Annotated in this window: 100 protein-coding genes and 2 pseudogenes (1 of these 102 only partly in view); 59 read left to right on the forward strand and 43 right to left on the reverse strand. The window is 63.6% G+C overall.

Annotated elements, in window-relative coordinates:
* Window positions 1-927: the 3' portion of a Bug family tripartite tricarboxylate transporter substrate binding protein gene (locus BLR13_RS30470; protein WP_074816061.1), read on the forward strand. The gene continues 51 nt to the left of window position 1, outside the view; the window shows 927 of its 978 coding nt (coding positions 52-978); the start codon falls outside the window, past its left edge; it ends in the stop codon at window positions 925-927.
* Here the strand turns inward: BLR13_RS30470 and BLR13_RS30475 are convergent.
* Window positions 924-1,775, reverse strand: a complete 852-nt coding sequence (locus tag BLR13_RS30475) for a uroporphyrinogen-III synthase (RefSeq protein ID WP_074816058.1) — start codon at window positions 1,773-1,775, stop codon at window positions 924-926. The genes BLR13_RS30470 and BLR13_RS30475 overlap by 4 nt on opposite strands.
* 137 nt (window positions 1,776-1,912) lie before the next feature.
* Here BLR13_RS30475 and purU point away from each other — a divergent pair, with 137 nt between their 5' ends.
* A complete protein-coding gene (gene purU, locus BLR13_RS30480) occupies window positions 1,913-2,776 on the forward strand; it encodes a formyltetrahydrofolate deformylase (protein ID WP_074816055.1) in 864 nt (287 codons plus the stop codon).
* A gap of 36 nt (window positions 2,777-2,812) precedes the next feature.
* Here the strand turns inward: purU and BLR13_RS30485 are convergent, their stop codons facing one another.
* Both BLR13_RS30485 and BLR13_RS30495 read right to left on the reverse strand, forming a co-directional pair.
* Complete coding sequence (locus BLR13_RS30485) at window positions 2,813-3,400, reverse strand: DUF2939 domain-containing protein (protein WP_074816053.1); 588 nt, start codon at window positions 3,398-3,400, stop codon at window positions 2,813-2,815.
* Between the two features lie 220 nt (window positions 3,401-3,620).
* Window positions 3,621-3,899 carry a hypothetical protein gene (locus BLR13_RS30495; protein WP_074816048.1) on the reverse strand — a complete coding sequence of 93 codons (279 nt, stop codon included), beginning with the start codon at window positions 3,897-3,899 and terminating at the stop codon, window positions 3,621-3,623.
* A 389-nt stretch (window positions 3,900-4,288) separates the two neighbouring features.
* On the opposite strand from BLR13_RS30495, the gene BLR13_RS30500 reads away from it, so the two are divergent.
* The 6 genes from BLR13_RS30500 to BLR13_RS30525 all read left to right on the forward strand — a co-directional run bounded on the left by BLR13_RS30500 (window position 4,289) and on the right by BLR13_RS30525 (window position 10,080).
* Window positions 4,289-5,443, forward strand: a complete 1,155-nt coding sequence (locus BLR13_RS30500) for an ABC transporter substrate-binding protein (protein ID WP_433994289.1) — start codon at window positions 4,289-4,291, stop codon at window positions 5,441-5,443.
* A gap of 127 nt (window positions 5,444-5,570) precedes the next feature.
* Window positions 5,571-6,440, forward strand: a complete 870-nt coding sequence (locus BLR13_RS30505) for a branched-chain amino acid ABC transporter permease (protein ID WP_074816043.1) — start codon at window positions 5,571-5,573, stop codon at window positions 6,438-6,440.
* Between the two features lie 7 nt (window positions 6,441-6,447).
* Complete coding sequence (locus BLR13_RS30510) at window positions 6,448-7,479, forward strand: branched-chain amino acid ABC transporter permease (protein ID WP_074816041.1); 1,032 nt, start codon at window positions 6,448-6,450, stop codon at window positions 7,477-7,479.
* The gene (locus tag BLR13_RS30515) at window positions 7,476-8,228 is read left to right on the forward strand and encodes an ABC transporter ATP-binding protein (RefSeq protein ID WP_074816037.1); all 753 of its coding nucleotides are present in this window, start codon (window positions 7,476-7,478) and stop codon (window positions 8,226-8,228) included. The genes BLR13_RS30510 and BLR13_RS30515 overlap by 4 nt, the downstream gene beginning before the upstream one ends.
* Window positions 8,221-8,937 (forward strand): ABC transporter ATP-binding protein, encoded by a 717-nt coding sequence (locus BLR13_RS30520; RefSeq protein ID WP_074830932.1) that lies wholly within the window; start codon window positions 8,221-8,223, stop codon window positions 8,935-8,937. The genes BLR13_RS30515 and BLR13_RS30520 overlap by 8 nt, the downstream gene beginning before the upstream one ends.
* A 24-nt stretch (window positions 8,938-8,961) precedes the next feature.
* Window positions 8,962-10,080 (forward strand): cobalamin-independent methionine synthase II family protein, encoded by a 1,119-nt coding sequence (locus BLR13_RS30525; protein WP_074816034.1) that lies wholly within the window; start codon window positions 8,962-8,964, stop codon window positions 10,078-10,080.
* A gap of 103 nt (window positions 10,081-10,183) precedes the next feature.
* Here the strand turns inward: BLR13_RS30525 and BLR13_RS30530 are convergent, their stop codons facing one another.
* On the reverse strand, window positions 10,184-11,902 hold the full coding sequence (locus tag BLR13_RS30530) for a caspase family protein (RefSeq protein ID WP_074816030.1): 1,719 nt from the start codon (window positions 11,900-11,902) through the stop codon (window positions 10,184-10,186).
* A gap of 176 nt (window positions 11,903-12,078) precedes the next feature.
* Between BLR13_RS30530 and BLR13_RS30535 the strand changes: the two genes are divergently transcribed.
* The 5 genes from BLR13_RS30535 to BLR13_RS41185 all read left to right on the forward strand — a co-directional run bounded on the left by BLR13_RS30535 (window position 12,079) and on the right by BLR13_RS41185 (window position 18,191).
* Window positions 12,079-13,434, forward strand: coding sequence for a hypothetical protein (locus tag BLR13_RS30535; RefSeq protein ID WP_074816029.1), 1,356 nt, complete (start codon window positions 12,079-12,081; stop codon window positions 13,432-13,434).
* A gap of 60 nt (window positions 13,435-13,494) precedes the next feature.
* Complete coding sequence (gene metK / locus BLR13_RS30540) at window positions 13,495-14,757, forward strand: methionine adenosyltransferase (RefSeq protein WP_074816026.1); 1,263 nt, start codon at window positions 13,495-13,497, stop codon at window positions 14,755-14,757.
* A gap of 77 nt (window positions 14,758-14,834) precedes the next feature.
* Window positions 14,835-16,265: an adenosylhomocysteinase gene (gene ahcY / locus BLR13_RS30545; protein WP_074816023.1), complete on the forward strand. Its 1,431-nt coding sequence runs from the start codon at window positions 14,835-14,837 to the stop codon at window positions 16,263-16,265.
* 118 nt (window positions 16,266-16,383) lie between these two features.
* On the forward strand, window positions 16,384-17,877 hold the full coding sequence (locus BLR13_RS30550) for a flavin-containing monooxygenase (RefSeq protein ID WP_433994237.1): 1,494 nt from the start codon (window positions 16,384-16,386) through the stop codon (window positions 17,875-17,877).
* A 161-nt stretch (window positions 17,878-18,038) separates the two neighbouring features.
* On the forward strand, window positions 18,039-18,191 hold the full coding sequence (locus tag BLR13_RS41185; RefSeq protein ID WP_171944917.1) for a hypothetical protein: 153 nt from the start codon (window positions 18,039-18,041) through the stop codon (window positions 18,189-18,191).
* Window positions 18,192-18,599: 408 nt separating this feature from the next.
* Here BLR13_RS41185 and BLR13_RS40695 read toward each other — a convergent pair whose 3' ends face one another.
* Window positions 18,600-19,088, reverse strand: a complete 489-nt coding sequence (locus tag BLR13_RS40695; protein ID WP_157793745.1) for a hypothetical protein — start codon at window positions 19,086-19,088, stop codon at window positions 18,600-18,602.
* 71 nt (window positions 19,089-19,159) lie between these two features.
* Between BLR13_RS40695 and BLR13_RS30565 the strand changes: the two genes are divergently transcribed.
* Window positions 19,160-20,524, forward strand: a complete 1,365-nt coding sequence (locus BLR13_RS30565) for a YcaO-like family protein (protein ID WP_143039593.1) — start codon at window positions 19,160-19,162, stop codon at window positions 20,522-20,524.
* Between the two features lie 32 nt (window positions 20,525-20,556).
* On the opposite strand, the gene BLR13_RS30570 is transcribed toward BLR13_RS30565, so the two are convergent.
* The 5 genes from BLR13_RS30570 to BLR13_RS30590 all read right to left on the reverse strand — a co-directional run bounded on the left by BLR13_RS30570 (window position 20,557) and on the right by BLR13_RS30590 (window position 24,348).
* Window positions 20,557-21,465, reverse strand: a complete 909-nt coding sequence (locus BLR13_RS30570) for a hypothetical protein (protein WP_074830929.1) — start codon at window positions 21,463-21,465, stop codon at window positions 20,557-20,559.
* A gap of 194 nt (window positions 21,466-21,659) precedes the next feature.
* Entirely contained in the window at window positions 21,660-21,911 is a 252-nt protein-coding gene (locus BLR13_RS30575; RefSeq protein ID WP_074816011.1) for a hypothetical protein, read from the reverse strand.
* Complete coding sequence (locus BLR13_RS30580; protein ID WP_074816008.1) at window positions 21,908-22,141, reverse strand: hypothetical protein; 234 nt, start codon at window positions 22,139-22,141, stop codon at window positions 21,908-21,910. The genes BLR13_RS30575 and BLR13_RS30580 overlap by 4 nt, the downstream gene beginning before the upstream one ends.
* A gap of 194 nt (window positions 22,142-22,335) precedes the next feature.
* The gene (locus BLR13_RS30585) at window positions 22,336-23,586 is read right to left on the reverse strand and encodes a YbfB/YjiJ family MFS transporter (protein WP_074816005.1); all 1,251 of its coding nucleotides are present in this window, start codon (window positions 23,584-23,586) and stop codon (window positions 22,336-22,338) included.
* A gap of 51 nt (window positions 23,587-23,637) precedes the next feature.
* A complete protein-coding gene (locus BLR13_RS30590) occupies window positions 23,638-24,348 on the reverse strand; it encodes an SDR family NAD(P)-dependent oxidoreductase (protein WP_074816004.1) in 711 nt (236 codons plus the stop codon).
* A 216-nt stretch (window positions 24,349-24,564) separates the two neighbouring features.
* On the opposite strand from BLR13_RS30590, the pseudogene BLR13_RS30595 reads away from it, so the two are divergent.
* The 3 genes and pseudogenes from BLR13_RS30595 to BLR13_RS30605 all read left to right on the forward strand — a co-directional run bounded on the left by BLR13_RS30595 (window position 24,565) and on the right by BLR13_RS30605 (window position 27,214).
* Window positions 24,565-25,489 (forward strand): annotated as a pseudogene (locus BLR13_RS30595) (LysR family transcriptional regulator).
* Between the two features lie 193 nt (window positions 25,490-25,682).
* Window positions 25,683-25,982 (forward strand): hypothetical protein, encoded by a 300-nt coding sequence (locus BLR13_RS30600; protein WP_074830928.1) that lies wholly within the window; start codon window positions 25,683-25,685, stop codon window positions 25,980-25,982.
* A gap of 185 nt (window positions 25,983-26,167) precedes the next feature.
* Entirely contained in the window at window positions 26,168-27,214 is a 1,047-nt protein-coding gene (locus BLR13_RS30605) for an alpha/beta fold hydrolase (protein WP_074816002.1), read from the forward strand.
* A 77-nt stretch (window positions 27,215-27,291) separates the two neighbouring features.
* On the opposite strand, the gene BLR13_RS30610 is transcribed toward BLR13_RS30605, so the two are convergent.
* The 3 genes from BLR13_RS30610 to galE form a co-directional block, all read right to left on the reverse strand.
* A complete protein-coding gene (locus BLR13_RS30610; protein ID WP_074815999.1) occupies window positions 27,292-27,993 on the reverse strand; it encodes a fumarylacetoacetate hydrolase family protein in 702 nt (233 codons plus the stop codon).
* Between the two features lie 34 nt (window positions 27,994-28,027).
* Complete coding sequence (locus BLR13_RS30615) at window positions 28,028-29,848, reverse strand: ABC transporter ATP-binding protein (protein ID WP_074815997.1); 1,821 nt, start codon at window positions 29,846-29,848, stop codon at window positions 28,028-28,030.
* Window positions 29,849-29,953: 105 nt separating this feature from the next.
* A complete protein-coding gene (galE, locus tag BLR13_RS30620; protein ID WP_074815994.1) occupies window positions 29,954-30,967 on the reverse strand; it encodes a UDP-glucose 4-epimerase GalE in 1,014 nt (337 codons plus the stop codon).
* 181 nt (window positions 30,968-31,148) lie between these two features.
* Here galE and BLR13_RS30625 point away from each other — a divergent pair, with 181 nt between their 5' ends.
* The gene (locus tag BLR13_RS30625; RefSeq protein ID WP_074815990.1) at window positions 31,149-32,195 is read left to right on the forward strand and encodes a glycosyltransferase family 4 protein; all 1,047 of its coding nucleotides are present in this window, start codon (window positions 31,149-31,151) and stop codon (window positions 32,193-32,195) included.
* Between the two features lie 7 nt (window positions 32,196-32,202).
* Here the strand turns inward: BLR13_RS30625 and BLR13_RS30630 are convergent, their stop codons facing one another.
* Window positions 32,203-32,388 carry a hypothetical protein gene (locus BLR13_RS30630; RefSeq protein WP_074815986.1) on the reverse strand — a complete coding sequence of 62 codons (186 nt, stop codon included), beginning with the start codon at window positions 32,386-32,388 and terminating at the stop codon, window positions 32,203-32,205.
* The gene (locus tag BLR13_RS30635) at window positions 32,385-33,074 is read right to left on the reverse strand and encodes an ROK family protein (protein ID WP_074815983.1); all 690 of its coding nucleotides are present in this window, start codon (window positions 33,072-33,074) and stop codon (window positions 32,385-32,387) included. Before BLR13_RS30635 ends, BLR13_RS30630 begins: the two co-directional genes overlap by 4 nt.
* A 189-nt stretch (window positions 33,075-33,263) precedes the next feature.
* Here BLR13_RS30635 and BLR13_RS30640 point away from each other — a divergent pair, with 189 nt between their 5' ends.
* Window positions 33,264-33,590, forward strand: coding sequence for a hypothetical protein (locus BLR13_RS30640; protein ID WP_074815978.1), 327 nt, complete (start codon window positions 33,264-33,266; stop codon window positions 33,588-33,590).
* A 5-nt stretch (window positions 33,591-33,595) separates the two neighbouring features.
* Here BLR13_RS30640 and BLR13_RS30645 read toward each other — a convergent pair whose 3' ends face one another.
* Together BLR13_RS30645 and waaF are read right to left on the reverse strand one after the other, a co-directional pair.
* A complete protein-coding gene (locus BLR13_RS30645; RefSeq protein ID WP_074815976.1) occupies window positions 33,596-34,117 on the reverse strand; it encodes an HAD family hydrolase in 522 nt (173 codons plus the stop codon).
* A complete protein-coding gene (gene waaF, locus BLR13_RS30650; protein WP_074815973.1) occupies window positions 34,114-35,175 on the reverse strand; it encodes a lipopolysaccharide heptosyltransferase II in 1,062 nt (353 codons plus the stop codon). The genes BLR13_RS30645 and waaF overlap by 4 nt, the downstream gene beginning before the upstream one ends.
* A 161-nt stretch (window positions 35,176-35,336) precedes the next feature.
* On the opposite strand from waaF, the gene rfaD reads away from it, so the two are divergent.
* The 4 genes from rfaD (at window position 35,337) to BLR13_RS30670 (ending at window position 41,197) form a co-directional block, all read left to right on the forward strand.
* Window positions 35,337-36,314, forward strand: coding sequence for an ADP-glyceromanno-heptose 6-epimerase (gene rfaD, locus BLR13_RS30655; protein WP_074830926.1), 978 nt, complete (start codon window positions 35,337-35,339; stop codon window positions 36,312-36,314).
* 107 nt (window positions 36,315-36,421) lie between these two features.
* Window positions 36,422-37,894: a D-glycero-beta-D-manno-heptose-7-phosphate kinase gene (rfaE1, locus tag BLR13_RS30660; RefSeq protein WP_074815971.1), complete on the forward strand. Its 1,473-nt coding sequence runs from the start codon at window positions 36,422-36,424 to the stop codon at window positions 37,892-37,894.
* Window positions 37,891-39,174, forward strand: a complete 1,284-nt coding sequence (locus tag BLR13_RS30665) for an O-antigen ligase family protein (RefSeq protein ID WP_074815970.1) — start codon at window positions 37,891-37,893, stop codon at window positions 39,172-39,174. The genes rfaE1 and BLR13_RS30665 overlap by 4 nt, the downstream gene beginning before the upstream one ends.
* An 82-nt stretch (window positions 39,175-39,256) precedes the next feature.
* Window positions 39,257-41,197, forward strand: coding sequence for an SDR family NAD(P)-dependent oxidoreductase (locus tag BLR13_RS30670; protein ID WP_074815966.1), 1,941 nt, complete (start codon window positions 39,257-39,259; stop codon window positions 41,195-41,197).
* A gap of 156 nt (window positions 41,198-41,353) precedes the next feature.
* Here the strand turns inward: BLR13_RS30670 and BLR13_RS30675 are convergent, their stop codons facing one another.
* Both BLR13_RS30675 and BLR13_RS30680 read right to left on the reverse strand, forming a co-directional pair.
* A complete protein-coding gene (locus BLR13_RS30675) occupies window positions 41,354-42,364 on the reverse strand; it encodes an MraY family glycosyltransferase (protein ID WP_091976838.1) in 1,011 nt (336 codons plus the stop codon).
* A 17-nt stretch (window positions 42,365-42,381) separates the two neighbouring features.
* Window positions 42,382-43,341, reverse strand: coding sequence for a lysylphosphatidylglycerol synthase transmembrane domain-containing protein (locus BLR13_RS30680; protein ID WP_074815963.1), 960 nt, complete (start codon window positions 43,339-43,341; stop codon window positions 42,382-42,384).
* 209 nt (window positions 43,342-43,550) lie between these two features.
* On the opposite strand from BLR13_RS30680, the gene BLR13_RS30685 reads away from it, so the two are divergent.
* The 7 genes from BLR13_RS30685 (at window position 43,551) to BLR13_RS30715 (ending at window position 53,021) form a co-directional block, all read left to right on the forward strand.
* Window positions 43,551-44,540: an NAD-dependent epimerase gene (locus BLR13_RS30685; RefSeq protein ID WP_074830923.1), complete on the forward strand. Its 990-nt coding sequence runs from the start codon at window positions 43,551-43,553 to the stop codon at window positions 44,538-44,540.
* A 7-nt stretch (window positions 44,541-44,547) separates the two neighbouring features.
* Complete coding sequence (locus BLR13_RS30690) at window positions 44,548-45,960, forward strand: mannose-1-phosphate guanylyltransferase/mannose-6-phosphate isomerase (RefSeq protein WP_074815960.1); 1,413 nt, start codon at window positions 44,548-44,550, stop codon at window positions 45,958-45,960.
* Window positions 45,961-46,138: 178 nt separating this feature from the next.
* Entirely contained in the window at window positions 46,139-47,155 is a 1,017-nt protein-coding gene (locus tag BLR13_RS30695; protein WP_074815956.1) for a Gfo/Idh/MocA family protein, read from the forward strand.
* A 31-nt stretch (window positions 47,156-47,186) separates the two neighbouring features.
* Complete coding sequence (locus BLR13_RS30700) at window positions 47,187-48,338, forward strand: DegT/DnrJ/EryC1/StrS family aminotransferase (RefSeq protein WP_074815953.1); 1,152 nt, start codon at window positions 47,187-47,189, stop codon at window positions 48,336-48,338.
* Between the two features lie 43 nt (window positions 48,339-48,381).
* A complete protein-coding gene (murJ, locus tag BLR13_RS30705; protein ID WP_074815950.1) occupies window positions 48,382-49,932 on the forward strand; it encodes a murein biosynthesis integral membrane protein MurJ in 1,551 nt (516 codons plus the stop codon).
* Between the two features lie 209 nt (window positions 49,933-50,141).
* Window positions 50,142-52,451 (forward strand): xanthine dehydrogenase family protein molybdopterin-binding subunit, encoded by a 2,310-nt coding sequence (locus BLR13_RS30710; RefSeq protein ID WP_074815947.1) that lies wholly within the window; start codon window positions 50,142-50,144, stop codon window positions 52,449-52,451.
* Window positions 52,452-52,571: 120 nt separating this feature from the next.
* Window positions 52,572-53,021 carry a cytochrome c gene (locus tag BLR13_RS30715; protein WP_074830922.1) on the forward strand — a complete coding sequence of 150 codons (450 nt, stop codon included), beginning with the start codon at window positions 52,572-52,574 and terminating at the stop codon, window positions 53,019-53,021.
* 107 nt (window positions 53,022-53,128) lie between these two features.
* Here the strand turns inward: BLR13_RS30715 and BLR13_RS30720 are convergent, their stop codons facing one another.
* A complete protein-coding gene (locus tag BLR13_RS30720; RefSeq protein ID WP_074830920.1) occupies window positions 53,129-53,551 on the reverse strand; it encodes a CHRD domain-containing protein in 423 nt (140 codons plus the stop codon).
* 165 nt (window positions 53,552-53,716) lie between these two features.
* On the opposite strand from BLR13_RS30720, the gene BLR13_RS30725 reads away from it, so the two are divergent.
* A complete protein-coding gene (locus tag BLR13_RS30725; RefSeq protein ID WP_074815943.1) occupies window positions 53,717-54,661 on the forward strand; it encodes a c-type cytochrome in 945 nt (314 codons plus the stop codon).
* 44 nt (window positions 54,662-54,705) lie between these two features.
* Here the strand turns inward: BLR13_RS30725 and BLR13_RS30730 are convergent, their stop codons facing one another.
* The 3 genes from BLR13_RS30730 to BLR13_RS30740 form a co-directional block, all read right to left on the reverse strand.
* Entirely contained in the window at window positions 54,706-55,521 is an 816-nt protein-coding gene (locus BLR13_RS30730) for a DnaJ domain-containing protein (protein ID WP_074815939.1), read from the reverse strand.
* 201 nt (window positions 55,522-55,722) lie between these two features.
* Window positions 55,723-56,787: an Ldh family oxidoreductase gene (locus BLR13_RS30735; protein WP_074815936.1), complete on the reverse strand. Its 1,065-nt coding sequence runs from the start codon at window positions 56,785-56,787 to the stop codon at window positions 55,723-55,725.
* A gap of 73 nt (window positions 56,788-56,860) precedes the next feature.
* Complete coding sequence (locus BLR13_RS30740) at window positions 56,861-57,106, reverse strand: Lrp/AsnC ligand binding domain-containing protein (RefSeq protein ID WP_027541873.1); 246 nt, start codon at window positions 57,104-57,106, stop codon at window positions 56,861-56,863.
* A 227-nt stretch (window positions 57,107-57,333) separates the two neighbouring features.
* Here BLR13_RS30740 and thiD point away from each other — a divergent pair, with 227 nt between their 5' ends.
* The 4 genes from thiD to BLR13_RS30760 all read left to right on the forward strand — a co-directional run bounded on the left by thiD (window position 57,334) and on the right by BLR13_RS30760 (window position 61,243).
* Window positions 57,334-58,134, forward strand: a complete 801-nt coding sequence (gene thiD / locus BLR13_RS30745) for a bifunctional hydroxymethylpyrimidine kinase/phosphomethylpyrimidine kinase (RefSeq protein ID WP_074815933.1) — start codon at window positions 57,334-57,336, stop codon at window positions 58,132-58,134.
* Window positions 58,135-58,334: 200 nt separating this feature from the next.
* On the forward strand, window positions 58,335-59,147 hold the full coding sequence (locus tag BLR13_RS30750) for a UDP-2,3-diacylglucosamine diphosphatase (RefSeq protein WP_074815931.1): 813 nt from the start codon (window positions 58,335-58,337) through the stop codon (window positions 59,145-59,147).
* Entirely contained in the window at window positions 59,144-60,202 is a 1,059-nt protein-coding gene (locus BLR13_RS30755) for a glycosyltransferase family 4 protein (RefSeq protein WP_074815929.1), read from the forward strand. Before BLR13_RS30750 ends, BLR13_RS30755 begins: the two co-directional genes overlap by 4 nt.
* Before the next feature lie 51 nt (window positions 60,203-60,253).
* Window positions 60,254-61,243 carry a threonine ammonia-lyase gene (locus BLR13_RS30760; RefSeq protein WP_074815926.1) on the forward strand — a complete coding sequence of 330 codons (990 nt, stop codon included), beginning with the start codon at window positions 60,254-60,256 and terminating at the stop codon, window positions 61,241-61,243.
* Window positions 61,244-61,310: 67 nt separating this feature from the next.
* Here BLR13_RS30760 and BLR13_RS30765 read toward each other — a convergent pair whose 3' ends face one another.
* The 4 genes and pseudogenes from BLR13_RS30765 to BLR13_RS30775 form a co-directional block, all read right to left on the reverse strand.
* Window positions 61,311-62,807 carry a caspase family protein gene (locus BLR13_RS30765; RefSeq protein WP_244524970.1) on the reverse strand — a complete coding sequence of 499 codons (1,497 nt, stop codon included), beginning with the start codon at window positions 62,805-62,807 and terminating at the stop codon, window positions 61,311-61,313.
* 80 nt (window positions 62,808-62,887) lie between these two features.
* Window positions 62,888-63,445 carry a diacylglycerol/lipid kinase family protein gene (locus tag BLR13_RS30770; protein ID WP_283808273.1) on the reverse strand — a complete coding sequence of 186 codons (558 nt, stop codon included), beginning with the start codon at window positions 63,443-63,445 and terminating at the stop codon, window positions 62,888-62,890.
* Window positions 63,446-63,448: 3 nt separating this feature from the next.
* A pseudogene (locus BLR13_RS42325) lies at window positions 63,449-63,685 on the reverse strand (acylglycerol kinase family protein); the annotation flags it as partial.
* Window positions 63,686-63,968: 283 nt separating this feature from the next.
* Window positions 63,969-65,219, reverse strand: a complete 1,251-nt coding sequence (locus tag BLR13_RS30775) for a hypothetical protein (RefSeq protein ID WP_074830919.1) — start codon at window positions 65,217-65,219, stop codon at window positions 63,969-63,971.
* Between the two features lie 75 nt (window positions 65,220-65,294).
* Between BLR13_RS30775 and BLR13_RS30780 the strand changes: the two genes are divergently transcribed.
* On the forward strand, window positions 65,295-66,494 hold the full coding sequence (locus tag BLR13_RS30780) for an MFS transporter (RefSeq protein ID WP_074815922.1): 1,200 nt from the start codon (window positions 65,295-65,297) through the stop codon (window positions 66,492-66,494).
* Here the strand turns inward: BLR13_RS30780 and dgcA are convergent.
* A complete protein-coding gene (dgcA, locus tag BLR13_RS30785) occupies window positions 66,464-67,459 on the reverse strand; it encodes an N-acetyl-D-Glu racemase DgcA (RefSeq protein WP_074815919.1) in 996 nt (331 codons plus the stop codon). The two genes, BLR13_RS30780 and dgcA, sit on opposite strands and share 31 nt — an antisense overlap.
* Window positions 67,460-67,691: 232 nt before the next feature.
* Between dgcA and BLR13_RS30790 the strand changes: the two genes are divergently transcribed.
* From BLR13_RS30790 to BLR13_RS30800, 3 genes are read left to right on the forward strand one after another with little or no spacing between them, the layout of a single operon-like run.
* Complete coding sequence (locus BLR13_RS30790; RefSeq protein ID WP_074815915.1) at window positions 67,692-68,825, forward strand: MlaE family ABC transporter permease; 1,134 nt, start codon at window positions 67,692-67,694, stop codon at window positions 68,823-68,825.
* Between the two features lie 2 nt (window positions 68,826-68,827).
* The gene (locus BLR13_RS30795) at window positions 68,828-69,598 is read left to right on the forward strand and encodes an ABC transporter ATP-binding protein (protein ID WP_074815912.1); all 771 of its coding nucleotides are present in this window, start codon (window positions 68,828-68,830) and stop codon (window positions 69,596-69,598) included.
* 9 nt (window positions 69,599-69,607) lie between these two features.
* A complete protein-coding gene (locus BLR13_RS30800) occupies window positions 69,608-70,513 on the forward strand; it encodes an MlaD family protein (protein ID WP_074815909.1) in 906 nt (301 codons plus the stop codon).
* 27 nt (window positions 70,514-70,540) lie between these two features.
* Here BLR13_RS30800 and BLR13_RS30805 read toward each other — a convergent pair whose 3' ends face one another.
* The 5 genes from BLR13_RS30805 to BLR13_RS30825 all read right to left on the reverse strand — a co-directional run bounded on the left by BLR13_RS30805 (window position 70,541) and on the right by BLR13_RS30825 (window position 80,301).
* Window positions 70,541-71,986 (reverse strand): M20/M25/M40 family metallo-hydrolase, encoded by a 1,446-nt coding sequence (locus tag BLR13_RS30805; RefSeq protein ID WP_349532601.1) that lies wholly within the window; start codon window positions 71,984-71,986, stop codon window positions 70,541-70,543.
* 3 nt (window positions 71,987-71,989) lie between these two features.
* On the reverse strand, window positions 71,990-72,475 hold the full coding sequence (locus BLR13_RS30810; RefSeq protein ID WP_074815906.1) for a RidA family protein: 486 nt from the start codon (window positions 72,473-72,475) through the stop codon (window positions 71,990-71,992).
* 21 nt (window positions 72,476-72,496) lie between these two features.
* On the reverse strand, window positions 72,497-72,901 hold the full coding sequence (locus BLR13_RS30815) for a c-type cytochrome (protein ID WP_244524972.1): 405 nt from the start codon (window positions 72,899-72,901) through the stop codon (window positions 72,497-72,499).
* 43 nt (window positions 72,902-72,944) lie between these two features.
* Window positions 72,945-74,543, reverse strand: coding sequence for a flavin monoamine oxidase family protein (locus BLR13_RS30820; RefSeq protein WP_074830916.1), 1,599 nt, complete (start codon window positions 74,541-74,543; stop codon window positions 72,945-72,947).
* Between the two features lie 178 nt (window positions 74,544-74,721).
* Window positions 74,722-80,301 (reverse strand): hypothetical protein, encoded by a 5,580-nt coding sequence (locus BLR13_RS30825; RefSeq protein WP_074815901.1) that lies wholly within the window; start codon window positions 80,299-80,301, stop codon window positions 74,722-74,724.
* A gap of 400 nt (window positions 80,302-80,701) precedes the next feature.
* On the opposite strand from BLR13_RS30825, the gene BLR13_RS30830 reads away from it, so the two are divergent.
* Together BLR13_RS30830 and BLR13_RS30835 are read left to right on the forward strand one after the other, a co-directional pair.
* Window positions 80,702-81,079, forward strand: coding sequence for an Hpt domain-containing protein (locus BLR13_RS30830; protein WP_074815898.1), 378 nt, complete (start codon window positions 80,702-80,704; stop codon window positions 81,077-81,079).
* 138 nt (window positions 81,080-81,217) lie between these two features.
* A complete protein-coding gene (locus BLR13_RS30835) occupies window positions 81,218-81,538 on the forward strand; it encodes a 2Fe-2S iron-sulfur cluster-binding protein (protein WP_074815896.1) in 321 nt (106 codons plus the stop codon).
* A 61-nt stretch (window positions 81,539-81,599) separates the two neighbouring features.
* On the opposite strand, the gene BLR13_RS30840 is transcribed toward BLR13_RS30835, so the two are convergent.
* Window positions 81,600-82,055 carry an acyl-CoA thioesterase gene (locus tag BLR13_RS30840; protein ID WP_074815894.1) on the reverse strand — a complete coding sequence of 152 codons (456 nt, stop codon included), beginning with the start codon at window positions 82,053-82,055 and terminating at the stop codon, window positions 81,600-81,602.
* A gap of 159 nt (window positions 82,056-82,214) precedes the next feature.
* On the opposite strand from BLR13_RS30840, the gene BLR13_RS30845 reads away from it, so the two are divergent.
* Together BLR13_RS30845 and BLR13_RS30850 are read left to right on the forward strand one after the other, a co-directional pair.
* Window positions 82,215-83,243 (forward strand): NAD(P)/FAD-dependent oxidoreductase, encoded by a 1,029-nt coding sequence (locus BLR13_RS30845; protein ID WP_074815891.1) that lies wholly within the window; start codon window positions 82,215-82,217, stop codon window positions 83,241-83,243.
* 198 nt (window positions 83,244-83,441) lie between these two features.
* Window positions 83,442-84,044 (forward strand): DUF2147 domain-containing protein, encoded by a 603-nt coding sequence (locus BLR13_RS30850; protein WP_074815888.1) that lies wholly within the window; start codon window positions 83,442-83,444, stop codon window positions 84,042-84,044.
* 122 nt (window positions 84,045-84,166) lie between these two features.
* Here BLR13_RS30850 and BLR13_RS30855 read toward each other — a convergent pair whose 3' ends face one another.
* Together BLR13_RS30855 and BLR13_RS30860 are read right to left on the reverse strand one after the other, a co-directional pair.
* Entirely contained in the window at window positions 84,167-86,119 is a 1,953-nt protein-coding gene (locus BLR13_RS30855; protein ID WP_074815885.1) for a hypothetical protein, read from the reverse strand.
* Between the two features lie 114 nt (window positions 86,120-86,233).
* Entirely contained in the window at window positions 86,234-87,289 is a 1,056-nt protein-coding gene (locus BLR13_RS30860; protein WP_074815883.1) for a lysylphosphatidylglycerol synthase transmembrane domain-containing protein, read from the reverse strand.
* A 274-nt stretch (window positions 87,290-87,563) separates the two neighbouring features.
* On the opposite strand from BLR13_RS30860, the gene BLR13_RS40700 reads away from it, so the two are divergent.
* The 6 genes from BLR13_RS40700 (at window position 87,564) to BLR13_RS30895 (ending at window position 96,150) form a co-directional block, all read left to right on the forward strand.
* Window positions 87,564-87,758 (forward strand): DUF892 family protein, encoded by a 195-nt coding sequence (locus tag BLR13_RS40700; RefSeq protein WP_143039592.1) that lies wholly within the window; start codon window positions 87,564-87,566, stop codon window positions 87,756-87,758.
* Window positions 87,759-87,984: 226 nt separating this feature from the next.
* Window positions 87,985-89,412: an MFS transporter gene (locus tag BLR13_RS30865; protein ID WP_074815880.1), complete on the forward strand. Its 1,428-nt coding sequence runs from the start codon at window positions 87,985-87,987 to the stop codon at window positions 89,410-89,412.
* Between the two features lie 205 nt (window positions 89,413-89,617).
* Window positions 89,618-92,020, forward strand: coding sequence for a bifunctional diguanylate cyclase/phosphodiesterase (locus tag BLR13_RS30870; protein ID WP_074815877.1), 2,403 nt, complete (start codon window positions 89,618-89,620; stop codon window positions 92,018-92,020).
* 940 nt (window positions 92,021-92,960) lie between these two features.
* Complete coding sequence (locus tag BLR13_RS30885) at window positions 92,961-93,602, forward strand: class I SAM-dependent methyltransferase (RefSeq protein WP_074815871.1); 642 nt, start codon at window positions 92,961-92,963, stop codon at window positions 93,600-93,602.
* Between the two features lie 283 nt (window positions 93,603-93,885).
* Window positions 93,886-94,911, forward strand: coding sequence for an IS110 family transposase (locus BLR13_RS30890; RefSeq protein WP_074815868.1), 1,026 nt, complete (start codon window positions 93,886-93,888; stop codon window positions 94,909-94,911).
* A gap of 468 nt (window positions 94,912-95,379) precedes the next feature.
* A complete protein-coding gene (locus BLR13_RS30895; RefSeq protein ID WP_074815865.1) occupies window positions 95,380-96,150 on the forward strand; it encodes an outer membrane protein in 771 nt (256 codons plus the stop codon).
* A gap of 1,569 nt (window positions 96,151-97,719) precedes the next feature.
* On the opposite strand, the gene BLR13_RS40705 is transcribed toward BLR13_RS30895, so the two are convergent.
* A complete protein-coding gene (locus BLR13_RS40705) occupies window positions 97,720-97,923 on the reverse strand; it encodes a hypothetical protein (protein ID WP_143039591.1) in 204 nt (67 codons plus the stop codon).
* Window positions 97,924-98,220: 297 nt separating this feature from the next.
* Between BLR13_RS40705 and BLR13_RS30900 the strand changes: the two genes are divergently transcribed.
* Window positions 98,221-98,532, forward strand: a complete 312-nt coding sequence (locus BLR13_RS30900; protein WP_074815862.1) for a hypothetical protein — start codon at window positions 98,221-98,223, stop codon at window positions 98,530-98,532.
* Window positions 98,533-98,690: 158 nt separating this feature from the next.
* On the opposite strand, the gene BLR13_RS30905 is transcribed toward BLR13_RS30900, so the two are convergent.
* Together BLR13_RS30905 and BLR13_RS30910 are read right to left on the reverse strand one after the other, a co-directional pair.
* Window positions 98,691-99,674 (reverse strand): ABC transporter substrate-binding protein, encoded by a 984-nt coding sequence (locus tag BLR13_RS30905; RefSeq protein ID WP_074815858.1) that lies wholly within the window; start codon window positions 99,672-99,674, stop codon window positions 98,691-98,693.
* 181 nt (window positions 99,675-99,855) lie between these two features.
* Window positions 99,856-100,290 (reverse strand): hypothetical protein, encoded by a 435-nt coding sequence (locus tag BLR13_RS30910; RefSeq protein ID WP_074815855.1) that lies wholly within the window; start codon window positions 100,288-100,290, stop codon window positions 99,856-99,858.
* 70 nt (window positions 100,291-100,360) lie between these two features.
* Between BLR13_RS30910 and BLR13_RS30915 the strand changes: the two genes are divergently transcribed.
* Together BLR13_RS30915 and BLR13_RS30920 are read left to right on the forward strand one after the other, a co-directional pair.
* Window positions 100,361-100,966 carry a hypothetical protein gene (locus BLR13_RS30915; RefSeq protein WP_074830913.1) on the forward strand — a complete coding sequence of 202 codons (606 nt, stop codon included), beginning with the start codon at window positions 100,361-100,363 and terminating at the stop codon, window positions 100,964-100,966.
* 19 nt (window positions 100,967-100,985) lie between these two features.
* Complete coding sequence (locus tag BLR13_RS30920; RefSeq protein ID WP_091976841.1) at window positions 100,986-101,678, forward strand: YdcF family protein; 693 nt, start codon at window positions 100,986-100,988, stop codon at window positions 101,676-101,678.
* 86 nt (window positions 101,679-101,764) lie between these two features.
* Here BLR13_RS30920 and BLR13_RS30925 read toward each other — a convergent pair whose 3' ends face one another.
* Window positions 101,765-103,105, reverse strand: coding sequence for a PLP-dependent aminotransferase family protein (locus tag BLR13_RS30925; protein WP_074815852.1), 1,341 nt, complete (start codon window positions 103,103-103,105; stop codon window positions 101,765-101,767).
* 182 nt (window positions 103,106-103,287) lie between these two features.
* On the opposite strand from BLR13_RS30925, the gene BLR13_RS30930 reads away from it, so the two are divergent.
* The gene (locus tag BLR13_RS30930; RefSeq protein ID WP_074815847.1) at window positions 103,288-103,524 is read left to right on the forward strand and encodes a DUF1127 domain-containing protein; all 237 of its coding nucleotides are present in this window, start codon (window positions 103,288-103,290) and stop codon (window positions 103,522-103,524) included.
* Window positions 103,525-103,579: 55 nt separating this feature from the next.
* Complete coding sequence (gene mddA, locus BLR13_RS30935) at window positions 103,580-104,362, forward strand: methanethiol S-methyltransferase (RefSeq protein ID WP_074815844.1); 783 nt, start codon at window positions 103,580-103,582, stop codon at window positions 104,360-104,362.
* 11 nt (window positions 104,363-104,373) lie between these two features.
* Here the strand turns inward: mddA and BLR13_RS30940 are convergent, their stop codons facing one another.
* The 3 genes from BLR13_RS30940 to BLR13_RS30950 form a co-directional block, all read right to left on the reverse strand.
* Window positions 104,374-104,838, reverse strand: coding sequence for a hypothetical protein (locus BLR13_RS30940; protein WP_074815838.1), 465 nt, complete (start codon window positions 104,836-104,838; stop codon window positions 104,374-104,376).
* A gap of 80 nt (window positions 104,839-104,918) precedes the next feature.
* Complete coding sequence (locus BLR13_RS30945; RefSeq protein WP_074815834.1) at window positions 104,919-105,344, reverse strand: universal stress protein; 426 nt, start codon at window positions 105,342-105,344, stop codon at window positions 104,919-104,921.
* A gap of 158 nt (window positions 105,345-105,502) precedes the next feature.
* The gene (locus BLR13_RS30950; RefSeq protein WP_074815831.1) at window positions 105,503-106,081 is read right to left on the reverse strand and encodes a SixA phosphatase family protein; all 579 of its coding nucleotides are present in this window, start codon (window positions 106,079-106,081) and stop codon (window positions 105,503-105,505) included.
* A 93-nt stretch (window positions 106,082-106,174) separates the two neighbouring features.
* Between BLR13_RS30950 and BLR13_RS30955 the strand changes: the two genes are divergently transcribed.
* The 5 genes from BLR13_RS30955 (at window position 106,175) to BLR13_RS30975 (ending at window position 114,228) form a co-directional block, all read left to right on the forward strand.
* Window positions 106,175-107,692, forward strand: a complete 1,518-nt coding sequence (locus BLR13_RS30955) for an NAD(P)/FAD-dependent oxidoreductase (protein WP_074815828.1) — start codon at window positions 106,175-106,177, stop codon at window positions 107,690-107,692.
* 64 nt (window positions 107,693-107,756) lie between these two features.
* Window positions 107,757-108,257 carry a peptide-methionine (R)-S-oxide reductase MsrB gene (msrB, locus tag BLR13_RS30960; RefSeq protein ID WP_074830910.1) on the forward strand — a complete coding sequence of 167 codons (501 nt, stop codon included), beginning with the start codon at window positions 107,757-107,759 and terminating at the stop codon, window positions 108,255-108,257.
* 290 nt (window positions 108,258-108,547) lie between these two features.
* Window positions 108,548-110,410, forward strand: a complete 1,863-nt coding sequence (locus BLR13_RS30965; protein WP_074815826.1) for a flagellar hook-basal body complex protein — start codon at window positions 108,548-108,550, stop codon at window positions 110,408-110,410.
* Window positions 110,411-110,462: 52 nt separating this feature from the next.
* Window positions 110,463-112,337: a flagellar hook-associated protein FlgK gene (gene flgK, locus BLR13_RS30970; protein ID WP_074815822.1), complete on the forward strand. Its 1,875-nt coding sequence runs from the start codon at window positions 110,463-110,465 to the stop codon at window positions 112,335-112,337.
* Between the two features lie 10 nt (window positions 112,338-112,347).
* A complete protein-coding gene (locus BLR13_RS30975; protein ID WP_074815819.1) occupies window positions 112,348-114,228 on the forward strand; it encodes a flagellar protein in 1,881 nt (626 codons plus the stop codon).
* Window positions 114,229-114,239: the final 11 nt, after the last annotated feature.

A 114,239-nucleotide genomic window follows, 5' to 3' on the forward strand; every position in this document is an offset into this window, starting at 1 on the left:
CTCCCTGTCACTTCCGGGGTCGCCAGCGCGCAAACCTATCCGGCGCGGCCGGTTCGTTTGGTGATCGGTTATACCCCGGGCGGCTCGGCGGATCTGACCGCCCGCCTGATGGGGCAGTGGCTGTCGGAGAAGCTCGGGCAGTCGTTCGTCATCGAGAACCGGCCGGGCGGCGGCACCAATATCGCCACCGAAGCGGTGGTGCGCGCGGCGCCGGACGGCTACACGCTGCTGCTTGTCGCACCGGCCAATGCCATCAACGCCACGCTCTATGACAAGCTCAATTTCGACTTTCTGCGCGACACCGAGCCGGTCGCGGGCATCATCCGCTTTCCCAACGTGGTGGTGGTCAACACCTCGCTGCCGATCCATTCGATCCCCGAACTGATCGCCTACGCCAAGGCCAATCCCGGTAAGCTCAACATGGCGTCGTCCGGCAACGGGTCGACGATCCACATGTCCGGTGAATTGTTCAAGATGCTGACCGGAATCAACATGGTCCATGTGCCCTACCGGGGCGGCGCGCCGGCGCTTACCGATCTGATCGCGGGCCAGGTGCAGGTGATGTTCGACAACATTCCGACCTGCGCCGAGCACGTCAAATCCGGCAAGCTGCGCGGTCTCGCCGTCACCAGCACGACCCGCTCCGAAGTGCTGCCGGATCTGCCTGTCGTCGCCGATTTCCTGCCCGGCTACGAGGCCAGCGCCTGGTATGGCATTGGCGCACCGAAGGGCACGCCGCCCGAAATCATCGAGCGTCTCAACAAGGCGGTCAACGAAGTCCTCGCCGATCCCAAGGCGAAGGTGCGGTTTACCGAGCTCGGCGCCTTTCTGCTGCCGGGTTCGGCGTTGGATTTCGGAAAGCTGCTGGCGAATGAAACCGACAAGTGGGGCAAGGTGGTCAAGTTTGCGGGCGCCAAGGTCGACTAGATCGAGCGCGCAACCGCGCGCGGCGGATGTTTCGCCAGCGCTGCCGCCATCGCCGAGATCAGCGGCCGCATGAAGAAGGCGTCGTCGGCCGGGTAGATGTCGGTGCGCAATCCCTGCGCCTTGAGTTCGTCGGACACCGCCGGTCCGACCGAGGCGATCGGCGTTTGCCCCAGTCCCTGCCGCAACCGGTCCTCGCAGCCGCGGGCGCGGGCGACTTCGACCAGGCGGCGGACCTGGCCCAGATTGGTCAGCGCGATCGCATCGATCCGCCCCTCGGCCATTTCGTCGATGGCGGTCACGATGTTGGCGTCGGCGGCCTGCGCGTCATAGGCGTAGGGCAGCACGGTATCGACTTCCGACACGCCTTGCGCCTTGATGGCGCCGATCAGGACGCTGTGATCCTTGTCCGGATAGAGCTGCAGGCCGACGCGGCGGCCGCGCAGGTCGAGGCGCGACAGCATCTCGGCGATGCCTTCCGAGGTCGGCTTTTCCGTCGTCATCTGCGGCTCCAGCCCGATTTCGCGCAGCGCCTTGCCGGGCTTCGGGCCGCGGGTGAACTTGCGCGCGCTTCCAAGCGCCGCAACGAAAGCCGGCTCGACGCCGATGCGCCGCACCACCTTCATCAGCCGGCGCAAGCCTTCGCCGGTCATCAGCACCATGTCGTCGCAAGGTTTTGCGATGAACCGCTTGATCCAGGCCTCGATCGGCGCCGGGTCGGGCGCATCGTGGATGGTGAACATCGGGCATTGCAGCACGTCGGCGCCCTGCTCGGTGAGCAGGCGGGAAAACTGCGCCTCTTCGCGCGATTCCAGGATCAGGATGCGGTAACCGTTCAGTCTGTCAGCCATGATCGTACCTCAACGCCAATCGTCCGCGATTTGTTCATCCTGACTCCGGTTTCGGGATTGGCGCAAGCGCGCCGGCGGTGATAGAGCAGGGCGCAAATTCGCCGCTTCCCTCTGCCTGAATTGTAATCAAGCCCGCCATGCCCGATCATCAGTTCGTCCTGACCCTGTCCTGTCCGGATCGGCCCGGAATTGTTTCCGCGGTGTCGACCTTTCTCGCCCATAACGGGCAGAACATCCTGGACGCCCAGCAGTTCGACGACATCGAGACCAACAACTTCTTCATGCGGGTGGTGTTCGCCGCCGCCGATCTCGCGGTGGAATTGCAGGCCTTGCAGACCGGCTTTACCGCCATCGCCGATCGCTTCAGCATGGACTGGCAGATGCGCGATCGCGCCAGCCGCCGCCGTGTGATGCTGCTGGTTTCCAAATCCGATCATTGCCTGGTAGATATTCTCTACCGCTGGCGCACCGGCGAACTTCAGATGATCCCGACCGGGATCGTGTCCAACCATCCGCGCGAGGTCTACGGCTCGCTCGATTTCGGCGAGATTCCGTTTCACTATCTGCCGGTCACCAAGGAAACCAAGCGCGCCCAGGAACAGGCGGTTTTGAAGCTGGTCAAGGACAGCGGAACCGATCTCGTGGTGCTGGCGCGCTACATGCAGATCCTGTCGGACGAGATGTCGGCGAGCCTGTCAGGGCGCTGCATCAACATCCATCACTCGTTCCTGCCCGGCTTCAAGGGCGCGCGCCCCTACCACCAGGCCCACGAGCGCGGTGTCAAGCTGATCGGCGCCACCGCCCATTACGTCACGCGCGATCTCGACGAAGGCCCGATCATCGACCAGGATGTCGAGCGCATCAGCCACCGCGATACGCCGGAAGATCTTTCGCGCAAGGGCCGCGACATCGAACGCCGTGTGCTGGCGCGTGCCATGCGCCATCACCTCGAGGATCGCGTCATCCTCAACGGCCGCAAGACCGTGGTGTTCATGGATTGATGCCTGTGACCTCCCGCGTCATGCGCGGGGCTGTCGCTATTTGACCGGCAGGCTCGCGGCGAGCGTGCGAGCGATGGGCTTCGGCAGTTCGATGCCGGAAAGCCTCCATTCGGTCCCCTCAAAGTGCAGGTTGATCGCGGCGTAGTTTTCCGGGTCGGATTTATCGCTGACGCGGATGCCGAGCAGCACCGGCTGGATGAAATTGACGCGGCCGAGCAGCGACAGCCAGTTTCCGGTGTGCAGGTCGGCCAGGGCCGGCAAGCCCGAAAAGGCCGGCAGTCCCTGCGAGGCCTCTATCTTGCCGCTCCTGAGTATCAGCGTGAGGTTGTCGGCCGTCAGCATCTTGGCCGCCATCGCATCCGCGATGGTCGCGCCGTAGGTATTGATCAGCATTTTTTCCATCGCACCGACCTTGCGTGTGGCGCCGATCCGATCGAGATAGGCATTGACGATCTGGTTGGTCAGCGACCGGCTGAGCGCCTTGACGTCGGTCTTCTCGAGGATCTTCGCCACGTCGCCGGCGCGCGCGGCCGACGCCAGCGTGGCGAGCGAGGACGCCGCCAGTCCGAGATAGATCGCAACGGCAACAATGAGGGCGGCAATCGTGCCGAGAAACCAGCGCATCGGAAAATCCTGTTCGCACAGCGTGCGGTGCCGTCACCGGCGGCGCAAACGGCGATCGCCGTGCGATTGATTCAAAATGTTGATGGATGCCGCAAGGGCGACGACGCGGTATTGCATGCGTGACCGCACGATGCCAGCGGCGATTTTGTGGAGATATACCGGCCCGCGTTCCCTGCCGGAACCGGTTCCCGGCGACGTCGGAATCAGTGCGACGTGAATATCAGTGAATCGCATCCTCCGAAGAGGACGCAGGCTTGGCTTCCTCGCTGCGTTCCGCTGCCGGTATCAGCCGCCTGCGCTCGCGCTCCTTCATGTACTCGTCGTATTTGGCGGTGCCCGGACGCGGCGGTGCGTCCGCGGGCAGGCCGCCTGCCCATGCCGGGAGGGAGTCGCTCATGCCGGCGGCGAGTTTTTCGTTGATGCTGCTGCACCCGCTCAAGCCAAGGCCTGCCAGGGCAGCGGCAACGAGTGCGGCGATATGGCGGGCTCTGATCGGCATCGGCGGCAAATTACAACTCTGATCTTTACGGATGATGGACTGGCGCACTTTGGCGCCGGTCCAGACCTCCGCGTTTCTGTTGACAGGACCATCTTATTTGTACGACCGTACAAATGGTGGAGCGCTTATCCGGAAGCGATCCGTTGGGCAGACGGTGGCTTTGTTAGTATCCTGATACCTAAGGCCTGCTTGCGTCGCTACGAGCGAAAAGCCTGCCTTGCGGCAGGGGCACGCCCTTTGTCTGACTGGACAATACGCCGCCGGAGGACGTCATGTCGCGGCGCTACACGGCCGAAAAATCTGGGCTATGGTGAGGCAAGGGCCGGGGACTCGGTTCGAGGCACAAGACCGATCAGGGGGAGACCGATTTCATGTCCATTCGCAGTCAAATGTTGCTGGCCGCAGGTGCCGTTGCCGGCGTTCTGGCGCTCGCGCCTGCGCAAGCCGAGGATGCCGTCAAGATCGGGCTGATTCTGCCGATGACCGGCGGTCAGGCGTCGACCGGCAAGCAGATCGATAACGCCGTCAAGCTCTACATGCAGCAGAACGGCGATACCGTCGCCGGCCGGAAGATCGAAGTCATCCTCAAGGACGACGCTGCGGTTCCCGACAATACCAAGCGTCTCGCCCAGGAACTGATCGTCAACGACAAGGTGAGTTTCATCGCCGGCTTCGGCGTGACCCCGGCTGCATTGGCGGCGGCGCCGCTGGCAACCCAGGCCAAGGTTCCCGAAATCGTGATGGCGGCAGGCACCTCGATCATTACCGAGCGCTCGCCCTATATCGTCCGCACCAGTTTCACGCTGGCGCAGTCGTCGACGATCATCGGCGATTGGGCCGCCAAGAATGGCATCAAGAAGGTCGCAACCCTGACCTCCGACTATGCGCCGGGCAATGACGCGCTGACCTTCTTCAAGCAGAATTTTACCGCCGGCGGCGGCGAAATCGTCGAAGAGGTCAAGGTACCGCTCGCGAATCCCGACTTCGCGCCGTTCCTGCAGCGCATGAAGGACAGCAAGCCCGACGCCGTGTTCGTGTTCGTGCCGGCAGGCCAGGGCGGCAACTTCATGAAGCAGTATGCCGAGCGCGGGCTCGACAAATCCGGGATCAAGGTGATCGGCCCCGGCGACGTGATGGACGACGACCTGCTCAACGGCATGGGCGATGCGGCGCTCGGCACCGTCACCGCGCATCTATACTCCGCAGCGCATCCGTCGGCCGCCAACAAGGAATTCGTCGCGGCCTACAAGAAGGCGTTCGGTTCGCGCCCGGGCTTCATGGCGGTGAGCGGCTATGACGGCATCCGGCTGATCTACGAGGCGCTGAAGAAGACCGGCGGCAAGACCGACGGCGATGCGCTGATCGAAGCGATGAAGGGCATGAAGTGGGAGAGCCCGCGCGGCCCGATCTCGATCGATCCGGAAACCCGCGACATCGTCCAGAACATCTACATCCGCAAGGTCGAGAAGGTCGACGGCGAACTCTACAACGTCGAATTCGCGACCTTCGGGGCGGTGAAGGACTCCGGCAAGACGAAGAAGTGACGACGAAGTGATAACGAAGTCGTCATCCCGGGGCGCGCGTTAGCGCGAACCCGGGATATCGAGATTCCGGGTCGGGTCCTTCGGACCATCCCGGAATGACGGTCTCAAGGCTCTGGGCTTTCCCTGAATGACAACCCTGTTCACCATCCTGTTCGACGGTGTTGCCTACGGCATGTTGCTGTTCGTGCTCGCCTGCGGGCTTGCCGTGACGCTCGGGCTGATGAACTTCGTCAATCTCGCCCATGGCGCCTTCGCGATGACCGGCGGGTATGTCTGCGCCGTTCTCGTCAACCAGTCCGGCTGGCCGTTCTTTGCGGCCCTGCCGCTGGCCTTTGTCGCCAGTGCGGTGATCGGGATCGTGCTGGAACGCGCGCTGTACCGCCATCTCTACACCCGCAGTCATCTCGACCAGGTGCTGTTTTCGGTCGGTCTCGTCTTCATGTCGGTGGCGGCGGTCGATTACATCATGGGATCGTCGCGGATCTTCATCAAACTGCCGGCGGCACTGGAAGGCCAGTTCGACTTCTTCGGGGTCGGCATTGGCCGCTACCGGCTGATGATCGTCGTGATCTGCGGCCTGCTCACGGTGGCGCTGCAATTGATTCTGGCGCGCACGCGCTTCGGCAGCCGGCTCCGCGCGGCCGTGGACGATCCGCGCGCGGCAAGCGGCCTCGGCATCAACGTGCCGCAGGTGTTTGCCTTCACCTTTGCTTTCGGGTGCGGCCTTGCGGGCCTCGGCGGCGCGCTCAGCGCCGAGATCCTCGGGCTCGATCCGTATTTCCCGCTGAAGTTCATGATCTATTTTTTGATCGTGGTGACCGTCGGCGGCTCCTCCAGCATCACCGGGCCGTTTCTCGCCTCGCTGCTGCTCGGCATCGGCGACGTCGCCGGTAAATATTACGTCCCCAAGATGGGGCCGTTCGTAATCTACACCATGATGATCGTGATCCTGATCTGGCGCCCGAACGGCCTGTTCGGCCGCACCGCCGCGCGATGAGCCCGCGATGACCGCGCTTCCCGACGTCTCATCCCATGCTATGGCGAGCGCGCGCTGGCGCCCGGCCGAGATTGCCTTCTGGATCTTCGCGTTGGCGTCCGCGTTCCTGTTTCCGTCACGTTATCTGATCATGACCGACATCGTGCGGCTGGCGCTGTTTGCGCTGTCGCTGGACCTGATCCTTGGTTATGCCGGCATCGTCTCATTGGGCCACGCCGCGTTCTTCGGTGTCGGCGCCTATTCCGCGGGATTGCTGGCGCTGCACGGCATCATTACCGAGCCGGTGCTGGCGCTGGTCGCCGCAGGTCTGGTCGCCATGGTGCTTGGCTTCTTCACCAGCTTTCTGGTGATCCGGGGCGTCGATCTGACCCGGCTGATGGTGACGCTTGGCATCGCGCTGCTGCTGGAAGCGCTGGCGGAACGCTTCTCCAACATCACCGGTGGCACCGACGGGCTGCAAGGCATCGAGATGTCGCCGATCCTCGGTCTCTTTGCCTTCGACATATTTGGCAAGACCGGCTTCTTCTACTCGCTGATCGTGCTGTTCCTGATGTTCCTCTTGGCGCGCCGGATCGTGCACTCGCCATTCGGCCTGTCGTTGCGCGCGATCAGGAACAATCCGTTGCGGGCTTCCGCCATCGGCGTGCCGGTCAATCGCCGCCTCATCGCGATCTACACGGTGGCGGCGTTTTATGCCGGCATCGCCGGCGCGCTGTTCACCCAGACCACGGCGCTGGCTTCGCTCGACGTGTTTTCGTTCGAGCGATCGGCCGACCTGATGCTGGTGCTCGTTATCGGCGGTACCGGCTATCTCTATGGCGGGCTGATCGGCGCTGTCGTGTTCAAGATGCTGCAGGAATTCTTCTCGACCATCACGCCGCAATACTGGCAGTTCTGGATCGGCCTCGTTCTGGTGGTGATTGTGCTGGTCGGCCGCGACCGCATTCATCGCGGGGCGCTTTGGTTGCCGAACCTCGTGATCCGGCAATTCGCCGGCCGCAAGGCCGTCGTGGCCGTTCCGGAAAGCGATGCGTCATGACGGTTGCGTTGGAAACCAGGGGACTGGAGAAATCGTTCGGCGGGCTTCGCGTCACGCGTGACCTGTCGCTCCGGGTCGAGCAGGGCGCCCGTCATGCGCTGATCGGACCCAACGGCGCCGGCAAGACCACCGTGATCAACCTGCTCACCGGCGTGCTGAAGCCCAATGCCGGGCGGATTCTGCTGGAAGGCAACGACATCACCGATCTGCCGGTTCACACCCGGGTGCTGCGCGGGCTGTCTCGCACGTTCCAGATCAATCAGCTCTATGCCGACCTGACGCCGTTAGAGACCGTTGGGCTCGCGGTCTCCGAGCGGCTCGGCCGCGGCGGCGACTGGTGGCGGCGGATGGGAACGCGCAGCGACGTCAACCAGGAGATCGCGGAAACGCTTGGCCGCTTTCACCTGCTCGACGTCATGAACGAACGCACCGCGACGCTGCCTTACGGCAAGCAGCGCCTGCTCGAGATCGCAGTCGCAATTGCGACCAAGCCCCGCGTGCTGCTGCTCGACGAACCCGCGGCCGGCGTCCCCGAGAGCGAGCGCCATGACATCCTGGCCGCGGTCGCGGCTCTCCCGCGCGACGTCACGGTATTGTTAATCGAGCACGACATGGACCTGGTGTTCTCGTTCGCCGACCGCATTTCGGTGCTCGTCAACGGCGCCATGCTGGTGGAAGGCCCGCCGGACCAAGTGGCGCGCGATCCGCAGGTCAAGGCGGTCTATCTCGGTGAGGCCGCCGATGCCTGATCTGCTCGCCATCGACAGCCTGCGCGCCGGCTACGGCGAAGCCGTGGTGCTGCCCTCGATGTCACTGACGTTGGGCGAAGGCCAGGTTCTGGCGCTGCTGGGACGCAACGGCACCGGCAAGACCACCCTGATCAACTCGATCGTCGGCGTCACCCGCCGCTTCGGAGGCACCGTGGCGCTCGGGGGGCTGGATATCACGGCGATGCGGCCGGACCAGCGAGCGCGCGCCGGGATCGGCTGGGTGCCGCAGGAGCGCAATATCTTCCGCTCGCTGACGGTGGAGGAAAATATGACAGCGGTGGCCCAGCCCGGGCCATGGACCGTCGACAAGGTTTACGAGATGTTTCCGCGCCTCAAGGAGCGCCGCGGCAATTTCGGCAACCAGCTTTCCGGCGGCGAGCAACAGATGCTGGCGATCGGCCGGGCGCTGACCCTCAATCCGAAGGTGCTGCTGCTGGACGAGCCGACCGAGGGGCTGGCGCCGATCATCGTCGAGGAGTTGCTGCGGGCGCTTGGCACCATCACCCGCGCCGGTGGTATCTGCTCGATTATCGTCGAGCAGAACGCGCAAAAGATTCTGGGGCTGGCCGATCGTGTTGTGATATTGGAACGCGGCGCAATCGTTCATGATGCGGATAGTCGCTCGCTGAAGGCCGATCCCGCGGTGCTCGAACGCTATCTCGGCGTTGCGGGTGCCGCAGCACATTGAATAAAATTCTCGGGAGTTGAGACCATGCAGAGAACCAAAGCCCCCTTCCGCGCCGACGAGGTCGGCAGCCTGTTGCGGCCGTCGCGCATCAAGGAAGCGCGCGCCAAACTCGAGAAGGGCGAGATTACGGCTGACGATCTGCGCAAGGTCGAGGATATGGAGATCGAAAAGGTCGTGCACCGGCAGGCCTCAACCGGATTGAAGCTCGCGACCGACGGAGAATTCCGCCGCTCCTGGTGGCATTTCGACTTCCTCAGCCATCTCACGGGTTGCGAACTCTACCACCCCGATACGGGCATCCAGTTCGCGGGAATCCAGACCCGTCACGACGCCATCCGGGTCATCGGCAAGCTCGACTTTCCCGACAACCATCCGATGCTGGATCATTTCAGGTTCCTGAAAAAGCATGCCGATACGGCGCATGTCACCGCGAAGATGACGATTCCGTCGCCCGCGGTGCTACACTTCCGCGGTGGCCGCAAGGCGATCTCAAAGGATGTCTATCCCGATCTCGACGCGTTCTTCATGGATCTCGGCAAGACCTACCGCAAGGCCGTGAAGGCGTTCTACGACGCCGGCTGCCGCTATCTGCAGTTCGACGATACGGTCTGGGCCTATCTCTGCTCGCAGGAAGAATTGCACAAGGCCCGCGAGCGCGGCGACAACCCGGATGGCCTGCAGGAGATCTACGCGCGCGTCATCAACTATGCGCTGGCCGAACGGCCGGCCGACATGGTCGTCACCACCCATGTCTGCCGCGGCAATTTCCGCTCCACCTGGATTTCGTCGGGCGGCTACGAGCCGGTCGCCGAGACCATGCTGGCCGGCACCAATTACGACGGTTACTTCCTGGAATATGATTCCGACCGCGCCGGCGGATTTGAGCCGCTGCGCTACCTGCCCAAGGGCAACAAGATCGTCGTGGTTGGCGTCATCACCTCGAAGTTCGGCGAGCTCGAAAAGAAGGACGACATCAAGCGACGCCTCGAGGAAGCTGCCAAATTCGCGCCGCTCGACCAGCTCGCGGTTTCCCCGCAATGCGGCTTTGCCTCGACCGAGGAAGGCAACATCCTGTCCGAGGAAGAGCAGTGGGCCAAGCTGCGGCTCGCGGTCGAAGTCGCGAACGAGGTGTGGGGGAAGTAGCTTCCTTCGTCATTGCGAGGAGCGCTAGCGACGAAGCAATCCAGACTTGCTTTGCAGCTCGATGGATTGCTTCGCTAGCGCTCGCAATGACGGTGGCCATGTCTCACTTCTCCGCCAGATAGACCTCGCCGAGCAGCGACGAATTCGACCACGGCACCTGTTTCGATTTCGTCGCGGCGACGACTTCGGCGCGGACGCGGGTCAGCATCTGCTGCACCTCCAGCCCGGGCGTGCCGATGTGGCGCGACAGCGCCGCCGAAAACGGGCTGTTGGCGCCTTCGCCATCGAGCGCGACCTGTCCGGGTGCGGTTGCAAACGCGATCAAGGTGCCCGCGCCGAGCGTGGAGGAGCCGGCGCCGAGCGAGGTCGGCGCGGCAAGGCCGGATCCTGCTTCGCCTTCGATGCCGCGGCTGGCGCCCGCAGAAGCCACCTTCGGCGCCATCGGATTGTTGCGGCAGGCGTCGAGGATCAGGATGTTGGTGCGAACCTGGTCGTCGAGGCCGGCCATGATCGTATCCATGTCCATCATGACAGCGGTTACGTCGGTGCCGCTCTGAAACTGGATGTCGACCGGCACCAGATAATTGCGGCCGTCGATCTGCACGCCGTGGCCGGCATAATAGACCACCGCAACCTGCGCCCGCGCGGCTTCGCGCAGGAATTCGCGGGTCATGGTCTGCATCGCCGCCCGGTCGAGGTCGATGCCTACCGTCACCACAAAGCCGATGTCGCGCAGGCTCTTTGCGATCGAGCGCGCGTCATTGGACGGATTGGGCAGGGCCCTGACGTATTGGTAGGCGCCGTTGCCGATCACCAGCGCGATGCGCCGGCCGGCGTTGGCTGCAGGCTTCGTTGTCGTCGGAGCGGCGGGCGTTGATGTCGTCGTCTGCTGCGGCGAAGACGGTGCGGTTCGCGGCGGCGGCGCGGCAGGCGCACCTGCGTCCGTCAGCAGCGAGAGGCGAACCTTTGCGGTAGCCTGATTGGCCTTGCTGCCGGCGTCGGACGCCACGCCCTCCAGCGTCGCCTTGAAATCCTCTCTGGCGCGGGGGTAGTCGCCTTTGGCTTCATAGGCGAGAGCGCGGTGGAGATAGGCCGTAATCAACACGCTGCCGGGCGGGGTCATGATGTTGGTGGGAGCCTTGGCTTTGGCGAGCCGGATCGCCTCGGTGCCGTCGGCAATGGCGCGGTCGAGGTCGCCCTTGGCGCGCCAGACCACGGTGCGGTCGATCAGGCCGGAGGGCAGGGATGGATCGAGCCGGATCGCCTCGTTGATATCGGCCAGCGCGCCGTCGAGATCGCCGAGTGCCTGCTTCGACAGGCCGCGGTTCAGCAAGGTATAGGCGTTCGGGCTGAGCCGGTTGGCAGAATCGTAATCGGCGATCGCCTTGGCATAGTCGCCCTTGCCGCGAAACGCGTTGCCGCGGTTGTGAAAGATGGTGCCGCTCGGTGGACCGCTCCGCAGCGCGTCGTTGAAGTCCGCAATCGCGATGTCGTACTCGCCCTTGTCGAAATAAGCGGAGCCGCGCAGGTTATAGAGCGCCTGGTCGGGCTTGAGCCGCAGCGCCTCGGTGGTGTCCGCGATCACCTGCGAATAGTTGCCCTTCTTGTTCCAGCCGACCGCGCGCCAGAAATAGATCGTCGCAAGCTGACCGCCCGAAAACACCTTCAGCGCGATGATCTTGTTGCAGGCGTCGATCTGCTGATCGGCCGGCGTGGTGTCGGTGGTGCAGAGCGGTCCAAGCTGCGAACGCGACTGGGCGAGGGTAGGCTGCGACCACAGCGCTGACAGGGCCATGGTGAGGATCAGCATCAAACGGCGCATCTGGATGGGTTCGCTTCGCTCGCAATGACGGAAAGGGCGTCCAGGCTTTTGTTGCGGGCGGCAGTCTGGCGGTTCAAGCGCGGCCTTTCCCCTGGTGGGCAGATGGTGGTAGGACAGCACGGCGATCCGCCGCTGCCCACCCCCGCGTCCCAAGCCGGCCCTCGAAATCCCGCGCGATGAAGAACGACCAGATCCTCAGCCAGATTTCCGATTTCTGCCGCCAGGCCGATATGGCGGAGACCACGTTCGGCCGCCGGGCCGTCAACGACGGCAAGCTGGTGCATCGGCTGCGCGAGGGCAAGCGCATCACCATCGATACGCTGGACCGTATCCAGGCCTATATCGCCGCCTCCACCCCCGGCGGGCTGCCGCCGCCGCGGGGGTTGCAGGTGCCGCCCGAGAAGCGCGACCCGCGCGGCAATTTCCGCTTCTTCGAGAACCGGCAGAAATACCTGCTGTTCGTCCACACCTGCAGCGAGAAGCGGGTGACCGCAGAGCGTGTGGCGTTGGAGCTTTCCAGCCTGCATCCACGGCCGCCGGCGCTCCGGGTATTCGACGCCGGCGTCGGCGACGGCACGGTGCTGGCGCGGGTGATGCGCGCGATGCATGGCCGCTTTCCCCATATGCCGTTCTATATCGCCGGCAAGGAGCTCAGCCTGGAGGACGTCCGGCTGACGCTGGACAAGGTGCCGGACCGGCTGTTCGAGCATCCGGCGACCGTGTTCGTGCTCACCAATATGTATTACGCGGAGGCCCCCTGGCTGACGCCGGCCTCGCCCGCGGCGGCGGCCGGCATGATCTGGCATGAGGTCGCCCTGCGGGGGGCATCGTCGGGCGAATTCGAGGCCCAGATTGGCGAATTGGGACCGTTTCTGGAGCAGAACTGGCGGGCCAATATCAGCCCCCGGACCGGAATGCCGATCTACGAGCGCCCGGTGGCGCTGGTGGTTTACCGGGAAGATCACCGATTCCTGCTTGATTCGATCATCCCCCGGGCGGGCCGGACCGAGGCCAATTTCGACCTTGTGATCGCTTCCCAGCCCTACCGGGCAAAATCGTCTGTGAATTTCCGCGCCAAGCGGATTATCGCGCCTTTGGCCCGGGCGCTGCGGGCAGGGGGCCGTCTGATTGGAATTCACTCCCACGGGCAGGATCCGGGCCTCGAAATCATTCAATCGGTCTGGCCGGGAGAAAATCCTTTCGCTGTAAGCCGTCATGAGCTACTCCGCGCGGTGAAATACGAGCTCGGTTCGGCCGGGCGGGACCTTAACTTTAATGCCTACGCCGATAACCGTTCCATCTTCCGTTATGATATGGAAGCGCTGCCCAACGAGGTGACCGGCTCGATCGGAACCTCGACGGCTTTTGCGGCGTGGAACGCGGCAGTGTATGTCGCTCAGATCGAAGACGATCGGTTGACGGAAATGACTGAAAACGGCCGGACCCTCGATGCCACCAGAGAGGTTCTGCGCAAGCATAATGGGCTTTGGTTTTACGACGAATCCTACGTCATATCGCGCCGTCGAGACTGACATTCCAGGATAGATCACACAGACAGCCGCCGACATCGGGCGGCAACAAGGGGTTGGTTGATGCGCGCGTCCTATCTGTTCACCAGCGAGTCGGTTTCCGAGGGTCATCCGGACAAGGTTTCGGATCAAATCTCCGACGCGATCCTCGATGCCTTCCTCGAAAAGGACGTCAAGCTCGGCATCGCCGACGACAGTGCGGTCAATACCCGCCTCGGCTGCGAGACACTCTGCACGACCAACAAGATCGTCATCGCCGGCGAGGGCCGCGGCCAGTTGTTCCGCGACATCCACGGCAAGTCGGTGGTGGATCGCGAGCTGATCACCCAGATTGCGCGCGATGTCGTCAAGGACATCGGCTACGACCAGAACGGCTTCTCCTATCACGGCGCCGACGTCGAGGTGCTCCTGCACGGCCAGTCGTCCGACATCGCAATGGGCGTCGACGCCAAGAAAAAGAAGAGCGGCGAAGAAGAGGGCGCCGGCGACCAGGGCATGATGTTCGGCTACGCCTGCACCGAGAGCGAAGTCTACGAAAAGGGCTCCTACATGCCGGCGCCGATTTTCTTCGCGCACCGGATCCTGAAGGTGCTGTCGGACAAGCGCCGCAGCGGCCAGATGTTCGACCTGCAGCCCGACGCCAAGAGCCAGGTCACGGTGAAATATGTCGACGGCAAGCCGGTCGGCTGCACCAAGGTCGTGGTCTCGACCCAGCACAACGAGAAGAGCCGCAACGGCAAGAAATACTCGCCCGGCCTGATCAAGGACATGATCGCGCATGAGGTCGAGAAGGCCTTGCCGAAGGGCTGGATGCCGCAGAAGTCCTCGGACTTCCTGGTCAACCCGACCGGCAACTTCGTGATCGGCGGACCCGACGGCGATTGCGGTCTGACCGGCCGCAAGATCATCGTCGACACCTATGGCGGCTATGCGCCGCATGGCGGCGGCGCGTTCTCCGGCAAGGATCCGACCAAGGTCGACCGTTCGGCGGCTTATGCCGCGCGCTATCTCGCCAAGAACGTGGTGGCCGCCGGTCTGGCCGAACGCTGCACCATCCAGGTCGCCTACGCGATCGGCGTCGCCGATCCGATGTCGCTGCTGGTGGATACCCACGGCACCGGCAATGTCGACGAGAAGAAGCTGGAGAAGGTGCTGCCGGAACTGTTCCGTCTGACGCCGACCAACATTCGTCGCACGCTGAAGCTCAACCGTCCGATCTATCGCCGTACCGCGTCGTACGGTCATTTCGGCCGCGCCCCTGAAAAGGACGGCGGCTTCTCCTGGGAAAAAACCGATCTGGCAGCCGCGCTGAGGCGCGCGGTCTGACTTTCTCCGTAATCATCTAGCGTATTCCGGAAAGCATTCAGGCTTTTCGGAATATGCCTTTTTAAGGGATCAATCGCATGACCGCCGCCGCCAAGAAGCCCGCCTTCACCGACTACATCGTCAAGGACATTTCGCTCGCCGAGTTCGGCCGCAAGGAACTCTCGCTGGCCGAGACCGAGATGCCCGGCCTGATGGCGACGCGCGAGGAATACGGCCCGAAGCAGCCGTTGAAGGGCGCGCGCATCGCAGGCTCGCTGCACATGACGATCCAGACCGGCGTGCTGATCGAGACGCTGGCCGCCCTCGGCGCCGACATTCGCTGGGTCTCCTGCAACATCTATTCGACGCAGGACCACGCGGCGGCGGCGATCGCGGCCGCCGGCATTCCGGTGTTTGCTGTCAAGGGCGAGAGCCTCACCGAATACTGGGATTATACCGCCAGGTTGTTCGACTGGCACGGCGGCGGTCACCCGAACATGATCCTCGACGACGGCGGCGACGCCACCATGTACGTCCATCTTGGTCTGCGCGCCGAGAACGGCGACACCAAGTTCCTGGACAAGCCGGGTTCGGAAGAAGAGGAAGTCTTCTTCGCGCTTCTGAAGAAGCAGCTCAAGGAAAAGCCGAAGGGCTACTTCGCCGAGATCGCCAAGAGCATCAAGGGCGTTTCCGAAGAGACCACCACGGGCGTGCATCGTCTCTATGACATGCAGAAGGCCGGCACGCTGCTGTGGCCGGCGATCAACGTCAACGACAGCGTCACCAAGTCGAAGTTCGACAACCTCTATGGCTGCCGTGAATCGCTGGTCGACGGCATCCGCCGCGGCACCGACGTCATGATGTCGGGCAAGGTGGCGATGGTCGCGGGCTTCGGCGACGTCGGCAAGGGCTCGGCCGCCTCGCTGCGCCAGGCCGGCTGCCGCGTCATGGTCTCCGAAGTCGATCCGATCTGCGCGTTGCAGGCGGCGATGGAAGGCTATGAAGTCGTGACCATGGAAGACGCCGCCCCGCGCGCCGACATCTTCGTCACCGCGACCGGCAACAAGGACATCATCACCATCGAGCACATGCGTGCGATGAAGGATCGCGCCATCGTCTGCAACATCGGTCACTTCGACAACGAGATCCAGATCGCGGGCCTGCGCAACCTGAAATGGACCAACATCAAGCCGCAGGTCGACGAGATCGAATTCCCCGACAAGCACCGCATCGTGCTGCTGTCGGAAGGCCGCCTGGTGAACCTCGGCAACGCCATGGGCCATCCGTCCTTCGTGATGTCGGCGTCCTTCACCAACCAGACGCTGGCGCAGATCGAACTCTGGGCCAACAACAAGGACGGCAAGTACGCCAAGAAGGTCTACGTGCTGCCGAAGTCGCTGGACGAGAAGGTGGCGCGGCTGCATCTCGCCAAGATCGGCGTCAAGCTGACCGAGCTGCGCAAGGACCAGGCCGACTATATCGGCGTCAAGCAGGAAGGCCCGTTCAAGTCGGATCATTACCGGTATTGATCGCGAACCTTCGCGCTTAGAGTCTGCAAATTTCGTCATGCCCGGGCTTGTCCCGGGCATCCACGTATTTAGAGTCAGTACGAGCGAAAGACGTGGATGGCCGGGAACGAGCCCGGCCATGACGTCGGCGAACGCGACTACCGCAGGGGTACACATGGCCGAACACTTCGACGTACTCATCGTCGGCGCCGGACTGTCCGGCATCGGCGCGGGCTATCACCTGCAGGAGAAGTGCCCGGGCAAGAGCTACGCGATCCTCGAGGGGCGCGACTGCATCGGCGGCACCTGGGACCTGTTTCGCTATCCCGGCATCCGCTCCGACTCGGACATGTTCACGCTCGGCTATTCGTTCAAGCCGTGGACCGAGGCGAAGGCGATCGCCGATGGGCCGAACATCCTGAACTACGTCCGGCAGACCGCGACCGAGAACGGCATCGACGGCAAGATCCGTTTCAACCATCGCGTCAAGCGGGCCTTGTGGTCTTCGCCGGAGGCGCGCTGGACCGTCGAGGCCGAACGCACCATGGGCGAGGGCGTCACCGAGACGGTGCGCTTCACCTGCAATTTCCTGTTCATGTGCTCGGGCTATTACAAATACGAGGAAGGCTACACGCCGGAATTTTCGGGCGCCGCCGACTTCGCCGGCCGTATCGTGCATCCGCAGAAATGGCCCGAAGACCTCGACTATGCGGGCAAGCGTGTCGTCGTGATCGGTTCGGGCGCCACCGCGGTGACGCTGGTGCCCGAGATGGCCAAAACCGCCTCGCACGTTACCATGCTGCAGCGCTCGCCGACCTATGTGGTGGCGCGGCCGGCCGAGGATGCGCTGGCGAACAAGTTGCGGCGGAATCTTTCCGCCAAGCTCGCCTATCATCTGATCCGCTGGCGCAACGTGCTGTTCGGCATGTATTTCTTCCAGCTCTCGCGGCGCAAGCCGGAACGCGTCAAGCAACTGATCCTGGGCGGCGTCAGGATGGCGCTGGGGCCGGACTACGACATCGCCACCCATTTCACGCCGCGCTACAATCCCTGGGACCAGCGGCTGTGCCTGGTGCCCGACGGCGATCTGTTCAAGGCGATCCGCGACAAGCAGGCCTCCGTCGTCACCAACGAGATCGATACCTTCACCGCGGGTGGCATCAAGCTGAAGGACGGCAGCGAGCTCGAGGCCGACATCATCGTCACCGCGACCGGGCTCGTCCTGCAGGTGCTCGGCGGGCTCGAAGTCAGCGTCGACGGCCGCGTCGTCGATTTCTCGAAGACGCTGAACTACAAGGGCATGATGTATTCGGACGTGCCGAACATGGCTTCGGCGTTCGGCTACACCAATGCGTCCTGGACGCTGAAATGCGATCTGACCTGCGAATATGTCTGCCGCCTGATCAACTACATGGACCGGCACGGCTACAAGCAGTGCATGCCGCACAATGTCGATCCCTCGATCTCGGAATTGCCGTCGCTGGATTTTTCTTCCGGCTACGTGCAGCGCTCGATCGCGAAAATGCCGAAGCAGGGTTCGAAGCGGCCGTGGCGGCTCTACCAGAATTACGCGCTCGACATCATCACCCTGCGCTACGGCAAGGTCGATGACGGGGTGATGCAGTACTCCTGAGAGTTCCATCGCGCACAGGATGCGTCGGGACGCCTCATGCGTTATTTCACGTATACGTAGAGCGCTCCGAATCGTTCTAGATGGGCGGACGGTTAACGCCGGATTAACCGGTGTGCCGCACGCTGGTGGCTTGTGAGGCACCTGTCAGCACGAGGAAGCCCATGGACGCCCAGCGTATTGCCGTTGATGCCATCGTTGCGTTGACCGATTGCGATCGCGAGGCGGTCGTTACCTTCATCCGCCGGCTCTATCTGGCCGGGGTCAGGGATCCCAAGCGCCTGACCTTCAAGGGCCTGCAGGCGATGCGGAGCTAAACTAATCACCGCTGTCGTCGCCGTATACTTGACCGGGCGATCCAGTACGCCGCGGCTTATCGATTCAATCATCAGCGCCTCTGGAATACTGGGTCACCCGCCCCAGTGCGCAATTGCGCACAAGGCGGGTCTCGCGGCGCATTACGCCCGAAGTTTTTCATTTCGTTTGCCCTCTGGAAGAGAAGAGGGCGCAGGGAAGACCGGGTGCGCGCTGCACCCGCGGTCTCGCGTGCGATTGCACAAAACAAAACTGCACACGAGCATACAGGTTCAGCGGAAACACTCCGGCCTTCCCCGCGCAATGGCTTTACGGCTTACTTCGTGCTCGCCCCGGTGACCGGCTTTCTTGCCACCGTCATCTGCGAAAGCTTTGAGGCTTCCACGAAACTTGACGCCAGCACCGGGGCGTCAGGCCCACACGACTTCGCCGTACGCTGCAGTCCGTTCGTCTCGCGTGCTGCCGCGTCCACCGCTCCCCGCCCCAACGTCTGCGACGATGGCCAACGCCCCTCTGGTGGGACAGGATGGCGGGAGTTCTAGAAGTGATTTGCGCGACGGAGAAAGCGGAAATTTGCCCGTCGTGCCAATTTGTCGCAGATCGAGGTGATCTGTCCGTCGGGCAAATCGAACGCGCCCGACGGTCGCCAGTCTATCATCCGCCATCTGCTTGGTGGGAAGCATGATCATGAGCGGGTCGTTGGGACCGTTAATATAGCTCCGGATCTGCACCGGCCTGTTGTCGGGGCCCGCAACGTTCCCATCGACACAGTGCGCGACCATTTGCGCCTTGAGGTCTCCGACAGTGGTGGGACGCTGGCTGGCGTCCGCGATCCAGATCTGGACGAGCGTACCCCAGTTCAACCAGTTCTGATTGTCATTTACAATGTCGACACGCATCGTAGCTTCTCCATCATATGGGTCGGTCGATCTTGACCGGTCTCTCTTGATCCCCCGGGTGTGAGTCGGGCGTGAATCGAAAGGTCGCAATGGGAGACCAGCAGCACCCGCTGACGGCGCGCCTGGAAGCGGCGGCATCGGCCCTGGTTGCGGACCCTGCGGCGACCGGCGCCGGCTCCGCAGAGTCCGGTCTGCTGCGGTATCTCGGTTATGACGACGGCGATGCCGCCCGCGCCGAAGGCCGCGCCCGGATGCTGCGCGCCGCAGCGCGATTTCGCCGGCTCTTCCTGCTTCCCGTTCCGGATGCGCCGGGGCTGGTGTTCTTCGGTGGCGAGGCCGATCCCGCGGCGCTGGGCAAGCAGCCGGAGGGTTTACCGACCGCGAGCCTGGCGGGCTCGGGGCTGTCGCCGCAAAAGGCCTTCGAGTCCTGCGTCGGCGAAGGGATCGAGTATCTCAGCCAGTTTGTTCAGGCCAACGACCCAATCGAACGGGGCTCGTTCACCGAATACGGCGAGAGCTCGGATGCAAATGTCAGGGCATTCATTTCGGGGATGCTCGCCTTCACCGGCATTGAGGCCGACCGCCCGATGGCGTGGGTCCCATCCAGCAGGCTGGTGGACGGAGCCCGAATGTGGTTTCCGCTGGACCTTTGCTACCGCCGGCAAGTCACGGAGCAGGATTTCAAGCCGCCCCTCAAACTCAGTTCCGGATGCGCGGCCGGGGTCACGCGAGAGGATGCCACCTTGCGCGCGCTGCTCGAACTGATCGAACGCGACGCGGTGGCGCTATGGTGGCGTGGCGGCCGCCGCGGAAGACCGGTTGCGCCGGAAAGTGCGGCCGCATCCGGAGCGGCAGAGTTGCTGGCGCAGGCAAGGCAGGGGCAGGGGCATGGGCATCGAACAAGCTGGCTGCTGGATATTACCACCGATATCGAAATGCCCGTGGTTGCGGCGATCTCGACAGGTCCGGATGGGCACCGCTTTGCGGTCGGCTTCGGGGCCCGCCTGACCCTCGCGGACGCTGCCCGCGCCGCCGTCTTCGAACTGTGTCAGGTTGAACTTGGTCTGCATGTGGTGGCTGCCAAGCGACGGGAATCGGGCGACGAGGCCATGAACGAAAGCGATCGCCGGCAACTGAAGCGCGGCACGTTCGACACCAGGGAATGCGCGTTGTTGCACCCCATGACAGGGAGTTCTGCAGAACCTCCGAAAGCTCCGGCTTCAAGCCTCCGGGATGTTCTGCAACGGCTGCAAGCCCGCGACATTGCCGTCTACGCGATGGATCTGACGCGCCCGCAGTTCCTTATCCCGGTGGTTCGCGTGTTGGCGCCGGGGCTGCAACTTGAGCCCTGCGAAATTGTCGGCGCGCGATTGGCTCGCGTGATCGCCGAGACCGGCGGCGGCGCCATGCATCACGGGGGGATGCCGCTTCTCTGAAGCGGCGACCGCGCCAAGGAGCCGCATGCCGGCTACGGCGTGCGGATGTCTGTGCTCTGCGCGCTCGCCTGAGACGACCAGCTCACGGCCACGGCGTCGGTGCGATAGCGCGGAAGGTGATCGTCGAGCGTATAGACCACGCACAGCGCCAGGCTGGCCCAGACCGCGGCGCTGAAATAGAGCGACATCCAGGCGATCTCGCCCTTCCAGTGCTCGATGTCGTGGCTCACGACCCAGCGCGTGCTGACGTCGCGTAAGCCTTCGATAATTCCGAGCAGCTTGCTGCCTTCGGCAAGGCCCGCCCGCCACCGGCTCAGGTACATCGGCACGTCGATGGTGACGAGAAACGCCAGATAGGCGGCGATGCCGAGAATCGAAACCACGAGCGCCAGCCGGACCGGACCATTGAATTCCGGCAGCAGCCGGCAAAGGCCGATCGCGATGATGAAGAAGGCGACCGCCCATAGCGAATTCTCAATGGCGTTGAGCAGGAAATTCTTGGTCAACACCGCATACCATGAGAAGCATTCGGCGATGACGATCAGCGGCAGGATCGCCAGCGAGGCGTTTACGGTGGTGTCCGCTCCCGTCATCCGGCCCAACTGGCCCATGATGATGACCCACTGCGCCGCGAAGCAGACCTCGGCGATGGTTGCGACGGTTCGGCCGACCATGACGCTCGACAGCCAGGTATTGAACAGGCAGATCCGCTGCACATCCGCGCGCGGCAGTACCGAGCGGAACGCGCAGCCAAAGACATAGGCCGCGCAAAGCACGAGCATCGATTGGGTGTCGGCGGGACCGCTCGCGCTGCCCGGTAGGTTATTCTGGAATTCGCGATAAAGCAGGAACCAGGCTGCGATATTTGCGCCGCTCACCAGGGTCAGAAAACCCCACCACCACGCCAGCGGATTTGACCGCGCCTGCCACACCAAATTCATCGCCGCTCCAAAATTTAATTCGAATGACATTTCGTTGTAGCAATTCTGTCACGAAATGTTGGCGCGGCACGACTCAAATATCTGTGGCCCGATGTTTTTCAGGGCGATGTTTTATGACAGTTATATGACAGCGCGCGGGTGGGCGCCGTCAAAAGACAGCGCCTCATGCCGGCTGACCAAAACAGCCGGTCTCTCTAATATACCGGATCGCGCTTTGGCGCCTGCGCCGCCATGCGCGCCAGCGCGAGGGCTTCTTCGGCCTTGAACCGGATATCCCGCGCATCCCTGAGAGGGCGCCGGATATTGGGATCGTCGGAGCTGCTGTCGAACGTAAGCAATCTCATGCAATGCGTGCACTGGGTCTGATAGCCCGGCTTCATGCGCTGCGCCCGCTCGCTGAAGGATTTGCGGCAGTGGGAACAGATGATCTTGACACGGTCCGTCATGCGTTCTCCGTAGCCATGTCGGTGGAATGAGCAGGCGTGGCGTCGTCAGGGTCCGGATCGGCGGCCACCAGCAACGAAGGTGGCACGTAGATGCCCGGATGACGTTCGTCGTTCAGCGGCTGGCAGATCACCGATCCCACGCTGTCGCAACCGATGACTGTCATCGCGTCGCCGCCCGACAACAGCCGGACGAGGCTACCGCTCTTCCAGGACACGCTTGTTGCTTCCATTGCCTGCATTCTGGGAATACCGCCCGCCGCTGCGTCAACCAGGGACACGCTAGGAGCGATGTGCTCCATTGGAGTGCACGGCAATCGTCGGAATTGAATTGAATTGTTCGAATTGGCCTGCCCGGGGAGATCGATGTCAGGGCGTCGCCGCGCCGCCGTTTATCGAGAGCCGCTGCGGCGCGTTTCGCCGGTTGTCATGGCTTCAATTCGTTCCGCCTGACCGTCAGCGGCATGACGAGGTCGATCGCGAGCGCCAGCGCCGCGGCGCCGCCGCCGAGCTGAAACAGCAGCAGGTAGTCGCCGCCGGTGTGGGCGAACAGAAAGGAGAAGCCATAGGCGGCGCCCGCCTGGAACAGGGCGAAGCTGGTGGTGGCATGTCCCCAGGTGGCGCGCTGCTGCTCGGCGCTGTGCGGGACCAGTTCGTGGATACGTCCGAGCACCAGTGGCACGATGCCGGGCGTGAAGCCGCCGATGATCACGCTCGACACGATCAGCGAGGCCGCCTGTGTGCTGATCGCGGGCAGCATCACGGCAATGGCTTCGACGAGGAAAGCTGCGCGCAACGCGGGCCCGAATCCGATGCGGTCGCCGAGATGGCCGGTCAGCAACGGGCCGACGATGGCGCCTATCCCGTAGAGCACCCAGTAATGCGATCCCGCGGCGATGCCCTGGCCAAGGCCGCGGGCGACGAAGTCGACGACGAAGACCATATGCGGCACCAGCGCGGCGGCGTTGAGGCCGTACTGAATCAGCAGTGCGCGAACGGCGGCGGATTGACGGTGACGCTTCGGGTGCGAAGAGGCGGTCGCCGGGCGCGGCGCAGGCGCCTGCTTCGGCCAATTGGCCCAACTGATCAGGGTCAGCAACGCTGAGAGAACGCCGAGGCCGATCCAGGCCTGCTTCAGGCCTTGCTGTAACAATATCGGCACCAGCGTGCCTGACGCAGCGACGCCGAGGCCGACGCCGGCAAAAATCACGCCGCCGACGATGCCGCGCTTGGCCGGCAACGTATGCGGCAGGATCACGGTCGCGGCCAGCACCATGATGATGCCGCCAGAGAGGCCGGCGAGAAAGCGCCACGTGAAGAACCAAGGGAACGACACCGGCACCGAACTGGCAAAGCAGGAGAGGGTGGCGAGCACCATCATCGTGCGCAATGCGGCGACCGCACCGATGCGCGCCGCGGACGGCCGCGCCAGCAGCGCACCCGCAAGGTAGCCCGCTAGATTGGCGGCACCGAGATAGACCACATCGGACGCGCTGAACCATTTCGCCGCGATTAGCGCCGGGATCAGCGGGGTGTAGGCGAAACGGGCGAGGCCAAGCCCGACCAGCGAAGCGCACAATCCGGCGATGGCAAATCGCCAGGCCGATCCCGGCTGCTCGTGGTGCGCGGTGTGGGCAAGGTGCCGGCCGCCGCCGATATTCGCGCTCAACTCCGTCATGTCATCCTCCGGTATCCTGCTGGTCGGCGCGCCGTGCCTTGCTCGCTGTTCTCAGTGCCCGGCGCTCTGGCCGCCATCGACGTGAAGGATTTCACCGGTCACGAAGCCGGCGGATTCCAGATAGAGCACTGCGTCCGTAATGTCTGATATCTCGCCCATGTGGCCGACCGGATGCATGGCGCCGAGCGCCGCATGGGTTTCGGCGGGATGCATCGGCGTCTTGATGATGCCCGGCGACACAGCGTTCACGCGGATGCCGCGCTTGGCATATTCAATCGCCAGCGACTTGGTCGCGGCATTGAGACCGCCCTTGGTCAGCGAGGCGAGCACGGACGGAACGTTGGAATTCGCATGGTCCACCAGGCTCGTCGTGATCTGCACCACATGGCCCGAGCCCTGCTTTTCCATCTCCGCGATCGCAAGCTGCGTGATGCGGAAGAAGCCGGCGGTATTGATGCCCAGTGCCGCCTTGTAATCGGCCTCGGTGTATTGGGTGAACGGTTTGGCGATGAAGATGCCGGCGTTGTTGACCAGCGTGTCGATACGGCCGAACCGCGCGACGCCTTCCCTGATCACGCGCTCGGCGGTGTTCCAGTCGGCGATGTCGCCGGCCACCGTGAGCACGTCGTCATCGTTCGACGGCTTGATAGAACGCGCGGTGGCGACGACGCGGTAATTGCGGCCGCGGTACGCCTTGACGAGGGCCGCGCCGATCCCTTGCGAGGCGCCGGTGATGACTGCGACTTTCTGTTCGATACCCATGGCAATCTCCTGTTGTTTTGCTGGGGGTGGGGCGAGCCTCTCAGGCTGCGCTGCACCGGTGGGGAGGAGGTATGCTCGTTCACGCCGCGAGCGAATACACGCTATTCGGCAGACACTCTTCCGCCAGGCGATTGAATAGGGGATAATGGGTGCCATCGCGGGTGGCTTATGGCCATGCAGAGGCCTGTGGCCGACTGCCCTTGCCGAGGAGGGACGATGGACCGTATCGACGCGATGAAAGTCTTCATCGCTGCGCTCGACGTCGGCAGTCTGGCGGGCGCGGGCCGCAAGCTCGGCCGTTCGCCGGCCGCGGTCAGCCGCGCGATCGCCTTTCTCGAGACGCATGTCGGCACCGAACTGCTACACCGCACGACGCGCTCGATTGCGCTGAGCGAGGCCGGCGAGCGCTATGCGGCGGCCTGCCGCCGGGTGCTGTCCGAACTCGAAGAGGCCGACACCGTCATCGGGGGCGAGAAATCGACGCCGCGCGGCACGCTGACGCTGACGGCGCCCGTCACCTCAGGCGAAATCGTGTTGCGGCCGATCCTCCTTCCTCGACGCGTATCCGACCGTCTCGGCGCGGCTGTTGCTGCTCGACCGGCCGGTCAATCTGATCGACGAGGGCATCGATGTCGCGCTTCGCATCGCCCATCTCCCGGACTCATCGATGGTTGCGACCAGGATAGGCGAGGTCCGCCGCGTCGTGGTGGCCGCGCCGCGTTACCTCAAGCAGCATCCGCGCATCGCGGAGCCGGGCGACCTGACCAAGCACCAGATCGTCACCCTGGCGCATCTGGCCCAATCCTGGACCTTTCCGCCGTTACCGGGCTCCGCCGTCCCGCGAACCGTTCAATTCGCGCCGCGGCTCGTCATCAACAGCATTCGCGGGGCGGTGGCCTCGGTCGTCGGCGGGCGCGGCGTCGGACGGTTCTATTCCTATCAGGTCGCCGACCAGGTGCGTGAGGGCGAGGTCGAAATCGTACTGACCGGCGATGAGCATGCGGCGACGCCGGTGCATCTGATTTCGCCGCAAGGCCGGTCTTCGGTGCCGAAGGTCCGCGCCTTCATGGACTTTGCCGTCCCAAGGCTTCGCAGTCATTTCGCGCGCCTCGCCAAGGACTCGGCCGCCGCGCGTTCGTGATGTTCGAGCGTGTTGATCACCGCTGCGCATTCGCTTCCGCCCCGGCAGATTTTTTCCAGGCAGACCCGTTTCGGCAATTTTTGCCGCGCGGGGAAGTGCGGCCGATTTCCGATAAGGCTGTTGTTTCAAAATGTTGCTGAATGGCACGAGGCTTGCTGGACCAAGCGCGTTCGATCCGGAGTCCATAGCCATCATGTCCGTTTCGTTTCCCGGCGCGGTTGCGACGCCGACTGCCAGTTCGACGAAATCCACGCTCACCGCCAAGCCTGCCCAGACGGCCGAGCAGAAATTTCTCGAATGGGCGAAGATGACGCCCGCGGAGCGCATGCATGCCCAGATGCTGTCGCAACTGGGGATCACGGAAGACCAGTTCAAAGCGATGGATCCCGCCGCGCAACAGAAGATCGAAGAAAAGATTCGGGACATGATCAAGAAACAGGCCGAGAACGGCAACGACAAGCGCCCCGGATTGATTACCGACAAGTCGGCGTGAGCGCTGCGCTCCGGCTTCGCGGACATTGTGCGCGCCTGGAATCGCGCAGTCACTCGTTCGTGAAACGCAAGTGGCTGCCGCCTGCCGTGCATTCGCTTTAATCTCCATCATTCCTCGATTTCGAGCCGTGAGGCCGCCGGTCGCCGCGCCCGCGGAGCCCGCATCTTTCAGGGGAGGAGAACAACATGTCGAACCCCATCAACCATGATCGCCGCCGTTTCCTGGGTGCCGCTGCCGTGGCGGCGGCTGCCGCCCCGTTGATCCTGGGCGGCTCCAGCTTTGCGCAATCGGGCAAGCCGGCCGGCGTGCCGGCGATCAAGCCGGGTACGAATACTTCCTTTGCCACGCTGAAGCAGATCGATGCCGGCGTCCTCAACGTCGGATATGCCGAGGCCGGCCCTTCGAACGGTCCCGTCGTCCTGCTCCTGCACGGCTGGCCCTACGACATCCACAGCTATGTCGATGTCGCGCCGCTGCTGGCGCAGGGCGGCTACCGCGTGATTATCCCGCATCTGCGCGGCTACGGCACGACGCGCTTTCTTGCTGATGACACCGTCCGCAATGGCGAACCCGTAGCACTCGCCCTCGATATCGTCGACTTGATGGATGCGTTGAAGATCGAGAAGGCCGTCATCGGCGGCTATGACTGGGGCGCGCGGACCGCCAACATCATTGCAGCGTTGTGGCCGGAGCGCTGCAAGGCGATGGTCTCGGTCAGCGGCTATCTGATCGGCAGCCAGGAGGCCGGCAAGGTGCCGTTGCCGCCGAAGGCCGAACTGCAGTGGTGGTATCAGTTCTACTTCGCCACCGAGCGCGGCCGGGCCGGCTACGAAAAGAACCGGCACGATTTCGCCAGGCTGATCTGGCAGATCGCGTCACCGCAATGGCACTTCGACGACGCCACGTTCGACCGCAGCGCGGCCTCGCTCGATAATCCCGACCATGTCGCGATCACGATCCATAACTACCGCTGGCGGCTCGGCCTCGCCGAAGGCGAAGCCAGATATCTCGATCTGGAAAAGCGGCTCGCCGCCGCGCCCGATATCACGGTGCCCACCATCACCATGGAAGGCGATGACAACGGCGCGCCGCATCCGCCCGCCAGCGCCTACGCCAAAAAATTCACGGGCAAGTACGCGCACCGGGTCATCACCGGCGGTATCGGTCACAACCTGCCGCAAGAGGCGCCACAGGCGTTTGCCGCAGCCATCGTTGAGGTCGCCGAAAGCTGATCGGCGCCGGGTGTTGTCATGAAAAAAGCCCCGGACCAGGTCCGGGGCTTTTGCTTTAGCGGGTTTCAGCCGAACTTCTATTCCGGCTTGCCGATCGCAACCTTCAGCGTGCCGACGCCGTCGACGCCGCACTCGATCTTGTCGCCGGGATGAAGCTGGGAGACGCCGGCCGGCGTTCCCGTCATGATGATGTCGCCGGCGGCGAGCGCCACCTGCTGCGAAAGCTGCCAGATGATCTCGGGCACGTTCCAGATCAGTTCGGTGAGATCGCCCTTCTGGGTTTCGGTGCCGTTGACGGTGAGCCAGATCTTGCCCTTGGAGGGATGGCCGATCTTCGACGCCGGCTGCACCGCGGAGCAGGGCGCGGAATAGTCGAAGGACTTTCCGACTTCCCACGGCCGTTCCTTCTTGCGCGAGGCAATCTGCAGGTCGCGGCGGGTGAGGTCGATGCCGACGGCGTAGCCGTAGACGTGATCGAGCGCCTTGTCGGCGGGAATGTTGAGGCCGCCGCTCTTCATGGCGACGATCAGTTCAACCTCGTGGTGCAGGTCCTTGGTCAGCGGCGGGTAGGGGATCGTGGCGCCGTCGGGCACCAGCATGTCGGCATGCTTGGCGAAGAAGAACGGCGGCGCGCGCTCGTCATTGCCCATCTCGCGGATGTGCTCGAGATAGTTGCGCCCGACGCACCAGATGCGGCGCACGGGGAAGGATTTTGCTTCGCCGACGACGGGAAGCGAGGGCTGTGGCGGAAGGGGAATGACGTAGGAGGCTGCGTTCATGAAGCGGTCTCGTGCTTGAGGTGAGGAAAAAAGCTTAGGCGGTTGCGCCGACCGGCGCCAGTACCGGCGGGCCGGCATCGTGGTGCTGCAGACGGAAGAAGGACGCGTAGCGGCCGCCGCGGCGCAGCAGGTCGTCATGCCGCCCGCGCTCGACGATCTCGCCGCCCTCGACCACCAGGATCGCGTCGGCGTGCATGATGGTGTGCAGGCGGTGGGCGATGACGATGGTGGTGCGGTTCTGGCAGAGATGCTCGATCGCCTCCTGCACGGCTTTTTCGGATTCCGAGTCCAGCGCCGCGGTCGCCTCGTCGAGCAGGATCACCGGCGCGTTCTTGATCAGCGCGCGCGCCACCGCGATGCGCTGGCGCTGGCCGCCGGAGAGTTGCGCGCCGTGCTCGCCGACCGGGGTGTCATACCCAAGCGGGAAACCCATGATGAAGTCGTGCGCGCAGGCGGCCTTGGCGGCAGCGACGATCTCGTCCTGGGTGGCGTTGTCCTTGCCGAAGGCGATGTTGGCGCCGATGGTGTCGCGGAACAGATAGACGTCCTGGCCGACATAGGCGGTCTGCCGGCGCAGCGATTTGCGTGACACCTGTGCGATCGATTGCCCGTCGATCAGGATGTCGCCCTGGCTCACCTCGTGGAAGCGCAGCAGCAGCGCCAGCACCGTCGACTTGCCGCCGCCGGAGGGGCCGACCAGCGCGGTCACCTTGCCGGGCTCGGCCATGAAGCTCATGCGGTTGAGCACAGGCTCGCCCACCCGGTAGGCGAAGCTGACGTCGCGCAATTCGATTCGCGCGTCGGTCAGCTTCAGCGCCGGCTTGTCGTCGTCGGAAGGCTCGCTCGCCGGACTGTCGACGACCTCAAGCAGCATCCGCGCGCCAACCAGCTGGCTGTTGAGGTCGATGTTGAGCCGCGCCAGCCGCTTGGCCGGCTCGGTCGCCATCAGAAAGGCGGTCATGAACGAAAAGAACTGGCCGGGCGTGGCGCCAAGCGCGACTACGCTGTAGCCGCCGTACAACAGGCAGCCGGCGACGGCGAAGCCGCCGAGCGTTTCCATCAGCGGGTTGGCGCGGTTGGAGACCCGCGCCATCTTGTTGGAATTGCGCTCGACGGCGGTGATGTCGTCGTCGATGCGCTTCTGCATCGCCTCTTCCAGCGTGAACGCCTTGACCGTGCGGATGCCCTGCAGCGATTCCTGCATGGTCTCCAGAATGTCGGCGGTGCCGGTGAACTGGCTGTAGGCGAGGCCCTTGATGCGCTTGATCATCTTGCGCAGGAACAGCATCGCCGGCGGTACCACCACGAGGCCGACCAGCGACAGCAGCGGATCCTGCGCCACCATCACGCTGACCAGGGCGATCAGGAGCAGCAGGTCGCGCCCGATTGCGTTGATCAAAAGATTGAGGACGTCGGTGATGGATTTGGCGCCCGAGGTCAGCCGGGTCAGGAATTCGGACGAATGCCGTTCGGAAAAGAACCCGATGCTTTCGTTCATCAGCTTGGCAAACAGCCGCCGCTGGTTGTTGGCAAGGATGGCGTTGCTGATCTTCGACAGGATGACGGTCTGGCCGTAGGTCGCGATCCCCTTGATGAACAGCAGCAGGACGGTGACGCCGGACAGAATGGCGATGCCGGTCACGTTCTTGTCGACATAGGCCTGGTTGATCACCTGTCCGAGCACATAGGTGGCGCCTGCGGTCGCGGCGGCCGCAACCCCCATCAGCGCAAAGGCCACGAGGTAGCGCCGCCAGTAGGCGAGGCCTTGTTCGGCCACGAGGCGGCGAACCAGGATCGCCGCGCCATAGGGATCGTCCGTGATTTTTCTCGTGGTCTTTTTTGGAAGTTCGGTCATCCGCGTTCCATCGACGATACGGGCTCAAATCCCATATGTCAGGGCTGCTACGATGACTCCTTGCCTGCTAAAGCTGAGATTTTCAAGCCAAATAAGCGCTTGATTTCAGGCCGATTCCGCCTGCTGCGCGAGGCCGCCGCGGTCGCGGAACAGCTTCTCTTCCCAGCTAAGCGCGTGGGCGGCGATGGTTTCGAGGTCGTCATATTGCGGCGTCCAGTCCAGCATGGAGCGGATGCGGCTGGTGTCGGCCACCATGGTCATGATGTCGCCGGGCCGGCGCGGCGCATATTGAACCGCGAAATTGCGCATGGAGACGCGGCGCACCGCCTCGATGGTCTCCAGCACCGAATAGCCGCGGCCGTAGCCGCAGTTCAGCGTTACCGAACTGCCGCCGCCGCGGAGGTAGGACAGCGCCGCGCGATGGGCCTGCGCGAGGTCGCTGACATGGATGAAGTCGCGGATGGCGCTGCCGTCGGGCGTCGGATAGTCGGTGCCGAAGACGTCGATCTTGGCACGCTGGCCGGTGGCGGCCTCGACCGCCATCTTCAGCAGATGCGTCGCGCCGACGGTGGCGAGCCCGGTGCGCCCCTTGGGGTCGGCGCCGGCGACGTTGAAGTAGCGCAGCACGACATAGTCCATGCCATGCGCGGCCGCGACGTCGTGCAGCATGATTTCGGTCATCAGCTTGGACGAACCGTAAGGCGACATCGGCCGCGTCGCGGCGTGCTCGGGCACCGGCATCTGGTCCGGATTGCCGTAGACGGCAGCCGTCGACGAGAAGATGAAGCGCTTGACGCCGCCCTTTACCGCGGCGTTCAGCAAGCTGCGGGTCGTCATGGTGTTGTTGCGGTAATAGCCGAGCGGATCGCGCATCGAATCCGGCACCACCACGGAGCCGGCGAAATGGATGATGCTCTCGATGCCATGCTGGGCGATCACGCCCTCGACCAGGTTCTCGTCGCCGGCATCGCCGATGAACAGCGGCACGCCCTCGGGCAGGAAGTTGGAGAATCCGGTGGACAGATTGTCGATCACGACGACACTTTCGCCGGCTTCCGCCAGCGCATGAACCATATGACTGCCGATATAGCCGGCGCCACCGGTGACAAGCACGGTCATGGGCACACCCTCTCCCGGCGCATGATCCGCCAAAGTGCGGGCGGTTTCGCGAAAAAGATCATGCGCGCATAAGTTAAGGGGTGATGCTATCGCCGGTGCGGTGAAGAGTACCTTTCGGCGCCGGTGAACTGGCCACTATGCTTAATGTTGCGTATAGGAACTGCGCGAAACGGAGCCGGACGTGCCGATCGAGAACGATTTCACACCTGATTTGCAGCTGATCGTGCCGAATCTGCACAGGCGCTATTCCGGCGTCACGGCGACCAACCGGATGGTGGCGCCGAAGCTTGCCGAGATGTATCGCGCCGCCTGGCTCGGTCCGCATGCGCCCGAAGGCATCGCGCGAATGGGTTTTGGCGATCTGCTGAAACTTTGGCGCCGCCGCACGCCGCTGGTCTGGCACGCGCGGCGCAACGACGAGATGATCGCGGGCCTGTTGCTGCGTGCGCTCGGCTGGCCGCTGAGACTGGTGTTCACCTCGGCGGCGCAGCGCCATCACAAGCGGCTGACGCGCTGGCTGATCCGGCAGATGGACGCCGTGATCGCGACCTCGGAGCTGTCGGCGTCGTATCTGAAGCGCAAGGCCACCGTCGTCATGCATGGCGTCGACACGGGATTGTATGCGCCGCCGGTCGACCGCGCGGCGGCATTTACTGAGGCGAAACTGCCCGGCCGCTACGCGATCGGCTGCTTCGGCCGGGTGCGCGCGCAAAAGGGCACCGACGTGTTCGTCGAGGCGATGTGCCGGCTGCTGCCGCGCTATCCGGATTTTACGGCGGTCATCGTCGGCGCCGTGGTGCCGGAGCAGTCGGGCTTTGCCGATGGACTGAAACGACAGATCGAGGCCGCCGGCCTTCAGGCGCGCATCGTCATCACAGGCGAATTGGTGAACGAGGAAGTGCAGCGCTGGTACCAGCGGCTGACGATCTACGCCTTCACCTCGCGCAACGAGGGTTTTGGTCTGACCTTGATCGAGGCGATGGCATCCGGCGCCGCGCTCGTGGCGGCGCGCGCGGGAGCAGCCGAATTCGTGGTCAAGGATGGCGTGACCGGCGTGCTGACGCCGCCTGATGATGTCGACGCGCTGGTTGCGGCGCTGGAGCCGTTGATGCGCGATCCGGCATCGGCGACCGCGATGGGCGAGCGGGCGAGGGCGCGCGTGCTCGAAAAATTCAGCCTCGATGCCGAGGCGAATGCGATCGCGGCGGTCTATCGCACGCTGATTTAAGCCAGATTCAGACCGTCATCGTGAGGTGCGGGCGCAGCGAGCCTCGAAGGATGAGCAACATCGGTGGACGCAGCCATCCCTGAGATGACGGCATTTTCGCTGATAGAATTTCGGCCACAAACGCGATGTCGTCGATGACGGCGCCCTGGGCAGTGAGGTCACTTGCGGACGTTTTTTCTGCGGCTTGTCTCATCCCTTCTCCGGAGACGTCAGCGCCCAAAGCCGAAAACCACCAAGGAAGGCGTTTTCATTCTTTCCTAACCGTGTTTTTTCCGGAAGCGTCCCGAGTTTCCCGGCATTCCCGCCTCCGAGGATGACGTAATCGGGCTCCAGCGCGGCAACCAGGCGTTCGACGACGTCGTCGACGTAGCGCGTCCATTTCTTCTTGCCGTAGCGTTTCAGCCCGGCCGCGCCGACGAAATCCTCGAAGCTCTTCTCCCTGCGATAAGGCAGGTGCGCCAATTCCATGGGTATAAGGGCGCCGTCGACGATCATGGCCGAGCCGAGACCGGTACCGAGTCCGAGAAAGAGCATTTTCCCGCCTTTGTAACCTCCGAGCGCCTGCATCAGCGCGTCGTTCACGACTCTGGTGGGACGATTGAACGCCCGTGAAAAATCGAATCCTTTCCATCCCCGTCCCAGATTGTGGGGCTCAACCGACGGCCGGTCGCGCACGACCGGTCCTGGATATCCCACGGAGACGACGTCGTAGGTCCAGTCCTTCGTGATCTGCTTGACCTTCTCGACCATCGATCTCGCGGTCAGATCGGGGCCGGATTCGAACTCGCGCTTGATGCGCTTGGTGTTCGTCATCACCTTGACATGCGATCCGCCGACGTCGATCGACAGAATCGTTCGTGATGCGCTCCTTTGCTTCATTCGAAAACTTTCATACCAAATTGCCTCGCGAGATTTTGCGAGGGACGAGCACAATCCAACCGACCTCCTGCCCATTAAGTTCCCTCCAATGGAACCGGATCGATTTGGAGGGATGTTCAAATTAGCTCATGTTTAAAGCATTGCTGCTTCTTGGTGGACTAAACGCAATCCAGAGCTGGACCTGCCGGAATGATCACTGCGGGAAGATTTTCTTCTTGGTTCAAGACGCCGGTCGGCGAGAGTGCCGGCGTGATCGAGCTTCGTCCCGATGGGACAGTTGGTGGCGGTGATGCGACGTTCTCGTATACGGGTCACTGGCGTGCTGACGGCGAACGCGTGCGGGGACTGGTGTCGGCCAAGCGCTTCGCACCCGGACCGCCGGGCGTCTTCGGGCTCGACGAAATCGATATCGTTGCCACCGGCTACAGCAAGGACGGTCAAACCATTTCAGGCACCGGCTTTGCGAGGCAAACGCCCGGCATCAAGATGGAAGTCACGCTTGTTCGCATGAAATAGATTGATCAAACTCTCGTCTGAGCCATCACATCGGCGACGAACGCATCGAGGTCGCCGCCGGCAAACAGAAATCCCGGTAGGCCCGCGGCTTGTGCGGCTTCGATATCGGTGTCGCGGTCGCCGATGACAAAGCTGCCGGCGTGCCGCACCGGCCAGTGCGCCATCAGGTCGTGGATCATGCCGGGCGAGGGTTTGCGCCAGTGATGATCCTCGAGGTAGCCGGCGACGGTGCCGGCGGGATGGTGCGGGCAATACCTGATGTCGTCGATGATCGCGCCCTGGGCGGCGAGTTCGGCGCGCATCCAGTCGTGCAGCACGTTGAGTTCGTTTTCGCTGAAATAGCCGCGCGCCACGCCGGACTGGTTGGTGAAGAAGAACACGAAATAGCCGGCCTCGTTGAGCCGGCGGATCGCCTTGGCCGCATTCGGCATCCAGCGAATCCGTTCGCTTGTGCCCATATAGCCGTCGTCATGGTTGACGACGCCGTCGCGGTCGAGAAACGCCGCGGGCTTCAGGATCGCACTCATCGCGGCGTCGCCTCGTGCAGCACGCGCTGCGCGATGTCGGCGACCTCGGTGGCGGGAATGTCGCGCATGCAGCGGTGGTCGTTCATGGTACAGACCGTGCGCTGGCAGGGCTGGCAGGAAAGTTCGCTCTTGGTCAGAACCGTTGCCGCGAGATCGTTGAGCGGCGCCCAGAGATAGGGGCTGGTCGGTCCGAAAATGCCCATCGTCGGCGTTCCGATCGCCGCCGCGATATGCATCAGCCCTGAGTCGTTGGAAATGGCGACGCTGGCTGCCGCCATCGCCAAAATGCCGTTGCGCAGGTCGGTGCCGGTGAGGTCGCGGACCCTGCCGCCGCCGGTGGCGACGATTTCCTGTGCCAGCGCCTTTTCGCCGGGGCCGCCCACCACCCAGACGTCAAAACCCCGCTCGGCCAACAGCCGCGCGGCTTCCGGGTAATAAGTCCAGCGCTTTGATTCACCGACGGAGCCGGGTCCCAGCGCCACCGCAGGCCCTGTTCCCAGCCCGTTGGCCTGCCGCCAGCGGGCCACCTCCTCAGCTGGAACGCGAAGTTGCGGCACCGGCCATTCCGGCGGCAGCTTGGCGCCATCCGGCAGCGCCAGGGCGGCGTTTTTGTCGATAAAGCGGGGCAGGGCCTTTTCGCCCCAGCGCATCCGGTTGATCAGCCCGAACCGGGCTTCCCCGAAAAATCCCACCCGTTCCGGGATCCCGGCCAGCGCCGGCGCAATGGCCGCTTTCCAGGTGCGGGGCAGCACCAGCGCGGTTCCATAGCCCCGCGCACGTAGTTCGGCCGCCAGACCCGCCTGTTTGGCGACCGCAAGCCGGCCGCGCGGCAGGTCCCAGACGATACCGGACCGGACGCCGGGCATGTAATCGACCAGGGGGGCGCAGAGCGAAGTCACCAGCAGGTCGACCGGCCGGTTCGGCCAACGCTGCCTCAGCACGCGCACCACGGTATGGCCTCGGACGAAGTCGCCGATCCACATATAAGGGATGATCAGGATCGGCCTGGTGTCGGCGGCATCCTCGATCTCGATCCCAATTGATGAATCTGTATTCATACCTTAGAAGTCTGCTGCCGGCTGATTCCGGCTCCGTCGGTAACCGCTCCTTGTCGGCAGGTAAAGCCGGGGTCGGCATCTTCACCAAGGCGTATGGCCCAAGTTGCCTGCCGGGCGGGAGTGGGGCAAAGCTGGCGCCGCATAATATGGCAGGGGACGGCATGCTACTGGTGACCGGGGGAGCCGGTTTTATCGGATCGAACGTCGTGGCCGCGTTGAACGACGCCGGCCGGGACGTGGCGGTCTGCGACGTGCTCGGCCATGACGGCAAATGGCGCAATCTGGCCAAGCGCCGGCTCGCCGATTTCGTGCCGCCGTCCGAGCTGATGGACTGGCTGAAGGGCCGCCGGCTCGACGCCGTCATCCATCTTGGCGCCATCTCCGAGACCACGGCGACCGACGGCGACCTCGTCATTGAAACCAATTTCCGGCTGTCGCTGCGGCTGCTCGACTGGTGCACGGCGAACGCAACCCCGCTGATCTACGCTTCCTCGGCGGCGACGTACGGCGACGGCGACCAGGGATTTGACGACGACGCGTCGATCGATGCGCTGAAGAAGCTGCGGCCGATGAACCTATACGGCTGGAGCAAGCATCTGTTCGACATGGCGGTTGCCGAGCGCGCCGCGCGCAGCGAGCGGCTGCCGCCGCAATGGGCCGGGTTGAAGTTCTTCAACGTGTTCGGTCCGAACGAATATCACAAGGGCACGATGATGAGCGTGCTGGCGCGGCGCTTCGACGACATCAGGGCCGGGCGTCCCGTGCAACTGTTCAAGTCCCACCGCGAAGGCATCGCCGACGGCGACCAGCGCCGCGATTTCATCTATGTCGACGACGTCGTGCGCGTCATGATGTGGCTGGTGGCGACGCCCTCGGTGAGCGGGCTGTTCAACGTCGGCACCGGCACCGCACGCAGCTTTCGCGATCTGATGCTGTCGGCCTATACGGCGCTCGGCACCAGGCCGAACATCCAGTATATCGACATGCCCGAGGCGATCCGCGGCAGCTATCAATACTTCACCCAGAGCGAGGTCGATCGGCTGCAGCACGCCGGTTATAACGGCGGCTTCACCGCGCTGGAACACGCGGTCGAGACTTACGTGAAGGGTTTTCTCGACTGCACCGATCGCTTTCGCTGACGGGCCAACGAGCATGATCCGGAAAAGTGGGAACCGGTTTTCCTCGGGACAAGCGCGAAGCGCTTGCCCGGAGATCATGCTCAAACAAAAAACAGTAACGGAACCAGATGTTCGATTTTGAAGCCCTGAGCCAAGCGATCACCGGCCGCACCGTGCTCTGCATCGGCGACCTCATGCTCGACGAATTCGTCTATGGCGAGGTGTCGCGGATTTCGCCGGAAGCGCCTGCGGCGGTGATTGCGGTCCAGCGCAGCGAGACCAATATCGGTGGCGCCGGCAACGTCGCGCGCAATGTCGCTTCGCTCGGCGCGCGCTGCATTTTCGTCGGCCTCGTCGGCGAGGACGAGGCAGGTATGAGGCTGAAAGCCGAACTGGCGAAGGAAAGCCGTATCGAGGCGGTGCTGGTTGCCGATGCAAGCCGCCCGACGACGCGCAAGGTGCGCTTCGTCTCCGAGCATTTTTCCAGCCACATGCTGCGCGCCGACTGGGAGCAGGCGCTGCCGGCTACGGCCGACGTCGAGCAGAAGCTGATCGACGCCATTCTGCCGCTGATCGTGCGCGCCGACATCGTGCTGCTGTCGGACTATGCCAAGGGCGTGCTGACCGCGCGCGTGATCCGCAATACCATCGATACCGCCAAAAAACTCGGCAAGCGGGTGATCGTCGATCCCAAGAGCGCCAATTTCGCGATCTATCGCGGCGCCACGCTGTTGACGCCGAACCGCAAGGAATTTGCCGAAGCCACCCGCAGCCGCGCCGATTCCGACAAGAGCATTGCCGACGCCGCCCAGGACGCCATGTATCTCGCCGATTGCGAGGCCATGCTGGTGACACAAAGCGAGCACGGCATGACACTGGTGGTGCGCGCGGGCGATGCGATCCATGTCCCGGCGCTGCCGGTCAAGGTGCGCGACGTCTCGGGTGCCGGCGACACCGTCGCTGCGGTGCTGGCGCTGACGCTCGCCGCCAACGCCGACTGGGAGACCGCGCTGCGGATGGCGAATGCCGCCGCCGCCGTTGCGGTCAGCAAGAAGGGCACCGCCACCGTCACGCCGGCCGAACTGCGGCGAAAAATCCTGCCGCATGCGTCCCTGGCCGCCGAGGACAAGATCGTGGCGGCCGGTGGCGACCTCGACATCCATGTTTCGGACTGGCGCCGGCAGGGCCTGCGCATCGGCTTCACCAATGGCTGTTTCGACATTCTGCATCCCGGTCATGTGAAAGTACTGACGGCCGCGCGCGGCGCCTGCGATCGCCTGATCGTCGGCCTCAACAGCGATGCTTCCGTAAAGCGGCTGAAGGGCGAGGGACGGCCGGTGCAGGACGAACGCGCCCGCGCCGAGGTGCTGGCGGCGCTGGAGGCTGTCGATCTCGTCGCGATCTTCGAGGAAGACACGCCGATTGAGCTGATCACGAAGGTGCGGCCGAGCGTGCTGGTCAAGGGCGGCGACTACACCCGCGAGCAGGTCGTCGGCTACGAGATCGTCGAGGCCTGCGGCGGTGAAGTGCTGCTGGTTGACATCCTGGCGGGTCACAGCACCACGTCCCTGGTCGAGCGCGCGCGTGGAGGCAAGGCGTGAACGTCACGGCAACCCTGCCTTCGCGTCTGGCGGCATGGCGCGATCCCGTTTTGTGGTCGAAAGCGAGCGATATCGTCGCGGTGCTGATTGCGCTGTCGCTGCCCTGGTCGACCTCGCTGGTCGGCATTTTCGGGGTGGTCTTCGTGTTGACGATGGCGCCGACGATCGAATGGCGGGTATTCATGGACTCGCTGCGGCGGCCGGTCAGTGCGCTGCCGATTGCGTTATTCGCACTCGCCGTCGTTGGAACTTTGTGGTCGGATGCGCCATGGGGTGCGCGCAGCTATGCGATTGGTCCCCTTGCCAAGCTCGTGGTGCTGCCGCTGCTGGTCTATCATTTCGAGCGCTCGGCGCGCGGCATGTGGGTGTTCACGGCTTTCCTGATTTCCTGCGTGCTGATGATGCTGATGTCGTGGCTCGTGACGCTGTATCCCGGTCTGACGCTCAGGCAGTTCAATGACGAGCGCGGCATCTTCGTCAAAAACTACATCGACCAGAGCCAGGAATTCGCGCTCTGCGCCATCGTGCTGGCCTATCCCGTCGTCACGCTGCTGCGGAAGGGCAAGACCCGGCAGGCGCTGTTGCTGGCGGCGATCGCCGCCAGCTTCATCCTCAACATGGCGTTTGTGATCGTGTCGCGCACCGCGATGGTGACGCTGCCGGTCATGCTGGCGGTATTCGCGCTGCTTCATCTGCGGCGGCGGACCAGCGCCATTATCATTGGCGCGATGATCGTGCTCGCCGGCCTCGCCTGGCTGGCCTCACCGCAGTTGCGGGAGACCATTGCCAGATTTTCCGACGAGTATCAGGTCTACAAGGAGGAGAACAAGCCGACATCGGTCGGGCTGCGGCTGCAGTACTGGCAGAAGTCGCTCCGGTTTTTCACCGAGGCGCCGGTGATCGGTCACGGCACCGGCTCGACGCGAGGCCTGTTCCAGCGGGCCTCGGTCGGATTCGAGGGCTCGGCCACCGGCTATATCATCGACAATCCGCATAACCAGACGCTGAACGTGGCGGTGCAGTGGGGCAGCGTCGGGATCGTCGTCCTCTATGCACTGTGGCTGGTGCATCTGATGCTGTTCCGCGGCGAGGGCCTGGCGGCGTGGATCGGCCTGATGGTCGTGCTGCAGAACATTTTTTCCTCGCTGTTCAACTCTCATCTATTCGATTTTCACGAGGGCTGGATGTATGTCCTGGGAGTCGGCGTTGCCGCAGGCATGGTGCTGCGTGCGAAATCGGCCGGGGCGGCGCCGGAACCGCCGGACACCGTCAGGTCATGACCGCTGGCAGGCACGCAGAAGATGAGCTATCAGCGGCGCGAGACTTCTGGGAATTTGGCCGCCGGTTCCGTTTGGTTGATATATGACGCCATTTTCACGATTGACCCTGCGCAATTTCCTGATCGCGTCGCACGACGCGCTGGCGACGGCGTTTGCCTTGCTGGCGAGCTTTTATGTGCGGTTCGAAGGCGGCCAAGGCTTCTTCGCCCGGCTGCCGCGGCTGCTGCACGTGCTGCCCTATTTCGTCGTTTTCAGCGTGGTGATTTGCTACGTCTTCAACCTGACCACGACCAAGTGGCGCTTCATCTCACTGCCGGACGCCCTGAACATCCTGCGCGTCGCCTCGGTGCTGACCGTAGCCCTCGTGGTGGTCGACTACATCTTCATTTTCGCCGCACCGAGCAGCGGCCAGGTGTTTTTCGGCCGCATCACCATCGTGCTCTACTGGTTCATCGAGATATTTTCGCTGAGCGCCCTACGCTTCGCCTATCGCTATTTCCGCTATTCGCGGACCAGGCACCATGCCCGCGCCGAAAATGCGCCGCGGACGCTGCTGATCGGCCGCGCAGCCGACGCTGAGGTCGTGTTGCGCGGTATCGAGAACGGCGCCATCAGGGGGATTTGGCCGGTCGGCGTGCTGTCGCCCTCCGCGGCGGACCGCGGCCAGTCGATCCGCAACATTCCGGTGGTCGGCGGTATCGACGACATCGAGAACGTGACTCGCGACTTTGCGGCCCGCGAGAAGCCGATCAAGCGTGTGGTGCTGACCCCGTCGGCGTTCGAGCCGGACGCGCATCCCGACGCGGCACTGATGCGCGCCAAGCGGCTTGGCCTCATCGTCAGCCGCCTGCCTTCCCTGGAGGGCGATGCGCCGCGGCTGACCAATGTTGCGGTCGAGGATCTGCTGCTGCGCCCGAGCGAGAAGATCGACTACGCGCGGCTCGAGGCGCTGGTGAACGGAAAGGCGGTCATCGTGACCGGCGGGGGCGGCTCGATCGGCTCGGAGATTTGCGAACGCGTCGCGACTTTCGGTGCAGCGCGGCTGCTGGTGATCGAGAATTCGGAGCCGGCGCTCTACGCGGTGACGGAGGCGCTGGCTGCGCGCGCAACCGGCCCGGTCATCGAAGGCCGCATCGCGGATATTCGAGATCGCGAACGTGTCATGCACCTCATGAGCGAGTTCAGGCCGGACATCGTGTTCCATGCGGCCGCGCTGAAGCATGTCCCAATCCTCGAGCGCGACTGGAGCGAGGGCGTCAAGACCAACATCTTCGGATCGGTCAACGTTGCCGACGCGGCGCTGGCGGCGGGCGCCGAGGCGATGGTGATGATCTCGACCGACAAGGCGATCGAGCCGGTGTCGATGCTTGGCCTGACCAAGCGCTTTGCCGAAATGTATTGCCAGGCGCTCGATCACGACCTGGTGACGCAATCGGCCGGCAAGCCGCGGATGCGTCTGATCTCGGTGCGATTCGGCAATGTTCTGGCCTCGAACGGCTCGGTGGTGCCGAAGTTCAAGGCACAGATCGAGGCGGGCGGACCGGTCACGGTTACCCATCCGGACATGATCAGGTATTTCATGACCATCCGCGAAGCTTGCGATCTGGTGATTACGGCCGCGACCCATGCGCTCGCGCCGACGCGACCCGACGTCTCGGTCTACGTCCTCGAGATGGGGCAGCCGGTCAAGATCGTGGACCTCGCCGAGCGGATGATCCGCCTGTCGGGTCTCGAACCAGGCTTCGATATCGAAGTGGTGTTCAGCGGAATGCGGCCGGGCGAGCGGCTGAACGAGATCCTGTTCGCGAGCGAAGAGCCGACCGTGGATATCGGAATCGCCGGCATCATGGCGGCCAAACCGAACGAACCTCCGATGCAGACATTGCGCAAATGGCTCGCAGAACTCGAAGCGGCGATTGCAGCGAACGACCGCGCCACCATCAAGGCCGTGCTGAAGGATGCGGTGCCCGAGTTCGGGGCGGCTGCGGGCGAGGGAAGCTCGGAGTCTTCGGCGGCGCTGTGAGCCGGATCCTTGATCCTGCGCGGCGCCAGAGCCTTTTCGGTTCTGATTGAATCAGAACCGGGCTCTGCTCTTTTGTTTTGACGCGTTTTCTTGACGCGAACCGGCGTCCACCCCCGGATCAAGTCCGAGGGCATGCTTCGCTCGAAAGCGCTATAATTATTTCGGGCGCGAGAACCGATAGAGTGTCAGCACAACCGCCAGCGCGCCCGCGGCGAGGAGCAGGATCACGGCAACAGGGGACTGCAGCCGGGTCGATGCGATCGCGAGCGCTGCCAGCACCACGTTGAGCGCGAAAACATGGCTGACCACCTGCCACACCGTAAAGCCGTTGTCGGTGGCCCGCTGGTAGTAGTGTGAGCGATGCGCGGCCCAGAATGGCTCGTGCCTGATCATGCGGCGGGCGAGCGTCAAGGTGGCATCGGTCAGGTAATACAGTGGCAGCAGCACGCAAGCGGCGAGTTGCTGGTGCCAGGCCAGTTGCGCCAGGCACCAGCCGAGCAACAGGCCGATCGGCAGGCTGCCGACGTCGCCGAGAAAGATCTTCGCCACCGGCCGGTTAAACGGCGTGAAGCCGAGCAGCGCGCCGCACAGCGCGGCGGCGACAATCGTTGTCGATGCCGGCACCTCGCCGAGCCAGCCGAGCAGGGCGATGGCGGCGCTTATGGGTACGGCCTCTGCGGCCGTCATCAGGTCGAGCCCGTCCATGAAGTTGACGAGGTTCACGAACCAGAGCCCGGCCAGCAGCACGAGGCCGCGTTCGATCCAGAGCGGAGCAGCGTCAACGATCCGCAAGTTCTCGGGTGCGGAAAAGACGATGGCCGCGACCGACGCCGCTTGCAGCAGCAGCCGCGGCAGCACTGGAATCGAATGGACGTCATCGGCAAGGCCGATGGCTGCGATGAACAGCGTTGCGGCGAACACGATGGCGGGGATTTTCATGGCCGATGTGCCGGCAAGCGCAGTGACAGCGCCTGCTACGATCAGCGTTGCGGCGATCACCGCGATCCCGGCGCCCTGCGGCGTGGGGGTTCGGTGGGATGAGCGCGCGTTGGGTTTTGCCACAACATGCCGCAGCATCAGCGGGCGGATCGCCATAGTGAAGGCCGACGAGAGCAGCAAGGCCAAAATTGTGGCGGCGAACGAAAGATATGGTTCCGAATGGGTCATTCTATCTGGTGCTGAGTTTATTTCGGAACTTCGATCGGTGCTTCGCCCTGCGCCGCCTTTTCTGGGCTGAAAATCCACACCAGCCCGCCGAAGATCCCGACCAGGAACGATACCGCGCCGAACAGCAGCGACATGTTGACGCCTTCATTGACCATCAGCCCGGCATAGCCGAAGGCCAGCCCCATGGTGGCCTCGCGAACGCCCCAGCCGGCGATCGATATCGGCAGCATCGTGATCAGCATCACCGGCGGCATCAGCTGGAAGACCTGGCTGAACAGCACGGGCGCGGCAATCGATTGCACCACGCACCAGGCGATCACAACGGCGAGCACGTGAACGAGTATGGACAGGACTGCAATTTTTGGTCCGCGATCCCGGCTGAAGATGACACGGTTGGCGATCACCGCACAGGCGTAAACGTGATGCGTTACCCACCAGGTCTTCAGCCACGGAAAGGGTAGCATGCCGAGCACCAGAAATCCGAGACCGGCCGCCAGCGCCGCAAAATCGACCAGCAGCAGCGCGGACCGCCCGGCGGGATCGGTGATGAGGTTGTAGCTCCACGGCAGGCTGGCAACGATGACGATCGCAAGCGCAATCAGGCCGATGGCGCGGTCGATGAAGATCGAATAGGTCGCCGCCCGCCAGCCGGCGCCGGCACGCGCGACCAGCCAGAGCCGCACCGCGTCGCCGCCGATCGAGGACGGCAGGGTCTGGTTGAAGAAGGTTCCGATCAGGTTGAAGCGCATCCCCTGCCTGACCTCGATCGGCGCGCCGCATTCCGAACTGATCTCGCGCCAGCGCAAGACGCCGATGAAGATCTGCAGAAACAGCACCGCGATCGCCAATGCGATCCAGCCCAGACTCTCGACATTAAGCCGCGAGGCGAGATCGTACAGATTGACCTTGCGCAGCGAGAAGTAGAGCAGCGCGGCGGAGATCAAAATCTTGACGGCTGAAAGCAGAATCCGGCGCATCTCGTTCGCGCTTGCCAGGTTTGAGAGGGATGCCAAAAAGGGTGCAAATCGGCGCCGGGCGCCGAACTTCGGCGCCTTGGTATGGTTTTAAGCCCAATCTGGCAATAGCGGCGCGGGTAAGTATTGCGGGACCCTCGACGCGGCGGGTAAAGAGGCCCGGAACGGAACGGCAGGCGCGAACCGGTCGGTGCAAGGATATCAAGGATATGATGTCGGATCAGACAATATTGGTCACCGGGGCCGCGGGTTTCATCGGCTTCCACGTCGCCCGCCGGCTGCTGGCCGAAGGCTGCACCGTGGTCGGGCTGGACAATCTTAACGACTATTACGATCCGGCGCTCAAAACGGCCCGCCTGGACGTCCTGCACCGCGAGCAGCGGTTTTCGTTCGAACGGACCGATCTTGCCGATCGCCCCGCGATGGCGCTGCTGTTCGCCAGGCATCGGTTCGCCCGGGTGGTGCATCTCGCGGCGCAGGCCGGGGTGCGTTATTCGATCGACCATCCGCATGCCTATGTCGACGCCAATCTCGAGGGCTTCGTCAACGTGCTGGAGGGCTGCCGGCATCATGGATGCGGCCATCTGGTCTATGCGTCTTCGTCGTCGATCTACGGCGCCAACACCAAGCTGCCGTTCTCGGTCGATGACAAGACCGATCACCCGATCAGTCTTTATGCCGCGACGAAAAAGGCCAACGAACTGATCGCGCATTCCTACAGCCACCTCTATCGGCTGCCGGTGACGGGTTTGCGGTTTTTTACCATTTACGGGCCGTGGGGACGGCCCGATATGGCGATTTTCACGTTTACCAAAGCGATTCTCGAGGGCACCCCGATCAAGCTCTTTAACCATGGCAAAATGCGGCGCGATTTTACCTATATCGACGATGTTACCAGCGCGATCCTGCGGCTGGTCGATCAGGCCCCGCGCGACGCCGGCCCGACCGCCGGTGCGCCGGCGCGGATTTACAATGTTGGCAACAATCATCCGGAAGAACTGACCCATGTGGTAGCGGTTCTGGAGCGGGAACTGGGCCGCGTCGCCGTTACGGAGATGTTGCCGATGCAGCCCGGGGACGTCACCGAGACCTTCGCCGATGTCACCGAGTTGATGCGCGATACCGGTTTCCGGCCGCAGACGTCGATCGAGGACGGGCTTCGCGAATTTGTCGCCTGGTATCGCGACCACTACAGAATTTGAGGCGCCGATGAACCGACGAATTATTCCCCTGATCATGTGCGGCGGCGCCGGCACGCGGCTGTGGCCGGCCTCGCGCGAAGTCCATCCCAAGCAGTTCCTACCCCTGTTCGGCGCGCGTTCGACGTTCCAGGATACGATCCTGCGGGTTTCCGACACCGCGCTGTTCGAACGTCCGGTCGTCATCACCAACAATGCCTATCGCTTCATGGTGCTCGAACAGCTTGCCGAGATCGGCCTCGAGGCCGACGTGCTGCTCGAGCCGATGCGCCGCGATTCCGGGCCTGCGATCGCAGCCGGCGCCGCCTTTGCGCAGGCGCGCGACAACGACGCGATCGTGCTGGCGCTTGCCGCCGATCACGTGGTTCGCGACACGCCCGCCTTTCTCGCCGCCTGCCGCGAGGGGCTGGCTGCGGCGGAAGCCGGCCACATCGTGACCTTCGGCGTGCAGCCCGAGCGCGCCGCCACCGAATACGGCTACATCAACCCCGGCGAAGTCATTGCCGGCAAGGTTCGCGCCGTGACGAAGTTCGTCGAGAAGCCGGATCCGGCGACGGCGGCCGGCTATATCAAGGCCGGTTACTTCTGGAACAGTGGCAATTTCATGTTCCGCGCCGCCGTGCTGCTCGACGAGTATCGCACCGTCGATGCCGACAGTGTCGAGGCGGTCGGCAATGCGGTGGCGAAGGCAGGCACCGACCTCGGATTCGTCAAGCTCGACGAGGCCGCGTTCGGATCGGCGAAATCGATCTCGATCGACTATGCGGTGATGGAAAAAACCGTGCGCGCCGCGGTAGTGCCGGTGGCGTGCGGCTGGTCCGATGTCGGCTCCTGGCACGCGGTGTGGGAATTGTCCGACAAGGACAGTGACGGCAACGCGGCGCGGGGTGCTGCGGTGTTCGAGGACTCCCGCAATTGCAACGTGGTGACCGACCGGGCGCTGGTCGCGCTCGAAGGCGTCGACGATCTCGTCGTGGTCGCGACCCAGGATGCGGTGCTGGTGTCCCGGCAAAAGGACGCCAACGGACTGAAACGTCTGGTCGCCAAGCTGAAGACCGTGGCGCCGCAGGTCACCGAGGATCATATCCGGGTTCACCGTCCCTGGGGATCCTATCAATCGGTCGACAATGGCGACCGCCACCAGGTCAAGCGCATCATCGTCAAGCCGGGCGGGCGGCTGTCGCTGCAGAAGCACCACCATCGCTCCGAGCACTGGATCGTGGTGCGTGGAACGGCCCAGGTGACGGTCAACGAGCTGGTCAAGACCGTGCACGAGAACGAGTCGATCTACATCCCGATCGGCGCCGTGCACCGGCTGGAGAATCCCGGCAAGATCCAGCTCGAACTGATCGAGGTGCAGACCGGAAGCTATTTCGGCGAGGACGACATCATCCGTATTGAGGATGACTATCGGCGCACCTGAACGGCCGGGACCGTGAGGTCATCTTGCGGGATTTCGGCTTTCGCCCCCGTCCGGGCGATGTAACTCTTTGAATCAAAACGTGTCCGGAAAAGGTTGATGGCATTCGCCACATGTAGGGCGGCGTGCTAGAGAACCGCCGGGGCGCTATCTTGGCGAAATACTACTTGGGGTCGACGACATGAATTCCAAAGGGTCCGCATCCGACGCGAAGAGCGACGCGCGGCGCGACTTGCGCGTTGGCGTGGTCGGCGCAGGCGTCATGGGCAGCAACCATGCCCGCGTGCTGGCAGGTCTGCCCGACGTGACGCTGGTCGGCATCGTCGACCCATTGCCGGAACACCGCGCGCGCGCCACCGCACTTGTCGGTTGCCGCGCATTCGCGAGCCTCGAAGAACTGTTCGACGAAGGCGTCGACGCGATAACGATTGCGGCGCCGACGCATCTCCACCACGAGATCGCGCTCGCCTGCATCACGCGCAACATCCATATCCTGGTCGAGAAGCCTGTCGCCTCCACGGTCGAGGAGGGCGAGGATATCGTCTCCGCGGCGCGCAGTGCCGGCGTGACGCTGATGGTCGGTCATGTCGAGCGCTTCAATCCGGCGGTCGCCGCGATCAAGCAGGCGATCTCGGGCGAGGACATTCTTTCCATCGGCATCACCCGCGTCGGACCGTTTCCGCCGCGGATGTCGAATGTAGGCGTCGTCATCGACCTCGCCGTGCATGATATCGACCTGATCCGCTGGTTCACCGAATCCGACATCGTCGAGGTGCAGCCGCAGCTGTCCAGCGCGGTCGCCGAGCGCGAGGACATCGCGCTGTTGCAGTTCCGCACCGCCTCCGGCGTGCTCGCCCACATCAACACCAACTGGCTGACGCCGTTCAAGGCGCGCAACGTCACGGTTGCGACCCGCGGCAAATATGTGATGGGCGATCTGTTGACCCGCCAGGTGACGGAGTGCTTCGGCTTCAAGCCCGACGGCAGCTATTCGATGCGCCATCTGCCGGTCGGCCATGACGAACCGCTGCGCGCCGAGCTGATCGCGTTCCTCAGTGCGGTACGCACCGGCGACGTGCCGGCGGTTTCCGGCGACGAGGGTGTCGCCAGTCTCGCGATCGCCATCCGTTGCCTCGAGCAGCCCCCCAAGCCCGCGGCGAACGCCGCGCGCAAGGGACCGCGCCGCATCGTCGGCTGAATTACCCGCTTTCCGATCCCTGCAGGCCTCCATGAACCAGCACATGCGTCCAGAACCCGTTCCCTTCATCGATATCGCCGCGCAGCGCCGCCGGCTCGGCAAATCGATCGATGACGCCGTGTCCCGCGTGCTCAACCATTGCCAGTTCATCAGCGGCCCCGAAGTGACGGCGCTCGAAGCCGCACTCGCGGAATTCTCCGGCGCCAAGCATGTGGTGAGCTGCGCCAGCGGCACCGACGCACTGCTGATGGTGCTGATGGCCAAACAGGTCGGTCCCGGCGACGCCGTGCTATGCCCGTCGTTCACGTTCAGCGCGACCGGCGAGGCGGTAGCGCTGACTGGAGCAACGCCTGTCTTCGTCGACGTCGACGAGACCACGTTCAACATCGATGCCGGCTCGCTGAAGCGCGGCATCGCCACGGCGCGGCAGCACGGCCTGAAGCCGCGCGCCGTGATTCCGGTCGACCTGTTCGGGCAGAGCGCCGACCATGACGCGATCGCCGCGATCGCGGCGGCCGAGGGCCTGTTCGTGCTCGATGACGCTGCGCAGGGTTTTGGCGCCAGCTATAAAGGCCGCAAGCTCGGCACCTTTGGCCTGGCGACGGCGACGAGCTTCTTCCCGGCCAAACCTCTCGGCTGCTACGGCGACGGTGGCGCGATCTTCACCGACGACGACGAACTGGCCGATACGCTGCGCAGCATTCGCGTCCACGGCCAGGGTTCGGACAAATACGACAACGTCCGCCTCGGGCTCACCGGGCGGCTCGATACCATTCAGGCCGCGGTTCTGATCGAGAAGCTGAAGATTTTCGAAGACGAGATCGCGGCGCGCAATGCCGTGGCAGAGCGTTATGCGCGAGGTCTCGGCAACCTCGTGACCGTGCCGCGGCTGGCGCCGGGCTGCAGTTCGATCTGGGCCTGCTATACCATCCGGCTGCCAAAGGGCACCGATCGCACCAGCTTCGCCGACAGCCTGAAGGCGCAGGGAATTCCCACCGCGATCTATTATACCAAGTCGGTCCATCAGCAGACCGCCTACCGAAACTTCCCGGTCGCCGAGGGCGGCCTGCCGGCCAGCGAGAGCTTGTCCAGCGACGTCATCAGCCTGCCGGTTCATGCCTATCTCGACGAGCCGACCCAGGAACGGGTCGTCAAGGCGGTGCGCGACGCACTTTCTGCCTGATTTCGTCGTTTTGCGGCGCCGCTGGATAGGATAGAAGCGGCGCATGCTCGGACGCATCTTCACCGTCGGCGGCTATACGCTTCTTTCGCGGCTCACCGGCTTTGCGAGCTCGATCATGCTGGCCGCGATCCTCGGCGCCGGCCCGATCGCGGACGCGTTCTTCGTGGCGCTGCGCCTGCCGAACAGTTTTCGCGCCATCTTTGCCGAGGGCGCCTTCAACACCGCCTTCATTCCGGCCTACGCGCATGTTCACGGCAAGGGCGGCGAGGCCTCGGCGCGATTGTTTGCCGACCGCATCTTTACGCTGCTGTTTTTGTCGCAGGTGGTTCTGCTGGCCGTGGCGTGGCTGTTCATGCCGCAGGCGCTTGACATTCTGGCGCCAGGCTTCAGCGCCGATCCCGAGCAGCGGCGGTTGGCGATCGAGCTGACGCGCATCACCTTTCCCTATCTGCTGCTGATCACGATGGTGACGCTCTATGGCGGCATGCTCAACGTGATGCACCGCTTCGCCAGCGCGGCGGCGGCCTCGATCTTGCTCAACATTTCGATGATGGCGGCGCTGGCACTGGCCGCGTTCTTTCCGACCGCCGGCCACGCCGCGGCCTGGGGCGTCCTGGTCTCCGGTTTCCTGCAATATTTCCTGCTCGCCGGCGATCTCGCCCGCCATGGCGGGCTGCCGCGCTTTGCATCGCTGCGGCTCGATGACGACGTCCGCGCCTTCTTTCGCGCCATCGGTCCCGCCACGCTGGGGTCGATGGGTTCGCAGGTGGCGGTGTTCGCCGACACCATCATTGCTACATTTCTGGCCACGGGTGCGCTGTCGGCGCTCTACTATGCCGAACGGCTTTATCAACTGCCGATCGGCGTCATCGGAATAGCCGTCGGAACCGTGCTGCTGCCGGAAATGTCGCGCCGGATTACGGCGGGCGACGACGCCGGCGCCGCAGCGTCGCAGCGCCGCGCCTTTGAATTCACGCTGCTGGCCACGGTGCCGTTCGTCGCCGCATTCCTGACCGTGCCCGACGTGATCATGCGCGCCGTGTTTGCGCGCGGCGCCTTCACCAGCGCCGATGCGGCGGCCGCGGGGGCGACGCTCGCAGCCTATTCGATCGGTCTCATTCCGTTCGTGACGATCCGCAGCGCGGTCTCGGCGTTCTATGCGCGCAAGGACACCGCAACGCCGGTGAAGGCCTCGCTGACCGGGCTCGCCGTTAACGTGCTGCTGAAATTCGCATTGATGGCGCCGCTGGCCCAGATCGGCCTCGCGCTCGCCACCGCCGTCGGCGCCTGGATCAATCTGCTGCTGGTATTGTTCTTCTCGGTGCGGGCGGGCTACCTCGCGTTCGACCGGACCTTCATCAAGTCGCTGGCCAAGTTTGCCGCGGCCGGCCTCGTGCTCTCGGCTAGTCTATGGATCACGGCGCGATTCGCGGCGGTCTATTTCGCGTCGATGCGCGCGTTCCGCGACGAGACCGCGTTGCTGCTGCTGATCGCAGCCGGAGCCTTCGTGTACGGCTTTTCCATCCTGCTGTTGTTCGGCAGGGGCTGGATCTTTTCGCTGCTGCGCGACCGTCAACCGCCTAAGTCTAAATAAACAAAGAGAAAATTCCTGCATCTCGGCGGTTGCCCGGCCGCCGGAAGCGGTTTGCGCTGGCGCGCGAACCACTGCAATATGGAACGCTTCCGGAGCCTGATCGGTTCGTTGAATGAGAATCGGGCTCTGTCTTTTTGTTTGACGCGTTTTCTTTGCGTGAACCGGTACCCACTTCACTTGAAGACGCTCTAATTGCAACTGGAGATACGATGGCTGCTCCCATCAAATTTGGCGTCGGTCAAAGCGTGCGCCGCAAGGAAGACGACGCGCTCATTCGCGGCAAGGGACGCTATACCGACGATCACGCGCCATCCCCCGCCATGCACGCCCTGATGCTGCGCTCGCCGCATGCGCACGCGAAATTCACCATCAACGTCAGCAAGGCCCGCGGCATGCCGGGCGTCGGTGCGGTCCTGATCGCAGACGACGTCAAGGATCTCGGCGATCTGCCGTGCCTGTTCAACCTTGAGGTCGATCCGTTCACGGGCCCGCCCTATCCGATCCTTGCCAGGGACGAGGTCCGACACGTCGGCGACGCCGTTGCGTTCGTGGTCGCCGATACCATCGACCAGGCGCGTGACGCGCTCGAGGCGATCGAGGTCAAATGGACGCCGCTGCCGGCGGTGGCCGGTCTCGTCAACGCCATCAAGAAGGGCGCGCCGCAGGTCTGGCCCAATCATCCCGGCAACGTGCTGTTCGACGTCGGGATCGGCGACAAGAAGGCGACCGATGCGGCCTTCGCCAAGGCGCATGCGGTCGCCGAAGTCTCGATCGTCAATCCGCGCATTGTCACCAATTTCATGGAAACCCGCGCCGCGGTCGCCGAATATGACGCCAAGCGCGATCACCTGACGCTGACCATCGGCAGCCAGGGCAGCCACCGCCTGCGCGAAATCATCGGCGGCATGGTGCTGAAGATGCCGCTGGAAAAGATGCGGGTGATCTGCCCCGATGTCGGCGGCGGCTTCGGCACCAAATTGTTTCCCTATCGCGAATACGCGTTGATCGCGGTGGCCGCGCGCAAACTGCGCAAGACCATCAAATGGACCGCCGATCGCGCCGATCACTTCATGGGCGACGCGCAGGGCCGCGACAACGTCACCACCGCGAAGATGGCGCTGGCCGAGGACGGCAAGTTCTTAGGGATGGACGTCGATCTGATGGGCGACATGGGCGCCTATCTGTCGACCTTCGGTCCCTACATTCCGCACGGCGGCGCCGGCATGCTGCCCGGGTTGTACGATATCCAGGCGTTCCATTGCCGCGTCCGCACGGTCTTCACCAACACCGTGCCGGTCGATGCCTATCGCGGCGCCGGACGCCCCGAGGCGGCTTACGTGATCGAACGTCTGGTCGATGCGGCCGCGCGAAAGCTCGGCATGACGCCGGATGCGATCCGGCGCAAGAATTTCATCTCGCCGAAGGCGATGCCGTACAAGACCGCGACCGGCAAGGTCTACGATTCCGGCGATTTCAACGCGCACCTGAAGCGCGCGATGGACGTCGCCAACTGGAAGGAGTTTCCCAAGCGCGCCAAGGCGGCGAAGAAGGCTGGGCTAGTGCGCGGCATCGGGCTCGCGAGCTATGTCGAGGTGTGCGGCACCATGGGTGAGGAGACCGCCAATGTCGCGCTCGATCCCAATGGGGACGTCACCGTGCTGATCGGCACCCAGTCGAGCGGGCAGGGCCATCAGACCGCCTACGCGCAACTGATTGCCGAACAGTTCGGGTTGCCGCCCGAGCGCGTCCACGTGCTGCAGGGCGACACCGACCGTATCGCCACCGGCCTCGGCACCGGCGGCTCGGCCTCGATTCCGACCGGCGGCGTCAGCGTCGAGCGCGCCACCCGCGATCTTGGCACCAAGCTGAAGGAGATCGCGGCCGAAGCACTGGAGACCAGTGCGCTCGATCTCGAGGTCAGCGACGGCCGGATCCGGATTGCTGGCACCGATCGCTCGATCAGCTTCGCCGATCTGGCGAAGCGTCCGGGCGTTGACCCTGCGAAACTGAATGCGAGTGCGACCTTTGCGCAGGCCGACGGTACCTATCCGAACGGCACGCACCTGGCCGAGGTCGAAATCGATCCGGCCACCGGCATCATCAAGATCGTCAACTACGTCATCGTCGATGATTTCGGCGTGACGCTCAATCCGTTGCTGCTCGCCGGCCAGGTCCATGGCGGCGCGATGCAGGGGATTGGTCAGGCCTTGATGGAGCAGGCGGTCTATAGCACCACCGACGGCCAGCTCGTCACCGGCACGTTCATGGACTACGCGATGCCGCGCGCGGCCGACGGCCCGTCATTCCATTTCGAAACCCACAACGTGCCGTGCACGACCAATCCGCTCGGCGTCAAGGGCGCCGGTGAGGCGGGCGCGATCGGCTCCTGTCCGGCGGTGGTCAATGCGATCGTCGAGGGCCTGTGGCGCGAGTACAAGATCGATCACATCGACATGCCGGCGACCGCCGAGCGGGTTTGGATCGCAATCCGAGAGGCCCAGAAGCGGCATAATCTCTGATATTTTGTCGCAGGCGGGGAATAATGCTCCGCATGCGGGATTCGAACAGCAGGCCGCCGCGGCCGCAGCAATGCGTTCGCGGCGTCTTTTGGAAACGCTAGCGAGATGGAGAATTGGCGGATGAAGCGGATCGTTGTTGCCGTAGGAGCCTTGTTGCTCGGTGCTGGCGTGGTTTTGGCGCAGCAGGATGTCGCCGTTCAGCAGCAGAATCTCATGAAGACGCAGGGAAAGAGCATGTACGGGGTCATGCTCAAGATGGTGAAGGGCGAGATCCCCTATGATCAGGCCGCGGTAACTGCCGCCATGACGGATCTCGAAGCGCAAGTCGTCAAGATCCCCACCGTCTTCACGCCCAATCCGAAGGAAGATGTCGCCGACGCGAATTTCGGGGCATCGCAGAAGATCTGGCAGAGCAAGGCCGATTTCGATGCCAAGGTGCCCCCGGTCAGCAAGACGATCGCAGAGGTCAAGGGATCGGTGAAGGACGCCGCCAGCCTCAAGGTCGCGTTCGACGCCATTCAGGCCAAGTGCACCGATTGCCACGAGACGTTTCGTGTAAAGCTCAAGTGAAGACTTGAACCTTGAAAAAAAGGGGGCGGACGCCTCGATGCGTCCGCCTCCTTGGTATTTTCAGGACATGCCCGCCGGCGGTCCTACTTCGTCACTGATTTGGTGACTTACTTCATCACTTGGCCGCGGATTTCGCCGCCCGGATTGGCTGCGGTGTGAACGTTGACATAGTACTTGCCGGACGTCAGGTCGGCGGCCTGCGCGTCGGTCAGCGTGGCGCTGCCCTCGGCCGGGCTCGACGCGGCGTTCGGGATCGCGACCGCGACGCCGGCGTTCTTGCCGGCTTCGGCGGGACCATGGAAATGCGCGGCGGTGGCGGGGCCGGACAGGCCGGTATAGGTCAGCTTCCAGCTCAGCTTCTTGGTGGCCGGATCGTAGTCGATGTCGGCGGTGCCGGAGCCGGCGCTGGCGTTCGGCGGCACTTCGGCCTTGCCGTCCAGCGTCGCCTTCATTTTCTCGGCGAAGGCGGTGCCGGAAAAGGCGATCGCGGCACCCAGCGCAAGCGTGGCAAGCATGGTCTTGTTCGACATGGTGTTCTCCCTGTTGACAACGAACGACAGTGTCAGCCTCAAAACAACGCCTGTTCGGATTTATTCCCGAAGCGGCGTTGAATGCCTGAAATTTCATGGAAGCTTATGGCGCAGACTCCGGTCATACTAGCCGTCGCTTCGAGGCGCCTGATGACGGATCGGTGAATGTTGCGACGAATTCTCCTTGGCATTGTTCTGGCCGGCGCTGCCGGTCTTGGCATTGGTCTCGGCATTTTCTGGTGGTTGACGATCCCGGCGGTCGTCGCGTCAAGCTCGCTTCCTTCTCGTGCGCCTGATCTCGCCAACGGCCTCACAACGTTCAATGCCGGCGGATGTTCCTCCTGCCATGCGGTCCCCAACCAGCCCGACCGGCTGCGGCTCGGCGGCGGGCTTGCGATCACCTCGCCGTTCGGGACCTTCTACGTGCCCAACATCTCGCCCGATCCGAACGACGGCATTGGCCGCTGGTCCGAGGCCGATTTCGTCACCGCGGTGATGAAGGGGACCTCGCCGGAGCGGACGCATTATTTTCCGGCGTTTCCCTACGCGTCCTACCAGCATGCGAAGGTCGACGACATCAGAGACCTGTTCGCCTATCTGAAAACCCTGGCGCCGGTGACCGGCAAGGTGCGCGATCACGACGTGCCGTTTCCGTTCAGCGTTCGCCGCAATGTCGGGGTGTGGAAATGGTTGTTCACCGACGGCAAGACGTTCGTGCCGGATGCGGTGCATTCGGCGCAATGGAATCGCGGCGCCTATCTCGTGAACGGTCTCGGCCATTGCGCGGAGTGCCACAGCCCGCGTAATTTTCTCGGCGGCATCGTAGCGGCGCAGCGCTTCGCCGGCGGACCCAATCCGGAAGGCGAGGGCTGGGTGCCCAATATCACGCAGAAGGGGCTGGCCGACTGGAGCGCCAAAGATATCGACTACTTCCTGCAAACCGGACAGATGCCCGACGGCGACACCGCCGGAGGATCGATGGTGCGCGTGATCCGCAACACCTCGCAATTGTCAGCGGCGGATCGCGCCGACATCGCGGAATATCTCAAGTCGCTGCCGCCGGTTGAGGGACCGCCGAAGCCGAAGAAGGCCAAGACAGGCGAAAACTGAGACGGGCCATAGCTAAGGCAGGTGGTGCGCGGCCTAGCGCGCCGTCACGGCGTGAGGGCGGCGACCATCGGCGCGCGTCGCGGTCGCAGAGGGACCCTGACTTCCGGCTCCCTGACCTCAGGGATCCGCACCGTCGATACCTTGCGCGACGCCGGCGCGGAAATCTTCGGCCGGCCGGAATCGGCGGGTTTGACCTGCGCCATGCTATCGAACGTGCGGTCGAATTTGGGTGCCCGATACAGGATGATGTCGCGATCGAGGTAAGCCACGGCCAGGACCGGATCGCGCCGGGTCCACAAATTGTCGAGCGTGAAGCGACGAGCCACCTCGATGCCGTTGCTTGCCGGCGCGTTGCTTCGGTTCAGCGCAGCCGTGACGATCATGGCATTGACGGCTTCCGCATCCGCCGGTGGCCGGGCGGTTTCGATGTTGGCCCCAGATGCCGCGGCAAGGGCGGTCTGTTCCGGTTGATCTGCGGTCTTGTTGGTTAGGAATTCCGCAGCGCCGGGCGGGTTCGAAAAATGTCCGAACAGCGTGTACCCCGCGACCAGCAAGCCCGAAATGATCGTTGCCGCCATCGTATTGGAGGCATATTTGTGCACGCGCTCGTAGACGCGCGTCGACTTCGCGGCGGCGGGCGGTTGCAGCGCAATCGCAAGCAGCTCGTCGTACGTCGTGCGCTGGTCCGTATCGGTCAGGATGTCATAGGCGCGCATCAGCTCCCGGAACCGCCGCGAGGCGTCCGGATCGTCGGCATTCATATCAGGATGGGTGGCCTTGGCGGCCCTGCGAAATGCAGCCCGCAGCCTGTCGGCATCATCGCTCGGAAGCGCTCCGAGCAGATCGTACAGCGTCCCCATGGCGGTACTCGCGACTATTTCCCCCTCGGAAGATCCCCCACGCGGAGCTTCCGATCGACGACGCTGCTAGCTAGCCAAAATTTTCAAGGCGGTAGAATGATCCCGATATGGCAAAATCTTGCCATATTGGCGCGCTGGCCGGACCGTGCGCCATTGTGGGACAGGGTTGATTTCCGGCGGCAGCAATGGCTCCGGCGCGGGCTATGCCAGCCGTGCGATCCCGAGATCGTCGGCCACCTGATCCAATCCTCGCATCAGCGCGGGCGCGACCGGAATTCCATTCTGCGTCCGCTTCACCCGCGTCTCGAAGCTGCGCTCGCCCGGCACCAGGATGCGGTCCACGCCCGGCATGCGCTCGCTATTTCTGATATCGCGCACCAGCGTGTCGACGCTTTTCTTGAACACGGCGACGTCGCCGAAGGCGGCCACGTTGATGGCGGCGATTGCCTGGCCGGTATTGGTGACGCTGTCGTCGTCATGGTTGAAGTCGATCACGTCCCGGCCCATCGCCGCACCGCCGAGCGTGCCCGCCAGCAGGCCGATGACCATGGCAAGGCCGTAGCCCTTGTAGCCGGCCTCCATGCCGCCGAGCGGCAGCAACATGCCCTCGTCGGCGCGCTTCGGATCGGTGAGCGGCTTGCCGGCGCGATCGATCATCCAGCCCTCGGGCATGGTTTCGCCGCGCAGCGCCTTGGTCTTCACCTTGCCGTAGGCGGCAACGGTGGTCGCCATGTCCAGCACGATCGGCTTCTCGTCGCCGGCGGGGATCGCGGCGGCAATCGGGTTGGTCGACAGCAGCATGTCGAGACCGCCCCAGGGCGGAAGATGGTTGGCGTTGCCGACCGCGAAATAGAGCCCGATCATGTCACGGGCGAGCGGCATCGACGCGTAGAGCGAGGCCGGGCCGGCGTGGTTGGAGAATTGCGAGTTGACCCACGCGATGCCGGTCGTGCGCGCTTTCTCGATCGCCATCTCGGCCGCGCGCTTCATCACGAGATGACCCATGCCGTTGTCGCCGTTCAACACCGCGGTGCTGAGATGATCGTGCACGACGCGGATGTTCGGCCGGACGTTGAAGCCGCCGGCCTTGATGCGCCTGACATATTGCGGCAGCCGGGTCACGCCGTGACCGTCCGAGCCCTGCAGATCGGCCTCCGCCATCAGGCCGGCGACGGTCGAGGCATCCTGCTCCGGCAGACCCACTTTCGTCAGCGCTTCCTGAATGAACGCCTTGAGGCGGCTCAACGTGACAATGGTCTCAGGCATCAGAACTCCCGGTGGCCGCGGCGTTCAATGCGCCCGGCGCGAATTTTTGACGGCAATGCGGGCGGGCCGAAACCTAACCCGGGCCGAATGCCTTGAAGGTGATGATGGTGTGGGTGTCCTGGATGCCGGGAATCACCTGGACCTTTTCGTTGACGAAATGGCCGATGTCGGTGTCGTTGTCGACGTAGAACTTGACCAGCAAATCGTAGTCGCCGGCGGTGGAATAGATCTCCGAGGCGATCTCGGCTTCCGCGAGCGCATTGGCGACGGCATAGGACTGGCCGAGCTTGCATTTGAACTGGACGAAGAAGGGAACCATCGCGTGTCTCCGAAGATCTTTGTCCCACTATAGCGTTTTCGAGCGAAGTGGACACCGGTTCGCGTCAAGAAAACGCGTCAAAACAAAAGATTAGAGCCTGGGTCTGATGCAATCAGAACCGGGCTCTAACCAAAAACGGCGGCTGGTGGCAAGCCAACTTGCTGCCAATAGCCCACCGCGCTAGGACACTCTATGGCCCCGAACACACCATCGATGCGAGCCCGGACATGACGACGCCGATCGCGCTGACGATTGCCGGCTCGGACTCCTCCGGTGGTGCCGGCATCCAGGCCGACCTGAAAACGTTTGCGGCCCTCGGGGTCTATGGCGCTTCCGTCATCACGGCGCTGACGGCGCAGAACACGCAAGGGGTCAGCGGCATCCATCCGGTGCCCGCCGAGTTCGTGACCGCGCAGATCGATGCGGTGTTTTCCGATCTCGCGGTTGGCGCCGTCAAGATCGGCATGGTGGCGCAGCCGGCGGTGATCGACGCCATCGTGGCGGGGTTGACGCGCTGGTCGCCGCAACACGTCGTGCTCGATCCCGTGATGGTTGCAACGTCAGGTGATCGTCTCTTGGCCACGGAAGCGGTCGAGGCGCTGCGCAGCAAACTCATTCCGCTTGCGGCGGTGATCACGCCGAACCTGCCGGAGGCCGCGGCGCTGCTGGACGAGCCGATGGCGGTGAGCGAGGCCGCGGTCGAGGATCAGGGCAGACGACTGCTGGCGATGGGATGCAAGGCGGTGCTGATCAAGGGCGGCCACGGGCAGGGCCGCGAGAGCATCGATTATTTGATCGATGCAAAGGGCGTCATCGCGCTGGCCGCGCCGCGCGTCGCCACGCAAAATACCCACGGCACCGGTTGCTCGCTGTCGTCGGCGATCGCGGCAGGTCTTGCCAAGGGCGAAGCCATGGAAACCGCCGTTCGCAATGCCAAGGCCTTCGTCAGCGCCGCGATATTAGCAGCCGATCGCTTCAGCGTCGGCCACGGCCATGGTCCGATCCATCATTTCCAGAAGTTTTACTGAACGGTTCCCTGATCGGATCTTGCGCAAAATCACGGATCCACCGCGGCATGTCGCCTCACTGTCGCATCGCGCTGATATTCGCGATTAACGGGGGCGCAAGACTGATTCTAGCGGCTGATTCTCGTGACGCGGTTAACGCCAAGAATCGTTGTCCTGAATCGTCATCGCCCCGTCACATGAATCCGATAGGTGCATGGCGCATGGGTAGTGACTCCTTGAGTGAAGAAAGCCCCGAGCGGCGCTTTCGCACCTTGTTTATCTCCGACGTCCATCTCGGAGCCCGCGGCTCGCAAGCCGACCGGTTGTTGGACTTTCTCAGAACCCACGATGCCGACACCATCTATCTGGTTGGCGACATCGTCGATGGCTGGGCGCTGAAATCCGGCTGGTACTGGCCGCAATCGCACAACGACTTCGTGCAGAAGATGCTGCGCAAGGCGCGCAAGGGCGCCAAGGTCATCTATGTGCCCGGCAATCACGACGAGTTCCTGCGCAACTATTACGGCACGCATTTCGGCGGCATCGACGTGGTGGAAAACACCATCCACGAGGGCGCCGACGGCAAGCGCTACCTGGTGATCCACGGCGACATCTTCGATCTCGTGGTGCAGAACGCGCGCTGGCTCGCCCATCTCGGCGACAAGGCCTATGATTTCGCCATCCAGATGAACCGGCTGGTCAACTTCTTCCGACGCATGTTCGGCGTGCCCTATTGGTCGCTGTCGCAATGGGCGAAGCTGAAGGTCAAGAACGCCGTCAACTATATCGGGGCGTTCGAAAAGACGCTGGCCGGCGAGGCGCGGCGTCACGGCGCCGACGGCGTGATCTGCGGCCACATCCACTACGCCACCATCCGCGACGAGCACGGTATTCGCTACATGAACTGCGGCGACTGGGTCGAGAGCTGCACCGCGCTCGCCGAGCACGAGGACGGAAAGTTCGAAATCATCACCTGGACCGATCCGCTGCGCCGGGCCGCTCCAGTGCCTCGCGTCGCGGCGCGCGCCGCATGACGCATATCCTGGTCGCGACCGATGCGTGGCATCCCCAGGTCAACGGGGTGGTTCGGACGCTGACCATGATGGCGGAAGCAGCCAAGGGCTTTGGCGTCGACGTCAGCTTTCTGACGCCGCAATCGTTCCGAACTTTTGCGATGCCGAGCTATCCGGATTTGCGGCTGGCTCTGCCCAGTCCCTGGAAGATTGCCGAGCTGATCGACGCGGCAAAACCCGACAGCATCCATATCGCGACCGAAGGCCCGATCGGGCTGTTGGTGCGGCGCTATTGCCGCAAGCGCGGCCTGCCGTTCACGTCAAGCTTTCACACCCGTTTCCCCGAATATGTGTCGGCGCGTTCGCCGATCCCGGAATCCTGGGTCTGGCGGGTGCTGCGCTGGTTTCATCGGCCGAGCCAGGCGGTGATGGCGGCGACGCCGGCGCTGGCGGCCGAATTGCGCATGCGCGGCTTTCGCAACGTGGTGCTGTGGTCGCGCGGCGTCGATACCTCGCTGTTTCATCCGCGCGATATCGACCTCTGCCTGCCGACGCCGGTGTTCCTCAGCGTCGGCCGCGTTGCGGTCGAGAAAAATCTGGAAGCCTTCCTCGACCTCGATCTGCCCGGCACCAAGCTCATCGTTGGCGACGGACCGGCGCGCGCGGCGCTGGAGCGCAAATATCCAGACGCCGTCTTCCTCGGGGCGCGCCATGGCGAGGAACTGGCCGAAATCTATGCGGCCGCCGATATCTTCGTGTTCCCGAGCAAGACCGACACTTTTGGCCTGGTGCTGCTGGAGGCGCTTGCCAGCGGCCTGCCGGTGGCGGCCTTCCCGGTCACCGGTCCCCGCGACGTCATTGGTTCGGCGCCGGTTGGCGTCCTGAGCGACGATTTACACACGGCGTGCCTCGAGGCGCTGCATATTCCGCGCGAGACCTGCATTGAATTTGCCGCTGAACACACCTGGCAGGCCTCGGCGCGCGTCTTCGTCGAACATGCCCAAAATATCAGCTTGGCTGACGCAGAAGGCGATGCGGTCGAATTTGTGGCGGAAGACCCGCATTTCGCCGCCTGACTTCACCTGATTGTAGCTTCCCCGCGCTCCGTCGGCGCGATACAACGGCGTATGACCGAACCAGCCCCAATTGCAGCGGTCGGCGCTGCGGATATCGATGCGGCGGCGCGGGTGGTTGCGCCCTTTGCGGTGCGAACCCCGTTGCTGTCGTTCCCCGTTCTCAACGAACGCGCCGGGACCAAGGTGTTCCTGAAGCCCGAAATGCTGCAGCGGACCGGGTCGTTCAAGTTCCGCGGCGCCTTCAACAAGCTGGCGTCGATTCCGCAGGACAAGCGCAGCGGCGGCGTGGTCGCGTTCTCGTCCGGCAACCATGCCCAGGGCGTGGCGGCGGCGGCACAGATCCTCAACATGCACGCGACCATCGTGATGCCGCTCGATTCGCCCGTCACCAAGCGCGAGCGCACCAAAGGCTATGGCGCCGAGGTCGTGCTGTATGACCGCGACAAGGAAGACCGCGAGGCCATCGCCAACGGCATTGCCGCCAAGCGCGGTGCGACGCTGGTGCGCCCCTATGACGATCCGTTCGTGATCGCAGGGCAGGGCACCGCGGGCCGGGAAATCGCCGAGGATATGGCTGCACTGGGACTGTCGCCCGATATTGTGGTGGCGCCGGCGTCCGGCGGCGGACTGATCGCGGGGGTCGCCACCGCCGTGAAGGCCAAATTTCCGCAAGCCCAGATCATTGTCGCCGAGCCCAAGGACTATGACGACCACGGGCTTTCGCTCCGCGCCGGTCATCGCGAGGCCCATCACGCCGCCGGCCGCACCATCTGCGACGCGCTGATGGCGCAGATCCCCGGCGAACTGACGTTCTCGATCAACAGCAAGCTGCTGGCGAACGGCGTGACGGCCTCCGATGAGGAAGTCGGCGCAGCCGTTGCCTATGCGTACCGGGAATTGAAGCTAGTGGTCGAGCCCGGCGGCGCCGTCGGCCTTGCCGCGTTGCTGGCCGGTCGTATCGATGTGCGTGGCAAGAACGTCGTCATCGTGCTCTCCGGCGGCAATGTCGACGCGGACCTGTTCGCGAAACTGGTAGCGTAATCGGATCATTCAACAAAGTCGGGCGGAGCATGAGCTCCGCCCGACTTTGTTTGTGTTCTTCGCAGACTCAATGCCTGCCGCCGTGACCACCCATGGAATTAAATGAGTTGCGGGACGGCGAAGACGCAAGGCGCGGGCTGGAATTGCCGCCGCTGCCGCCACCGAACCTGCGCGGCGCGAGCGTGCCCTCGTGCCTGTGGTTTTTCACCCGTATCGGATCGGCGTTCTTGATGGGCAGGTTCGAGATCTTGCCCGCGCCGCCAGTGTTGCCAAGGTTCGATCCCTTGTCGGGCAGGGTGGCGATCTTCGAGGGACCTTGCACCGGCGTATGATCCTTCGACAGGCCTGAATTCGTGAAATTTATTGCGGGCGACCGCGTCAGGCGCGTGAATTGCATCAGCGGCACGGTCCTGGGCTGTGCCTGCAGCTTCAACGCGGACTGGGCGTAGGGGCTGTTGGCATAGCTGTCATGGAAGGCCTTGTAGACAACCGGCGAATTCGCCAGCACCGCCTTGTGCCAGGCTGTCGCCTCCAGCCAGTTTCCGAGCAGGTGGCGAATCCGGTCGCACAGCGGATCGCGCGGATACAGGCGGATGAATTCCTCATAATAGTCGGGCGAGGCTTCCGACAGCACGTAGTCGTAGGCCTGACGCACCGAACGCGAGGGCAGGTTCGACGCGGTCTGGATGATCGGGCTGTGATCGGGGGCGCGCGTTGCCGCGACCGCGGTGTCGCCGAAGAAATAGAATTCGCTGGTCAGCGACGAACTTTCCCACGGCGTCTGGTGGCCGTCGGTGGCATTGTTGACGTCGAGGCGGACGCGCTTGAACAATTGTTCGATCGGCAGATTGGGTTCGCGCGCGCGCCGCAGGAAGGCCTGCGTATACGGGCTGTGGTTGCTGTCGCCGTCCTGGGCTTCCATGCCCGGCGCCGTCGAATAGCCGACAATCGATCCGTTCGGCGCATCGACGATCGCCAGGCCGCGGCCGGCGTCGCTGACGCCGGGGAACGGATTGTTCCGGCAGGCGTCAAGCACGACGATGCGCATCCGGCTCGGAATCGATTCCAGCGTCCCCATCAGGTCGACCAGGCGAAGCGAATTGCCGTCGAGATCGGCAGGCGTCAAGATCCTGGCATCGACCGGGAGCAGGTAGTTTTCGCCCGCTAGCTGCACACCGTGGCCGGCATAGTAGATCATGGCGACCGTCTTCGGCCCGCGCGCGGCGATCCTGGCGGAGAAATCCTGCACGGCCTTGACCATGTCGTTGCGCGTCAGGTCGATCGCCTCGGTCACCTCGAAGCCTGCGGAATTCAGAAGTTGCGCCATCGATTGTGCGTCGTTGCCGGGATTGGCGAGTTTCGGTGCGCTCTGGTAGTTCGAATTGCCGATCACCAGCGCAACCCGTTGCTCCCGGCTCTGTGGCGATGATTGAGTGGCATTGCCGACTTCGGCACTGGAGGCTTCGGCGAAAGCTGCACCACCGGCAGCAAGGCCGAACAGGCTGCCGCAGAGGCCTGCGCAGAACAACAATGATTTGAAACGGGACATGTTGAAACGAGACATGGCGTGCTCCTTCCGATCTCGACGCGAGATTTTCGAAAGGACACGCTAGATCGAGGGTGCTCCGGTGTACGTGACGCCGGTCACCGTCCGGCTTCCGGCGCCGAACGGTTGACTGCCACGGTCACGCGCAATGGTAGCAGCGCGACCGACATCGGCAACTGGCCGATGCTTTCGCCGTCAACGTCGGCCTGGACAATCGTGATCCGCGTCGCGTGGCGCCGGGTGACCTTGGGGTGGGCGATATAGCTGCCGTCACCGAGACGGGGGACGATTTTCGTCAGGCTTTCCCATCGCCCCATGTCGCCGACCATGATGAGATCGAGTTTGCAGTCGCTCGGGTCGGCGCCGGGCGCGAGCATCAACCCTTCGCCGGCGCCGTCGAAGCTGCAAAGCAGCAGCGCCCACATCGGCAGCGTTTGTTCGGCTTCGTCATCGACCCTGATGCGGTATGCGCGCGGGGTGTAGGTCAGCGAGGTAAACGCGGTCATGAGGACGTAGCTGACCGGGCCAAGCCGCTTCAGGAGCGGCACCCGCTGGGCCCGCCATGAGATTGTGGCGGCGGCGCCAACGATCGCGAGCAGGAAGCCGTAGCGGGTCACCTGATTGCCCGTATAGCCCCTGGCCTCGGCGCGAAACACGTCGATCTCGCGCGTTGTTCCTGATGCGACGGCCCTGCTGGCATCGGCAAGGGAGATCTGGCCGAACGAACGGGAGAACTCGTTCGAGGTTCCGCCGGGCAATTGCGCCAGTACCAGACCGGGCGCGATCATCCGATCATCCGCTATTACGCCGTTCAGGATTTCGCTGAACGTGCCGTCGCCGCCGACCGAGATCAGGCGGCGATAGCCGGCCGTGACGGCTTCCCGCGCCAGCACCGTTCCGTGATTGCGCGCGCGTCATCACGATGTCGTCGGCAGCGAGCGGGCCAAGATGGTTCTCGAGTTCGGCACGAATCTGCGGCCAGCGTCTGCCGCAATTGCCCTTGTTCGCCATCGGATTGACGATGACCCTGGTTTTCACCGCGACCTCCCCGCAGAAGACGATCCTGCCAGCTTGATGCCGGCGGACGGCCGAGGCAACCGGAAAGCGAAGTGTTCGCAGGCGCACAACGAGACGGGAGTGTCGAGCAAGCGGGTGCTAGCTGCGAAACTTCTCGACCTCTCAGGAGAAGAACGCGATCTTCTCGACCTGGCTCATGCGCCGGATCGGCGCCAGCGGATCGTTGGCCGCCCTGGTGGGCTTGCTCAACATGCCGCTCGCGAGAATGCTCGAGCCGAGCGACATTTCCACCGCAGGCGCGGCAACCGCTTCGACGGCGGGCTGCGGCGGCATCTCCATCGGGGCTGCGATCGGTTCGGGTACTTCCGCAACGATCGCTTGTTCGACCGGCGCGGGCTCGGCGAAGTGCGCCGGTTCGGCCATCGCTGCGGCGATCTCGTCGTCGTCGATCGGATCCGGCGCGCCCATCTCCATCGCGATCAGGTCGAGGATGGCCTCGTCATCGGCATCGGCCGCCTCGTCGGTGACGGCGGTATCGATGACGTCAGTCACCTCAAGTGTTTCAGCCGGTGCCAGGGCGGCTTCGGTTTCCGCAAGCGCAGTCTCGGTATGCGCAGCTTCGGCGACCTCAGCCTCGGCAGGTTCAGCGAACGACATCGCGGAAGCCTCAGCCGCTTCCGGCGCAGCGATAGTCTCGACGGGCTCCGCCATCGCGGCAGGCGGCATGTCCGGCGTGTCGAGAGAGGTGGTTTCCGCAGCGGACGCGGCAGCGCGACCGTTGCCGCCGAATTCCGCAAGCCGGCCCCCGATCCCGGCGAACGCCGCGCTCAGTGCCGCCTTCGCCTCGTCGGTGGTGACTTCTTCCGAGGCCTTTTCGATCACCGCGACCTGCGAATCGATCAGGTCGCAGATTCGGCTGTCATTGCCGATTTCCCGCAACCGCCAGGCGATCTCCCGCAGCACCCGCGCGCCCTTGCGGACGGCGGCCTGCCGCTGCTCCAGCGCGAGGCCGTCGAGCGCCTCGGTTGCGGAGGTTTGCGCGGCCTCGACGGCGGTGCGGATGGCACCCAGCGCGACCTTCATTCGGTTGTCGGAAGCTTCAGCCGCGGCGGTCGCCGCCGCAGCGGCCGATTTGGCAGCGGCGGCGTCCGCGGCCTGCTGCTGGGCCGCAAAGCCTTCCCGCTGCGCGGCGAGGGTTTCTTCCCTCTGGGCGGTGAGGCTGTGCTCGATCCGCGCTACCGCGTCGAGCACCATGCGGGTGTCGGCATTGCGGTTGCGCTTGGCATATTCGGTGAGGAACCAGCGGCCCCGCGAAGTCTCCATGAAGGCTTCGCTGATCGCGGCATAGTCCTCCTCACCCGGCAGCGCGGCGCGTGCTGAGATCGGCGAAAGGGCAAATGCTTCGTCGGCCATGCTAAACTCTTCGCGCAAATCACCGCGCGTTACGTTAACGAACATCACGATATCGGGCGAATCGCAATTGAATTGATGCCAAGCGAATCACAAATCCCCATCGCTTCTCAAGATGCGTCGAAGCGATTCGCTGGCCGACTGGCGCTGTTCTATGGCGCGACGTTCGGAACGATGGGTACCCACCTGCCGTTTTTCACGGTCTGGCTGAAGGCGGTCGGCATCGACGCGTCGTGGATCGGCATTATCTCCGCGGTGCCGGCGCTGACGCGGTTCACGGTACTTCCGTTCGTGACCGGGGCCGCCGAGAAGCGCTATTCGCTGCGCGGGGCCCTGACGGTAGCCGCCTTCGCGACCGCGCTGGGCTTTGCCGTGATCGGCACCCAATATCTGCCGCTCGCGGTGCTGCTGGCCTATGCCGCCACCTGCGCGCTGTGGACGCCGATGCTGCCGCTGACGGATGCCTATGCGCTGCGCGGCGTGGCGCGTTACGGCCTGAACTACGGGCCGATGCGGCTGTGGGGCTCGGCGGCCTTCGTAGCCGGCGCGCTCGTGTGCGGGCTATTGGTCGATATCGTCGCGGCCAGGCACCTGATCTGGGTCATCGCGTCGATCGCAGCGCTCGGCGCCATCGCCAGCCTGGGACTACAGCCGCTGGAGCGGCCCAAGCCGGCGCAGGCGGCCGTCCAGGGCGCGACTTCACTGCTGCGCGCTACCGGTTTTGTCGCCATCATCGTCGCCTCGGCGCTGACCCAGGGCAGCCACGCGGCCTATTACGCGTTTGCGTCCATCACCTGGCAGGGATTGGGGCTGAGCGGACTGACCATTGCCGGGCTGTGGGTGCTCGGCGTGCTGGCCGAGATCGTGGTGTTCGCGCTGTCGCCGCGCTTTACGCTGCAGCCTTCGACACTGGTGGTGATCGGCGCGCTCAGCGCCGTGGCGCGGTGGTCGATCACGGCGCAGGAGCCGTCGCTTGCGGTGCTCAGTGTGGTCCAGCTCGCGCACGGGCTGACCTACGGGATTACCCAGGTTGGCACCATGGGACTATTGGTGCGTCACGTGCCAATCCACCTGATGGCGCGCGGGCAGGGCTATCTCGCCGCCTGTGGCGGCATCGTCAGCATGACGGCGTCGATCCTGTCGGGCGTGGTCTATGCGCGCTACGGGGCCGGCGTCTACTACATGATGGCGGCCATGGCGCTGGTTGCCGCCAGCGTGATGTGGTGCGCGCGGCACAAATTATCGCATCAGCCCCAGAGAGCGGCTTCCGGCGGATAGACCAGACTGCCGTCGTAGCGCAGGCCGCCGTCGCGGTCGCGCGCCAGCAACAGCGGGCCGTCGAGGTCGACGAAGCGCGCCTGCGGCGCCAGCAGCATCGCCGGCGCCATCGCCAGTGAGGTCGCGACCATGCAGCCGATCATGATTTCAAATCCAAGCGCCTGGGCGGCATCGGCCATCGCCAGCGCTTCCGTCAGGCCGCCGGTCTTGTCGAGCTTGATGTTAACGGCGTCATAGCGCCCGCGAAGATCCGCCAGCGAAGCGCGGTCGTGCACGCTTTCGTCGGCGCAGACCGCGATCGGCCGCTTGATGCGCGCCAGCGCCTCGTCCTTGCCGGCGGGCAGCGGCTGCTCCACCAGCGTCACGCCGGCGCCGGCGCAGGCCTTAAGGTTCTGCTCGAGATTATCCGGCGTCCACGCTTCGTTCGCATCCACGATCAGTTCGGATTCGGGTGCCGCCTTGCGTACCGCCGCGATGCGGGCGACGTCGCCGACGCCACCGAGCTTGATCTTGAGCAGCGGCCGGTGCGCGGCCTTGGCGGTCGCTGCCGCCATCGCTTCGGGCGTTCCCAGCGAGATGGTGAAGGCGGTGGTGCAGGGGCGCGGCGCCGGCCGACCGAGCAGGGTCCACGCCCTCTGGCCTGCCGTTTTGGCCTCGAGGTCCAGCAGCGCGCAGTCCAGCGCGTTGCGGGCGGCGCCTGGGGGCATCGCGGCCTGCAGGCCGGTTCGGTCCAGTCCTCGCGACAGCGGCTCCTGCATCGCCAGAAGGGCGGCCAGCGTCGCTTCCGGGGTCTCGCCGTAGCGCGGGTAGGGCACGCATTCGCCGCGCCCGGTTAGCCCGCTCTGGCTGACTTCCGCCACCACGGTGACCGCCTCGGTCTTGGCGCCCCGGCTGATCGTGAAGGAACCCGCGATCGGCCAGCGCTCGATAGCGGCGGCAAGTTGTCGAGATGGGGTAGAAGTCATTTTAAAATCTTGCAATTTCTGAACCGTAAGCTTGCCCGCCGCAACCAACTATGGCTGGTTAGAGCATGATCCGGAAAAGTGGACACCGGTTTTCCGAACAGATCATGCTGAACCAAGAAGAACTAGATCATGATTCACCGGATCATGATCTAGTGTCAGATTCTACAAGGCAGTGCGGCGTGCCGGACCTTTTCTTTTGCATCGATGACGAGCCGGCCGGGGGGCAGGCATCGTGAGTGGAGACCCGACACTGGAGCGGATCGCCAGCGGGAACGGGCTTGCCTTGTGCGCGGCGGGTTCCTGGACGGCGCGCTTTGCCCCCGTATTGGAACGATTGGTGACCGATGCCGAGAAGCTCGGCGGCAGCCGGCCCAACATCTTCATCGACGTCAGCCAGGTGTCGAAACTCGATACCTTCGGCGCCTGGCTGATCGAGCGGCTGCGCCGCAGCCTGACCCAGGGCGGTATCGAGGCCCAGATCGCGGGCCTCTCGGCCAACTATTCGAGCCTGGTCGACGAGGTCCGCCGGGTGAAGGCCCAGCCCGTCATTGAGGGCCGTGCGGTGACGATATCAGGCATGCTGGAGCAGGTCGGCCGCAGCGTGGCCGGCGTCGGCGGCACCCTGGTCGGACTGATCGACATGCTGGGCGCGGTGCTGGCCGCGGTCGGCAATGTCGTGATCCATCCCCGCGGCTTTCGTCTCACTTCCACCATCCATCACCTCGAACAGGTGTGCTGGCGTGCGGTGCCGATCGTGGTGCTGATTACGTTTCTGATTGGCTGCATCATCTCGCAGCAGGGCATCTTCCACTTCCGGAAATTCGGCGCCGACATTTTCGTGGTCGACATGCTGGGCGTGCTGGTGCTGCGCGAGATCGGCGTGCTGCTGGTCGCGATCATGGTGGCCGGCCGTTCGGGCTCGGCCTACACCGCCGAACTCGGCTCGATGAAGATGCGCGAAGAGATCGACGCGCTGCGCACCATGGGCTTCGACCCGATCGAGGTCCTGATCCTGCCGCGGATGCTGGCGCTGGTGCTGGCGCTGCCGATCCTGGCCTTCCTCGGCGCGATGGCCGCACTCTATGGCGGCGGGCTGGTGGCGTGGCTCTATGGCGGCGTCGATCCGGAAGCGTTCCTGCTGCGGCTGCGCGACGCCATCTCGATCGATCACTTCATCGTCGGCATCATCAAGGCGCCGGTGATGGCCGCGGTGATCGGCATCGTCGCCTGCGTCGAGGGCCTTGCGGTGCAGGGCAGCGCGGAATCGCTCGGCCAGCACACCACGTCGTCGGTGGTGAAGGGCATTTTCTTCGTCATCGTCATGGATGGCGTGTTTGCCATCTTCTTCGCAGCGATCGGGATGTGACCATGGCGGGCGAAATCTCCGACGCCATCATCCGGGTTCGCGACATCACCGTGCAGTTCGGCACGACGCGGGTGCTCGACGGGCTCAATCTCGATGTCAAGCGCGGCGAAATTCTCGGCTTCGTCGGTCCGTCCGGCGCCGGCAAGTCGGTGCTGACCCGCACCATCATTGGTCTGGTGCCGAAACTCGCCGGCCGCATCGAGGTGTTCGGCGTCGACCTCGACAGAGCGAGCGCCGCCGAACGCCGAGGCGTCGAGCGCCGCTGGGGCATCCTGTTCCAGCAGGGCGCGCTGTTCTCGTCGCTCACCGTGCGGCAGAACATCCAGTTTCCGGTACGCGAATATCTCAAGGTCTCGCAGCGGCTGCTCGACGAGATCATGGTGGCCAAGCTCGGCATGGTGGGCCTGAAGCCGGAGGTCGCCGACCGTTTTCCCTCGGAGCTCTCGGGCGGCATGATCAAGCGCGTGGCGCTGGCGCGCGCGCTCGCGCTCGACCCCGAACTGGTGTTCCTGGACGAGCCGACCTCCGGGCTCGATCCGATCGGCGCCGGCGATTTCGACGAACTGGTGCGGACCCTGCAGCGTACTTTGGGCCTGACCGTTTTCATGGTAACCCACGACCTCGACAGCCTTTATACGGCCTGCGATCGCATTGCCGTTTTAGGGAACGGTAAGATCATTGCCGCAGGATCGATGGCCGACATGAAGGCCTCGAAGCATCCCTGGCTGAACCAGTATTTCAACGGCAAGCGCGCCCGCGCCGTTGTGGTCTAGGAGTAATTGATGGAAACGCGGGCGAATTACGTCCTGATCGGATCGTTCACGCTGGCGGTGATCGCGGCCGCCTTCGGCTTCGTGCTGTGGTTCCAGAGCCTGCACACCACCAAGGCGCGCAGCCCGATCCGGATCGTGTTCGAAGGCCCGGCCTCCGGCCTGCGCAACGGCGGCAGTGTCAATTTCAACGGTATCCGGATAGGGGAAGTTATCTCGGTTAAGCTCGATAACCCGCGTCGTGTGGTCGCACTGGCGATGGTTGAGAACAACGCCCCGATCCGGAAAGACACCCTGGTTGGCCTCGAATTTCAGGGCCTGACCGGCGTGGCCGCGATCTCGCTGAAGGGCGGCGAGGAAGCCGCCCCCTCGGTGCCGCTCGACGAGGACGGCGTTCCGGTGCTGACCGCCGATCCCAACGCGCTGCAGGACGTCACCGAAGCGATCCGCGCCACCCTGCAGAACGTCAACCGCATCGTCGCCGACAACCAGGAATCGGTGAAGAGTTCGCTGAAGAATCTCGAGACCTTCACCTCCGCGCTGGCGCGCAACTCAGAGAAGATCGACAACGTCATGCTCAAGGTCGACGGCGTGATGGGCAAGGCGGACAGCCTGATGCTCGGACTGAACACGATCGCGGGCGGCAGCGCGGGCGGCGAGTTGAACCTGATGGTGAAATCGATCCGCGAACTGGCCGACGATTTCGACAAGCGGTCGGCGGCGCTGATCAACGATGGCCGCCGCACGCTCGTCGACATCAGCCGCGCGGTGAACAATTTCGACCGCAACCCGAGCCGGGTGATCTTCGGTGGCAGCAACAATGCCGCTCCGGCGGCGGAAGCGGCAGCACCACCACCCAGGCCGCCGGCGGCACCGCCCAAACCGGCGGCGGCGCCGAGCGGGCAGAAGCGGCAGTAGACGTCTATCTGCCGCGGGCGTGCGGATTCATTGTCCGCCCGCGAACGCCTTCACCAGCCGGTACAGATACTCATTGCCGTTGAAGAACGATTTGACGGGCACCCGCTCGTCGCGCCCGTGGATGCGCGATTCATGGATGTCGCCGGCCATTCCGGAATGACCGTAGGTCGGAATGCCGGCGTTGCGCAGGTAACTGCCGTCGGTGGCGCCGGCGCTCATGATCGGCAATACCACTGCGCCCGGAAAGAACTCGGCCGACAGTTTTGTGATCGGTCCGATGACTTGTTCGCTGAGTGCGGAAGGTTCGCTCGTGGTCGCGGTATCGATCTGCGTGACCGCGATCTGGTCGTCGCCGATTACCTTCTCCAGCGTTGCCTTGACGCCGTCGATGGGTTCGCCGGGCATCACCCGGCAGTTGACCGTGGCGGTCGCGAGTTGCGGCAGCGCGTTGAAGGCGGTGCCCGCCTGCAACATCGTCGTGATGCAGGTGGTGCGCAGTTGCGCATTGTAGCCGGTATTGTCGGACAGGCGCATCACCGGCGGCGAAGCAGGATCGGTCTGGCCCGACAGCACGGCGCGCAAATCCTCCGCCAACTGTCCGCCTTCCATCTGCGCGGTACGTTCGAAATAGGCGCGCGTCGTTTCATTGAGAGCGATCGGGAAGCTGAACGCCGAAAGCCGGGTCAGGCCCGCCGCCAGTCGGTAGATCGCATTGTCCTTGACCGGAGCGGCGCTGTGGCCGCCCTTGTCCTTGACGCTCAGCGCGTAAGTCACCGAGACCTTTTCGCTGGTTTGCACGGAAACCCGCAGCGGCTTGCCGTCCTTCAGCCCGACCGCGCCGCCCTCGTTGAGGGCAAATTCGGCGTCGATCAGGTCGCGGTGGTTTTTCAGCAGCCACTGGATGCCGAGCGCATCCTTGTCGAGAATCTCTTCGTCGGTCTCCAGCGCCAGGATGATGTCGCGGTCCGGCTTGTAGCCTTCCTGCTTGTAGCGGATGAGATTGGCGACAAAGGACGCCGCCATGTATTTGTCGTCGCCGCTGCCGCGCGCGTAGAAATAGCCGTCCTGCTCGACCAGCTTGAACGGATCGGTCGCCCAGTCCTCGCGGGGGGCCGGCACGACGTCGATATGGGCCACCAGCAGGATCGGCTTGCGCGCGCCGGATCCTTTCAGACGCGCGACCAGATTGCCCTTGCGCGGCGCCGGCGAGAACACCTGAACGTCGGCGTCCGGAAAGCCGCCGGCGCGCAGCCGTGCGGCCATGGCTTCGGCGGCCTTTGCGGTGTCGCCGGTCGCCGTCACGGTGTTGATCTCGATCAGCTCCTTGTAGATGTCGAGCGCCCGCTGCTGGTTGGGGTTCAGGCTCTCGGCGGCGGCCGGGCTTGATATCGCCAGGGCTGCTGACATCAGCATCGCTGCTGCCAGGTGAGGGGATTTGAAATTCGAACTCGTCAACAGGCGCATCGGTTTCATCCTCTATTTCGAGTCCTTGGCAGCCGTGACTTCAATCTCGACCAGAAATCCGGGATTGGCCAGCGCTGCGACGCCGACGACGGAGCGGACGGGAAGGTTGGGCTGAGCGCCGCCGAAAAACTGCGTGTAACCCTCCATGAAGGCCTTGAAGTCCATCGGCGCCCGGGCGTCGTGCACCAGGAACACCTGCATCTTGACGACATCGGCCATGCCGAACCCCTGGCCCTCAAGGATCTGCTTGATCCGGTTGAGCACGCCGACGGTCTGCGTTTTGGTGTCGCCATAAGCCTGCGGACTGGTGGCTTCGACATCCTTGTTGATGACGGGCGGCACCTGGCCGCTCACATACAAAGTGACGGCGTCACCGGAGACCTTCACCGCCTGGGCGATCGGGAACGTCGAATTCGGAATCGGGTACCGCACGACTTCGGCGTGGACGACGTTCGAGCCGAGCAGCAACGCGGTCAGCGCCAGCATTCCCTTTTTCATCTTCGTCTCCCATGTGGCCGATCAAGGCCTGATACGTTTGACGTCGTCGGCGGTGACGGCGTCGTTATACTGATTGCCGAAATGCGTGCGCAGATAGTTGACGACGGCGGCGACCTGGTCGTCGCTCATCATCGCGCCGACCGGCGGCATCGCCTTCTGGCCCCGGACGACGACGTAGACCGGATAACCGCCCGCCTCGAGATTGCTGTCTTTCGACAGCGAGGGATAGGTGCCCGCGCCGGCGGCGCCGTGACCGTCCGGCATGTGGCAACCCTGACAGGCGCTGGCGAACAGATCCTCTCCGGTCTGCTCGGTAAACCGGAAGCCGGTGCTCAGCGACGCCAGCGGCCGCGAACGCGCTTCTTCATCCGCATGCGCCGCTGATGACGCCAGCGACGTCACCATCAGGCCTGTGGCTGCTAGCAAGCGCTTCAATCTCGTTGGCTGGATCAGGCGGGAGGGCATCGCTTCACCTCCGGACGACGCGTTCGTGCAGCCGCGTGATGGCGTCGAGCGACGACAAGATCGCGCCTTCCTGCCATGCCGGAATGTAGGAAGCGTGCTCGCCGGCCAGCACGATCCTGCCGTCGATCTGGCAGAGGTTGTCGTAGTGTTCGGCCCGCGCTTTCTCGGTCCAGCTTCCCGCGCACCCCAACGTGAAGGGAACCCGGTGCCAGGCCACGGCGATTCCGTTTTCGAATTCGGCGCGGTATTGCGGGTGAATGCGGGAGCCGAATTCGACGGCGCGCGCGATCCGGTCTGCCGGCGCCATCGAGGTGAATTCATAGGAATTGGCGCCCTCATAGACATAGGCGCCGAGCAGCACGCCGCGGCCGCTGCGATTGAATCCGCTGCTCGGATAGGAGATCTGCCGGATCGGCAAATCCGTGTAGCTGATGCCGCCGTAGATCGACTCATCCTCTTCCCAGAACCTGCGCTTGAATTGCAGACCGATCTTGACGGACGAGGAGTAGGGGACCGCATCGATCGCTGCCTTCATGCGCGGACCGACCTGGATATTGATCTGGCTCAGGATCGACAACGGAATCGTGCACACGCACCAATCCGCCGTCGCGGTCTGCTGCGCTGACGGCGCTTTTGAATTCACAAAATTGACGGTGACGCCGCCGTCGCTTTGTTGAATCCGGGTAACCTTTGCATCGAACTGAATGAGATCCCCGACCTCTCGCGCGAACGCCTTGCCGATCATGTCCATGCCGCCGACCGGCTGAAACATGGTGGTCTGAAATTCATGCAGAGAGAAATTTCGCAAGTAACCCCAAAGCCTGGATTTCAGGATATCCTGGAGCTTGATGACCTCGCCGGCGACCGGCGCCGCACCGAGCCCGCCGCCGGGATCCTTGGCATAGCCGCGATAAGCCGCTGAAATCAGATTGGCCTGGTAGGCATAGTTCTTGTCCAGCGCGCCCCAGGACCGCAGCGCCTGCAGCAAGATCTCCTTGTCTTCAACCGTCACCGCTTCGTCGAGCTTGCCTTGCTGCGTCGTCTTGGCGAGCAGTTCCGACACATGGCCCTGAAAATCGGTCTTGATGTCGCGAATGCGCTGCGGCTTGCCCGCGAACGCCGTCGAGGCGTGGAGCAGGGCGTTGTGATTGAGCTGGATGAAGGGTTCGAGCGCGACGCCGAGCCGTTTGCAGTAATCCAGCAGAGCGCGGTGATGATACGGAATCCGCCATGGCCCCGGATTGAGATAGAGCCCGTCTTCGAAGCCGCAGGCCTGCGTTGCGCCGCCGAGTTCGGTGAAGCTGTCGCCACCGCGCAAGCTCCAGTTGCGACCACCCGGGCGGGTGTTGAACTCCAGCACCTGGACCTTGTAGCCGGCGGCGCGCAACTCGAGCGCGGCCGTCATGCCCGCCAGACCCGCGCCGAGCACCAGCACGGACGCGCCTTTGGTGTCGCCCGCGAGCTTGATCGGCCCTTTGTAGTTGGTTTCTGATGCGAAGCCGAGGCTGGTCATCGCCTGGTACATCGCCGCACTGCCGGCGACCGACCCCACAAGCGACAGCAGATCGCGCCGGCTTACTGTCGTCTCGCTCTCGTTCGGCATGGCCAGCCTGGTCTCGTGCAAAGCGCTCCCTGCCGGCGCTCTCCGGATTGAACAGATAGGAACTGGCTTGCGCCCGTGCAAACCGCCTGGCGACGTTTTCGGTGAACGATGGGGTTGCCAGAAATCAAAACGGAGGCCGTGAGGCCTCCGTTTCTTATTCTGTCATCAGCCTGGAGCCTTATCCCAGCCGTCCCGCCGCATGCGCGAGCAGGGTGTAGACCAGGCCGGTCTCCGAGGTGAGGTGACCGCGCAGCGCCTGCGGGGCTCGATCTTCGCGCGCGACCTCGTCGAGCAAGCGCTCGAACTCGGCGATGTAGCGGTCGACCGTCTGCTTGAAGCCGCGGTCGGCGCGGTACTTGCGGGCGACTTCATCGAACGCCTTCTGGCCGGCCGGCGTGTAGAGCCGCTTGGAGAACGCCTTGCTCTCGCCGCGCTGATAGCGATCCCACATCTCGGCGGCGAGGTTGCGATCCATCAGCCGGCCGATGTCGAGTGACAGCGATTCCAGCGGATTGGCAGTTCCTTGACTTTGGCCGCCTTGCGCGCGCGGGCGCGGAGCCTGGCCGCCGGCGGCGCCCGCGTCGGTGCGGTTGAGGAGATCGGACAGCCATCCGTCGCGTCCGCCTTCCTGGCTCGCCGGCGAGACCGGCGGCGCTTCGGTACGGCGCGACGGCATGCCGAGATCCGGCGGCGGCAAGGTCGATGCACTGCCGGTATCGCGCATGCGGGCGTCGTTGCGGCCGCCGGCGACGGCCATCAGGGGCTCTTCCTGACGCTGCACGGTGGCGCGGCCCTGGGTCACGACGTCGAGGCCGCGGCCATGATGGGCGACGATCCGGTTCAGTTCGGCCAGCGCCTCGATCTGGTCGACGATCACCTTGCGCATCTGCGCGGTGTTGTCGGCGGCCTCCTGCGGCATTTCGAGCACGCCGCGACGCAGTTCTTTGCGCGTGGCTTCGAGCTCGTTGTGCATCTCGGCGGCCATCTGCTTCATGGCCTGCACCATCGTGCCGAACTTCTCGGTCGACTGCTTGAACATCGCGTCGGTTTCCGCAGCGCTCTGCTGATACAGCTCACCCATGGCGTCGAGGGTCTGATGCCGTTCGTTTTCGGCAGCAGCCCGCACCGCTTCGAACTGCCGGCTGATCGCAGCCGATCCCGCACCTGCGGTCTCGGCGACGACACGCGCGATGTCGCGGGCGCGCTCTTCGGCGGCGGCCAGCGATTCGTCGAGCAGGCCGGTGAAGCGCGACAGCCGCTGATCGAGGTCGGTGGTGCGCAGGTCAATGGTGGTCACCAGCGACTCGAGCTGCGACTTGCGATCGGCGACGGAGGCGGTGGTCGAGCGGTTGGCCTGTTCGACCACAGCCGCGGCATCGACCAGCGCCTTGCCGTGCTGGTCGAACTCGCTCGACAGCGCGCCGAGGTTTTCCAGCGCCTTGGACGTCTTGGTGTTGAAGACGGTCAACTGGTCTTCCAGCGTCTGGGTGGCGACGCCGTTGCGCGAAGTGACGTCGTTCATGGCGGACACGAAGTCGGCCACGCGGGTCACCAGCGCGCGCTCCAGCGAGTTGAGGTTGTCGTGGGCGCCGGTCAGCACTTCCTGCAGCAGGATGTTGCCTTCACGCAGCCGCTCGAACAGCGCCACGGTGTCGGTGCGCAGGATCTTGCTGGTCTCCTGCATTTCGGTCACGGCCGCGATCGAAACCTGGCGCGACTGGTCGATCGCCGAACGCGACGACTGCTCGAGGTCCTTGAGCGACTTGGCTACCGCGCCGGTGGCGAGGTCGCCGGCCGACGTGATCGTGCGCGCGACTTCCGAGCCGTTGGTCGCTATCGACTGCGAGAACGCGTTGCCGCGGGTCTCGATCGACTTCAGGGCGTCCGCGGTGACGCGGTCGATGTCGGTCGTGAGCTGCGTGGTCTTGGCGGCGAGCGCCTCGACCAGCGAACCGCGGCGGCTGTCGACGATCTGCGCCAGACGATCGGTCTGCTGCTGAACGTAGGTGACGATTTCGTCGGTCTTGCCGGTCATCGTCGAGCCGAAATTGCTGCTGGCGGCGAGAACCGAACGCTCGAGATCGGCCGAGGTCGACTTGACCTTGGAACTGACCTCGTTCGAAGCGGCAATCAGCGCGCTCTGCGCGGTCTGCGCGGTGGTCTGGATATTGTCGGTGGTAGCAGCCGTGACGTTGCCGAGCGAACGCTCGATATCGGTGGAGATTGCCTTGATCGTGTTCGCGGCTTCGGACGAAGTCGCGGCGAACGATGTCTGCGCTTCGCGTGCGCTGCCGAGGATGGAGGCCGCGGTGGCGGCGCCTACCGCACTCAGGGTGCGTTCGACGTCGATCGCCAGCGACTTGACGTGGTTGGCGGCTTCCGAAGATGCGGTGACCAGAGTGTTCTGGGCTTCGCGGGCGCCTGTCGTGATCGCTTCGGCGGTACCGTTGCCGGCCATCCACAGCGAGCGTTGAACCTCGGCTGCCAGGGACTGGACCTGGTTGGTCGCATCCGCGGACGCAGTGACGAGGGTGTTCTGGGCCTCCCGCGCACCCGTCGTGATCGCTTCCGCGGTAGCGGTTCCGGCGAGCGACAGCGAACGCTGGACGTCGGCGGCCAGCGACTTGACCTGGCTTGCGGCGTCGGCGGAAGCGGTGACGAGGGTGTTCTGGGCTTCGCGCGCACCCGAGGTGATCGACTCCGCGGTAGCCGTTCCGGCCATCGACAGCGAACGCTGGACGTCGGCGGAGAGCGACTTGACCTGATCGGCGGCCAGCGACGAGGCGTCCATCAGGGTGTTCTGGGCGTCGCGCGCGCCGGCGGTGATGGCTTCCGCCGTGGCGGTACCGGCGATCGAGAGCGACCGCTCGACGTCTGCGGCGAGCGACTTGACCTGATTGGCCGCGTCGGTGGAGGCGGCGACCAGCGTGGACTGCGCCTGGCGTGCGCCGGCGGTGACTGCCTCGGCGGTCGAGGTGCCCGCGATCGACAGCGAGCGTTCGACGTCAGCGGCGAGCGACTTGACCTGGCTTGCCGCGTCGGAGGACGCCGTGACCAGCGTGGTCTGGGCCTCGCGGGCGCCGGAGAGAACCGACGCAGCCGTGGCGCTGCCTGCGGCCGAGAGCGTACGCTCGACGTCGGCGGCCAGCGACTTGATCTGCGAGGCGGCTTCGGAGGAGGCCGACACCAGCGTGTTCTGGGCGTCGCGGGAGCTGGTCAGGATCGAGTTCGCAGCCCCGGTGCCGACAGCGGTGAGGGAGGCTTCGACTTCAGCCGACGTCAGCTTGAGCTGGGCGCCGACATCGGAGGAAACGGTCAGCAGCGCCTGCTGTGCGGCGCGTGCGCCGGTCTGGATGGTCTCCGAGGTGTTGACCACGAGGTTGGTGAGCGAGCGTTCGGCGTCCTCGACATGGGACTTGATGCCCGAGGACAGCAATTCCGCGCGCGCCATGAGGTCGTCGCTGGCCTGACGGCCACTGCTCTCGATACGGCCTGCGACAGCCTCGACGCGCGAGCCCAGCAGGTCTTCGAACTGCGCAACGCGGGTGTCGATGTCGGTCGCGATCGCGCCGACTCGGGTCTCGATGCCCTGGTGGATTTCCTGGAAACGGGCGGAGATGGTGTCGGTCAGGTGGGTGCTGCGGCCATCGACGGTTTCGATGACGTTGGTGATGCGATGATCGACCGCCGCAAGCGCCTGCGCCGTGCCGTCGGTCAGCGTGGAGGTGAGGAGGCCAAGCCGCGAGTCGATCGACTGGATCGCCTGCGCCGCGCCTTCGGTCAGCGACGTCGACAGCGTGCCGAGGCGGCCGTCGATGGTTTCGGTGACGGACTTCGCGCGGGTATCGAAGGTCTGTTCGAGCGATTTCAGGCGGCCATCGATGGTCTCGTCGAATGACTTGATCCGGGTCTCAAGCGAGCCATCGAGATGGTTGATCTTGCTGTCCAGCGAGCTGTTGAGATGGCTGATCTTGCCATCCAGCGAGCTGTCGAGGCTGGTGACGCGGCTGCCGAGCGTGGTTTCGAACTGCAGCAGGCGCTGATCCAGCGACGCGGTGATCTCGCCGCCGTTCGAGGACAGGCGGGTGTCGAAGGTGTCGACGTAGTTCTTCAGGCTGTCGCCGATCTCCTGCGTGCGCTGGCCCATGCGCTCGACGATCTCGCCGCCGAAGGTTTTGACGGTGCGATCGAATTCCGAGATGTGGCGGGTGATCAGCGCGCCGAGCGTGCCGCTGTCGCGGGCGAATTTTTCCGCCAGCTCGCCGCCCTGGTTCTTCACCAGTTCGTCGAAGGCGCTCATCTGCAGCGAGAGGCTGTCGTGCGCGGTTTCGGTCTGGCTGATCACCTTGGCGACCAGCGTGTTGACCGTGACATCCAGCGCGTCGCTGGCCTTGTCGCCCGAAGACATGATCTGGGTCGCGAGGCGATTGCCGGCGTCGTCGATCTTGCTGACGAGGTCGCCCGAGCGCAGCTCGAGCTCGAGCAGCAGGGAGTCGGAGGAATTCTTCAGGCTGTCGTGGACCTGTTCGGTGCGATCCGAAATGCCGTCGACGATGGTCGAGGAGCGCTGTTCGAATTCGCCGGTGATGCGGTCGATGCGCTCGTTCAGCATCTCGTGGACGCGGTCGGCCAGATCGACGAACTCGTCGTGGACGTGCCCGGTCTTGAAGTTGAGGCTGGTGGTCAGGCGCTCCGAGGCGTCGAGCACGGCGCGCGTGGTCTCGGCGCTGGCTTCCTCGAGGCGGTCGAGCAGGTCGCCGCCGCGTTCGCCAAGCGCCAGGATCATGTTGTCGCCGGCATGGCTCAAGGCGCCGGTGATGTGCTGGCCGCGCTCTTCAAGCGCGCCAGTGATGCTTTTCGCGACTTCGTCGACGCGGGAAGCGATCGCGTCCGAGATCAGCGCGATATCGTGGCGCAGGTCGATCTGCACGCCGGAAATGGCGCTGCGAACCTGCTCGGCCTGGCCGACCAGATTGTCGCGCTGATGGGCGATGTCCTGCAGCAGCGCGCGGATGCGCACTTCGTTATCGGTGTAGGCACGCTCGAGCGCCGAGACCTCGTTGGCGACCAGCGTTTCGAGTTCGCCGGCGCGCGCGATCGCGCGTTCGACGCCGTCGCCCATCGCAGCGACCTCGCGGCGGATCGCCTGACCGACGGTCACCATGGAATCGGCGGCCGCATTTTCCGGCTCGGAGAAGCGGATCGCGACCTGCGCCATCGACTGCGCGATCATGCGCATTTCCTGGCCGCGCCAAGCAAGGCTGGCGAGGAAGTAGAACAACAGTACCGGCGCAAAGAACAGCGCGGCAAGGCCGCCGAGGACCAGCACGCCGCCGCTCTGTCCGATCGCGGCCTGCAGCGAGGGCAGGAAGCTGACGGTCAGAAGCGCGGAGCCGACCAGCCAGACGGCGCCGAAGATGGTTGCAAGCGTATAGACGCTGCGGGCAGGGCGGCCCTTCTGGATCGCTTGCAGGATCTGTCCGATGGTTTCGCGATCGTCGTTGGCGGCGCGACGGGGACTGCGCGGCTCGTCGATCGGATCGAACACGGGACGATCCGCGCTCTGGCGCATATCGCGCGTGTCGTATGGTGTTTCGGAATAAGACGGTTCAGCGGAGGAAATGGTCGGCGGCGCCATGTCGTTGCCGATCGAATTTCGGCTGGTGTCGACGGTCGTATCGCTGATGTTCAACGCTTCCTGAATGGCGGAAAGCGCGACTTCAGTGGGATCTTTGACCTTCTTGGGAGTGTTCGCCATGTTCAGTCCGAGCCCTCTTACTTTTTTGCGCATCCAGCCGTTCTTGCTAACGTCCCCGCAAGCCCGATGCCGACGTCTTTGCCCCGCCGCGCAGCGCAAGCGCGCCCGTGCAGAAACCAGGGCCCGCTTGTCCGCTACATCCGCAAACATCCTATTGGGAGAGCGATACGAATGAAATGGCCGCGATTAAGACATTCTTAATCATCGTTAACAGCTTTGTTCGTTAAGGCCTTACGGATACACAAATTTCTTGCGGCGGTGGATCGATTGGGGCGACTCCCCGTCAAAAACAAGGCGAAGTTGCGGCAAATTCCTGCAACGTTCCGTTAACCAGTTCCGTGATTGGCTGGCCGAAACGACCCTTCCGGCAACCGACGGCAGGGCGATCCGGACCTGTGCCATGTCACTTCATTTCGAACGGATACAATGGATGCCATCGCCGCCGCTCGCACCCGATGACGGTCCGATCGATTTCGAACATCTCAAACGCATGACGCTTGGCGACGCGGGCCTCGAGCAGGAAGTGCTGGCGATGTTCGCGGCCCAGTCGGCCAGCCTCGTCGGCACCCTCGCCACCATGCCTGCGGATGCGCCGGCGCTGGCGCACACCCTTAAAGGCTCGGCCCGCGCCATCGGCGCGTTTGCCGTCGCCGATGCCGCCGCCCGTCTGGAGGCGGTGATATCAGGCGGAGCCGACCCGGCCGACCAACTCACCGAGCTGGCCGATGCGGTCGCACTCGCCCGGACCGCGATCGAGGCGGTCCTGCGTCGTTCCTGAGCAAGACCCGGCTCCATCAGGCCAAAGCCCCGAAAAATGCCCTGTCAGGTTTTCCCCCCGAGCGCTGGCGCTGTGCGGATCGACCCGTTATAGGACTGCCGGGACCCTCCTTTTCGTATTCCGGCAGCACGAGCGATCATGGCCAAAATTCACTTTGTCGACCATTCGGGCGAAAAACGAACCATTGAAGTCGAAAACGGCGCGACCGTGATGGAAGCCGCGATTCGCAACGCCGTTCCAGGCATCGAAGCCGAATGCGGCGGCGCCTGTGCGTGCGCGACCTGCCATGTCTATGTCGACGAAACCTGGCGCGAAAAAGTCGGCGCCCCGACGCCGATGGAAGAAGACATGCTGGATTTCGGCTTCGACGTGCGGCCGAATTCGCGCCTGTCGTGCCAGATCAAGGTCAGCGACGAGCTTGACGGCCTCGTGGTGACGACGCCGGAACGGCAGGCCTGAGGGCCTTATCGGTTCGTCAGCGCGGCGCAGACGATCAGGATCGTCAGCCGCGCCGCGCGCATCATGCCGGGTCGATCCCGCGGCGAATCCAGGGCTGGAAACTCTCGAGGATGTCTGATGTCAGCGCCGTCGGCTTGCGTGTCGCCTCGTCAAGCAGCACCGACACCGACCGCGCCGATGCGACGCAGACGCCGCCGGAAAACACCACCTGATCGAAAGTCACGGATGTGCGGCCGAACTTGACCACGCCGAGCCCCAATTCGATGGTGCCCGGCCAGCGCAGTTCGGCGCGAAAGTGGATGTCGAGCCGGACCATGATCCAGGTGACGCCTTCCGGCATCAGCCCGTAGCTGCGGTCCTTCATCAGCGTGACGCGGCCGGTCTCGAAATAGGTCGCATAGACCGCATTGTTGACGTGCTGGTTGGGGTCGAGGTCGGCAAAGCGCACATTGTCCGACAGGCGATAGGGAAAATCCTCCAGACGCGGGGTCGCGTCGGGGCGCAGGGGGGCGTTCACGGGAGCATCTCCGAATGTTTCACGCCGTTACAGCCCAGTTGTCGAATGACGGCAAGGGGTTGCGGCAGCCACGCACGCCATATTATGGCTTTCCTGTTTCCGCAGCGTTAGCTAGACAGACGCAGCCTTTCCGCCCAGTTCAACCGAAAAGAAGCTGACATGAGCGAAGCGATCAAAACCGATGTGCTGATTATTGGCGCAGGTCCGTGCGGACTGTTCGCCGTTTTCGAACTGGGTCTCCTCGACATGAAGGTGCATCTGGTCGACATCCTCGACAAGATCGGCGGCCAGTGCGCCGAGCTCTATCCGGAAAAGCCGATCTACGACATTCCCGGCATTCCTTTCGTCACCGGCCAGGGCCTGACGGAAGCGCTGATGGAACAGATCAAGCCGTTCAACGCGACCTTCCATCTCAACGAGATGGTGGAGACGATCGAGAAGATCGGCGATCCCGGCTTCCGCGTCACGACCGATGCGGGCCAGGTGTTCGAGTGCAAGGTGGTGGTGATTTCCGCGGGCGGCGGCTCGTTCCAGCCGAAGCGGCCGCCGGTACCGGGCATTGAGGCCTATGAGGGCACTTCGGTGTTCTACGCCGTGCGCAAGATGGAGCAGTTCCGCGACAAGAGTATCCTGATCGTTGGCGGCGGCGATTCCGCGCTGGACTGGACGCTCAACCTGCACCCGATCGCCAAGCGCGTGACGTTGCTGCACCGGCGCGACGACTTCCGCGCCGCTCCCCACAGCGTCGAGCAGATGCGTGCGCTGGTAGCTTCCGAAAAAATGGATCTGCGGATCGGTCAGGTGACCTCGCTCGAAGGCGAGAGCGGCAAGCTTTCGGGCGCCGTGATGAAGGGCAACGACAACGCGGTCTCGAAGGTCGAGTGCGATACCATGCTGCCGTTCTTCGGTCTGACCATGAAGCTCGGCCCGGTCGCCAACTGGGGCGTCGCGCTGGAAAACAATCTGGTGCCGGTCGAGACCGCGGCGTTCGAGACCAACGTGCCCGGCATCTTCGCGATCGGCGACATCAACACCTATCCGGGCAAGCTGAAGCTGATCCTCTCCGGATTCCACGAGGGCGCCCTGATGGCGCAGAAGGCGCACCGCTACGTCTATCCGGACAAGCGGCTGGTGTTCCAGTACACGACCTCGTCGTCGAGCCTGCAGAAGAAGCTCGGGGTCAACTGATTCCAACCAAAATATGACCGATAGAGCGTTTTCAAGTGAAGTGGATACCGGTTCACGTCAGGAAAACGCGTTAACGGCAAAAGATACAGGCCCCGGCATGCGTGCCGTGGCTCTGCGTTCCGCTCCCCGGCACTGGAACCGTCCGCGAAATGGCCTTAGTCTGCAGCCATTCATTTGGTGAATTGATCAGGTGCCATCATGCGAAATGCACTATCCGGAATTCCACTGATACTGCCGATCGTGATGGCGCTCGCCTGTGCTTCCGAACTTGCAGCACAGCCGGTCGAGCCGTCGGCCGCGGGGCTGTGGCAGAAGGTCGAGAACAACAAGCCGGTGGCCTGGTTTCTCGTGATCGATCACAGCGGAATCTTCGAGGGCGTCATCGCCAAGACGTTTCCGCTTCCGGGCGAAGATCCCAACAAGGTCGATATCTGTTCGAAATGCACTGACGATCGCAAGAACGCGCCGGTGCTCGGCATTTCCCTGATCCGCGACATGAAGCGCGACGGGTTGAAATACGAAAACGGCAACGTGCTCGATCCGCGCGACGGCAAGATCTACAAGGCCAAGATGTCCGTCAGCGCCGACGGCCAGCAATTGACCATGCGCGGCTTTCTCGGGATATCGCTGTTCGGCAAGGACGAGATCTGGGAGCGTCTGCCGGATACGGCCGTGGCGCAGCTCGATCCCGCGATCATCGCCAAGTATCTGCCGGCGCAGGCGGCCGCCATCAAGCCTGGTCCGGCGCCAAAAGCGGCAGCTCCGGCGCCGAAGAAGGGCGCGCCCGCACCGGCGCACTAGGAAACCGGCGTAGTCGGCGTCATCGCTGAAGAAAAACGCTTCGGCTGCGGCTGAATCCTGTCGTCGATGTCGACGCCTGCCGCAGGCCGACTGCAAGTTCGATCGCGACTTCGATCTTGGGCTTAGCGTGAGTCGGCCGGGACCGGGGATATCGGCCCGGACGTGACATCGGGCACGGCTGCATCAAGTTGCAGCACGGCGGCTGCGGCCGGCAACGCGGCGTCCGCCATCGCGGCGTGACCTTCGGCACTGGGATGGACGGCGCCGCCATACACTGCCGACAACACGCCCCAGGTCGCATCGTGAATGTCGTTGGGCTGCATCGAGGACGGCAGGCCCTGCGGATAGGTCATCGCGGCGAAGTAGCTGTCGTTGGCATCGCGGATCCAGCGCGCACGCGGCAGATAGGCGCGGAATTCGCCGGCGCTGCGGCCGCACAGCATCGGCTGGCTGGCTGACGTGACGATGTCGGGATCGAAGCTGTCGCCGGTGGCCGAGAAGCATTGCCGGTCGAACTCCGGATCGCTCTCGGCGCGGGCGCAGAAACCGTGGCTGGCGAACGCGGCCTGGTGGCTGTCGACGAAGGTCATGCGATCGGCGCGCGGATTGCGGCACAGGATGCCGGACTGGCACAGCGCCAGCGCCTTCAGCTGCGGCAGGAATTCGCTTTCGACGAAGTTCGACACCGCGGCCAGCCGCTGCGGCTGGGCGTTGAAGGAGGGGTGAATATCGAAGCCCGCGCGTCCGCCCGGGCAGGGCGTGCCGCCTTGCGCCAGCGTCGGGTTGGCATAGGAGGTGTAGATCACCCGCGACATGTCGCCGACCAGCGGTTTCAGCGCCTCGCGCAGCTTGGCGAACCCTTGCGGCAGGTCGCGGGTCAACGCGCCGCGGGCGTCGTCCACCGAGGCCATCAGGCCGCTGCGCCGGAACAGCGCGCGTTCGGTCGGGGTGTCGACGATCACGTCGGCAACCAGCCCGGAAAAATAGATGTCGTTGGCGCCGACCGACAGCAGCACCAGATCGAGCTTGCGGTCGGGCTGCCGGCGTTTCGCGGCGGTGAGGGCGTCGCGCAGTTCGGCCAGTTGTCCGTTGACGGTACCACCGCACGTCGCCGCCTTCGATGGTGGGCAATCGCGGGCGCGCTGCGAGCCGAACAGTCCTTCGGCGATGGTGGCGCCGGTACAGGCGAGCGGCAGATAGGTCACCGCGATATGCGGATACTGTACCGCGAGCGCCAGCGCGGTCCGGGTCTGATAGCTGTAGAGCGAGCGGTGACAGGCAGGATTGAACCAGAGCGCGCTCTGCCGCTGCCATACCGGCAGCAGGTCCGGCGCTTCGCAGGCCCGCCCGCCTTTGTAGCCGGCGCGGCTCGGCCGGTAGTATTGCGCCGCCGCCGTGCCGAGATAGGAGCGGAAGCAGAAGCCCTCATCGGCGAGCGCGACCGGGCGGTCCGGGTTTCCCTCACCCGAGGCGACGCTGTCGCCAAGACCGGCGACGAGGATATCGCGCACCGCGATCTCGGTGGAAACGCGCTGGCTGCCGTCCGAGCCGGAGGAGACGTCAACGGTGGCCGCCGTGGTGCGGCCATAGCGGACCCTGAGATTGACCGGCTCGGCGCAGTCGAAGGTGGAAACCAGCGGGCCGTCGCCATCGTCGAACGACCAGGCGCAGGTGGCGCCGACCGGGACCGGCCCGGCCAGCCGCACCACGACAGGGTGATCGATCGGCGTCAGGTAGCTCTCCTTGACGTTTTCGCGGCTGCAGGGCTCGCTGACGTGCCCGGCAAGATCGATGCAAAGCCGGTTCACGGTGTTGCGCGCCCAGCCGCGGCCGTCGCTCTGCAGCTCCAGCGCCTGTTCGGCGGCCAGTACACTGCGTCCGCGTCCGGCGTCGGTGTGCAGCAGGAAATCCCGTTCTTCCCGGAACAGGCGGAAGCGGTTGCGGACCTCCCAGGAGATCTGCAAGGCGCCGCTGCCATCAGCGGTCTGGGCTTCGGCTAACGACGTGGATATTCCGACCAGCGCGCCGGCGAGCAGCGCGATGGACAGGATCGAGCGTGAGAGAATTCCGGCCATGGCGCCTTTGACGTTAGCGGTAAGGCAGAAATAAGAGAACTGGCGAGAGCTAACCAAAAAGTCCCGATCGCGGGGATAACGACGCTGTTACCGGCTTGGGGCTGCGTTACCGGCTCAGGGCTGCCGGCTGTTGACCGGCTGCCGCACCCGCGCCTTCGCCGTGCAGGCTTCGCTGAGCCGGCGGCGTTCCTGCCATGGCTGCACGACGTTGAGCCAGAGTTCGCGCGCCCCCAGGATCGAAATCGAGATGCCGAACGGGATCAGGAAGTACAGGATCCGGAACACCACCAGCGTCGCCACCAGTTGCTCCTTGCTGAACTGCGGCAACGCCACCAGCATCGCCGCGTCGAACACGCCGAGACTGCCGGGCGCATGGCTGGCAAAGCCGAGCAGTGTCGCCAGGATGAACACCACCGCCAGCGAAACAAAATCGATATAGGGCGCGGTCGGCATCAGCAGATACATCGCCAGCGCGCAGAAGCCGAGATCGACCACGCCGATCAGGACCTGCAGCAAGGTCAGCCTGGCTGAGGGCAACACCACCTTCCAGCCGTTCTGCCCGAGCTCGCGCCGTTGCTCGCCCATCACCAGCCAGACGAAATAGGCCGCAATCCCGGCGAGGCAGCCGATCGCGATCAGCCGGTTTATCGATGGCGGCAGCAGGTCCATCGCCGACGCCGCCCAGGGATGCCATGCCATGCCGAAGCCGAGCACGAACAGGTTGCCGAGCCAGAACGTCAGTCCGGAGAGAAAGCAGATCTTGGCGACATCGATCGCGGTCAGACCGTAGTCGGAATAGATCCGAAACCGGATCGCACCGCCGGTAAAGACGGTGGCGCCGATATTGTGGCCGATGGTGTAGCTCGTGAAGCTCGACAGCGCGGCGATCCGATAGGGGACGTGGTTCTTGCCAATGGTTCGCAACGCGAAGAAATCATAGAAAGTCAGCGTACAAAAAGCGCCGACCACGCACAGCGCGGCCAGCGCGATCCGGTGCGGCGCAATTTCGGTCAGCGCGGTCAAGATGACCCCGGTGTCGACGCCCTTCAGGGTCCGGACCAGGGTGGTGACCGCAAAGATGATGATGAGGAGACTCGCAGCGATCCCTAGCCGTTTCCAGCCGATCTTCTCCTTGAAGCCACGCTTGAGCGTGGTCAGCAGCCGATGCATTCATCCTCCCGGCGGGGCGGCAAAAACCTGTCGCAAAAGCTGACAGACGACGGTCAGATGCACCGTGTGCGAAGACACATAAGCTAAAACCGGGGCGTTGTGCAGTCCTTGACAAGCCAAGCTTTTGCCTTCGTTCGCGGTCCCCGTCATACGTTCTACATATGTCGCCGCGTTAACGATTTTGAGTCGGGGGCGTACTGGTTCCGTCGCCGCCGTTCCGCGTGTTCCATCCGCTCCCATTCGGGCTTTTTAGGAACATCGCCGCCATCGGCCGTTGGTCCGTATCAGCAACCGAACATGGCGGCGTTTGTGGGGCGAGGAAACCCGCGCTGTCGACGCATGGGCGCGGCGGCTCGGCCGCAACGACTGCGCCGGTGCCCTGCCGAAAACGCTCGATCAAGAACACATGACCGAAAAGAAGCTGACCTCGCGGGCGGAAGGCAGGGCTAACCTGCGCGCCGCGAGCTGATCTGATCGATCTGGTGAGGCAAAACGCCGCGTGGGGAATGTCCCCGCGCGGCGTTTTCGCGCGCAGGGCTCCGGTGAAGACGGACGGTCACGCCACGTCGCCACCCAAAATATCGAAAACAACCCCATGCAAAGTAGCGCGTGACAAGCATACTTCGATCGGTAGCGAAGCGTTCCATTGAACACGGACCGTCGTGATGCGTTAATTTCGCAAATGGAGGTGATCCATGCGAAGCGCTTCTCTCGAACTGCAGCCGGCATCGTACAAGAATACCGCCCCTCGACCGGAAACCGGACCGGTTTCCTCAGGCTACGCGGCGGCGTTGACGCTTGCGGCGATGAGCCTCGGCTATGGCGTGGTTCAGCTCGACGTCACCATCGTCAACACCGCCCTGCACAGCATCGGAAGCTCGCTCGGCGGCGGGGTCTCCGAATTGCAGTGGGTCGTGAGTGCCTACACCATCACGTTTGCCGCCTTCATTCTGACCGCGGGCGCGCTCGGCGACCGGATCGGTGCCAAGCGGATATTCATGGCCGGCTTTGCGATCTTTACCGCGGCCTCCGCCGCCTGCGCGCTGGCTCCTTCCGCCACGATTCTGATCGTCGCGCGCTGCGTCCAGGGCTTGGCTGCCGCCATCCTGGTACCGAATTCACTCGCGCTGCTCAGTCATACCTACGCTGACGGGAAGGCGCGCGGTCGTGCCGTGGCCATCTGGGCCGCCGGCGCCAGCCTTGCCCTGACGGCCGGTCCATTGGTCGGCGGCGCGTTGATCGCGCTGGTCGGCTGGCGTTCGATCTTCCTGGTCAATCTGCCGATCGGTCTTGCCGGTCTGTGGCTGACCTGGCGCTTTGCCGACGAGACGCCCCGCTCACCCGGGCGTGAGATCGACCTGCCGGGTCAGTTCATGGCGATCGCGGCGCTCGGCTCTCTCGCCGGCGCGATCATCGAGGGCGGCTCGCTCGGCTGGGAGAATCCATTCGTGATGGCGGGCTTCGCCGCTTTTGCGGCGTTTGCAGCGCTGTTTGTCTGGCGAGAGGTGAGCGCGGCGCAGCCGATGCTGCCGCTGTCGCTGTTCAAACATCGGGTATTCGCATTGGCCTCGCTGGTCGGCCTGCTGGTCAATGTCGCGCTCTACGGCTTGATCTTCGTGCTGAGCCTGTACTTCCAGCAGCTCAATGGATTGTCTGCGTTCGAGACGGGTCTTGCCTTCGTACCGATGATGGGCGCGGTGCTGCCGGTGAATTTGATCGCCCCGCGCATCGCCGAGCGTATCGGCGCGCCCGCCACCATTGCGGCCGGTGCGGTGCTGTCCGCAGCAGGATGCCTGGCGGCCCTCGGCATCGAAGCCGATACGAGCTACTGGGCGATCTGCGCGCAGTTGATCGCGATGAGCAGCGGGCTCGGATTGTTGGTGCCGCCATTGACGTCGACATTGCTGGGAAGCGTGGAGAAGTCGCGTTCGGGCATCGCCGCCGGCGTGCTCAATGCAACCCGGCAAACCGGCAGTGTGCTCGGCGTCGCGTTGTTCGGTTCACTGGTCAGCCAGTCCGGCACCTTCATGGCCGGCTTTCACGCGTCGCTGATGATCGCGGCCGGCGTGCTGATCGCCGGCGCCGCGGCGATCTCGTTCGTCGGTCTGCGGCGCTCGAATTGAGTGCCATGCGCCGGCCAGTTCTTCGCATGGCCGGCGTCCCGCGGACAAACAATCGGAACTCCCGGGCAGTCGCTGGAATCTGCCGAGAACGATCCGGTTCCGCCGTCTTTTGAGCCTTTGTTCACCATCGGCGCAACCGAAACCGCGGCGTTAACTGAAATACACCATTAGCGCTGTCATTACAGACCGATAGCAGGGGTCTGTAATGTATCAAGTTCTGAATTGCCTGGTCACCGAGCATGATTGGCGACTGGTCGTCCTTGGTGGGGCTATTTGCTGGCTGGCCAGCGCGGTGGCGATCAGTTTGCTTCATCGCGCCAGGGCTTCGCAGGGGCGTACCCGCGCGATCTGGGTCGGCCTCGATGCGGCTGTGGGCGGCTGCGGAATTTGGGCCACCCACTTTGTTGCGATGCTGGCCTACGATCCCGGCGCGGGCGCCGGATACAACATTCCGGTCACCCTGATCTCGCTGGTCTTCGCCGTGGCAATCTCCGCCGTCGGCCTCGGCATTGCGTCGCTCAATGAGCGCCGGTGGACGGTCGCGATGGGCGGCGCGGTGGTCGGCCTCGGCGTTGCAGCGATGCACTACACCGGCATGATGGCCCTGGAGCTTCCGGCGCGGATCGTATGGTCGCCCGGCATTGTTCTCGCTTCGGTGGTGTTCGGAAGTGTTTTCGCAGCCATGGCGCTTGTTGTCGCCGTGCGCCGGGACGATCGCAGTCATACCTTGGCCGCCACGGGTCTGCTGACGGTCGCGATCGTTTCGCACCACTTCACCGCGATGGGGGCCGTCACGCTGGTTCCGGATCCTACCCTCGTCATCGACGAATTGACGATCGCTCCGGCCGCGCTTTCCTTTTTGATCGCGGTGGCGGCCTTCGCCATTCTCGGCATATCGCTGGTGGCTGCCATGCTCGATCGCCGTTCGAGCAGCGAGCTGCATCAGCAGAAGGTTCTGCTCGACTCCGCGATCGGAAACATGTCGCAGGGACTTTGCATGTTCGATGCGGAAGGCCGCATCCTGCTGTTCAACGAACGTTACAGCGAGATGATGGATCGGACCGGTATGCCCCTCCAGGGCCGCATGTTGATCGACGTCCTCCAGGATCAGAAATCGAACGGGAAATGGGACGGCGATCCCGATGAGTTCTTCAACATGGTGGTGGCTGCGGCGAAAGCGGGCGAGACCCTGACCAGGGTCGTGACCCGCAACGGCCGTTCGATCCGCGTGGTCGATCAGCCGAAGAAAGGCGGCGGCTGGGTCGCGACCTTCGAGGATATTACCGAGTGGCAGCAGGCCCAGGAGCGGATTTCGCATATGGCGCGCCATGACGCGCTGACCAATCTGCCGAACCGGACGCTGTTCCGGGAGCAGCTCGAAAAGGCCTTGCGCCTCGCCAAGCGCAGCGACCAGCTCGCGGTATTTTGCCTCGATCTCGATCATTTCAAGGAAATCAACGACACGCTCGGCCATCCCGTCGGCGACGCCCTGCTGAAGGAAGTTGCCCGCCGGCTCGGCGAATGCGTCACCGAGCACGATACGGTAGCGCGACTTGGCGGCGATGAATTCGCGGTCGTCCAGTTCTGCAGCGACTGCGATCCCTCAGCGGTGTCCTTGCTCGCCAGCCACATCGTCGAGCAGATCGGGGAGCCCTACGATATCGGCGGCCACCAGCTCGTCGTCGGCGTCAGCATCGGCATCTCGCTTGCGCCCGAGGACGGCAAGAATCCCGATGAACTATTGAAGAACGCCGATCTCGCGCTTTATCGCGCCAAGGCGGACGGCCGCGGCACCTATCGTTACTTCGAGACCGGCATGGATGCCCGCGCCCAGGCGCGCCGCATTCTGGAACTGGATTTGCGCGCGGCGCTGCAGCGCCACGAGTTCGAAGTGTACTATCAGCCGATCCGCGACGTTGCCAGCGACGAGGTCGTTGCGTTCGAAGCCCTGGTTCGCTGGAATCATTCGCTGCGCGGCCTGATCTCTCCAGTCAACTTCATTCCGCTGGCGGAAGAAACCGGCCTGATCGTTCAACTCGGCGACTGGGTGCTTCGACAGGCCTGCATGGACGCCACCGGCTGGCCGGACAACGTCGATGTCGCCGTCAATCTTTCGCCGGTGCAGTTCAAGAATCCGAACCTGGTGTCGTCGGTGAAAGCGGCGTTGCGGGCCTCGGGTCTTCCGGCGCATCGCCTCGAGCTGGAGATTACGGAATCGGTGCTGCTGCAGAACAGCGCGGCGACGCTTGCGGTTCTGCACGAGCTTCGCGGCTTTGGCGTCAGGATCTCGCTCGACGACTTCGGAACCGGTTATTCGTCCCTGAGCTACCTGCGCAGTTTCCCGTTCGACAAGATCAAGATCGACCGTTCCTTCGTCAACGAACTCACCACGCGCGACGATTCCATGGCCATCGTCCGTGCCGTGACCAGTTTGGGCAAAAGCCTCGGGATCGTTACCACCGCGGAAGGCGTCGAGACCGAGGCGCAGTTCGAACTGTTGCGCCGCGAGGGCTGTACGCAGGCGCAGGGCTATTTGTTCAGCCAGCCGCGTCCCGCCGCCGAGGTGAACACGATGCTGTCGCGGCCGCGTGCGCGCATCGTCGCTTAGGACGTGTGCTCACAAATCCAGTACGGGCATACGGGATGGCGATGCCCGCATTCCCCCTCAAAAGCGGACATCGACCGTGCACAACGAATGTCCGCTTGGTGCGTGCCAACAGCCGATCTTCGCAACGCGCCAGTTCAGGCTACTCGAACGTGCCGAGTGTGGAACCAGGAAGCCGCCGCAAATCGCGCGCGGAGGGTTCCCGCATTTGAAATAAAAATTGATCGAATGGCTAAAAAAAGCGGGGATATTTCCCAAAAGCGGCTTGATTTTCCATTCTTCTTTTTGCCTGGGGCATTTGTTTGATGGGTAAGAACAGATGACTGATCAACAATTGGCACTTGAGGCGATTAACGAAGCGCAACACATACTGGAAGACTACCTTCGGCCCCGGCCGCAGAACAATGAGCGTATCCTCGACAGGTTGGTGGAAGTTCTCGAACGCCCCGATTTGGTAGTCGCTGTAGGCCGCTTGCAGCTGCGAAGCAGTCTCTCAGTGCGCAAATGAGGAAACTGCCATCAATCGCTTTGGCCGCCTCTATTGCTGCGCTCTTGTCAGAGATGCCAAATGCGCAGGCCAAACAACAATGCAGCGCCGCGACGCCATCAAATCCGCACGGGCGTTGGTGGTCCTATCGTCTGATCGATGGACGAAAGTGCTGGTACGAAGGCAAGCCCATGCTTTCGAAATCGTTGCTGGTATGGCCGAAGGAGGCCTCCGCGCAACCCGCCTCCGACGGAGAAGTTACACGCATTGTCACACAGAAGCCTGCCAATCCGTTAGACGCGCAAGCCCGGTCACTGAAAGACGCTGATACTTTCGAAGCGCGATGGCGAGAAAGGGTGGAAACGCAATAGGCGTTGCCGCCAAAGGAAGTCTCGACGCAATTGGTTGTTGGCTGCTCGCGAGCAGCGCTTGTTTTTCAACCGGCGGAAACCAGCAATGCGAACGGCGGCAGATTTCAATCTCTATTACGCGACCCCTGACCCCTGGCATATTTCCCACGCGCGATTCAGGGACAAGGTCTTGCGCCGACGCCTCAAGCCATTGATCCGGGGCAAATCCGTTCTTGAGCTCGGATGCGGCGAAGGCCACTTGACCCACGCAGTTTTTGGCAAAGCACGATCCGTCGTCGGCATCGACATAAGCGATATAGCAATTGCTCGCGCCAAATCGCTAAACCTGCCAAATGCCAGATTTGAAATCTGTGATTTTTTACAGGCGTCATTCGAGGGGCACGACGTGATCACAGCCCTCGAATGCGTCTACTATCTGTCCTTCCAGGAGCAGGGAGCGTTTTTGGAGAAAGTTGCCAAAGAACACCCGGGCAAAATACTTCTGCTTTCGGGTCCAATTGTCGACTACAGAAGACACTTCAGTCATAAGCGATTGATGCTCGAGTTCACGACTCTGGGGTTCGCTCCCCTTAAATTTTATAACCTGTCCGTTTATTGGTATCCGCCTTCATCCAGAATTGTCGCAAACCTGATCAAGCTGCCACTTGGACATACCTTGCTTGATTGGATACCGGAGTCGATGGTCTACCAAAGGCTATACGTACTTCGCGCACCGAAACCCCTCTGACGATATTCGATAGCCCTACAAAAGAGGCTTCGTGTGGGCTCGGCCGGAGCAAGCAATCCGACCATGCAAGCGACTGCAATGTCTCCCCTCAATGTGGTTTGCTTCAACGCAACCACCCTATGGCACCTCGATGCCGAAGAGTGGGCGCCGTCCACATGGGGTAATCGCAGGAGCGAGTTGCCCAAAATCAATCACTAGTCTTGGAGGGTGGCTGTTCCCCGATAGGATGGAGATACGGGCTCACGACTGGACGCCGGGCCCAAGCATCGAATGGAGAACAGCCATGGAAGAATATATCGGTCTCGACGTGTCGATGAAAGAGACGTCAATCTCGATCCGCCGAGCAGGTGAACGGATCTGGCGCGGCAAGTGCGCATCTGATCCCAGACTCATAGCCGAGCTCATCCGCAAGCGGGCGCCAGCCGTGAAACGCGTGGTGTTCGAGACCGGACCACTGTCGATATGGTTTTATCATTCTCTGCGCACCGAGGGGTTGCCGGCGATCTGCATCGATGCGCGCCATGCTAAAGCGGCGCTCGATATGGCAGCGAACAAGACGGACGCGAACGACGCCGATGGTCTGGCGCAGCTCGCAGAAGTCGGTTTCTTTCGTGAGGTTCGGGTGAAGGGATTTGACAGCATGCTGACCCGCACGCTTGTCGCGGCACGCACGCGGCTGGTCCGTATCACTACAGAGCTTTCCAACCAGATCCGCGGTGTCATGAAAACCTTCGGTCTGCTCGTTCCTGCTGGAAAGGGAAGCACCTTCGAGAAGAACGTCCGGAGCCTTCTTGCCGATCAGGGCGGACTTGCATTGATCGTGCTTCCGATGCTGGAAGCCTGGCGAGGCATTCGCATCCGCGCCGCCGAACTCGGACGCCAGTTGGTCCGGGACGCGCGCCAGAGTCAGGCTTGCCGTATCCTTATGTCCATTCCCGGCATCGGTGCGATCACCGCAACTGCCTTCAGCACAGCCATTGAGAGGCCAGACAACTTCAAGAAATCCCGATCTGTTGGCGCCTGGATCGGCCTGACGACGCGTCGCTACCAATCCGGAGAAGTCGATTATGACGGCCATATATCCCGACGTGGCGATCGCCATTTGCGAGGGCTTCTCTACGAAGCGGCCGCGGTCATTCTGACGCGCAGCTCAACCGACAGCACTCTGCGCAGGTGGGGTCTGAAGCTCCGGGAGAGGATCGGCTTCAAAAGAGCTGCCGTGGCCGTGGCGCGCAAACTGGCGGTTATAATGCATACGATGCTTAAGACTGGCGAACTCTTCAATCCGAATGCCGGAGCCGCCGCATAAGTCCCGATAGCGTTCAGAACCTGAACGCCTAAGGTGTCCCTGCCGGGACGTGAGCCGAGCCATTCCGCTGATGCTGTTGCACTGCTGACTCAGCAAAGTGCGTCGTCCACATTGAAGGCTCGTCCTGCGAAGCTCTATCATGCGGCGGCTACTGTCGACCGCGAAGACAACCATGCACCCGGCAGCGTCCCCTGAACGAATTATATACTTGACGCCTCAGCAGCGATTAGACAACAGCATCAATCGCTACCGAATCGGACTTTCAGGCCATGTCCGGTCTTCCCTCGGAAGCGACCGGATTGCGGGCATCCCGGATTGGCAGCATTGTGCCACTTCCGGACTCATTCCAGCCATCTTTGAAAAAGGGACTGTTGCATTTACGGTACGGAGTTTCAGGGTTTAAGCGCCTATAATGCATTCAAGATTATGGTTGCTTATTGCATTAGATCAGAGGCTGGAGGAACTACGATGAAGAAGTTCTTGCTGGGTACGGTTGGTTTGGTTGCATTGGGGGTGGCGGCTCCCGCGTCGGCGGCTGATCTGGCTGCGCGTCCTTACACCAAGGCGCCGCCCCCGATGGTCGCGGCGATCTATGACTGGAGCGGTTTCTACATTGGTGCGAACGGCGGTTGGGGAAGCCAACGGAATTGCTTCACTGCCGTGAGCGCGACAGGCACTTTCCTCGCTGCTGAAGGTTGCCACAACGCAACCGGAGGCGTCGCTGGTGGTCAGATCGGTTATCGCTGGCAGGTCAGCCAATGGGTGTTCGGCCTCGAAGCCCAAGGCGACTGGGCTAATCTGCGTGCATCAAATGCAAGCCTCTTCTTTCCCGGTCCCGGTTTCATCAATCGCTCGCAAATGAACGCGTTCGGGTTGTTCACCGGTCAGGTTGGCTATGCCTGGAACAACGTCCTGCTCTACGTGAAGGGCGGCGCCGCGGTGACCGACAATCGTAGGGATATCCTCTTCGCCGCAACGAACGCGGTTGTAGCAACGTCCAGCAATAACACGCAGTGGGGCGGCACAGTTGGCGTCGGCCTCGAATACGGCTTTGCCCCGAATTGGTCGGTTGCCGTTGAGTACGATCATATCTTCTCGAGCAACCGCAACACGACGTTTTTTGTTCCGGCAACGAGCACCTTCTTTGGCGCTGATCGGATTAGCGGCGGTGTGGATCTTGTCACGGCCCGCGTGGACTACCACTTCAACTGGGGCGGTCCGCTCGTCGCCCGTTACTGATTTCCCTCTAATCTCCAGCAAACTTAAGCCCCGGCATTGTCCGGGGCTTTTTTCGGCTCCGGATTGATAAGTTTGGTTTCCAGTTGCCGCGTGGCATCGAATTCCGTTCCGGGTCATTCGCGTCGGTTTCGCCGCTTGCCGGTCACTTCCGGTGTACCCTCATCATCGGACATGGCCAGGCCGACCGGGCTGGTCTGGTTCGTGCCGGAAGCGGAGATCACGACTTTGCCCCGGGATGCGTGCTTTGCTCCCAAGATCGGCTAGAGGAGATGGCGGAAGCGTTGTCCGCTTGGTGCCAGGAAGAGCTAGCTTGCCCCCGAGCCAGGTGCCGGCGCAGGACTCAGCGGGGCGCCCCCTACCGAAAAGGGGCCGACAGGCTTGGGAAGCGGAGGAAGAGTTGGAGGAAGAACTGGAGGGAGTACTTTTCGCGACGCCTGGACGACCCGCGCGCGAGGATTTGGACGTGGGATGCTGGAAGTCGTCGACGGTGGGATGCTGGAAGTCGTCAGCGGCGGCGTCACCTGATTCTGCAGGGAGCTCACCTGCGCCGTCAGCAAGGAGAGTTGACGGGTTATTCTTTTCAAATCCGCCTGTTGGGTTGCGGAGCTCTGCGTGAGCGACACTAACACATCGGCGTCTTGCTGCTGCGACGACTGAATGTCCCTCAGTCCCGCCCTGACAACTGGATCCGGTACGAGGACTGGAGCCGGGTTGGGCGGCGGAGGTGCAGCGACGCGATTGAAATTCCGCGGGGAGAAGCGCCTGAAGTCCGGCAAGGAGAGCCGATCGACGCTCGGCAAAGAGAACTGCTTGAAATCCGGCAGAGAGAATCCACCGAAACTCGGCAAGGAATTGGCGGTGGCGGCACCAAGGACGGCCAGGGCAGCCAGGGACACCGCTATCACCGGCACCCGGCTCGAGGCCACCTGCGGTGCCGCCTCGGGCTGTTTGTCCCCTTGCGTTTCCCTGTCCGGTGCTTCGGTCACCTGCGTTCCCTACGTCTCAGCCCAGTCGCGAGATTCTTCCCATCGCCGGTCAGCAAAACAAAAGAGCCGCCGCGGTGAGAAACCAGCAATGGCTCGCGCGCGCTTGCCCACCCGAATTCGGCTCAAATCATGGGCTCGTATGGTTAATGATCGGTTATTCCAGAGACCAGCCGACCTCAGTGCCCGTCCGAGCCAGGTCCGTTGATACCCCTGATACTGTTCCAAAGCTCCCGTTGAGACGACTCGCGATCCGTCATTCCTTTCAAACGGCTATGACCGGCGACATCAGCTGCAAAATATGGGCTGTAAGCCGTCGCACTAAGTGTTCGCGGGTCAAGAGATTCTCCCGCCGAGGCCCGTTTGTTGCCGGCCTCGTAGCAGCGGCGCGCCAATTCATCACGCTTGTCAGCGTTGCGGCGGCAGCCTGGCCGCTCGGGTCGCGCGCGCAACAGTCGGGGTGGGGATCAGAAATGAAACGGCGCGGGCGCGGTTGGCTCAAGAGAACCGGTGCGCCCTTCAACAGCTTCGCCTGGCCGCTAGGATCAGCCCGCCAGCGCTGAAGGACTTAAAGGCGGCCTTAGTGCTATTCAGATGATGAGGATATATAGCCCATGTGCAAGCAGGTCGGTCGTCGGTCACCATCGAACAGCACGGTGATACCGGTGGTGCGACGGCTCAAGCCGACAACGATGCCGATCTTGTCAGCCAGATTTGGGCAACGAACCGCTCCAAGTTTGTTGATCTTAAAGCGGGTGCCGACTGCGATTCTATTTGCGTCCCAGTCCATGGCTTAGCTCCGCAAAGCCTTGATCGACCGGGCATTGTTGACGGCCTTTGTTTCAGGATCATTGCGTGGCCTACAGAAATTGGTTTCGTGGCAGCTACCGGCGTTGTCGTTCGTGTGCCGGAAGGTGGATGGAACTTAAGGGGTCCTCCTTTTTAGTCGTCATTGCATTGGTTCCTTCGGATAGAGTGTGTCGGCCTACCGGGCACACGCCGCCCAGCCCCCGGCCCGGAGACCAGGCGGCCCTGCCAAGCGTCTCGCGAGGCGGGGTCGCTGTGCGGGCTTGCTGGAACCAAGGTGATGCGTAGCTCCCCCTCCATCGTGCCGCATGACGCTGACCGCGACACCTATCTGGTGCTAAACGATTTTGGCAGGCTCGGGCGCGCTTGGTGCGAGGCCGACGAGGAAGGCACAGACCGCGAGACGCTGATCCGCCGTTTCCTCGCTGACCAGTTTAGCCATCCGGTGCGGATCGTTGCCTTCAATACCGCCGAGGGCTGGTCGCGCGACGTCACGGTCGATATTGCCGACGAGCTGCGTCGGCGCTTTCCCGAATACGACGAGGTGCCGCTCTCTGTGCAGAAGTTCTTGGAAATCGCTGCCCGGCGCTAAGCTGTCCGATTCGCACCATGAGGTTAAATACGACGGTGACCTGAGACGACACGGAGGTCCGTTCTACCTCCCCCCGAAGCAGACATCGTCAGGCGACACGCTTAAGTCGGTTCAGTGCCGATTTTTGCAACAAAATCTGCCAGATGCAGACATGAACATTATTCGATCACGTCGTCGGCTCGGGCGAGGAGCGTTGGAGGAACTGTGAGGCCGAGCGCCTTTGCCGTCGTGATGTTAATGACGAGTTCGAGCTTTGTGACCCGCTGCACGGGCAGGTTCTCCGGCTTCTCACCGTTCAGCACACGACCGACATAGTCGCCCACCTGACGGTATGCTTCCGAATAATTCGTTCCGTAGCTCATCAATCCGCCGCCAGCGACGAATTCCCGAATTGGATAGACCGCAGGCAGCCTGTGTCGGGCCGCCAAGCGGACCAGCGTTGCGCGATTTTGAAACATCAATGCGTCGGCCGAAACCAGCACCGCATCCGGTCGCTCGTTCACCATTGTGGTGAAAGCTGCGTCGAAATCATCGGCATGCCGCGCTTCCACGGGCGATAGCTTCACAGCGAGAGCTTCGGCCGCCGATGCCAGCTCGTTGCCGATGGAGTCGCCCCCGGACACAAGGCCTGTCGGGCTGTAGAGGAACGCAATGGACTTTGCCGACGGCATCAGTTCGCATAGCACCTGTAGACGCTTGGCCAGCAGTTCGGTGTTGAGAACTGAGATCCCGGTGGCATTGCCGCCAGGCCGGTTGAGGCTTGCGACGAATCCACTCTGGACGGGATCGAACCCGGTAAAGAAGAGGATTGGAATGGATGTGGTGGCGGCCTTGGCAGCAACGATGGATTGACCTGCAAAGACGACGATGGCATCCACGCGGCGCTGCACGAGTTCTGCGGCCAGTTCGGCCAGCCGGTTCTCACGGCCGTTGGCCCCGCGATATTCGATCGTGAGGTTTCGGCCTTCGACATAGCCCATCTCGGCGAGGCGGCGCTGGGTCGGGACAAAACCTGTCCGCGCGGCTTCTATCGATCCAAATCCCAGAACGCCGATAATCCGCGAAGCCGGCTGCTGCCCGTGTGCAGCAAGTGGCCACGCTACCGCACCGCCAAGAAGGCCGATGAATTCCCGCCGCCTCATGCCGACACCTCATGGGATATCATTATAACAGCTTGCATAGGTACGCTGGAAGGCATGAGGCAATGCCCGCGATGGGGTCATAAGACGACGTTCGCAGGTCGTCGCTGAGTGTCAGCCTTACCCCCCGAAAGCGGACAACACCACATCTATGGGTGTAACGCCCCAGGCGAGCAACCGCGGCTCAGACCTTGCGTAGCGCGAAATGCGCGCCGCAAAACGCCATCACGGCGCCGAGGCACAATGCCGCAAGGCCGGCAAGCACGCCCGATATGGTCGGGATCGGACTGGGCGCAGAAGCTGCCTGTCCGGCGCCGGCCAGGATCAGCACGCCGACGGCGATCAGGAACTGCCGCATCCGCTGCGGAATTTGTCCCGAAACCGCGCTGTGCATCAGGTTGGCGGTGAAATAACCGCCGGAGAAGCCGACCGTTGCGATCAGCCACCATGCGATGGCTGCGCCCGCGGGCATGAATTCGTGGGTGTCGGATCGCCACAGGCCGCCGAGATCGAGGCCATAGCGCGCGCCCAGCATGTGCACGGCAAGCGCCAGCAGCACCCCGGATATCATGGCGCCGGCCATGATCAGGCGGCGCGGAAAATAGGTCGTCTCGGCCATGGCCCGCTTGTAAGGTAAAGCCGGCTCGCCGCGCAAGCGGACGGCGCGCGATCAACGCAGGGATTTTTTGTTGCCAACCTCACTCCCGGACCAGACCGCAGCAGGCGAGGGCGGCCCCGAGACCCGTTATGCCTACAAGGCGTCGCTGATCGGATCGGCGCATGAGTTCGAGCTGACCGATGCCGGCTTGTCATGGCGGGTCGGCGGCAGGTCCGGCGTCTGGCCCTATGCCGATATCGCTTCGGTCCGTCTGTCCTTTCGGCCGGTGTCGATGCAGGCGCGCCGCTTCCGGGCCGATATCGAAAATGCCGCCGGCGGCAGGATCGCCATCCTCTCGACCACCTGGCAGACGGTCTCGTTGATGGCGCCGCAGGACCACGGCTACCGCACCTTCATGATCGAATTGCACCGGCGCATGCACGGCGCCGGCAGCAAGGCTGAGCTGATCGGCGGCATCGGGCCGAAGACCTACGCCGCCGCGCTGGTGCTGCTGGCGCTGCTCGCGATCGCGATGACCGGACTTCTGGTTCGCGCGCTTGCGACCTTCGAATTCACCGGTGCACTGTTTCTGGTCGGGTTTGCCGTTCTGTTCACCTGGCAGATCGGCGGCTTTGTCAAACGCAACCGGCCGCGCGGCTACTCGTTCGACGCGCTTCCCGACGCGCTGCTCCCTTGAGACTTCGCAATCAAGCGCAATGAAACGTGACTTCGCCGGACGCGCGGCGCGCGGCATCGTGGCGGCGCATTTCCGGGAACGAACTGCCGTGACCGACCCAAGCGGGCGACTGCCGACCGAAGACGAAATTGCCGCAATCAACGCGCGGCATCTGGTCGACACCCCGTTGCGGCCGGCCGATCTGCTGTTCGTGTTCGGCACCCGCCAGGATGTCGACGAGCGCGTCGCGGAAGCCGCGAGACTCTGGCACGACGGCTATTTTCGCTGGGCCATCGTCAGCGGCGGGGTCACGCCGGGGGCGGGGCTTTCCGAGTGTGAGATCATGACGGAGGCGATGATCGCGCGCGGCGTTCCGGCCGGAATCATCCTGCGCGAGGATCGCGCGATGAACACCGGCGAGAACGTCATTTTCTCGCTGCCGGTCATCGACGCCGCGATCGGTTTGAAAAACATCCGCCGCGTGATCTGCCTCGGCAATACCTGGACCGCGCGCCGCTATCCGATGACGCTGCATCGCCACTGGCCGGACGTCGAGAAGATGCTGGTCATGATCGACAGTTTTGAGACGCCGCGGTCGCTGTGGCACACCGATCCCGAATTCAGCCGCCGCATGCTAGGCGAGTGGGACAAGATTGAGCCCTATAAGGCCAAGGGCTTCATCGCAGAGTGGCCGGTGCGCAACGAGCTCGAGCGGCAGAGCGTTTTCGAGTGAAGTGGTTCCGGTTCACGTAGCAATCAAGTTTACGCAGATTGCATAGACTTATCTGCGGTAGAAAACGCGTCCAATAGAGACCGTGCCTATTCGGTCGTATCGAAATCTTCCTTCTCGGTCAGCAGTCCTCCCAGTGTCCGCAGCGCGGTATCGAGCTGTTCGGTGCTGGGAGCGCCAAGCGCCAGCCGGACGGCATTGGGCGCATGCCCGGGCGCCACGGCGAAGGTGGTCGATGGCGTCAAGGCGATGTCGCGGCGGGCGGCGGCCGCGACGAAGGTCTGCGAGCGCCAGTGTGGCGGCAGGGTCAGCCAGAGATGATAGGACTGGATGTTGGCCTGGACCTCGAAGCCGGCAAGATACTTTGCTGCCATCTGCTGGCGCCGGGCCGCGTCGATCCGCTTCAGCCGGACCAGTTCGGAAACCGTGCCGTCGCCCATCATCCGTGTTCCGGCCGCCAGCGCAAAACCCGAAGCGGTCCATCCGCCCGATCGCACCGAGGCCATGATGCGTTCGCGCAAGCGTGGCGGCGAAACGATGAAGCCGACCGCCAGTCCCGGCGCCACCTTCTTCGACAGGCTGTCGAGCACAATGCAGGTATCGGGAGCGAGCGCTGCGAGCGGCGCTTCGTCGCCGAGAAAGCTGTAGACGGTGTCTTCGATGATGGGCAGGCCGAGTTTCTCGACGACGCGCACCAGGTCGGCGCGGCGGCCCGGCGGCATTGTCATGCCCAGCGGATTTTGAATCGTCGGCTGGATATAGAGCGCGGACAAGTGCGCCTCGCGATGGGCTTTCTGTACCGCGTCCGGTCGAACGCCTTCTTCATCCATCGTCAGCGGCACCAGCGTCACGCCGAGGCGGGCGGCAATGTCCTTGATGAAGGGATAGGTCAGCGCCTCGACGCCGCAGCGGCCGCCGCTCGGCACCACCGCTGCAAGGGCTGCGGCAATGCATTGCCGGCCGTTGGCGGTGAAGACGAACTGGTCGGCGCCCGGGGACCAGTCGCCGCGGGAGAGAAACTCGGCCGAAATGGTTCGTGCCGCTTGCGTGCCGGTGATGCTCGTCTGCCGGAGCGCGACATCGAGTGCTTCGGGCCGCTCCAACCCTTCGAGCGACCGCGCGATCATCGCCGATTGCGTCGGCAGCAGCGGATAATTGACTTCGAGGTCGATGCGCTGGCCGCGCGGTTCGGTCAGCGAGGAAACGCCGCGGCGCGTTTCGCCGGACACGAAGGTGCCGCGTCCGACTTCGCCGACGACGAGGCCGCGGCGCAGCAGCTCGGTGTAGACGCGGCTCGCGGTCGAAACCGCGATCTTGCGCTCATAGGCAAAGCTGCGCTGCGGCGGCAGCCGGTCGCCGGGTTTGAGCGCGCCGTTGGCGATTTCGACGGCGACGGTATCGGCAAGCTTCAGATATTCGAACTTGGACATTATTGCACCGAGAGCAATGTTTCACTTGCACCGAGAAGTGTATCGGATCATTTAAACGCTATCAAGCCCATGATTGCACTGAGGGGGTGCAAGCAATCGGACGTTACGAAAGGTGCAATCGCTGTTCGCAGCGGCAGCGCCAGCGGTGTTGCTTGGCCGCGCGGAAGCCACGGAGAAGACCCATGACGATGATTTCCTCAGCCGCTGGCCAGCCTGCATCCCAAAGTTCGCAGGCCGGATTGCCCCGATTGCTCGGAGGCTGGGCGACCAGTCTCGTGACCTATTGGGCCCGCCGGGAAGCCATCAAAGTGCTGAGCGAAATGGACGACCGTGCGCTCCGCGATATCGGGATCGCGCGCAGCCAGATCGAGGCGGCGGTCGGTGGGGCGCTCAATCCGGGGATGGCACGCCTGCGCTGAGCGCCGCGCGCCGGCCCGTCCGGCTTCCCTGAGTGCAAACCCGACTGGAAGTGACATGACCATTACCGTCGAGCATCGGCAGCCCGGCATCGGCTGGCGGCTGGTGCCGGGAAGTCTCGCAAGGCTTCTCGGCATCGGCTACGGCGCGGCCGTCTATGCGATCTTTGTCGTCACGCTGCTTTACGCGATCGGCTTCGTCAGCGGCGTCATCGTCCCCAAGAGCATCGATACCGGCGCGATCTGGCCGCCACCGGTCGCGCTCTGTATCGACCTTCAACTGCTCGGCCTGTTCATGGCGCAGCACAGCGGCATGGCGCGGCGCGGCTTCAAGCGCGTCTTGACCGGCCATGTCCCGCCGCTGATCGAGCGAAGCACCTATGTGTTGTGCGCCAGCCTGGTGCTGATCCTGCTGTTTGCAGGGTGGCAGCCCTTGCCCGCGACGGTGTGGCAGGCGGCGGATCCGCGGGCGATCGCGGCGCTGCGGTCGTTGTCGGCGCTCGGTTGGCTGATCGTGCTCGGCACGTTCCTGACCGGGCACTTCAAGCTGCTGGAGCGAAAGCTGAAGGTGCTGAACTTCGCCGGCCGTGTCACGTCGCCGGTCGCGTTCAAGACGCCCGGATTGTATCGCTTCGTCCGGCATCCGCTCTATTTCGGATTCATCCTCGCCTTCTGGGCGACACCGGCGATGAAGGCGGGACATCTGCTGTTCGCCGCTGTCATGACCGCCTATATCTGCGCCGGCATCTGGCTGGAGGAGCGCGATCTCCTGGCCTTCTTTGGCGATCGCTACCGGCAGTATCGCAAGCGCGTCGCGATGCTGCTGCCGGGCCTGTTCTGAGTTCGGGTGGCTTACGCGGGCGCCAGCGTGCCCCACGCAATTCCAAGGCCGCGGTCCTCGTCGGACGAATCGGAAATCCGGCGCGGCTTCGAATGCGCCGCGGTGCGCCGTTCGCGCAACCTCCTGAGCGTCAGGGCCGGCAGACCGAGCGCCGCATTCAATGCGCGCAGGACCAGCCGGGCGAGGCGGGTCGCCTGATGCAGCATGGCCCTGACATGCATCACGCCGGCCGCAAGGCGGATGGCGATCACGAATTCCAGATACATCAGGATGTCGCCGGCAAACAGGATCGCCAGGTCGAACGGCAAGGTCTGGGCGAACGCCATCACCAGCAGCGCGATGGCCACGAACTCGACGACCTTGCGGACGGTGAGCCGGTCGAGAAAGGCCGCGAACTGCACCACCAGCACTTCCCAAAGCGCATCGCCGATCGCGAGCGGGATTTCGTAACTCCACTTCTGCCACAACTTCTTCATCCACGATCTCTGCCGCCAAAAGCGTTTTCAAGCCAAGAGGATACCGGGTCTAACGAAGAAACTGCATCGAACCGCTGACGCTAGTGCCGCACCACCAGAACCGAGCATTTGGCGTAGCGCACCACATGGCCGGCATTGGAGCCGAGGAAATAGGTTCGCATCGCCGGACGGTGCGATGTCATCACGATCAGGTCGGCCTTGATCGCCGAGGCTTCTTCGAGGATTTCGTGATAGATGCCGCCCTGTCTTACGACATAGGAAATGCGCGCCGCCGCGATGCCGGATTCGCGGGCCACGATCGCAAGCGCTTCTTCCGAGGTCTCGCGCTGCTGGGTTTCGAAATCGGCCGGCACGTATTCCGCCAGCATCACTGGCGTCATCTGCAGCACATTGAGCAGCCGCACTGCACCATTCCAGGTTTGCGACAATGTCGCCGCGGTCGCAATCGCGGGCTTGGCCAGATCGGTATCGGCCAGGTCAATCGGCACCAGGATGGATTTGAACATCTGCGCCTCCTGCTGGAGGCAAGTCTAGAGCCATATCGATTCTGATAAAATCAGAATCGGGCTCTAGTCTTTTGTTTTGACGCGTTTTCTTTACGCGAACCGGTATCCGCTTCGCTCGAAAACGCTTTCGCACGGGCGAGCGGAGATGTCCGCCGGCCTCACTCGTCCGATGCCTGCTTCAGCAATCTGGGACTGGTGAAGCGCACGAGTTTGCCGCTGCGAAACCTGAGCTCGCTCCAGTCGTCGATGGCGAAGTCGAGGATCGCAAGGCCCGCGGTCGGCAGGTTGTGCTCGAGCGCTTTCTTCGCCGCCGCATCGCCGCTGCCGGTCAGCATCAGCGCCAGCTCGTGCATGCCGGGATTGTGGCCGACCACCAGCAGATGACCGGGACTGGTGACCTCGGCCATGCGGATGACATGCAACAGCTGCGCCGGTTCGGCGCCGTAGATATCGGCCAAAAACTCGGCCTGCCATTTCGTCTGCCATTCGCGCCGGCGGGAAGCTGCCTGTTCCCGGATCGCGTCCTTCATGGCTTGCCCGGCAATCTCCCAGGTCTGCTGCGCCCGTACCGCGGTCGAGACCAGGACGGCGTCGGGGAGGGGCGGATGCCGGCCGATCCAGTCGCCGATGGCGGCGGCATCCAGCCGGCCGCGGTCATCGAGCCGGCGGTCGTGGTCCTGGCCGGAGGGTGCGTCATGTTCGGTCTTGGCGTGACGCAGCAGCATCAAACGGCGCATGGGCGCAATCTCGATTCGTTTTGGCCTGAATTAATCTACAAGCTCATGCTTAGGACAAGGTGACAAGCGCCGCAGCGGTCCGTAGAAAACGTCATGGCTGAGACTTTCACAAGTGCGACCGACGGCCCCGACGACGACGCGCCCTTTCGCTCGCGCCTGACGTTCGACCTGGACGTCGATATCTGCATCGTCGGCGCCGGCCTTGCCGGCCTGACGGTGGCGCTGGAGGCAGCCCGGCTCGGCGCCAGCGTTGCCGTGCTCGAAGGCCGGTATGTCGGCTGGAACGCGTCGGGCCATCAGCTCGGCACCGTGATGCCGGGCTATGGTCTGCCGATCGGCGAATTGATCGAGCGCGTCGGCATCGAGGATGCCCGCGAGCTGTGGGCGCTGTCGAAGGAGGGCGCCGACTATGTCCGCGCCGCCGCGAACGAGGAGGCGATGCCGGGTATCGCGCTCACCGAGGGGGCGCTGGAAGTTTCCAACGTCGATGCCGGCGACACGCTGATCAGCCGGCTGCAGGTGCTGAGCGAGGATTTCGAAACCGAAGTCGAGGGCTGGCAAATCGATCGTGTCCGCGATCAGCTCGGCACCGCGCGCTATTTTCACGGCATCTATTACCCGAAGGCGTTTCAGATCGACGGCCGCAAATACATCCAGGGACTGGCCGAGCAGGCCAAACGGGCCGGCGCCCGCATCTTCGAGGACACGCCGGTCGTCAGCATCGATCCATCGGGCATTCGCAAGCGCATCGTGACGCCGTCGGCGCGGCTGCGCGCATCGCACATCGTGCTGGCCGGCAACATCCATCTCGGCGCGCCGCTGCGGCGGCTGTCGGAGACGCTGCTGCCGGTCTGGCGCTATGGCGCGGTGACCGAGCCGCTGGGCGAGCGCCTCGGCGAGGTCATCCGGTTCCGCGGTTCGGTGAGCGACAGCGACGGCGTCGATCATTTCCGCATCGTGGGCGGCGACCGGCTGATGTGGGCGAGCCCGGAAACCACCTGGGACGCGCGGCCGCGCCGTTTCGGTTCCGCCATCCAGCGCCGCATCGCGACGGTCTTTCCAAGGATCGGCAAGGTCCAGATCGCCGACGTGTTCGGCGGTGCGGTCGGATTGACCGTGCACGGCATGCCGCAGATCGGCCAGTTGCGCAAAGGGCTGTGGGTTGCCTCGGGCTTCGGCCGTCAGGGCCTCAATACCTCGGCGATGGCGGGTCAACTGATCGCGCGCAGCATTCTGTGGGGCGATGAGCGCTGGCGGTTGTTTTCGCCATTCGAGCTGGTCTGGGCCGGCGGTACGACCGGCCGGGTCGCCGGCCATCTGATCGGGATGTGGGGGCGTGGCAGTTCGGCGGCCGCCGGCGCGCTGGCCCGTTACCGGGAAGGCGCGCGGGCGCGGGAGCGGATCCGCGAGGCACGGCTGGCGGAAGCCAACCGGCAGGCCGGAACCGGAACCCGTCCATCGCCGCGCCGTCCACCGCCCGGCGCTCCGCGTCCGCCCGGCGGGCCGCGCCCGGTGCGTCCGCAGCTGCCGGAACCGGTCGAGATGCAAGACCCGGCGCCGGTGGCGCTTGCCTCGCAGGAAAGAGAGAAAATTCGGGACGGATCGATGTAACTTCGACCCCCACGGGCCGTATTTGATGGCGAACCGTTTCATTCCGCTTCGCACGGAGACCCCTATGATCGACCGCCGTATCCTGCTCGCATCCGTCGCCGGCCTGTTTGGCCTGTTCGCTTTCCGCTGGCTGCGCGCCTCGCCGGCGCAAGCCGCCGAAAAATTCGAGATCGAAAAGACCGATGCCGAATGGCGTGCGCAACTGACGCCGCAGCAATATGAAATCCTGCGCAAGGAAGGCACCGAGCGGCCGGGTTCGAGCCCGCTCCTGAAAGAACACCGCAAAGGCATCTTCGCCTGCGCCGGCTGCGACCTGCCGCTGTTCTCCTCGGAAACCAAGTTCGAGAGCGGCACCGGCTGGCCGAGTTTCTACCAGCCGCTGGAGAACGCTGTCGGCAAGACCGAGGACCGCACCTTCGGCATGCTGCGCACCGAAATTCACTGCCGCCGCTGCGGCGGCCATCTCGGCCACGTCTTCGACGACGGGCCGAAACCAACCGGTCTGCGCTACTGCATGGACGGTTTTGCCCTGGTGTTTCACCCGGCGACGTCGTCGGCCTCCTAGCGCATGATCCGGAAAAGTGGTTCCGGTTTTCCGGCAAAGATCATGCGCAAAACATAACGATCGGCGGCGGGCGTGCTTGAACCCGGTTCAAGCAGGCCCGACGCTTTTCGCCCGGCAATTGTTGCCCCGCCCGGCAATTGTGCCCCGGTCCCTGGACCGGGGCTTTTTATTTAACCGTCTGAAATGAAAGGATTTTTGCCTTTGGCATAGCCCTTGCGAATCCCTCCTGCGATTGCGGCCGCAGTTTTGCGGATCGGCTGGCCGCCCGGATCGAATTTGGAGACGATGTCATGGGTATTTTTGACGCACTGAACACTTCCGTCGGCGGCTTGCAGGCGCAGTCCTTCGCGCTCCAGAACATCTCGGGCAACATCGCGAACGCCTCGACCACCGGCTACAAGGGCATCGGCACCAGCTTCGAGGATCTGATCCCGCAGTCGGCAACGCCGGACCGGCAGGTGGCCGGCGGCGTCACTGCCTTCGCGCAGGCGACCATCACGACACAGGGCACGGTGACTTCGACCACGGTCGCGACCAACATGGCCATCAACGGGCAGGGCTTCTTCAACGTGCAGAAGCCGATCGGCATCACCGACAACTCGCCGGTGTTCGACGGCACCACCGACTACACGCGGCGCGGCGACTTCCAGCTCAACGCCAGCGGCAACCTCGTCAACGGGGCCGGCTACTACCTGATGGGCGTAACGGTCGACCCGAAGACCGGCAACCCGATCGGCAACGTGCCGAAGGTTCTGCAGTTCGCGAACAACTTCATCCCGGCGCAGGCCACGACTGCGATTCAATATGCGGCCAACCTTCCGACCACGCCGTCGACCGCGGCATCTTCCGGCGCCTCCACCGGTACGCTGGTCGCCGCAGGCGGTCTCAACCCGACCGACTTCACCACGGGGCACAACCCACTGGTGATCGGCACGCCGGCGCCGCCCTTGGCCGACGCGTCGATTACGGGAAGTCCGGTTACCGACAGTACTTCGCCCGCGGTGGCCATCACAGCGGCGACGAAGCTCGGCGGCGCGGGCGCGGGCGTGTTGAACCCGGCGATTGTAAGTGGCAACAGCATTGTCGTTGATGGCCAGACGATCACGTTTACCAACGCCGGCGCCAACACCATCACCGCGACTGGCGCAACGCTCAACATCAACACCGCAACCGTCGGCAACCTGCTTACGGCGATCGATACCATCACTGGTACCGTCGGCACGGCCAATGCTTCGACCATCAGCGCCACCGGCGCCGTCAGCCTGCACACCGGCACGAGCTATACGCCTGCGGATAATCTCAGCATCACGACCTCGTCCGGCACGCCCTTGGCCGGATTGGGCTTCAGCACCACCGTGACTCAGCCCATGGGAGGCGGCGGTACCGCGGGCCTCGGCATCGTCATCGGTAACGACAACGCGATCTTCACCAAGGAATCCATCAGCGGCGGCGCCGTGACCGCCTATGATTCAACGGGAACGCCGGTCAACCTGCAGTTGCGATGGGCCAAGAGCGATAGCGCCGCGCTCGGCAGCCCGCATGTCGATACCTGGAACCTGTTTTATCAGACCAGTCCGAATGCGACGGGGACCAGCGCCGCCTGGGTCAATGTTGGCACCAACTTCGTGTTCGGCCCCAACGGATCGCTGACCAGCCCGACGGGCTCGACCATCACCCTCAACAACGTGACGGTTGGCAACCAGTCGGTCGGAAATCTTTCCATGAATTTCGGCTCCGGTGGTCTCACGCAATATGCCTCGACCGGCGGCACCGCGACCATCAACCAGATCTCGCAAAACGGTTACGCGGCGGGGCAGTTGCAGTCGATCGCGGTCAACAACAACGGCCTCGTGGTCGGCACGTTCTCCAACGGCCAGAACCTCGATCTCGCGGCGGTCTCGATGTCGCACTTCAACGGCACCAACTACCTCAAGGCGCTGGACGGCGGCGCCTATGCCGTCACCAACCAGTCCGGCGTGGCGATCGCCGGTGCAACCGGAACCATCAGCGGTTCGTCGCTGGAAGGTTCGAACACCGATATCGCGGACGAATTCACCAAGCTGATTGTGACCCAGCAGGCCTATTCCGCGAACACCAAGGTGATCACCACGGCCAACAGCATGGTGCAGGATCTCCTGAACGTCCTGCGCTGATCGATTTTTACAAGCGGCAAAGGTGAGCCTGGTCTGACCTGAGGCGGTAAACATGAGTTTGGGTTCCTCTCTCGCCACGGCAATGACGGCGCTGCGTGCCAACCAGGCAGCGCTCTCGATCGTATCGTCGAATGTCGGCAACGCGCAGACGCCCGGTTACGTCTCCCGCACCGTCAATCAGGTCGCGGAAGCAACCGGCGACGTGGGCTCAAGCGTCCGGGTCACCGGCGTCAACCGTTCGCTCGACCAGTTCGTGCAGTCGCAACTGCGTTCCGAGACTTCCGGCGGCGCCTATGCCGACCAGACGGCGAGCGTGCTGACCCAGTTGCAATCGGTTTACGGAACGCCCGGCGCCGCCGGCTCGCTCGAAACCGCGTTCTCGAATTTCACCACGGCGCTGCAGTCGCTGTCGACGACCTCGGGCAGCGCGTCGACGCAGATCTCGGCCGCGCGGGCCGCGCAGTCGCTGGCGCAGCAGCTCAACGCCACGACGCAAGGCATCCAGACCCTGCGTTCCAATATGGAGCAGGACCTCAACATCTCGGTCGGGCAGGCCAATGCGGCGATGAACCAGATCGCGCAGCTCAACACCCAGCTCCAGAGCATGACCACGAACGATCCCGCTGCCGCGAACCTGATGGATCAGCGCGACAGCGCGATCGACCAGTTGTCGAAACTGATGGACGTTCGCGTTTCCACCAACGGCAGCAACCAGACCACGATCTACACGTCCAACGGCGTCGAACTCGTCGGCCTGCAGGCCTCGCAACTGACCTTCAATTCGCAGGGCACGCTGAGCGCGAATTCGCAATGGAATGCCAATCCGGCCCAGTCCTCGGCGGGCACCATCTCCTGCAAGCTGGCAAACGGTTCGACGATCGACATGATCGCGTCCAATTCGTTCAAATCCGGGCAGATCGCGGCAGACCTGACGCTGCGCGACACCACGCTGGTGCAGGCGCAGACGCAGGTCGACCAGTTGGCTGCATCGATGGCGAGTGCACTGTCGGATCAGACCACGGCCGGCACCGCGGCGCCGGCGGCGCTTGCGCCAAAGGCCGGTTTCGATCTCGACCTGTCGAACGTGTTGCCGGGCAACACCGTCAATCTCACTTACACCGACGCCGCGACCAACACCCAGCATCAGGTCTCGATCGTTCGCGTCGACGATCCGACCGTGCTGCCGCTGTCAAACGCCACCGGTGCCAATCCGCAGCGGATCGGCATCAATTTTTCGGGCGGAATGGCGTCGATCGTAACGCAACTGAACGCGGCGCTCGGCAGCGCCAATCTTCAGTTCTCCAATCCGTCCGGGTCGACGCTGCGCGTCGTCGACAACGGTGCGGCCGCGACCACCGTCAATGCGGCTTCGGTCACCAAGACGGCGACGTCGCTGGCGAACGGAAGCCCGCAACTGCCGTTGTTCACCGACGGCGCCTCGCCCTATACCGGCTCGATCTCCTCGGCCGGCACGCAGTTCGTCGGGCTGGCGGGGCGCATCACGGTCAACGCCGCCGTTCTCAGCGATCCCTCGAAGCTGTCGGTTTACAACACGTCGCCGGCGACCCAGGCCGGCGACACTACGCGTTCCGATTTTCTCTACAACCAGCTGACATCCGGAACATTCAGCTACTCTTCCGCGACGGGGCTTGGCACGCCGGCATCGCCCTTCAAGGGCACGCTGAGCAGCTACATGCAGCAGTTCCTCAGCCAGCAGAGCAACGCGTCCACCACCGCGACCCAGCTTCAGCAGGGCCAGGACGTCGTCGTCAACACGTTGAAGCAGAAGATGCAGTCCACCTCCGGCGTCAACATCGACACCGAGATGGCGAACCTGATTGCGCTGCAGAATTCCTACGCCGCCAATGCCCACGTGATGTCGGTGGTCCAGAGCATGATGAACACCTTGCTGCAGGCACAGGTATAAGGCGAACGATATGGCAATCAACTCGCTTAGCTACGCCGGCTCCTTGATCCTGAACCAGTCGGTTCAGGCCCTGAAGAACCAGATGACGGTTCTGCAGTCCCAGCTCACGACCGGAAACAAGTCGACGACCTATGCGGGCATGGGCGTCAACGAAGGCTTCGCCATCGCGGCGCGGTCGCAGCTCTCGGGGATTTCCGCGTTCACCGACACGATGTCCATCATCAACACCAACATCGGCGTTGCCAACACCGTGCTGCAGGCGATGAACGACATTGGCAAGACGATCCAGAACAGTGCGAACAGTTCCTCGCAGACGCTGAACACCGCCGGCCAGAGCATCGCCCAGCAAACCGCGACTTCGCAGCTTTCCTCGATGCTCGGAATTCTCAATACCCAGGCCGGGGACCGCTTTCTGTTTTCCGGCACGGCCGTCACCACCCCGTCGGTGGCGTCGATGGACGACATCATGAACGGGACGACGACGCAGGCCGGATTGAAGCAGGTGATCGCCGAGCGCAATCAGGCCGACATCGGCACCACCGGGCTCGGCCGTCTCGTCATCACGTCGCCGACGCCGACGTCGGTGAAGGTCGCGGAAGATGTCGCCGGCTCGCCGTTCGGTCTGAAGCTGAGTTCGATCTCGTCGTCGCTGACCGGCGCGACGGTGACCGGCCCGTCCGGATCGCCCTCGGGTATTTCGATCGACCTCGGTGCCACCAACCCCAACAATGGCGACAAGGTCAGCTTCACGTTCAATCTGCCTGACGGAACGCAGGGATCGATTGCGCTGACGGCCTCCAGCGCGACGCCGCCGCCGGCCGGCAGTTTCGCCATCGGCGTCAGCACGACGGCGACGGCCGCCAATCTCAATGCGGCTTTGAATACCGCGATCGGCACGTTGGCCAATACGTCGCTGGTGGCGGCGTCGGCGATGCAGGCCGGCAATGATTTTTTCAATACGACGGGAACGGCGACGGGTAGCGTGGCCAACAACCAGATACCAGCGCCCATCACCGGCGCCACCTTGCTGTCTGGCGCCGTGGGCACCGACTCGCTGGGCCCGAGCTTCGCGGCCGGTAACACCATCACCGTCAATGGCACGCCGATCACCTTTGTCGCGTCGGGTGCCACCGGCAACCAGCTCAATATCACCGACAGCGTCCAGACCCTGCTGACGAAAATCGATTCGATCACCGGCACTTCCACGCCGTCGACCGTCAGCGGCGGCGTGATCGCGTTGCACACCGACAACGCTGCGAGCCTGTCGGTCTCCAGTTCGAATACGGCCGCGTTCGCTGCGCTCGGCTTCAGCGCGACCGCGACCGCGACCGTGCCGCCGTTGCGGGTGGGTGGTTCGCCGCTGGGCTCCGCGACATCGCTGGTCAGCGGCACGCCGGCGAACACGGTCACCTGGTACACCGGCAACCCCGGACCGACCGCTACCGCGCGCGCGTCGGCGACCGCGCGGGTCGATGCCTCGGTGAAGGTTGAATATGGAATCCAGGCCGACGAGCCGGCGATTCGTTCGCAGCTTCAGGCGCTGGCGGTGTTCTCCGCGGTGACGACTTCGACGACGAACCCGAATGGTGCGGCGCAAGTATCGGCGCTGAGCCAGCGGATCACGCAAGCGCTCACCGCGCAGCCGGGAAAGCAGACGATCCAGGATATCCAGACTGATCTGGCAACGGCGCAGGCCACGATGAGCGATGCCACGGCGCGGCAAAAGCAGGCCAAGGCAATGTTGCAGAGCGTCGTCGACCAGACCGAGACGATTTCTCCGGACCAGGTGGCGAGCCAGCTTCTGGCGCTTCAGACCAGCCTGCAGGCTTCCTACCAGACCACGTCGATGCTCTCCCAAATGAGCCTCGTGAAGTATCTGCCGGTGGGGTAGTCCTACGGGGC

Origin of the sequence: Bradyrhizobium ottawaense, assembly GCF_900099825.1 — a bacterium.
GTDB lineage: Bacteria > Pseudomonadota > Alphaproteobacteria > Rhizobiales > Xanthobacteraceae > Bradyrhizobium > Bradyrhizobium ottawaense_A.

Coding starts and splice junctions, on each gene's coding strand:
- BLR13_RS30475 (WP_074816058.1), bottom strand. CDS start 1,775: ATGGCTGACAGACTGAACGGTTACCGCATCCTGATCCTGGAATCGCGC.
- purU (WP_074816055.1), top strand. CDS start 1,913: ATGCCCGATCATCAGTTCGTCCTGACCCTGTCCTGTCCGGATCGGCCC.
- BLR13_RS30485 (WP_074816053.1), bottom strand. CDS start 3,400: ATGCGCTGGTTTCTCGGCACGATTGCCGCCCTCATTGTTGCCGTTGCG.
- BLR13_RS30495 (WP_074816048.1), bottom strand. CDS start 3,899: ATGCCGATCAGAGCCCGCCATATCGCCGCACTCGTTGCCGCTGCCCTG.
- BLR13_RS30500 (WP_433994289.1), top strand. CDS start 4,289: ATGTTGCTGGCCGCAGGTGCCGTTGCCGGCGTTCTGGCGCTCGCGCCT.
- BLR13_RS30505 (WP_074816043.1), top strand. CDS start 5,571: ATGACAACCCTGTTCACCATCCTGTTCGACGGTGTTGCCTACGGCATG.
- BLR13_RS30510 (WP_074816041.1), top strand. CDS start 6,448: ATGACCGCGCTTCCCGACGTCTCATCCCATGCTATGGCGAGCGCGCGC.
- BLR13_RS30515 (WP_074816037.1), top strand. CDS start 7,476: ATGACGGTTGCGTTGGAAACCAGGGGACTGGAGAAATCGTTCGGCGGG.
- BLR13_RS30520 (WP_074830932.1), top strand. CDS start 8,221: ATGCCTGATCTGCTCGCCATCGACAGCCTGCGCGCCGGCTACGGCGAA.
- BLR13_RS30525 (WP_074816034.1), top strand. CDS start 8,962: ATGCAGAGAACCAAAGCCCCCTTCCGCGCCGACGAGGTCGGCAGCCTG.
- BLR13_RS30530 (WP_074816030.1), bottom strand. CDS start 11,902: ATGCGCCGTTTGATGCTGATCCTCACCATGGCCCTGTCAGCGCTGTGG.
- BLR13_RS30535 (WP_074816029.1), top strand. CDS start 12,079: ATGAAGAACGACCAGATCCTCAGCCAGATTTCCGATTTCTGCCGCCAG.
- metK (WP_074816026.1), top strand. CDS start 13,495: ATGCGCGCGTCCTATCTGTTCACCAGCGAGTCGGTTTCCGAGGGTCAT.
- ahcY (WP_074816023.1), top strand. CDS start 14,835: ATGACCGCCGCCGCCAAGAAGCCCGCCTTCACCGACTACATCGTCAAG.
- BLR13_RS30550 (WP_433994237.1), top strand. CDS start 16,384: ATGACGTCGGCGAACGCGACTACCGCAGGGGTACACATGGCCGAACAC.
- BLR13_RS41185 (WP_171944917.1), top strand. CDS start 18,039: ATGGACGCCCAGCGTATTGCCGTTGATGCCATCGTTGCGTTGACCGAT.
- BLR13_RS40695 (WP_157793745.1), bottom strand. CDS start 19,088: ATGCGTGTCGACATTGTAAATGACAATCAGAACTGGTTGAACTGGGGT.
- BLR13_RS30570 (WP_074830929.1), bottom strand. CDS start 21,465: ATGAATTTGGTGTGGCAGGCGCGGTCAAATCCGCTGGCGTGGTGGTGG.
- BLR13_RS30575 (WP_074816011.1), bottom strand. CDS start 21,911: ATGACGGACCGTGTCAAGATCATCTGTTCCCACTGCCGCAAATCCTTC.
- BLR13_RS30580 (WP_074816008.1), bottom strand. CDS start 22,141: ATGGAAGCAACAAGCGTGTCCTGGAAGAGCGGTAGCCTCGTCCGGCTG.
- BLR13_RS30585 (WP_074816005.1), bottom strand. CDS start 23,586: ATGACGGAGTTGAGCGCGAATATCGGCGGCGGCCGGCACCTTGCCCAC.
- BLR13_RS30590 (WP_074816004.1), bottom strand. CDS start 24,348: ATGGGTATCGAACAGAAAGTCGCAGTCATCACCGGCGCCTCGCAAGGG.
- BLR13_RS30600 (WP_074830928.1), top strand. CDS start 25,683: ATGTCCGTTTCGTTTCCCGGCGCGGTTGCGACGCCGACTGCCAGTTCG.
- BLR13_RS30605 (WP_074816002.1), top strand. CDS start 26,168: ATGTCGAACCCCATCAACCATGATCGCCGCCGTTTCCTGGGTGCCGCT.
- BLR13_RS30610 (WP_074815999.1), bottom strand. CDS start 27,993: ATGAACGCAGCCTCCTACGTCATTCCCCTTCCGCCACAGCCCTCGCTT.
- BLR13_RS30615 (WP_074815997.1), bottom strand. CDS start 29,848: ATGACCGAACTTCCAAAAAAGACCACGAGAAAAATCACGGACGATCCC.
- galE (WP_074815994.1), bottom strand. CDS start 30,967: ATGACCGTGCTTGTCACCGGTGGCGCCGGCTATATCGGCAGTCATATG.
- BLR13_RS30630 (WP_074815986.1), bottom strand. CDS start 32,388: ATGAGACAAGCCGCAGAAAAAACGTCCGCAAGTGACCTCACTGCCCAG.
- BLR13_RS30635 (WP_074815983.1), bottom strand. CDS start 33,074: ATGAAGCAAAGGAGCGCATCACGAACGATTCTGTCGATCGACGTCGGC.
- BLR13_RS30640 (WP_074815978.1), top strand. CDS start 33,264: ATGATCACTGCGGGAAGATTTTCTTCTTGGTTCAAGACGCCGGTCGGC.
- BLR13_RS30645 (WP_074815976.1), bottom strand. CDS start 34,117: ATGAGTGCGATCCTGAAGCCCGCGGCGTTTCTCGACCGCGACGGCGTC.
- waaF (WP_074815973.1), bottom strand. CDS start 35,175: ATGAATACAGATTCATCAATTGGGATCGAGATCGAGGATGCCGCCGAC.
- rfaD (WP_074830926.1), top strand. CDS start 35,337: ATGCTACTGGTGACCGGGGGAGCCGGTTTTATCGGATCGAACGTCGTG.
- rfaE1 (WP_074815971.1), top strand. CDS start 36,422: ATGTTCGATTTTGAAGCCCTGAGCCAAGCGATCACCGGCCGCACCGTG.
- BLR13_RS30670 (WP_074815966.1), top strand. CDS start 39,257: ATGACGCCATTTTCACGATTGACCCTGCGCAATTTCCTGATCGCGTCG.
- BLR13_RS30675 (WP_091976838.1), bottom strand. CDS start 42,364: ATGACCCATTCGGAACCATATCTTTCGTTCGCCGCCACAATTTTGGCC.
- BLR13_RS30680 (WP_074815963.1), bottom strand. CDS start 43,341: ATGCGCCGGATTCTGCTTTCAGCCGTCAAGATTTTGATCTCCGCCGCG.
- BLR13_RS30685 (WP_074830923.1), top strand. CDS start 43,551: ATGTCGGATCAGACAATATTGGTCACCGGGGCCGCGGGTTTCATCGGC.
- BLR13_RS30690 (WP_074815960.1), top strand. CDS start 44,548: ATGAACCGACGAATTATTCCCCTGATCATGTGCGGCGGCGCCGGCACG.
- BLR13_RS30695 (WP_074815956.1), top strand. CDS start 46,139: ATGAATTCCAAAGGGTCCGCATCCGACGCGAAGAGCGACGCGCGGCGC.
- BLR13_RS30700 (WP_074815953.1), top strand. CDS start 47,187: ATGAACCAGCACATGCGTCCAGAACCCGTTCCCTTCATCGATATCGCC.
- murJ (WP_074815950.1), top strand. CDS start 48,382: ATGCTCGGACGCATCTTCACCGTCGGCGGCTATACGCTTCTTTCGCGG.
- BLR13_RS30710 (WP_074815947.1), top strand. CDS start 50,142: ATGGCTGCTCCCATCAAATTTGGCGTCGGTCAAAGCGTGCGCCGCAAG.
- BLR13_RS30715 (WP_074830922.1), top strand. CDS start 52,572: ATGAAGCGGATCGTTGTTGCCGTAGGAGCCTTGTTGCTCGGTGCTGGC.
- BLR13_RS30720 (WP_074830920.1), bottom strand. CDS start 53,551: ATGTCGAACAAGACCATGCTTGCCACGCTTGCGCTGGGTGCCGCGATC.
- BLR13_RS30725 (WP_074815943.1), top strand. CDS start 53,717: ATGTTGCGACGAATTCTCCTTGGCATTGTTCTGGCCGGCGCTGCCGGT.
- BLR13_RS30730 (WP_074815939.1), bottom strand. CDS start 55,521: ATGGGGACGCTGTACGATCTGCTCGGAGCGCTTCCGAGCGATGATGCC.
- BLR13_RS30735 (WP_074815936.1), bottom strand. CDS start 56,787: ATGCCTGAGACCATTGTCACGTTGAGCCGCCTCAAGGCGTTCATTCAG.
- BLR13_RS30740 (WP_027541873.1), bottom strand. CDS start 57,106: ATGGTTCCCTTCTTCGTCCAGTTCAAATGCAAGCTCGGCCAGTCCTAT.
- thiD (WP_074815933.1), top strand. CDS start 57,334: ATGACGACGCCGATCGCGCTGACGATTGCCGGCTCGGACTCCTCCGGT.
- BLR13_RS30750 (WP_074815931.1), top strand. CDS start 58,335: ATGGGTAGTGACTCCTTGAGTGAAGAAAGCCCCGAGCGGCGCTTTCGC.
- BLR13_RS30755 (WP_074815929.1), top strand. CDS start 59,144: ATGACGCATATCCTGGTCGCGACCGATGCGTGGCATCCCCAGGTCAAC.
- BLR13_RS30760 (WP_074815926.1), top strand. CDS start 60,254: ATGACCGAACCAGCCCCAATTGCAGCGGTCGGCGCTGCGGATATCGAT.
- BLR13_RS30765 (WP_244524970.1), bottom strand. CDS start 62,807: ATGTCTCGTTTCAACATGTCCCGTTTCAAATCATTGTTGTTCTGCGCA.
- BLR13_RS30775 (WP_074830919.1), bottom strand. CDS start 65,219: ATGGCCGACGAAGCATTTGCCCTTTCGCCGATCTCAGCACGCGCCGCG.
- BLR13_RS30780 (WP_074815922.1), top strand. CDS start 65,295: ATGCCAAGCGAATCACAAATCCCCATCGCTTCTCAAGATGCGTCGAAG.
- dgcA (WP_074815919.1), bottom strand. CDS start 67,459: ATGACTTCTACCCCATCTCGACAACTTGCCGCCGCTATCGAGCGCTGG.
- BLR13_RS30795 (WP_074815912.1), top strand. CDS start 68,828: ATGGCGGGCGAAATCTCCGACGCCATCATCCGGGTTCGCGACATCACC.
- BLR13_RS30800 (WP_074815909.1), top strand. CDS start 69,608: ATGGAAACGCGGGCGAATTACGTCCTGATCGGATCGTTCACGCTGGCG.
- BLR13_RS30805 (WP_349532601.1), bottom strand. CDS start 71,986: ATGAAACCGATGCGCCTGTTGACGAGTTCGAATTTCAAATCCCCTCAC.
- BLR13_RS30810 (WP_074815906.1), bottom strand. CDS start 72,475: ATGAAAAAGGGAATGCTGGCGCTGACCGCGTTGCTGCTCGGCTCGAAC.
- BLR13_RS30820 (WP_074830916.1), bottom strand. CDS start 74,543: ATGCCGAACGAGAGCGAGACGACAGTAAGCCGGCGCGATCTGCTGTCG.
- BLR13_RS30825 (WP_074815901.1), bottom strand. CDS start 80,301: ATGGCGAACACTCCCAAGAAGGTCAAAGATCCCACTGAAGTCGCGCTT.
- BLR13_RS30830 (WP_074815898.1), top strand. CDS start 80,702: ATGTCACTTCATTTCGAACGGATACAATGGATGCCATCGCCGCCGCTC.
- BLR13_RS30835 (WP_074815896.1), top strand. CDS start 81,218: ATGGCCAAAATTCACTTTGTCGACCATTCGGGCGAAAAACGAACCATT.
- BLR13_RS30845 (WP_074815891.1), top strand. CDS start 82,215: ATGAGCGAAGCGATCAAAACCGATGTGCTGATTATTGGCGCAGGTCCG.
- BLR13_RS30850 (WP_074815888.1), top strand. CDS start 83,442: ATGCGAAATGCACTATCCGGAATTCCACTGATACTGCCGATCGTGATG.
- BLR13_RS30855 (WP_074815885.1), bottom strand. CDS start 86,119: ATGGCCGGAATTCTCTCACGCTCGATCCTGTCCATCGCGCTGCTCGCC.
- BLR13_RS30860 (WP_074815883.1), bottom strand. CDS start 87,289: ATGCATCGGCTGCTGACCACGCTCAAGCGTGGCTTCAAGGAGAAGATC.
- BLR13_RS30865 (WP_074815880.1), top strand. CDS start 87,985: ATGCGAAGCGCTTCTCTCGAACTGCAGCCGGCATCGTACAAGAATACC.
- BLR13_RS30870 (WP_074815877.1), top strand. CDS start 89,618: ATGTATCAAGTTCTGAATTGCCTGGTCACCGAGCATGATTGGCGACTG.
- BLR13_RS30885 (WP_074815871.1), top strand. CDS start 92,961: ATGCGAACGGCGGCAGATTTCAATCTCTATTACGCGACCCCTGACCCC.
- BLR13_RS30890 (WP_074815868.1), top strand. CDS start 93,886: ATGGAAGAATATATCGGTCTCGACGTGTCGATGAAAGAGACGTCAATC.
- BLR13_RS30895 (WP_074815865.1), top strand. CDS start 95,380: ATGAAGAAGTTCTTGCTGGGTACGGTTGGTTTGGTTGCATTGGGGGTG.
- BLR13_RS40705 (WP_143039591.1), bottom strand. CDS start 97,923: ATGGACTGGGACGCAAATAGAATCGCAGTCGGCACCCGCTTTAAGATC.
- BLR13_RS30900 (WP_074815862.1), top strand. CDS start 98,221: ATGCGTAGCTCCCCCTCCATCGTGCCGCATGACGCTGACCGCGACACC.
- BLR13_RS30905 (WP_074815858.1), bottom strand. CDS start 99,674: ATGAGGCGGCGGGAATTCATCGGCCTTCTTGGCGGTGCGGTAGCGTGG.
- BLR13_RS30910 (WP_074815855.1), bottom strand. CDS start 100,290: ATGGCCGAGACGACCTATTTTCCGCGCCGCCTGATCATGGCCGGCGCC.
- BLR13_RS30920 (WP_091976841.1), top strand. CDS start 100,986: ATGAAACGTGACTTCGCCGGACGCGCGGCGCGCGGCATCGTGGCGGCG.
- BLR13_RS30925 (WP_074815852.1), bottom strand. CDS start 103,105: ATGTCCAAGTTCGAATATCTGAAGCTTGCCGATACCGTCGCCGTCGAA.
- BLR13_RS30930 (WP_074815847.1), top strand. CDS start 103,288: ATGACGATGATTTCCTCAGCCGCTGGCCAGCCTGCATCCCAAAGTTCG.
- mddA (WP_074815844.1), top strand. CDS start 103,580: ATGACCATTACCGTCGAGCATCGGCAGCCCGGCATCGGCTGGCGGCTG.
- BLR13_RS30940 (WP_074815838.1), bottom strand. CDS start 104,838: ATGAAGAAGTTGTGGCAGAAGTGGAGTTACGAAATCCCGCTCGCGATC.
- BLR13_RS30945 (WP_074815834.1), bottom strand. CDS start 105,344: ATGTTCAAATCCATCCTGGTGCCGATTGACCTGGCCGATACCGATCTG.
- BLR13_RS30950 (WP_074815831.1), bottom strand. CDS start 106,081: ATGCGCCGTTTGATGCTGCTGCGTCACGCCAAGACCGAACATGACGCA.
- BLR13_RS30955 (WP_074815828.1), top strand. CDS start 106,175: ATGGCTGAGACTTTCACAAGTGCGACCGACGGCCCCGACGACGACGCG.
- msrB (WP_074830910.1), top strand. CDS start 107,757: ATGATCGACCGCCGTATCCTGCTCGCATCCGTCGCCGGCCTGTTTGGC.
- BLR13_RS30965 (WP_074815826.1), top strand. CDS start 108,548: ATGGGTATTTTTGACGCACTGAACACTTCCGTCGGCGGCTTGCAGGCG.
- flgK (WP_074815822.1), top strand. CDS start 110,463: ATGAGTTTGGGTTCCTCTCTCGCCACGGCAATGACGGCGCTGCGTGCC.
- BLR13_RS30975 (WP_074815819.1), top strand. CDS start 112,348: ATGGCAATCAACTCGCTTAGCTACGCCGGCTCCTTGATCCTGAACCAG.